At 47.4% G+C, this 115343-nt stretch carries 101 protein-coding genes, 1 tRNA gene and 5 pseudogenes (1 of these 107 running past the window's edge); 70 read left to right on the top strand and 37 right to left on the bottom strand.

Annotated elements, in window-relative coordinates:
- The 10 genes from DXA55_RS17540 to DXA55_RS04260 all read left to right on the top strand — a co-directional run.
- Positions 1–514 carry the 3' portion of a glycoside hydrolase family 38 C-terminal domain-containing protein gene (locus tag DXA55_RS17540; RefSeq protein ID WP_242998354.1) on the top strand. The gene continues 113 nt to the left of window position 1, outside the view, so 514 of the gene's 627 nt are visible here — the last part of the coding sequence; its start codon lies beyond the left edge, outside the window; its stop codon occupies positions 512–514.
- Positions 487–1470, top strand: coding sequence for a glycoside hydrolase family 38 C-terminal domain-containing protein (locus tag DXA55_RS17535; protein WP_242998353.1), 984 nt, complete (start codon positions 487–489; stop codon positions 1468–1470). The genes DXA55_RS17540 and DXA55_RS17535 overlap by 28 nt, the downstream gene beginning before the upstream one ends.
- Positions 1471–1648: 178 nt before the next feature.
- Positions 1649–2497 (top strand): hypothetical protein, encoded by an 849-nt coding sequence (locus DXA55_RS17530; protein WP_242998352.1) that lies wholly within the window; start codon positions 1649–1651, stop codon positions 2495–2497.
- A complete protein-coding gene (locus DXA55_RS17525) occupies positions 2494–3852 on the top strand; it encodes a glycoside hydrolase family 36 protein (RefSeq protein WP_242998351.1) in 1359 nt (452 codons plus the stop codon). The genes DXA55_RS17530 and DXA55_RS17525 overlap by 4 nt, the downstream gene beginning before the upstream one ends.
- An 82-nt stretch (positions 3853–3934) precedes the next feature.
- On the top strand, positions 3935–4459 hold the full coding sequence (locus DXA55_RS04285) for a spore maturation protein (protein ID WP_055226187.1): 525 nt from the start codon (positions 3935–3937) through the stop codon (positions 4457–4459).
- 141 nt (positions 4460–4600) lie between these two features.
- Positions 4601–5533 carry a cysteine synthase A gene (gene cysK / locus DXA55_RS04280; protein WP_055221811.1) on the top strand — a complete coding sequence of 311 codons (933 nt, stop codon included), beginning with the start codon at positions 4601–4603 and terminating at the stop codon, positions 5531–5533.
- Positions 5534–5660: 127 nt separating this feature from the next.
- Entirely contained in the window at positions 5661–6569 is a 909-nt protein-coding gene (locus DXA55_RS04275) for a LysR family transcriptional regulator (RefSeq protein ID WP_117813097.1), read from the top strand.
- A gap of 374 nt (positions 6570–6943) precedes the next feature.
- Positions 6944–8251 carry an O-acetylhomoserine aminocarboxypropyltransferase/cysteine synthase family protein gene (locus DXA55_RS04270; protein WP_022462020.1) on the top strand — a complete coding sequence of 436 codons (1308 nt, stop codon included), beginning with the start codon at positions 6944–6946 and terminating at the stop codon, positions 8249–8251.
- Positions 8252–8426: 175 nt separating this feature from the next.
- Complete coding sequence (locus tag DXA55_RS04265; protein ID WP_117813096.1) at positions 8427–8858, top strand: RrF2 family transcriptional regulator; 432 nt, start codon at positions 8427–8429, stop codon at positions 8856–8858.
- Between the two features lie 219 nt (positions 8859–9077).
- The gene (locus tag DXA55_RS04260; protein ID WP_055221835.1) at positions 9078–9704 is read left to right on the top strand and encodes a GntR family transcriptional regulator; all 627 of its coding nucleotides are present in this window, start codon (positions 9078–9080) and stop codon (positions 9702–9704) included.
- A gap of 95 nt (positions 9705–9799) precedes the next feature.
- On the opposite strand, the gene DXA55_RS04255 is transcribed toward DXA55_RS04260, so the two are convergent.
- The 3 genes and pseudogenes from DXA55_RS04255 to DXA55_RS19505 all read right to left on the bottom strand — a co-directional run.
- A complete protein-coding gene (locus tag DXA55_RS04255) occupies positions 9800–10042 on the bottom strand; it encodes a helix-turn-helix transcriptional regulator (RefSeq protein WP_278309011.1) in 243 nt (80 codons plus the stop codon).
- 140 nt (positions 10043–10182) lie between these two features.
- Complete coding sequence (locus DXA55_RS04250; protein WP_055221798.1) at positions 10183–11091, bottom strand: ribokinase; 909 nt, start codon at positions 11089–11091, stop codon at positions 10183–10185.
- Positions 11092–11132: 41 nt separating this feature from the next.
- A pseudogene (locus DXA55_RS19505) lies at positions 11133–11318 on the bottom strand (DUF6783 domain-containing protein); the annotation flags it as partial.
- Here DXA55_RS19505 and DXA55_RS19500 point away from each other — a divergent pair.
- Positions 11244–11402, top strand: coding sequence for a DUF6783 domain-containing protein (locus DXA55_RS19500; RefSeq protein WP_416388260.1), 159 nt, complete (start codon positions 11244–11246; stop codon positions 11400–11402). The pseudogene DXA55_RS19505 and the gene DXA55_RS19500 sit on opposite strands and share 75 nt — an antisense overlap.
- An 8-nt stretch (positions 11403–11410) precedes the next feature.
- Here DXA55_RS19500 and DXA55_RS04245 read toward each other — a convergent pair whose 3' ends face one another.
- Positions 11411–12703 carry an L-cysteine desulfidase family protein gene (locus DXA55_RS04245; protein ID WP_117813094.1) on the bottom strand — a complete coding sequence of 431 codons (1293 nt, stop codon included), beginning with the start codon at positions 12701–12703 and terminating at the stop codon, positions 11411–11413.
- A 357-nt stretch (positions 12704–13060) separates the two neighbouring features.
- Between DXA55_RS04245 and DXA55_RS04240 the strand changes: the two genes are divergently transcribed.
- Positions 13061–14590, top strand: a complete 1530-nt coding sequence (locus DXA55_RS04240; protein ID WP_117813093.1) for an alpha-N-arabinofuranosidase — start codon at positions 13061–13063, stop codon at positions 14588–14590.
- Positions 14591–14650: 60 nt separating this feature from the next.
- Here DXA55_RS04240 and DXA55_RS04235 read toward each other — a convergent pair whose 3' ends face one another.
- The 3 genes and pseudogenes from DXA55_RS04235 to DXA55_RS19165 form a co-directional block, all read right to left on the bottom strand.
- Complete coding sequence (locus DXA55_RS04235) at positions 14651–14953, bottom strand: AzlD domain-containing protein (protein ID WP_022462150.1); 303 nt, start codon at positions 14951–14953, stop codon at positions 14651–14653.
- Positions 14943–15686 carry an AzlC family ABC transporter permease gene (locus DXA55_RS04230; protein WP_022462149.1) on the bottom strand — a complete coding sequence of 248 codons (744 nt, stop codon included), beginning with the start codon at positions 15684–15686 and terminating at the stop codon, positions 14943–14945. The genes DXA55_RS04235 and DXA55_RS04230 overlap by 11 nt, the downstream gene beginning before the upstream one ends.
- Positions 15683–15811: pseudogene (locus DXA55_RS19165) on the bottom strand (DUF6783 domain-containing protein); the annotation flags it as partial. The gene DXA55_RS04230 and the pseudogene DXA55_RS19165, both read right to left, overlap by 4 nt.
- On the opposite strand from DXA55_RS19165, the gene DXA55_RS19160 reads away from it, so the two are divergent.
- The 8 genes from DXA55_RS19160 to DXA55_RS04190 all read left to right on the top strand — a co-directional run bounded on the left by DXA55_RS19160 (position 15770) and on the right by DXA55_RS04190 (position 23612).
- Entirely contained in the window at positions 15770–15913 is a 144-nt protein-coding gene (locus DXA55_RS19160) for a DUF6783 domain-containing protein (RefSeq protein ID WP_319638357.1), read from the top strand. The pseudogene DXA55_RS19165 and the gene DXA55_RS19160 overlap by 42 nt on opposite strands.
- Positions 15914–16254: 341 nt before the next feature.
- A complete protein-coding gene (ispE, locus tag DXA55_RS04220; RefSeq protein WP_117813092.1) occupies positions 16255–17136 on the top strand; it encodes a 4-(cytidine 5'-diphospho)-2-C-methyl-D-erythritol kinase in 882 nt (293 codons plus the stop codon).
- Positions 17123–17836, top strand: coding sequence for a GntR family transcriptional regulator (locus DXA55_RS04215; protein ID WP_055221789.1), 714 nt, complete (start codon positions 17123–17125; stop codon positions 17834–17836). Before ispE ends, DXA55_RS04215 begins: the two co-directional genes overlap by 14 nt.
- A 145-nt stretch (positions 17837–17981) precedes the next feature.
- Positions 17982–19514: a spore germination protein gene (locus tag DXA55_RS04210; RefSeq protein ID WP_117813091.1), complete on the top strand. Its 1533-nt coding sequence runs from the start codon at positions 17982–17984 to the stop codon at positions 19512–19514.
- Positions 19515–19517: 3 nt separating this feature from the next.
- Positions 19518–21254, top strand: a complete 1737-nt coding sequence (locus tag DXA55_RS04205; RefSeq protein WP_117813090.1) for a GerAB/ArcD/ProY family transporter — start codon at positions 19518–19520, stop codon at positions 21252–21254.
- 97 nt (positions 21255–21351) lie between these two features.
- Positions 21352–22098, top strand: a complete 747-nt coding sequence (gene spoIIR, locus DXA55_RS04200) for a stage II sporulation protein R (RefSeq protein ID WP_117762086.1) — start codon at positions 21352–21354, stop codon at positions 22096–22098.
- Between the two features lie 197 nt (positions 22099–22295).
- Complete coding sequence (gene murI / locus DXA55_RS04195) at positions 22296–23120, top strand: glutamate racemase (protein ID WP_055221779.1); 825 nt, start codon at positions 22296–22298, stop codon at positions 23118–23120.
- A gap of 39 nt (positions 23121–23159) precedes the next feature.
- Entirely contained in the window at positions 23160–23612 is a 453-nt protein-coding gene (locus DXA55_RS04190) for a DUF1934 domain-containing protein (protein WP_022462143.1), read from the top strand.
- 148 nt (positions 23613–23760) lie between these two features.
- Here the strand turns inward: DXA55_RS04190 and DXA55_RS04185 are convergent, their stop codons facing one another.
- Complete coding sequence (locus DXA55_RS04185) at positions 23761–24216, bottom strand: hypothetical protein (protein ID WP_117510035.1); 456 nt, start codon at positions 24214–24216, stop codon at positions 23761–23763.
- Between the two features lie 243 nt (positions 24217–24459).
- Between DXA55_RS04185 and tig the strand changes: the two genes are divergently transcribed.
- Entirely contained in the window at positions 24460–25695 is a 1236-nt protein-coding gene (gene tig, locus DXA55_RS04180; RefSeq protein ID WP_158565030.1) for a trigger factor, read from the top strand.
- 236 nt (positions 25696–25931) lie between these two features.
- Here the strand turns inward: tig and fucO are convergent, their stop codons facing one another.
- The 6 genes from fucO to DXA55_RS04155 form a co-directional block, all read right to left on the bottom strand.
- Positions 25932–27080: a lactaldehyde reductase gene (gene fucO, locus DXA55_RS04175; protein ID WP_022462806.1), complete on the bottom strand. Its 1149-nt coding sequence runs from the start codon at positions 27078–27080 to the stop codon at positions 25932–25934.
- A 110-nt stretch (positions 27081–27190) separates the two neighbouring features.
- A complete protein-coding gene (locus DXA55_RS19495) occupies positions 27191–27298 on the bottom strand; it encodes a DUF6783 domain-containing protein (RefSeq protein ID WP_368249169.1) in 108 nt (35 codons plus the stop codon).
- A gap of 5 nt (positions 27299–27303) precedes the next feature.
- Positions 27304–27885, bottom strand: a complete 582-nt coding sequence (locus tag DXA55_RS04170) for a TetR/AcrR family transcriptional regulator C-terminal domain-containing protein (protein WP_117813088.1) — start codon at positions 27883–27885, stop codon at positions 27304–27306.
- 136 nt (positions 27886–28021) lie between these two features.
- Positions 28022–29266, bottom strand: coding sequence for a cytosine permease (gene codB / locus DXA55_RS04165; RefSeq protein WP_117813087.1), 1245 nt, complete (start codon positions 29264–29266; stop codon positions 28022–28024).
- Between the two features lie 66 nt (positions 29267–29332).
- On the bottom strand, positions 29333–30421 hold the full coding sequence (locus DXA55_RS04160) for a hypothetical protein (RefSeq protein WP_117813086.1): 1089 nt from the start codon (positions 30419–30421) through the stop codon (positions 29333–29335).
- Between the two features lie 147 nt (positions 30422–30568).
- On the bottom strand, positions 30569–31966 hold the full coding sequence (locus DXA55_RS04155; RefSeq protein WP_117762264.1) for an alanine/glycine:cation symporter family protein: 1398 nt from the start codon (positions 31964–31966) through the stop codon (positions 30569–30571).
- Positions 31967–32251: 285 nt separating this feature from the next.
- Between DXA55_RS04155 and DXA55_RS04150 the strand changes: the two genes are divergently transcribed.
- Complete coding sequence (locus DXA55_RS04150; protein WP_117813085.1) at positions 32252–33232, top strand: dipeptidase; 981 nt, start codon at positions 32252–32254, stop codon at positions 33230–33232.
- A 2-nt stretch (positions 33233–33234) separates the two neighbouring features.
- Here DXA55_RS04150 and DXA55_RS04145 read toward each other — a convergent pair whose 3' ends face one another.
- The 7 genes from DXA55_RS04145 to DXA55_RS04110 form a co-directional block, all read right to left on the bottom strand.
- Positions 33235–33966 carry an ABC transporter ATP-binding protein gene (locus DXA55_RS04145; protein ID WP_117510043.1) on the bottom strand — a complete coding sequence of 244 codons (732 nt, stop codon included), beginning with the start codon at positions 33964–33966 and terminating at the stop codon, positions 33235–33237.
- A 3-nt stretch (positions 33967–33969) separates the two neighbouring features.
- On the bottom strand, positions 33970–34848 hold the full coding sequence (locus DXA55_RS04140) for an ATP-binding cassette domain-containing protein (protein ID WP_022462691.1): 879 nt from the start codon (positions 34846–34848) through the stop codon (positions 33970–33972).
- A gap of 1 nt (position 34849) precedes the next feature.
- Positions 34850–35653: an ABC transporter permease gene (locus tag DXA55_RS04135; RefSeq protein WP_117813084.1), complete on the bottom strand. Its 804-nt coding sequence runs from the start codon at positions 35651–35653 to the stop codon at positions 34850–34852.
- A 78-nt stretch (positions 35654–35731) separates the two neighbouring features.
- Positions 35732–36676 carry an ABC transporter permease gene (locus DXA55_RS04130; protein ID WP_117813083.1) on the bottom strand — a complete coding sequence of 315 codons (945 nt, stop codon included), beginning with the start codon at positions 36674–36676 and terminating at the stop codon, positions 35732–35734.
- Between the two features lie 257 nt (positions 36677–36933).
- Positions 36934–37485, bottom strand: coding sequence for a stage V sporulation T C-terminal domain-containing protein (locus tag DXA55_RS04120; RefSeq protein ID WP_055221761.1), 552 nt, complete (start codon positions 37483–37485; stop codon positions 36934–36936).
- A gap of 172 nt (positions 37486–37657) precedes the next feature.
- Positions 37658–38551: a DegV family protein gene (locus DXA55_RS04115; RefSeq protein WP_117813081.1), complete on the bottom strand. Its 894-nt coding sequence runs from the start codon at positions 38549–38551 to the stop codon at positions 37658–37660.
- A gap of 581 nt (positions 38552–39132) precedes the next feature.
- Positions 39133–39582 (bottom strand): Rrf2 family transcriptional regulator, encoded by a 450-nt coding sequence (locus DXA55_RS04110; protein WP_055221751.1) that lies wholly within the window; start codon positions 39580–39582, stop codon positions 39133–39135.
- A 230-nt stretch (positions 39583–39812) separates the two neighbouring features.
- On the opposite strand from DXA55_RS04110, the gene DXA55_RS04105 reads away from it, so the two are divergent.
- The 18 genes and pseudogenes from DXA55_RS04105 to DXA55_RS04010 all read left to right on the top strand — a co-directional run bounded on the left by DXA55_RS04105 (position 39813) and on the right by DXA55_RS04010 (position 63250).
- Complete coding sequence (locus tag DXA55_RS04105) at positions 39813–40439, top strand: DUF3786 domain-containing protein (RefSeq protein ID WP_055226247.1); 627 nt, start codon at positions 39813–39815, stop codon at positions 40437–40439.
- 737 nt (positions 40440–41176) lie between these two features.
- The gene (locus DXA55_RS04095; protein WP_117804452.1) at positions 41177–41947 is read left to right on the top strand and encodes an ATP-binding protein; all 771 of its coding nucleotides are present in this window, start codon (positions 41177–41179) and stop codon (positions 41945–41947) included.
- 85 nt (positions 41948–42032) lie between these two features.
- Positions 42033–42965, top strand: coding sequence for an AAA family ATPase (locus tag DXA55_RS04090; protein WP_117804451.1), 933 nt, complete (start codon positions 42033–42035; stop codon positions 42963–42965).
- A 675-nt stretch (positions 42966–43640) separates the two neighbouring features.
- The gene (locus DXA55_RS17520; protein WP_242991164.1) at positions 43641–44789 is read left to right on the top strand and encodes a cobaltochelatase CobT-related protein; all 1149 of its coding nucleotides are present in this window, start codon (positions 43641–43643) and stop codon (positions 44787–44789) included.
- A 16-nt stretch (positions 44790–44805) separates the two neighbouring features.
- On the top strand, positions 44806–45000 hold the full coding sequence (locus DXA55_RS04080; protein ID WP_015542178.1) for a hypothetical protein: 195 nt from the start codon (positions 44806–44808) through the stop codon (positions 44998–45000).
- Between the two features lie 67 nt (positions 45001–45067).
- A complete protein-coding gene (locus tag DXA55_RS04075; RefSeq protein WP_117804560.1) occupies positions 45068–45817 on the top strand; it encodes an ATP-binding protein in 750 nt (249 codons plus the stop codon).
- 29 nt (positions 45818–45846) lie between these two features.
- Complete coding sequence (locus tag DXA55_RS04070) at positions 45847–46011, top strand: hypothetical protein (protein ID WP_238061730.1); 165 nt, start codon at positions 45847–45849, stop codon at positions 46009–46011.
- 423 nt (positions 46012–46434) lie between these two features.
- Complete coding sequence (locus DXA55_RS04065) at positions 46435–46902, top strand: Hsp20/alpha crystallin family protein (RefSeq protein ID WP_117804449.1); 468 nt, start codon at positions 46435–46437, stop codon at positions 46900–46902.
- A gap of 302 nt (positions 46903–47204) precedes the next feature.
- Positions 47205–48728, top strand: coding sequence for an ABC transporter substrate-binding protein (locus tag DXA55_RS04060; RefSeq protein WP_330415105.1), 1524 nt, complete (start codon positions 47205–47207; stop codon positions 48726–48728).
- Positions 48729–49065: 337 nt separating this feature from the next.
- On the top strand, positions 49066–50244 hold the full coding sequence (locus tag DXA55_RS04050) for a cation diffusion facilitator family transporter (RefSeq protein WP_117510056.1): 1179 nt from the start codon (positions 49066–49068) through the stop codon (positions 50242–50244).
- A gap of 134 nt (positions 50245–50378) precedes the next feature.
- Positions 50379–50447, top strand: a tRNA-Gln gene (locus DXA55_RS04045).
- Between the two features lie 81 nt (positions 50448–50528).
- On the top strand, positions 50529–51233 hold the full coding sequence (locus tag DXA55_RS04040; RefSeq protein WP_055267769.1) for an acyl-[acyl-carrier-protein] thioesterase: 705 nt from the start codon (positions 50529–50531) through the stop codon (positions 51231–51233).
- A gap of 66 nt (positions 51234–51299) precedes the next feature.
- Entirely contained in the window at positions 51300–52769 is a 1470-nt protein-coding gene (locus DXA55_RS04035) for a nicotinate phosphoribosyltransferase (RefSeq protein ID WP_055218976.1), read from the top strand.
- Positions 52770–52782: 13 nt separating this feature from the next.
- Positions 52783–53634 (top strand): CvfB family protein, encoded by an 852-nt coding sequence (locus DXA55_RS04030; RefSeq protein ID WP_022462037.1) that lies wholly within the window; start codon positions 52783–52785, stop codon positions 53632–53634.
- A gap of 177 nt (positions 53635–53811) precedes the next feature.
- Positions 53812–56988, top strand: coding sequence for an ATP-binding protein (locus DXA55_RS04025; protein ID WP_117813079.1), 3177 nt, complete (start codon positions 53812–53814; stop codon positions 56986–56988).
- Positions 56989–56999: 11 nt separating this feature from the next.
- Entirely contained in the window at positions 57000–60473 is a 3474-nt protein-coding gene (locus tag DXA55_RS04020) for a DNA polymerase III subunit alpha (protein WP_117813078.1), read from the top strand.
- An 81-nt stretch (positions 60474–60554) separates the two neighbouring features.
- Positions 60555–61546, top strand: a pseudogene (gene pfkA / locus DXA55_RS04015) (6-phosphofructokinase).
- A 123-nt stretch (positions 61547–61669) separates the two neighbouring features.
- Complete coding sequence (locus tag DXA55_RS04010) at positions 61670–63250, top strand: glucose-6-phosphate isomerase (protein ID WP_022462042.1); 1581 nt, start codon at positions 61670–61672, stop codon at positions 63248–63250.
- A 139-nt stretch (positions 63251–63389) separates the two neighbouring features.
- Here the strand turns inward: DXA55_RS04010 and DXA55_RS04005 are convergent, their stop codons facing one another.
- The 6 genes from DXA55_RS04005 to DXA55_RS03980 form a co-directional block, all read right to left on the bottom strand.
- The gene (locus tag DXA55_RS04005; protein ID WP_117510059.1) at positions 63390–63890 is read right to left on the bottom strand and encodes a DUF4368 domain-containing protein; all 501 of its coding nucleotides are present in this window, start codon (positions 63888–63890) and stop codon (positions 63390–63392) included.
- A 6-nt stretch (positions 63891–63896) separates the two neighbouring features.
- The gene (locus tag DXA55_RS04000) at positions 63897–64799 is read right to left on the bottom strand and encodes a sensor histidine kinase (RefSeq protein WP_055267777.1); all 903 of its coding nucleotides are present in this window, start codon (positions 64797–64799) and stop codon (positions 63897–63899) included.
- Positions 64800–64810: 11 nt separating this feature from the next.
- Positions 64811–65548, bottom strand: a complete 738-nt coding sequence (locus tag DXA55_RS03995) for an ABC transporter permease (RefSeq protein WP_055267780.1) — start codon at positions 65546–65548, stop codon at positions 64811–64813.
- A gap of 15 nt (positions 65549–65563) precedes the next feature.
- Positions 65564–66250 (bottom strand): ABC transporter permease, encoded by a 687-nt coding sequence (locus tag DXA55_RS03990; RefSeq protein WP_117804448.1) that lies wholly within the window; start codon positions 66248–66250, stop codon positions 65564–65566.
- Complete coding sequence (locus tag DXA55_RS03985; RefSeq protein ID WP_055267784.1) at positions 66228–67166, bottom strand: ABC transporter ATP-binding protein; 939 nt, start codon at positions 67164–67166, stop codon at positions 66228–66230. Before DXA55_RS03985 ends, DXA55_RS03990 begins: the two co-directional genes overlap by 23 nt.
- Before the next feature lie 94 nt (positions 67167–67260).
- Positions 67261–67944, bottom strand: a complete 684-nt coding sequence (locus DXA55_RS03980; protein WP_055267786.1) for a response regulator transcription factor — start codon at positions 67942–67944, stop codon at positions 67261–67263.
- A gap of 259 nt (positions 67945–68203) precedes the next feature.
- On the opposite strand from DXA55_RS03980, the gene DXA55_RS19490 reads away from it, so the two are divergent.
- Positions 68204–68521 carry a helix-turn-helix domain-containing protein gene (locus DXA55_RS19490; RefSeq protein ID WP_242998350.1) on the top strand — a complete coding sequence of 106 codons (318 nt, stop codon included), beginning with the start codon at positions 68204–68206 and terminating at the stop codon, positions 68519–68521.
- Between the two features lie 70 nt (positions 68522–68591).
- Here DXA55_RS19490 and DXA55_RS03970 read toward each other — a convergent pair.
- Together DXA55_RS03970 and DXA55_RS03965 are read right to left on the bottom strand one after the other, a co-directional pair.
- A pseudogene (locus DXA55_RS03970) lies at positions 68592–69095 on the bottom strand (DUF6017 domain-containing protein); the annotation flags it as partial.
- A 273-nt stretch (positions 69096–69368) separates the two neighbouring features.
- Positions 69369–70274, bottom strand: coding sequence for an AraC family transcriptional regulator (locus DXA55_RS03965; protein ID WP_055267788.1), 906 nt, complete (start codon positions 70272–70274; stop codon positions 69369–69371).
- Positions 70275–70475: 201 nt separating this feature from the next.
- On the opposite strand from DXA55_RS03965, the gene DXA55_RS03955 reads away from it, so the two are divergent.
- Positions 70476–72263, top strand: coding sequence for an ABC transporter ATP-binding protein (locus DXA55_RS03955; protein WP_055267790.1), 1788 nt, complete (start codon positions 70476–70478; stop codon positions 72261–72263).
- 11 nt (positions 72264–72274) lie between these two features.
- Positions 72275–74062 carry an ABC transporter ATP-binding protein gene (locus DXA55_RS03950; protein ID WP_117813076.1) on the top strand — a complete coding sequence of 596 codons (1788 nt, stop codon included), beginning with the start codon at positions 72275–72277 and terminating at the stop codon, positions 74060–74062.
- A 158-nt stretch (positions 74063–74220) separates the two neighbouring features.
- On the opposite strand, the gene aroE is transcribed toward DXA55_RS03950, so the two are convergent.
- The 4 genes from aroE to DXA55_RS03930 form a co-directional block, all read right to left on the bottom strand.
- On the bottom strand, positions 74221–75093 hold the full coding sequence (gene aroE / locus DXA55_RS03945; RefSeq protein WP_055218962.1) for a shikimate dehydrogenase: 873 nt from the start codon (positions 75091–75093) through the stop codon (positions 74221–74223).
- Positions 75094–75294: 201 nt separating this feature from the next.
- Complete coding sequence (locus DXA55_RS03940) at positions 75295–76185, bottom strand: quinate/shikimate dehydrogenase (protein ID WP_334291836.1); 891 nt, start codon at positions 76183–76185, stop codon at positions 75295–75297.
- 220 nt (positions 76186–76405) lie between these two features.
- Positions 76406–78427: an oxidoreductase gene (locus DXA55_RS03935; RefSeq protein WP_117813075.1), complete on the bottom strand. Its 2022-nt coding sequence runs from the start codon at positions 78425–78427 to the stop codon at positions 76406–76408.
- Between the two features lie 71 nt (positions 78428–78498).
- Positions 78499–79446: a LysR family transcriptional regulator gene (locus tag DXA55_RS03930; protein ID WP_117813074.1), complete on the bottom strand. Its 948-nt coding sequence runs from the start codon at positions 79444–79446 to the stop codon at positions 78499–78501.
- 281 nt (positions 79447–79727) lie between these two features.
- Between DXA55_RS03930 and DXA55_RS03925 the strand changes: the two genes are divergently transcribed.
- The 6 genes from DXA55_RS03925 to DXA55_RS03900 all read left to right on the top strand — a co-directional run bounded on the left by DXA55_RS03925 (position 79728) and on the right by DXA55_RS03900 (position 85703).
- Positions 79728–80942 carry an MFS transporter gene (locus DXA55_RS03925; RefSeq protein ID WP_117813073.1) on the top strand — a complete coding sequence of 405 codons (1215 nt, stop codon included), beginning with the start codon at positions 79728–79730 and terminating at the stop codon, positions 80940–80942.
- A gap of 108 nt (positions 80943–81050) precedes the next feature.
- On the top strand, positions 81051–81812 hold the full coding sequence (aroD, locus tag DXA55_RS03920) for a type I 3-dehydroquinate dehydratase (RefSeq protein WP_117813072.1): 762 nt from the start codon (positions 81051–81053) through the stop codon (positions 81810–81812).
- A gap of 104 nt (positions 81813–81916) precedes the next feature.
- Positions 81917–82549 carry a TRAP transporter small permease gene (locus DXA55_RS03915; protein WP_117813071.1) on the top strand — a complete coding sequence of 211 codons (633 nt, stop codon included), beginning with the start codon at positions 81917–81919 and terminating at the stop codon, positions 82547–82549.
- On the top strand, positions 82549–83838 hold the full coding sequence (locus DXA55_RS03910; RefSeq protein WP_117804443.1) for a TRAP transporter large permease: 1290 nt from the start codon (positions 82549–82551) through the stop codon (positions 83836–83838). The genes DXA55_RS03915 and DXA55_RS03910 overlap by 1 nt, the downstream gene beginning before the upstream one ends.
- A 16-nt stretch (positions 83839–83854) precedes the next feature.
- Positions 83855–84886: a TRAP transporter substrate-binding protein gene (locus tag DXA55_RS03905; protein WP_242998349.1), complete on the top strand. Its 1032-nt coding sequence runs from the start codon at positions 83855–83857 to the stop codon at positions 84884–84886.
- Between the two features lie 148 nt (positions 84887–85034).
- A complete protein-coding gene (locus tag DXA55_RS03900; RefSeq protein ID WP_117804442.1) occupies positions 85035–85703 on the top strand; it encodes an SGNH/GDSL hydrolase family protein in 669 nt (222 codons plus the stop codon).
- Here DXA55_RS03900 and DXA55_RS19485 read toward each other — a convergent pair.
- Entirely contained in the window at positions 85682–85756 is a 75-nt protein-coding gene (locus tag DXA55_RS19485; protein WP_368249205.1) for a DUF6783 domain-containing protein, read from the bottom strand. The two genes, DXA55_RS03900 and DXA55_RS19485, sit on opposite strands and share 22 nt — an antisense overlap.
- 397 nt (positions 85757–86153) lie before the next feature.
- On the opposite strand from DXA55_RS19485, the gene DXA55_RS03895 reads away from it, so the two are divergent.
- The 3 genes from DXA55_RS03895 (at position 86154) to DXA55_RS03885 (ending at position 89970) form a co-directional block, all read left to right on the top strand.
- Positions 86154–87836, top strand: coding sequence for a phospho-sugar mutase (locus tag DXA55_RS03895; RefSeq protein WP_117804441.1), 1683 nt, complete (start codon positions 86154–86156; stop codon positions 87834–87836).
- A 122-nt stretch (positions 87837–87958) separates the two neighbouring features.
- Positions 87959–88519: an RNA polymerase sigma factor gene (locus tag DXA55_RS03890; RefSeq protein WP_117804440.1), complete on the top strand. Its 561-nt coding sequence runs from the start codon at positions 87959–87961 to the stop codon at positions 88517–88519.
- A complete protein-coding gene (locus DXA55_RS03885; protein WP_117804439.1) occupies positions 88516–89970 on the top strand; it encodes a serpin family protein in 1455 nt (484 codons plus the stop codon). The genes DXA55_RS03890 and DXA55_RS03885 overlap by 4 nt, the downstream gene beginning before the upstream one ends.
- A 61-nt stretch (positions 89971–90031) precedes the next feature.
- Here the strand turns inward: DXA55_RS03885 and DXA55_RS03880 are convergent, their stop codons facing one another.
- Positions 90032–91216 (bottom strand): MFS transporter, encoded by a 1185-nt coding sequence (locus tag DXA55_RS03880; protein WP_117804438.1) that lies wholly within the window; start codon positions 91214–91216, stop codon positions 90032–90034.
- Between the two features lie 207 nt (positions 91217–91423).
- Between DXA55_RS03880 and DXA55_RS03875 the strand changes: the two genes are divergently transcribed.
- Positions 91424–92362: an AraC family transcriptional regulator gene (locus tag DXA55_RS03875; protein ID WP_117804437.1), complete on the top strand. Its 939-nt coding sequence runs from the start codon at positions 91424–91426 to the stop codon at positions 92360–92362.
- 74 nt (positions 92363–92436) lie between these two features.
- Here DXA55_RS03875 and DXA55_RS03870 read toward each other — a convergent pair whose 3' ends face one another.
- Positions 92437–93132 (bottom strand): hypothetical protein, encoded by a 696-nt coding sequence (locus tag DXA55_RS03870; RefSeq protein WP_022461452.1) that lies wholly within the window; start codon positions 93130–93132, stop codon positions 92437–92439.
- Positions 93133–93333: 201 nt separating this feature from the next.
- On the opposite strand from DXA55_RS03870, the gene DXA55_RS03865 reads away from it, so the two are divergent.
- From DXA55_RS03865 to DXA55_RS03790, 16 genes and pseudogenes are all read left to right on the top strand, one after another.
- The gene (locus tag DXA55_RS03865; RefSeq protein WP_117804436.1) at positions 93334–93780 is read left to right on the top strand and encodes a MarR family winged helix-turn-helix transcriptional regulator; all 447 of its coding nucleotides are present in this window, start codon (positions 93334–93336) and stop codon (positions 93778–93780) included.
- 45 nt (positions 93781–93825) lie between these two features.
- Positions 93826–96144, top strand: coding sequence for an ABC transporter ATP-binding protein (locus DXA55_RS03860; RefSeq protein ID WP_117804435.1), 2319 nt, complete (start codon positions 93826–93828; stop codon positions 96142–96144).
- Positions 96137–97990 (top strand): ABC transporter ATP-binding protein, encoded by a 1854-nt coding sequence (locus DXA55_RS03855; protein ID WP_117804434.1) that lies wholly within the window; start codon positions 96137–96139, stop codon positions 97988–97990. Before DXA55_RS03860 ends, DXA55_RS03855 begins: the two co-directional genes overlap by 8 nt.
- Before the next feature lie 244 nt (positions 97991–98234).
- Entirely contained in the window at positions 98235–98951 is a 717-nt protein-coding gene (locus tag DXA55_RS03850; RefSeq protein WP_022461302.1) for a LytR/AlgR family response regulator transcription factor, read from the top strand.
- Positions 98948–100264 carry a GHKL domain-containing protein gene (locus DXA55_RS03845; protein WP_022461301.1) on the top strand — a complete coding sequence of 439 codons (1317 nt, stop codon included), beginning with the start codon at positions 98948–98950 and terminating at the stop codon, positions 100262–100264. The genes DXA55_RS03850 and DXA55_RS03845 overlap by 4 nt, the downstream gene beginning before the upstream one ends.
- A gap of 204 nt (positions 100265–100468) precedes the next feature.
- Positions 100469–101671: a hypothetical protein gene (locus tag DXA55_RS03840; protein WP_022461300.1), complete on the top strand. Its 1203-nt coding sequence runs from the start codon at positions 100469–100471 to the stop codon at positions 101669–101671.
- A 137-nt stretch (positions 101672–101808) separates the two neighbouring features.
- On the top strand, positions 101809–102579 hold the full coding sequence (locus DXA55_RS03835) for a hypothetical protein (protein ID WP_022461299.1): 771 nt from the start codon (positions 101809–101811) through the stop codon (positions 102577–102579).
- A 171-nt stretch (positions 102580–102750) separates the two neighbouring features.
- A complete protein-coding gene (locus tag DXA55_RS03830) occupies positions 102751–103425 on the top strand; it encodes a hypothetical protein (RefSeq protein WP_147341990.1) in 675 nt (224 codons plus the stop codon).
- A gap of 4 nt (positions 103426–103429) precedes the next feature.
- The gene (locus DXA55_RS03825; RefSeq protein WP_022461297.1) at positions 103430–104065 is read left to right on the top strand and encodes an ABC transporter ATP-binding protein; all 636 of its coding nucleotides are present in this window, start codon (positions 103430–103432) and stop codon (positions 104063–104065) included.
- A gap of 153 nt (positions 104066–104218) precedes the next feature.
- Complete coding sequence (locus DXA55_RS03820) at positions 104219–104518, top strand: cupin domain-containing protein (protein WP_022461296.1); 300 nt, start codon at positions 104219–104221, stop codon at positions 104516–104518.
- Between the two features lie 12 nt (positions 104519–104530).
- Positions 104531–105472 carry an AraC family transcriptional regulator gene (locus DXA55_RS03815; RefSeq protein WP_022461295.1) on the top strand — a complete coding sequence of 314 codons (942 nt, stop codon included), beginning with the start codon at positions 104531–104533 and terminating at the stop codon, positions 105470–105472.
- Between the two features lie 202 nt (positions 105473–105674).
- A complete protein-coding gene (locus DXA55_RS03810; RefSeq protein ID WP_022461294.1) occupies positions 105675–107051 on the top strand; it encodes an ABC transporter substrate-binding protein in 1377 nt (458 codons plus the stop codon).
- Positions 107052–107262: 211 nt separating this feature from the next.
- Positions 107263–108125 (top strand): annotated as a pseudogene (locus tag DXA55_RS03805) (carbohydrate ABC transporter permease).
- Positions 108125–108931, top strand: coding sequence for a carbohydrate ABC transporter permease (locus tag DXA55_RS03800; RefSeq protein WP_022461292.1), 807 nt, complete (start codon positions 108125–108127; stop codon positions 108929–108931). The pseudogene DXA55_RS03805 and the gene DXA55_RS03800 overlap by 1 nt, the downstream one beginning before the upstream one ends.
- A 98-nt stretch (positions 108932–109029) precedes the next feature.
- Positions 109030–112068: a glycoside hydrolase family 2 TIM barrel-domain containing protein gene (locus DXA55_RS03795; RefSeq protein ID WP_117804433.1), complete on the top strand. Its 3039-nt coding sequence runs from the start codon at positions 109030–109032 to the stop codon at positions 112066–112068.
- 66 nt (positions 112069–112134) lie between these two features.
- Entirely contained in the window at positions 112135–114162 is a 2028-nt protein-coding gene (locus tag DXA55_RS03790; protein WP_117804432.1) for a beta-galactosidase, read from the top strand.
- Positions 114163–114224: 62 nt separating this feature from the next.
- Here DXA55_RS03790 and DXA55_RS03785 read toward each other — a convergent pair whose 3' ends face one another.
- Complete coding sequence (locus tag DXA55_RS03785) at positions 114225–114602, bottom strand: winged helix-turn-helix transcriptional regulator (protein WP_117804431.1); 378 nt, start codon at positions 114600–114602, stop codon at positions 114225–114227.
- Between the two features lie 190 nt (positions 114603–114792).
- Between DXA55_RS03785 and DXA55_RS03780 the strand changes: the two genes are divergently transcribed.
- On the top strand, positions 114793–115188 hold the full coding sequence (locus DXA55_RS03780; RefSeq protein ID WP_117804430.1) for a pyridoxamine 5'-phosphate oxidase family protein: 396 nt from the start codon (positions 114793–114795) through the stop codon (positions 115186–115188).
- Positions 115189–115343 lie beyond the last annotated feature (155 nt).

The raw sequence follows: 115343 nt of genomic DNA, 5'->3' as shown, positions 1-115343 counted from the left end.
TTACAATCTGTTTGTATGGGATGGTTATGAGGCGGCCGAGGCGGTAGAAATGCCAAATCTGGTGCTTCGCGATGCAAACGGAAATGCAGTTCCGGCAAAAATCGAAAATGCAGGAATTTCCTTCGGGTACGATCTGCCGGATGACCGGTTCCGTCAGCCATATATGGCAAAGAAGGTGCTGGTAACGTTTGAGGCAGAAGTTCTGGCGATGGGATATGCAACATATTATCTGGAGCAGGCAGAGCCGGATCAGAACCAGGAAACCTCTGCAGATTTTGCGAATGAGCGCGTTCTGGAAAATGAAAACCTGAAAGTTACGGTCAATGAGGACGGTTCCTACCAGATTCTGAATAAGGAAACCGGAAGAACGTATGAAAATCTGGGACTCTATGAAGATACCGGAGATATGGGAAATGAATATATTTATATTCAGGACTCTGGAAAACAGACAATCACAACGAAAGGCATGAAGCTGAGATTCGCTGTGTGGAGAAAAATGCATTCCGCACGGTAGTTGAGATCTGTCACGAAATGATGATTCCGTCCGGTATGGGAGAGGAACTGCAGAGACAGCGTGAGATGTGTATTGACCCATATACGCGTGTGGCAAACCGTTCGAAGGAACTGGTTCCGATGGAAGTAAAGACGGTTCTGACACTGGAAAAATCGGGAAAAGGCCTGCACGTTGCAACGACAATCTGCAATCAGGCAAAGGATCACAGAGTCCGCGTTGTAATGCCGACGGGTCTGAATACGTCTACGCATCTGGCAGATTCTGCCTTTGAGGTTGTAAAGAGAAATAACCGTCATAATGATACCTGGACGAATCCCTGCGGATGTGAAAGACAGCAGTGTTTTGCTGCAATGGAAGATGAGACAAATGGTCTTCTTGTGGCAAACCGCGGATTGTATGAATATGAGGTTCTGGCGGATGAGGAGAATGCGATTGCGGTAACGCTGCTTCGCTCCGTTGCGGAGATGGGTGACTGGGGTTATTTCCCGACGCCAAAGGCGCAGCAGATCGGAACGTTTACCCTGGAGTTTGAAGTTGTGCCGTATGCAGCCGGTAAGACGGGCGAGGCATTTACCGAGGGTTACGCATTCCAGCAGGATCTGACAGCAGCACAGGCCGGTCTTTCAAAGGCATGGCTCAGAAAGCCGGGTCAGGTAAAACCGGAACTCGTATCGGGCGAGATGCCGCTGGAAATGAGCTTCCTCCGCTTTGAAGGGGAAGGAATTCATCTGACGGCGTTTAAGAAGGGACTTGCAAAGGACGATCTGTTTGTGCGGTTTGTGAACAATATGCCGCAGGATGAGGTACTTTCCTTCCGAAAGGAGAGCTGGATGAAAGAGGTTTACCGCAGTAATGTAGTGGAAGAGAAGGGTGAGGTACTTTGCCCGGATGAGAACGGGGTGTATCATGTGACACTCCTGGAGTTTGAGATTGCGACGTTTGGGGTTGTGAAATAACGGCTGGCGCGTGAGATAGGAGTGAGAACGGGAGGAAAGTCTGGATCCGCCTGAAGGGCGGATCGGCGCAAGATGGTTGAAAAGAATAGGATGGAAAAAGCAAGAATGTGCTGGACTTTAAAGGGGACAAGTTATATGCTGGAAATATGAGAAAAATTTCCAAAGGAGGGTTTTTAAGATGCAGAAATGGACGAGCAGGATTGAGACCCCGATCAAGGCAGAGCTGATTTGTTATGATGTGAATGGAATTCATATTGTGTTTGGGGTGACGGAAGAGAATCAGCTGAAGCTGTTTCATTTTTCACATGCACCGTTTGACGCGGAGAATCTTTGCCGGAAGCCGGATGGAGTGTGGATGATGGAAGGAATGCGGGAAGCTCAGATTAAGGAGAGCTTCCAGCTGGTGCAGGTGAATTTTTCGGGGTATAACCGGCCGTATGAGAAGCATGGAAATAAGTATATTGTGACGGCTCCGGGCTTTATGCTGAAGTTTGATTCGATTTCGGAGGAGAGAAATGAGAACGGGGATCTGCTTCGGATTGTGCAGTCGGATGATGTGACGGGCGCGAAGGTGGAGTCTGTGATGCAGTTTTTTGATGGGATTCCGGTTGCGAGAATGTACAATACAGTGACGAACGAAGGAAAGGAAGACCAGACACTGGAGTACATTTCGAGTTTTAGTTACTGGGGTATTGAGAAGGAACAGAAAGAGGGAATTCCAGAGCTTGTCAGCTCGGATGACAAGATGTCGATGGTTGTGGTTCACAATGGATGGCAGAAGGAGCTGACGGTGAAGAAGTACAGGTTTGCAGATCTTGGCATGGCGCAGACGCAGCCGCATAATTATCAGAGAACTTCGAAGACGATTGAGATTACGAATACGGGCAACTGGTCGGCGAAGGAATATGTGCCGATGGGATATATTGGAAACAGTGCGGCAGATTCGAGTCTGTTTTTTGAGATTGACACAGTGGTTCCTGGCATTATGAGATCGGAGATCAGAACTGCCATTTTTATCTGGCGGTGAGCGGTCCGACAGAGATTCAGTCACACTGGTCGAAGAACCTGAAGCCGGGAGATTCCTTTACAACGGTTCCGGTGGCTGTCGGCGTTGGGCATGATGATTTTGAGGAGGCGGTTGGTACTTTGACGAAGTACCGCAGAAGGATCCGCCGTCCGAATAAGGATAATGAAAATCTGCCGGTTATTTTCAATGATTATATGAATTGTCTGTTTGGAGATCCGACCACAGAAAAAGAGTTCCCGCTGGTGGATGCGGCAGAGAAGGCCGGATGTGAGTATTTTGTCATTGATGCCGGCTGGTATGCGGACGGCAACTGGTGGGACAGTGTCGGTGAGTGGCAGGAGAGTAAAAAGCGCTTTCCGAATGGAGTGCGTGAGGTGACGGATTATATTCGTTCGAAGGGCATGATTCCTGGTGTCTGGCTGGAGCTGGAGGTTATGGGTATCAACTGTAAGAAGGCTTCCATTCTGCCGGATGAGTGCTTCTTCCTGCGCCACGGCAAGCGTGTGTATGACAGAAGCCGTTATCAGCTGGATTTCCGTCATCCGCTTGTGATTGAGCATGTGACCGAAGTCATCGACCGTGTGGTACGGGACTACGGTGTCGGCTATATCAAGATGGACTACAATATTGAGCCTGGTATTGGTACGGAAGTGGATGCAGACAGTTTTGGAGACGGTCTTCTGGAGCATGAGAGAGCGTATCTGGCATGGCTGGACGGCATTTATAAAAAGTACCCGGATCTTGTGATTGAGAACTGCTCGAGCGGCGGTCTCCGCATGGACTATGCAATGCTGGCGAGAAACAGTATTCAGTCGACGAGTGATCAGGAGGATTACCGGAATTATGCGACGATCTCGGCGAATGCAGCCATCGGCGTGACGCCGGAGCAGGCGGCGATCTGGTCGTATCCGCTGCGGGACGGCACCGAAGAGGAAGTTATTTTCAATATGGTGAATGCGCTGCTGCTTCGTATCCATCAGAGCGGCCACCTTGCAGAGATTTCGCCGGAGCGGTTTGATCTTGTAAAGGAGGGAATTGACTGCTACAAGGAGATCCGCAGCGGCATCAAGGACGGCGTTCCGTTCTGGCCGATGGGATGGGCGGATAATGAGGACAAGCACCTCGCAGCCGGCATCCGCGTGCCGGGGGATGTGATTTATCTTGGTGTATGGAGACGCGGCGGAGAGGCTGATTTTGAAGTTCCGCTGAACCGAGCATTCCCAGGGAAAGAGCTGGAGGTTCCTGCATTTACCCGAAAGCATGCGGTGATGTGTTCCATTACGATGACTACAGCAAGACGCTGCAGATTCACTTCCCGGAGACGTATATGGCGCGTCTGTTTCAGATTAAAGTGAAATAAAATTACATAAATCCCCGCCCGCGGAATAAATTGTATCGGAGTGTATCTGATAGGATTTTTCCGAGGAGGGGATTTTTTTGCGTATTCTTTCGGCACTTTCGGATCTGATGGTTCCCGTGCTGATTTTTTATGTGGTCGGACTGGGGCTTTTGATGAAACAGGATGTGTTCGGCGATTTTCTGAACGGGGCGAAGGACGGCATGCGGACGGTGATCGGAATTGTGCCGACCTTAATCGGGCTGATGGCGGCGGTCGGTGTGCTGCGGTCATCGGGATTTCTGGAGGATTTTGGAAAACTGCTCGGAACGGTGCTGGAACCGGCGGGGATTCCATCTGCCCTGGTGCCGCTCGGGGTTGTGCGTCTCTTTTCCAACAGTGCGGCGGTGAGTTTGCTGCTGGATCTCTACAAAGAGGCGGGGTGTGATTCCTTCGCCGGACGGGCAGCTTCGATTATGATGTCGTGTACGGAGACGGTTTTTTATACGATGGCGGTCTATTTCGGAGCGGTCCACATCAAAAAAACGCGGTACACACTGGCGGGTGCATTGCTTTCTTCCCTAGTCGGAATGGCGGTCAGTATTGCGCTTGCAGGTCTGCTCTAACCATCTTTTCTGATCATATCAGTGAAATGTGTTGACATTTTAAAACGATTGGAATAAGATGGAAACAACTTAAAACATACAAACTCAATAGGAAATAGGGAAATAGAGAAAAAGCGAGCAAAAGTAAGGAGGAAATCAACGATGGCAAAGGTATATGACAGCATTCTGGATCTTGTAGGAAAAACTCCGCTGGTAGAACTGAAACGAATTGAAGAAAAAGAAGGACTGCAGGCGAAACTGATCGCAAAAGTAGAATCCTTCAATCCGGCAGGAAGCGTCAAAGACCGTATCGCAAAAGCGATGATCGAGGATGCTGAGGCAAAAGGTCTCTTAAAAGAAGGTTCCGTTATCATTGAGCCGACTTCCGGAAACACTGGAATCGGACTGGCAGCGGCAGCTACCGTAAAAGGGTATCGTATGATCCTTACGATGCCGGAAACCATGAGCGTAGAGCGCCGCAACATTGTAAAGGCATACGGCGCAGAGGTTGTTCTGACCGATGGAACAAAGGGTATGAAGGGTGCGATCGAGAAAGCCGATGAGCTTGCAAAAGAGATCCCTAACAGCTTCATCGCAGGCCAGTTCGTGAACCCGGCAAACCCGGCAACCCACAAAAAGACAACAGGTCCGGAGATCTGGGAAGATACCGACGGAGAGGTTGACATCTTCGTTGCAGGTGTCGGCACCGGCGGAACGATCACCGGAACGGGTGAGTATTTAAAAGAGAAAAAACCGGAAGTAAAAATTGTAGCAGTAGAGCCGGCATCCTCACCGGTACTGTCTGAGGGTGTTTCCGGACCGCATAAAATCCAGGGAATCGGCGCAGGTTTCGTGCCGGAGACTCTGAATACCAGCATTTACGATGAAATCATCAAGGTAGAAAATGAGGATGCTTTCGAGACCGGAAAATATCTGGCAGCCGAGGAAGCTATTCTTGCAGGAATTTCCTCCGGCGCAGCGCTGTATGCGGCAATTCAGCTGGCAAAACGCGAAGAGAACAAGGGCAAAACCATTGTTGTGCTTCTGCCGGACAATGGAGACAGATACTATTCTACCCCTCTGTTTGCAAAATAAAGATTGAGAGCGGTATGCTCTGAATAGAGACATCATGCATAAATGTGTAAACTGCCATCCGCGGAACTCTCCCCTCCGCGAATGGCAGTTTCGTATATCAAATTATACCAGAAAGGGAACTTTACTTATGACACTACAACAGCTTCGCTACGTAATCCAGGCCGCGGATTCCAGATCGATGAATGAGGCGGCGAAGGCACTCTATATTTCACAGCCAAGCCTCTCGGGCGCGATTAAGGAGCTGGAAAAGGAGATTGGAATTGAACTGTTCAAGCGCAGCAGCCACGGAACGGTGCTGACCCCGGAGGGCGAGGAGTTTTTGGGCTACGCCCGTCAGGTTACCGATCAGTATCAGCTTCTCGAAAACCGCTATGTTTACCGCACGAAAGGCAAGAAAAAATTCAGTGTGTCGATGCAGCATTACAGCTTTGCCGTGAAGGCATTCGTGGAGCTGGTGAAACAGTTCGGCATGGATGAATACGAGTTTGCCGTTTACGAGACGAGAACGTACGATGTGCTGATGGATGTGAAGAACTTCAAGAGTGAACTCGGCATCCTGTATCGGAATGATTTCAATGCGAAAGTGCTGAACAAGCTGATGAAGGACAATAACCTGGAGTTCCACGATCTGTTTTCCTGCGGAACATACGTCTACCTCTGGAAGGATCATCCGCTGGCGGACAAGACTGAGATCACCATGGAGGAACTGAAGGAATATCCGTGTCTGTCGTTTGACCAGGGAAGCAACAACTCATTTTTCCTGGCGGAGGAAGTGCTTTCTACGTATGAATACAAACGAATTATCAAGGCAAACGACCGTGCGACGATGCTGAACCTGATGGTCGGCCTGAACGGGTATACACTCTGTTCCGGAATCATCTGCGAGGAGCTGAACGGCAGCGATTACCGTGCGGTGCCGCTTCACGCGGATGAAAATATGATGATCGGCTACGTTTCCAGAAAAGGAATGTCGATCAGTGCGATGGGACTGCAGTATCTGGAGGAGATCCGGAAGTATAAAGAGTTTGTACTATAAAAATTGATTTGCGTTTGCAAACCGGGTATAGGAAATTCAAAAGAAAGTGCAATGGCAGTAAAGATATGATATAGGAAAAACCTATAACCAGCCATTATTTTTCTGTATTAGACAAAACAGAAGACAGCCGCTATAATATCCCTTGTAAACAGATAGGAAATATCATAAAAGCGAGAGGAAGCGAAGTCAATGAGAGCAGTTTTCGCAGAGAATCGAATCGTGATCTATGATGTCATGTGTTGCAGCGTAAGCAGATAAATCCAGAATCAAAACGGAGCCGCTTCGCAGCAGGGGACAGACAGAATGACGACCGGTTCCGACAAATAATAGAAAAACGAAAATAAAAAAGACAATCAGAACAGGAGAATAAAATCATGAGCAAAAAAACAAGAGCAGAAAGAAATCTTAAATTTGAAACCTTACAGCTTCACGTAGGACAGGAAAATCCAGATCCGGCAACCGGAGCAAGAGCAGTGCCGATTTATCAGACATCTTCTTTCGTATTCAATAACTCCGATCACGCAGCAGCAAGATTCGGACTCCAGGATGCAGGAAACATCTACGGCCGTCTGACCAACCCGACCGAGGACGTTTTCGAGCAGAGAATGGCAGCACTGGAAGGCGGCGTTGCAGCACTTGCAGTAGCTTCCGGAGCAGCAGCTATTAACTACACCATTATCAACCTGGCGCAGAAGGGCGACCACATCGTATCTGCAAAGAACATCTACGGCGGTTCCTACAACCTGCTGGCACACACACTTCCGCAGTACGGGATCAGCACCACATTCGTTGATGTATTCAATCTGGATGAGGTCCGCGCAGCTGTTCAGGAGAACACAAAAGCCATCTACATCGAGACTCTCGGAAACCCGAACTCCGATGTTGTCGATATCGAAGCACTTGCAAAAATCGCACATGAGAACAAGATTCCGCTGGTAGTTGACAACACCTTCGCAACTCCATACCTCGTTCGCCCGATCGAGTACGGCGCAGACATCGTTGTTCATTCCGCAACCAAATTCATCGGCGGCCATGGAACTACTCTTGGCGGTGTGATCGTAGACAGCGGTAAATTCGACTGGGAGGGATCCGGAAAATTCGCATCCCTGACCGAGCCAAACCCGAGCTACCACGGCATCAGCTTCACAAAAGCAGTTGGACCGGCTGCATTCGTTACAAAAGTACGTGCCATCCTTCTTCGTGATACCGGAGCAACTCTTTCTCCGTTCAACTCCTTCCTGCTTCTGCAGGGACTTGAGACTCTGTCTCTCCGCGTAGAGCGTCACGTTGAGAACGCACTGAAAGTTGTAAAATATCTGGAGAGCCAGCCGCAGGTTGAGAAAGTACATCATCCGTCTGTATCCGATGATCCAAAGCAGCAGGCACTGTACGCAAAATACTTCCCGAACGGCGGCGGTTCCATCTTCACCTTCGAAATCAAAGGCGATGCACAGAAAGCAAAAGATTTCATCGACAATCTGGAACTGTTCTCCCTGTTGGCTAACGTTGCCGACGTAAAATCTCTGGTAATCCATCCGGCAACCACCACGCACAGCCAGTGCACCGAGGAAGAACTGCTGGATCAGGGAATCAAACCAAACACCATCCGTCTTTCCATCGGTACCGAAAATGTCGATGATATTATCGAGGATCTGGACGAGGCATTTAAGGCAGTTCAGTAAGAAGTAAGAAACAGGTTATAGTAAAATAAAACGTACGCCTCTGGCACAAGGTTTCGTGTCAGAGGCATATTTTTTGAATTACAGGAAACTTCGTTGAAATTTCCTATTTCCCATTGATTATGTAGAGAATGTGGGATACAATAAATCATAGGATAAAGATTCGGAGGAAATGTGAATGAGAGTTTCAACAAGAGGACGATATGCGCTGCGCTTAATGCTGGATCTGGCGATGAACAATACCGGAGAGCCGGTGCGCCTGAAGGATGTGGCAAAGCGGCAGGAGATTTCCGAGAAGTATCTCGAGCAGATCATCTCGATTTTAAATAAGGCCGGTTTTGTAAAAAGCGTCCGCGGCCCGGCAGGCGGCTATTCCCTGAAACGAAAGCCGGAGGAGTACACCGTAGGCATGATCCTTCGGCTGACCGAAGGCAGCCTTGCCCCGGTCGACTGCGTCGAAGACGGCACCGACTGCGGCCGCGCCGACCAGTGTGTCACCGTTCTGCTCTGGAAGAAACTGAACGACGCCATCAACGGCGTCGTGGACAACATCACCCTGGCAGACCTCGTGGACTGGCAGATGCAGAAGGCGAATGAATATGTGATCTGAGATTCAGAGTAAAAGAGAAGGATGTATTGCGGTAACGATTAAAAATATTACTGCAGTACATCTTTTTTTGATTCGATGATCTGTAGCTGCGGGGAGTAAAGGCCGGGAAATCGTCGGATCCGACATTTACAAGTGAAAAAAATTTTGTTATGATAAAAAACAGCGCCGGAAGCACATTTTTGCGGCGCCGAGAATATGAAAAGTGAGGAGTTTTTCCGGATGAAGAAACAGCAGGAAAGTCTCAAAAACATGGTATACCAGGCCATTTTGAACGGCATTTTTACCGATGAATATAAACCGAACCAGATTATCAATGAGCAGGAGCTTGTGCAGAAATTCGGTTGCAGCAAGACGCCAATCCGTGAAGCACTGGTGACGCTCTGCAACGAGGGAATTCTCCGCAGCTTCCCGCGCTTCGGCTATCAGGTCGTCAGCGTATCCCGCGAGGAGGCACAGAATATCCTGGATTTCCGTCTCGTTCTTGAGGGCGGATACCTTCGTCAGTCGATCGGAAACATCACCGAAGAAAACCTGGCGGAGCTCGCCGAAATCGACGAGAGATGCAAGCAGAGCACCGACAGCGTCTGGGATCACTGGGAGGCAAATACAGCATTCCATCTGAAGATGATTTCCTTCTCCGGCAATGCTTACGCATATCAGGAGCTTGAACGCACCATGAACGTCTTAAAACGCGCTTACGCCCAGTTTTACTGGCAGACCTGGTCCAACGTAAACCCGGCACTGGACATTGCGCATCATAACGATATTATGCAGAGCATCCGGGAGAAAGATCTGGAGAAGACGCAGAATTATCTGAAAGAGGATCTGGCGGATTTTTGCGGGTAAGAAATGAAACAGAGTGCATGGGAACGAAAAATCCCAATACACTCTGTTTTTTTGCGCGCTGGAGACCTTTTTCAGGCACGCTCCGGTGCTCGTGATTATCCATGAAAATGCTTCTCCCGATACTGCTGCGGTGTCACCCCGCTGCTTTTCTTGAACTGCCGGTAAAAGTAGGAAACGTTTGCGATTCCGATCTGGTCACAGATTTGCTGGGGGGAGAAGCTTGTGGTGGCAAGCAGGCGTTTTGCGGCTGCCATGCGTTCATCCATAATGTAGCTGCTGAGCGACGCTCCTGTTTTCGTACTGAAAATGTGGGACAGGTAGTCCAGGTTCATGTGGATTTCCTCGGCGATGGAGGTGCGGCCCAGTTCAGGATCGGAAAGATGCGAACGGATATGAATATCTTGGTATACTGATCTTGTTTCGTGCGAATACTATATCATATTTGTAGTATGTTTGCTACGCCGATTTTCTGAATCTTTTATAAAGAGTCCCTGACTTCCGCAAGCGTCGGAATAGATGTGCTGGCGCCCTTTTTCCCTACCGCAATCGCAGATGCCATGGCGGCAGTCTTGAGTGCTTCTTCCGGTGTTTTTCCGTTTATGATTTCACCGACAAAGTATCCGGTAAAGGTATCGCCTGCCGCTGTGGTATCAACGGTTTTTACCGGGAAAATGCCCTGTGCGCAGCGTTTGGTGTGATAGCCATACATGGAACCTTCTTTGCCGAGGGTGAGCACAATTTTGCTATCCGGAAATTTGTGAACCAGTCCGTTCAGCAGAGCAGTGCCATCCGCGTTTTCAGCAAGGGCAGCACCCGTTTCTTTTAAAATTGCAGCGGCCTCAATTTCGTTCAGAATCAGATATTCGGCCTTTTCGAGCGGCATCTGGAAAATCTTTGCATTGACGGGTGAGGGGTTCAGCACAATGTGCATGCCTTTTTCGTACGCGCAGTTCATAAGATAAGGGATCTCACTGATCTCATTCTGCAGGACCAGATAGTCGCCCGGTTCAGCGAAGGTTAATATATGATCCACATCCGCTTTAGTAATGGCCTGATTTGCACCGCCGAAGAGGATAATACAGTTTTCACCTTCCGGTGTATTCTGAATGATCGTGTGTCCCGATGATCCTTCTTTTTTCAGAACAAGATCCGTGTGAACACCAGCATCTTTCAGCGTTTCCAGCAGCGGAGCAGAATCCTCCGCCCCAACAGCGCCGGCATGCCACGTTTCCAGACCATAGTTTGCAAAAGCAATCGCCTGGTTCAGCCCTTTTCCGCCGCTGAAAATCTGCCGGTCATCCGCCGAAAGCGTTTCACCTGGCCGGACAAAATGATTGACGGAGTAGACGTAATCAATATTTAAAGAACCGAAGACTAATACTTTCATAGATACTCTCTTTCTGCTTCCTGTTTATTTTACAGAATCCGTCACAAGGAAGACACCATAGCTTTTCGGAAGCGGTAAAGCCAGTACATAGATTCCTTGTAATTCATCATAATGCAGAACCTCCGTTTTTTCAAATCAAAATCAAAGCCTGTTTGAAAAAGTCTGTTAAAAAGGTTTTCCGCAAAATGTGTGTCACAATTTACGGGAGATTTTGCCCGGATGAGGGCATCGTAGCGGTTTTAAGGGTGGATAGAAAGAGCAACATAAAAAAGCCATCTGTGCAAGTCTGCCCAGATGGCTGTCAAGCGTAATACTTTTGTCATTTACAAACTTCGTCAATATCCACACGATCGATCATAATATTCAGGATCTCCGTATCGGTATCTTTCATGCCGACTCTTCCGATGTATCCCATACTCTTGATCGTATCCTCGACATCTTCCCGCACGATACCTTCTCCCGGCTGGAAGCTTCTGTGGTGCTGGCCCATGTAATGAGCCAGAATTGCGGCATCAACAGCGGATGCGATTTTTGCTGCACAGGAGGATTTTGCTCCGTCGCAGACGATACCGCCGACATTTCCGATGGTGTTGACGATGGTCAGGCTGACATCCTCATACGATCCGCCGGAAAGATAGGTGATGGCAGCTCCTGCGCCGCAGCCTGCGCTGACGGCACCGCAGTAAGCGGAAAGGCTACCAATATATTTTTTCTGATGAACGGCGATCAGATTGCTGACAACGAGTGCGCGGTACAGTTTATCCTGAGAAACATTCCATTCTTTTGCAAATTCAATAACAGGAAGAGAAACGGTCATACCCTGGTTTCCACTGCCGGAATTGATGACAACCGGAAGGGAACAGCCGCTCATACGTGCATCGGAACCGGCAGCTGCGCGGGCACGGGCACGGATTTTAACGTCATTGCCATAATCATTCAGAAGGGTGCGGCCTACCTGTGCTCCGTACGGATGATTCAGGCCTTCATCGGAAATCGCAGAGTTCATGGTGATCTGACGGTCAAGAATGTCTTTGACATCTTCGATTCTTACTGTATCGGCAAATTCGAGAATGTCTTTGACATTCAGCACGCTTTTATCTACATATTCCGGAGAGTCCTCATGTGCGGCAATCTGGTAGAGTACTTCACCGTCTTTTACAATGCGTGAAATTAATGTATGGCGGTTGACAATGGTAACCTCCGCACTATGTTCCCCGGCAATGACTTTTGCAACGATATAGAGATTTTCTACACCTTCCTTTAACGTACAGGTGCAGAATCCCTGCTGTACCAGCTCTTTTGTCTTTTCGATGTCTGCTTCGGTTACGTCCTCAAGAACCTCAAGCTCACGATCTGCCCGTCCGCCGACAACACCGAGTGTTGCCGCAACATCAATTCCCTTCAGTCCGTTGGAATTTGGAACCTTAACGCCTTTTACATTTTTGATAATATTTCCGCTGCAGCAAAGTTCAATCTTCTCCGGCATCTGTCCGAGTACCTCGTGTGCTTTCGCAGCCGCATAGGCAATCGCAATCGGTTCGGTACATCCGAGGGCCGGAACAAGTTCGTTCTTTAAAATCTTTACATAACTGTTGTATAATTTCTGATCCATTGAAGTTCTCCTGTGTGTTTTTTATCCGGATAAACAATAAGTTTTGCATACTATCTGGTTATACTAATGATATATCACTGATAATATCAGATGTCAAGCATAGAATTGCATCTTCCCAGGCTACAAGACTGACTTTGCGGACACACGTTGGGATTTTCCGGCAACACGTTGTATTTTTTTTCGACATGTCCTATACTGAAATATATAGCAAAGACCCAAAATAATACGCAAAAGGCAGTATTGCAGAGCGCGAATTACAAGGAGCCGATGGGAAGGCGTACCAGAGTATGATAAAAATCTGTGACGCAGTAATTCGCGCTTTGTGGTGCTGAATTTCTTACAGGGGAGGAAGTCTGTATGCAAAAAATTACGTTTCGAAAATTAATCGGAGAGAACTATATTTACCCGGAGCTGCAGGGACACTTTATAGAATTTCTTGGTTCTTGTATTTACGATGGCATCTGGGTCGGTGAGGATTCGGAGATTCCGAATTATCATGGAATCCGCAAAGATCTTGTGGATGCGTTTCAAAAGCTGCATCCGCCGGTGATCCGCTGGCCGGGCGGATGCTATGCGGATGTTTACCACTGGAGAAACGGTATCGGACCAAGAGAGAACAGGCCGGTTACTTATAATGAAAATTTTGGTACATTTGAAACTGATCCGAATCAGTTCGGTACGCACGAGATGATGGAATTCTGTGAAATGATCGGCGCAAAGCCATGGTTTAATATCAACATGATGACAGGTTCTCCGGCAGAGATGCGTGAATGGATGGAATACTGCAACAGGCGAGAATCCACAACACTTACCAGAGAGCGGAAGGTAAACGGACACGAAGCGCCGTTTCAGGTAGAATACTGGGGTATTGGAAATGAAGTCTGGGATGGCGGCGGAAAAATGACGCCACAGATGTATGCGGATGAATATCGGAAATTTACATCGTCCTGTCCATCCTTTGGACCGGGCGATCAGGCATTTCCGCCAAAATGCATTGCCAGCGGTCCGGATGGCAACAAGCCAAAAGAGCGTGTTGTGTGGACGAAAGACTTTTTCAAGGAAATGGGAAAATACCGTATGCCATCGCTTTACGGCTATGATCTCCATTTTTACAACTGGAATCTGAAACAGCTTCAGACAGAGAAAAAGTTTGATGAAAAACAGTGGTATGATGTGATCAATGGATGCAAAGAGCTGGAAAATGTCATTCACGAGCAGCGCCGCCTGATAGACGCTGGTCTTGAGGCACTTCCGAAACCGGAGGGTCCGTTCCAGGCGGCACCGAGAAAATGTGAACTGATTGTCGGCGAGTGGGGCAACTGGCACAGCAGTGCATTTAATGCGCGCCCGGCGCTGTATCAGCAGTGTACGATGCGCGATGCCGTTACAACTGCACTGACGCTCGACATCTTCCACCGCAATACCGGGGATGTGCGCATGGCATGTGTAGCACAGTCTGTCAATGTCCTGAATTCCCTGTTCCTGACGGATGGTGAGCATTGTATTCTGACACCAAACTACGATGTGTTCGATATGTATCAGGTGCATCAGGGTGCGTATACGCTTGGCTTTGAGGAAAAGAACAAAGATCCTGAGGTCTGCATCTTTGCTTCGATCAAAAATGATGATATCTACGTCAACCTCGTAAATACAAGCTACAGCGAATCAAAGAAAATCGAATTGAAATTTAAACAGTGTCCGGAATTTGTTGAGGCCAAAACACTGTACTCCAAAGATCCGCAGAACTACAATGATGCGAAACATCCGAACCGAGTCCGTTGCAAAGAAGGAAAAGCACCTGCACGGGAAAAAGACTCCTTCCAGATTGCACTGCCGGCGGCTTCGGTCAGCGTTTATCATTTCAGAAAAACAGAAACAGAAAAGTAATACATACAAAACGGGCCGCCCCGGGGAAAAGGATTGTTCCCACAGGGCGGCTCATTTCTATTACAAAAATAATTCAATCACAAACACCACGGCACAGCATGCCACCGAAACCTGAAACAGGTTTGCACCGAACCATGCGGCTGCGATGCCGACGACAAGCGCGAGTGCGCCGGAAACAGGGCTCTGTGTTGCATGGACAATCGCCGGGAAGGTCATGACTGACAGCGTCACGTATGGAACGTAGTACAGAAACGACTGAATAAACTGATTTTTAATCGGCTTCCGGATCAGCGTCAGCGGCAGAATCCGGATGGTGTAGGAAACCAGGGCCATGACGGCGATATAGATATAATTATTGTACATCAGCATTTTCCTCCTCTGTCTTTACCGGGAACAGGATAGCTCCGGCGCAGGAAATCAGAACGGTGAGCAGAATCGTTCTGGTTCCGTCGGAGAGAGTGGAGATGCCCGGGAGATAGCTGCAGATAAAGCTTAAGAAAAAGCTGACGGCAACAAGACCCGCTACCACACGGCTCTTTCGCGCCGGGGGAATGATGATTGCAAGGAACATGCCGTACAGCGCCACGCTTAAGGCACTGACAGCGCGCAGCGGCAGCAGATTTCCGGCAATAATGCCAAGAGCCGTGCCGATCGACCACGCGGGAGCAGCGACGAGAATGGCACCGTATGTATAATACGGATTCAGCCAGCCCGGGCGCGCGATTGTGATGCCAAACAGTTCATCCGTTACATCGTAACCAATGAGAAAACGGTGGAAAAACGGCGTGTCCGGCGAAAAGCGCTGGGCAAGCGCACAGCTCATCAGAAGATACCGCGCATTGGCGATGAGCGTAATGATAGCGACCTGCAGATAGCCTGCGTTGGCGGCAATCAGTGTAAAGGCAGCGTATTCTCCGGCGGAAGCATTGTTGAAAAGACTGGCGAGAAAGCCCTGAAAAGGACTAAGACCTGCCTTACGCGCTGCAATGCCGAGCGAAAACGAGACCGCAAAATAGCCAAGCCCGATCGGAATGCCATCGCGGATTCCGTTGACCAGAACCTGGCGGGAAAATGAATAAGATCTTTGTGAACTCATAAAAAGCTACTTCCTTTTCCTTCGCAGAAGCTAGAGCATGTCTGAAAAATCATTTCCGCAATCTGCAAGCCCCACTTTATGGTATATTTTGCCCTCATTCGGTTGCCGTAGCCCGCTACGCCGCCCTCATTCGGACAAAATCTCCCACAAACTGGGACTCGCAGCTTGCGAAAAGCCTTTTTCAGACACGCTCTAGAGCGTGTTTGAGAAAATTTTCCGTAATCTGAGATTCGCAGCTTACGAAAAGGTTTTTTCAGACATGCTCTGGCATCTGGCAAAAATGTTGGGGTCAAGAGATCAAAAATCCTCTTGCAAGCGAGCTTGCACCGGCTTTTTGATCTTTTGCCCCTGATATCTGATGAAAATTATAGCAAGTTTCGACAGGTTCGTAAACTCTTATTTTGTTCTTGTTCGTTTCACGCAGCCACTGCTTACGCCTGCGTTTCTAAGTCTGTTGAACTGAATTGTATAAAATTATGTACAAAAACAGAAGATAACGCTTGAAAATAGAAGAAAAATCCATTAATATCTATGTATACAAAAAACATTACCGAAGGTGGTGCCTACGATGAAACTGCGTGCGCTTGCAAAAATAAATCTTGGTCTTGATGTGACCGGAAAAAGAGAGGATGGTTACCATGAAGTCCGCATGGTAATGCAGACGATCCAGATGTACGATCAGCTGGAAATAAAGGAGAGCAAAGAACCCGGCATAAGGCTGACAACCAATCTGCCGTTCCTTCCGTGTAATGACGGAAATCTCGTATACAAAGCGGCAAAGATTCTGATGGATGAATTCGATATCCGTCAGGGTGTCGATATGAACCTGACAAAATTTATCCCGGTAGCGGCCGGCATGGCGGGCGGAAGCTCGGATGCGGCAGCAGCACTGGTAGGAATTAACCGCATGTTTCAGCTTGGTCTGACCAAACGCCAGCTGATGGAGCGGGGTGTGCAGATCGGAGCGGATGTTCCGTACTGTGTGATGCGCGGTACGGCGCTGGCAGAAGGAATCGGCGAAAAGCTGACATCCCTTCCCGGCGTACCGATGTGCTACGTGCTGATCGGAAAACCGGGCATCAATGTTTCGACGAAATTTGTCTATGGAAACCTGCATCTTGATGAGGTGACGGAGCATCCGGATATCGACGGCATGGTAGAGGCGATCCGAAATCATGACCTGTACGGCATCACGGACCGCATGGCAAATGTGCTGGAATCCGTGACGTGTCCGGCGTATCCGGTGATCGATGAGATCAAGGCACAGATGATGAAAAACGGTGCGGTCAATGCGATGATGAGCGGCAGCGGCCCGACCGTATTCGGCATTTTCGACGATCCGGACAAGGCAGAATTTGCCCGCGATCAGTTAAAAATAAGCGGACTGTCGAAACAGACATTCCTGACTACTGTATCAAAACCGGGAGGTACAAAGTATGGCAAAAAATGAGTTAGACCTGCAGATGGAGGATTATCAGTACCTTCCGCTCCGCGATGTCGTGTTCCGCACGCTGCGCCAGGCGATTCTGCGCGGGGAGTTAAAGCCGGGTGAACGGCTGATGGAGATCCGGCTGGCAAATCAGCTCGGCGTTTCGCGTACCCCGATCCGCGAGGCGATTCGCATGCTGGAATTGGATGGCCTTGTAATCATGGTGCCGCGGAAGGGTGCGCAGGTAGCACAGATCACGGAAAAAGACCTGAACGACGTGCTGGAGGTGCGGCTCGGACTCGAGGAGCTGGCGGTAAAACTGGCGTGTCAGCGGATTACAGAGAGCGAACTGCAGAAGCTTTATCAGGCATCGCGCAGCTTTGAACAAATGCTGGAGACAACAGAGACGGATGATCTGCAGAAGCTTGCACAGGCAGATGTGGCATTCCATGATGTGATTTATCAGGCGACGAACAACGAGCGCCTGATTCAGCTGCTGAACAATCTGCGGGAGCAAATGTACCGTTACCGGATTGAATATTTAAAGGATGTAAAATCCCGACGTTCCCTGGTCGAGGAGCACGATGCCCTCTATGAACGTATGAAAAATCGGGATCTTGCAGGCGCACAGAAGATGATCCGCGAGCATATCGAGCGACAGCAGGAGAGTATTATGCAGACCGTACATCACCAGAGCATGACGGGTGTAGAAGAAAAATAAAAGCGTATAAAATTTCGAAAAAGGAACATTCTGTTACAGAGTAAAAAAATCGTGACAGAATGTTTTTTTATGGAATTTTGCAGAGTATATTTCTCCAGATGGTTTTTCGGAAGCTTTCAAAAGGAGGAGAAGGAGGGACGCAGGCATGGAAAAAGAGAAGACGCAGATTTCACTCACACTGGCGGAAAATGAAAGCGTGATCCGTACATGGTGTGAAAATTGCGATGATATTCAGATCCGCCCGATGAAACTCGGCAAAACGGGCGGAACCGGTGCGCTGCTGATCTACGTAGAAGTGGCGGTGAGCTGCGTTATGTTGAAGGATTCCGTGATCGGGAAGCTGTTGAACCGTCTGATGGAGGTTCCCGAGGCAGATATCCCGGGGGTTCTCTCGGAAAATCAGCTCGGAATTTCGGACGCACTGGAATTTGACACTATGGAAGCTGCGTTCGCTTCCATGCTTGCGGGAAATGCAATTCTTTTTGTGGATCATTATGACCGTGCAGTCAAGATCGGATCGAAGGGTTATCCAAATTTAGGAGTGCAAAAAGCGGAGTCCGAAAAAGTGCTGCGCGGCTCAAACGAGGGCTTTTCCGATTCCGTCAAAACCAACACGGCACTCGTCCGCAAGCGTCTGCGGACCACCGATCTGAAAGTGGAGGAGATACATTTTGGTGCGCGTTCTGATACGGTTCTGGCTCTGGTGTATGAGAAAGAGCTGATTTATCCGAAATTTCTGGAAGAGGTAAAACAGCAGATTGCCGGCTGGGAAGTGGACGGCGTTTTTGACAGCGGCATGGTCGAGCAGCTCTGCGAACCGCAGTGGAAATCGCCGTTCCCGCGCTTCGAGACGACCGAACGGCCGGACCGCGCGGCGATGGAGATTCTGGACGGAAGAATCCTGCTTTTATGTGATAATTCCCCGGTCGGGATTCTCTTCCCGGCATCATTTGACAGCTTTTTAAAGGTCAGTGAGGACCGGTATCATCATTTTCTGCTCGTCTCATTTGAGCGGCTGCTGCGGTATGCGGCGGTCTTTCTCACCCTGTGGATTTCGGGCGGATACCTGGCTGTCACGGGCTTTCACACACAGGTGCTTCCGACCAAACTCCTGCTGGCGTTCGCCGAAGCGCGGAAAGGCGTTCCGTTCCCCGGCATTCTGGAAATTCTTCTGATGGAATTTGCTTTTGAACTGATTCGCGAGGCCGGTGTGCGCATGCCGGGGCCGCTTGGCGGGACGATCGGAATTGTGGGCGGACTGATCATCGGAGATGCAGCGGTTTCCGCCAATCTGGTAAGCCCGATGACCGTCGTTGTGGTTGCGGTTTCGGCGCTCTGTTCGCTGGCGATTCCGAACGAAGAGTTCGGTGCGCCGTTCCGGCTGCTGAAATTCGGCTTCATTTTGCTCGGCGGATGGCTCGGCATTTTCGGCATGGCGCTCGGCACGTTTCTTCTCGCAGGTCATCTCGCCGGGCTTATGAGTTTTGGTATTCCCTATCTGATGCCGTTTGTCGGGAAAGGACTTGCGGGCTACCATGCGCCGAAGGATTCCGTATGGCGGCCCCCGCTGCATCAGATGCGGGAGCGGCCGGTCTTTACAAAGCGCGATCAGAGAGTGCGGCTGCGGAAAAACAGAAAAGCTGCGGAGCCGGAAGAAAAACAGGAAAGGGGAGAGTGACGCATGTTTTCGGAAAATGACAGAATTTCACAGCGCCAGATGGAACGCCAGATCGTGCTCGTTCTGCTCTGCCCGGCGTTCTGGCAGCTCGCGGCGTACGGCGCATCGGACGGCCTGCCCGGTATGGCAGGGATTTTCGTTGGATATGGGCTGCTGGCGGTGTGGTGCATTTATCTCGTGCGCCTTGGCGGGCTTTACTGCCGCCTGGAAAGCGTGATAGGAAAGGCTGGGAAACTCCTTCTGGCAGTGATGCATCTGTGTTATCTGCTTTTCCTCGGCGGAACACTGCTTCGCAGAATGGCGGAGCTTGCCGCCGCGTATCTGACAGCGGGTGTACCGCAGGAGCTCTGCGGACTGTTTCTGCTCGCGGCGGCCGGGTTTGGTGTCGGCAGTGAAGTACAGAAAAGAGGACGGCTGGCGGAAGCACTCTATCCGTGGATTGTGGGCGGGATTTTGATTCTGCTTCTGCTGACGGTTCCGCAGATGCATTTTTCCTCGTTTGAGGATGCCTGGAAGACAGCAAAGTCTGTTGAAATTGTGGATAACGGAATACTTTTTGGGTGGAATGTGTGGAGAACACTGGAAAATGGAACACCGATTGCGCTGCTGCCGTTTTTACTGGGGCATGTGCAGAAAGAGCACAGGAGTGTCATTCTTCCGGTGACGCAGAGTATCTGGAAAACGGGGCTTCTTGTAATTGCAGGAAGCATGGCGCTGCTCGGCGTTTTCGGCCGGCGCGGCACGGCTGCGGCGCAGGACCCGCTCTTACTGTTAATGGCAGGAACGAGCCTGCCGGGTGGATTTCTGGAGCGGTTTGATATTCTGTGGATGGCATTTCTTTTGATGGGACTGCTGTTCACACTGGGAAGTCTGCTGTTTTACGTATCGCTGATCGGAGAGAAGACGGGACTGTGGAAACCGCAGAATCTCTATGTACGGATCGGTACAGTGCTTTTTATATGGCTGCTGTCATGCGCGGAAAGCGGCTGGTCGGTCCGATACGGTTACTTTCCGTTTTTTCTTGCCATCACGGTGCTGCTCGGCTTCTGCCAGAAGCATATGAAAAAACTGCGGCTTGTGTGTCTGGCGCTGGGCAGTATGATTTTCCTGTCATCCTGCGGGGCAGTAGAGCCGGAAAAGCGGCTGTATCCACTGGCGGTTGCCTTTGATTATGTGTCGGAAGAGGCGACTGCGCCGGAAAACAGTGAAACTGGGGAAGAAACCGGGACGGCGGTCAGTGAGAGCGGCGGAGAAAAGGAGACGGCTGGCGGTAAATGGCGCGTCTGGTATGCGCCTGCGAATCTTGCGGTGGTGACCGGCCAGGGAAAGGATGAGCAGGAGGAGGGAACCGACGAGGACCCCGCATCGCTGTTCTTTGAAGCGGAGACGTTTGAGGAGATTGCGCAGCAATATGACAGCACAGAGGAATATGATCTCGACACCGGACACGTCCAGGCGATTGTATTTTCCGATGCACTGCTCAGTGACCGGGGACGGATGGAAGAACTGTTGAAGTACCTGGAACAGGACCGTGCGCTTGGGCACAGTGCCTATCTGTTTCACGCAGAAAAACCAGAAGATATCATGGAGCAGAACGGAAAACAGGTGGAGTCCGTCGGTGAGTACCTGTGCGGAATTTATGACAACCGGGTGAAAAGAAAAGAGGCGGTGACACTGGCGGACTTGTGCTATGCGTGGGAAAACGAAAGGAGCATTCTGTGGATTCCGAAAGCGCCGTAAAAGGTTTAAAGTGTATGGAATATCGGAGCGGGTAGTGAGTGTCTGTGTATAAAAGTTTTGAAATCCGGCAAAACTGGAAAAAAACAGGAGGCAGCATATGAATGAGAAAAAAGTACAGAGCCGGAAACGGAATCAAAATCAGACACAGAAGAAATCCAGGGACAGGCAGGCGCAGCCCCGAAATACATTTGGGAACCAGTATAGAAGTCAATTCCAGGCGGCATTTCAAATTTTCTGCCGCCGCTGGCTCCCCGTCTGCATTGCGGCGCTGATCCTTTCCGGAACCGCCAATCTTCTCCGCGAGTCCCGTCTGCAGCAGGAAGTCGCTGCAAAGATCGTGCGCTTTCACGTAAGAGCCAACAGCGACTGCGCCTCCGACCAGCAGATCAAGCTTCAGGTACGCGATGCCGTTGCCGAAGAACTGCAGACGATCCTGCACGGAGCCGAAACAAAAGCAGAAACCGAAGAAATCCTGCGTGAAAACGAGCCCTCCATCCGTGCCGCCGCCCTTCAGACGCTGCGCGCAGGAGGCAGTACTGACGATATCACCGTAACGTACGGAAAAGCCAGTTTTGAGGAAAAAGAAACGGGCAATTATATTCTCCCCGCCGGAACGTACGACGCTCTTCAGATCAACATCGGCAGAGCCAAAGGGCACAACTGGTGGTGCATGCTGTACCCGTCCATCTGCTTTTCGGATGCCCTGCGCCCCGTAAACGAGGACGGCGAAAGTGCAGAAAAAGTCGAAAAAAGCCGGATTCCGCTGCAGAATCTGTTGAGTGACGCCGCCTACCGCGAAATCCTGAAAAGTGACTGGATTTCGTTCCGGTTTTTCTGGCGTTAGGCGGATTTTTCGAAAGACTTTCAAGAGAAATGATTGCAATATTCCTCCATTCGGGTTAAAATAATGTATCAGCGACCTATTTTAACTAGGGTCGTGAAATGAAAAAAGAAATGTAAAAATTCAGATATATTAAATATAGAAATGAACCCCATTCGGCATGACAAAAAAGTAATGCCGGATGAAAAATGGAGGAAAGTATGAAAGCAGACAGACAGGCGCCGATCGGCGTCTTTGATTCCGGTGTCGGCGGACTGACCGTAGTGCGTGAGATTATGCGAAACCTGCCCGACGAACGAATCGTATATTTTGGAGATACCGCGCGTGTGCCGTACGGTTCCAAATCGAAAAATACCGTCATCCGTTATTCCCGCCAGATCGTACACTTTCTGGAAACCCAGCAGGTCAAGGCAATCGTCATCGCCTGCAACACCGCAAGTGCGCTGGCACTCGATACGATCGAAAAAGAGATTGATCTCCCGATCATCGGCGTGGTAAAACCGGGCGCACAGATGGCCGTCGAGACGACGCAGAACAAGCGTGTCGGCGTCATCGCAACCGAGAGCACTATTCAGAGCGGCCTCTACCAGCAGCTCATTACCGAGGCAGATCCGGCGATCACCGTTTACGGAAAACCGTGTCCGCTGTTCGTGCCGCTCGTGGAAGAGGGCTGGACAAAAGATCCGATCACCGAGGAAGTGGCGCGCCGCTATCTGGCAGAGATTCTGGATAAAGACATCGACACGCTGATTATGGGATGCACCCACTATCCGCTGCTGCGTTCTCTGCTGCGGAAAGTAGTCGGAGAAAAAGTAACACTCGTCAACCCGGCATACGAAACCTCACAGGCACTGCGCAGACTGCTGCGGGAGCTGGATCTGGAGAATCCGGGAAACGATGAGCTGGGCCGTCAGAAATACCAGTTCTTCGCAAGCGACGGCGTGGAGCGGTTCAATGCCTTCGCACATTCCGTTCTGCCGGAGCAGATCAGCGATACGAAACAGGTACAGATTGAAAACTATTAAAAACGACATACAGAAAAGAGAGAGGAACACCAGAAAAGGATGGAAAAAGACGTACTCATCAGCATCCGCGGACTGCAGTATCTGATGGATGAGGAATCCGGCGAACAAGAACCGGTGGAGGTTATGACGACGGGTTCGTACTACAAGAAAAACGGCCATCACTTTCTGATCTACGACGAGGCAACCGAAGGCTTTGACATGATGACGCACAACATGATCAAATTTACGGAAAACGCCCTCGAGGTGCGCAAGCGCGGCCTCATTGATGTCCATATGATTTTTGAGGAGGATAAAAAGAACATTTCGTTTTATCATACGCCATATGGCATGATCAACATGGGAGTTGCGGCGACGAAGGTCAGAATGAAAGAGACGCCGGATCAGATTTTACTGAAGGCAGAATACGCGCTCGACATCAACGACAGCTACGTGGGGGACTGCGTAATCGATATCGAGGTAAGACCGCGGGAAGGCGGAAAACTGAATTTATAAAAAAATACCCGGGAAGAATGAAAATTATTCAACTCGGGTATTTTCGCGAGCAACGAGCCAAAGTCCGGGCTTGCACGAGACCTTGGCGACTGCCGCGAAAGCAAAAAGAAACACGCAAAGCGTGTTTCTTTTTGCTTCAGATGAAATTTTATTTTTCCTCGCCGCGTGCCTTGCGGAGCATTTTCTGCCAGAAGCCGTTTTTCTTTGCCGGCTGCTCTAAAGAACCGCGGATGCCGCGAACTCCGGTGATATAGATACCGCTTACGGTAGCCTTGACTTCTTTTTTCACCGGGATCTGATCGAAGATAGCAGCGTCGCAGATCAGGGTCATGATTCTCGGACCGACTTTTGCTTTGACGATCGGCAGTTTTGCGCGACGCATCATTTTCGGTGTCTGGTCAATGACCATCTGTGGGAGTCCGGAATCTTTCATGCGAAGCTTTTTCTTATCTATGATCAACATGGAGACAGTCTGTTTCATGGCCTCCATTTGTTCCTGCTGTGCGGCCTGTTTTGTCTGTGCTTTTTTACCGAAGTAATACAGCAGACCAAGGATGACAGCGATGACAGCTAATACGATTAATACGATAATCCAGGGTTTCATCCCTCTATTCCTCCTCTGCAAAAAATAATGTGGGCATCGGAACATACAATGCCAGTCTATGAACATTCTAACATTGATTTCGGCAAAACGCAAACACATTTTAGCGCAATCCAGGCGATTTTACGGTCGAAAATCATAAGAATTTCTAAAATCGGAGCCCCAGCCTTTTTTTTACCAGACAAGTATGGTAAAATGAGATTTACAACGCGCCGGGAACGGCGTAGTATGGAGGAAAATTCAAGAATGAAAAGAAAAGCAGCAGTCATGCTTCTGCTCATGACACTGGGAGCAGCCAGTGTGAGCGGATGTGGAAAAAACAATACAACAAGCAGCAGTTCCGTATCAAGCGCAAGCAGCACAAGCGCTTCCTCAGCATCCGATGCGTCGAGCGCAGGCAGCACATCGTCCGACAGCACAGCTTCTGAGGAATACGCTTCCCCGAGTGATGTAGACGGGATTCCGGTTGTCGATGAGGAAGTTGATCCTGCAGAGTGTGTAACGCTTGGAGATTACAAAAAGTTTACACTGGAAAAGAAAGTAGAGCAGGTAACGGATGATGACGTGCAGACGGCCATTATGGCAGAGACAGCTGTCACCATGGACGATCCGGATGCCACCGTACAAAAAGGCGACACCGCCGATATTGCCTATGTTGGCAAAGTTGATGGCAAGGAGTTTGACGGCGGAAGCAGCGATTCCTACAATCTGGTGATCGGATCCGGTACCTTCATCGATGGATTTGAGGATGGTGTCATTGGAATGAAAACAGGGGAGACAAAGGATCTGAACCTGAAATTCCCTGACAGCTATCAGAGTACCGATCTGGCAGGAAAAGATGTTGTGTTTACCGTTACGGTAAATGCGTTTACCCGCCCGGCAGAAAACATTGACGGATGGGAGCTCGATGATGCATGGGTAGCAAAAAATACAGATTACAGCACTGTGGAGGAATACCGTGCCGGAAAACGCGCAGAGCTGGAGGCTGCAAATGAGACGACAGCGGAAAATAATTTGCAGAATGACGCGATGCAGCAGATGGCAGACGGCTGTACGTTTCACAAAATTCCGAAATCCTATATCACCCTTGGCGAAGAGGATTACGATAAACGGTATACCACTTATCTTCAGAATTACGGCATTTCCCTGGACGACTATCTGGAGCAGTATGCGGACAGAGCAACCTACAATCAGGAGAAAGCAACGTATGCAGGAACGATGGCAAAAAGTGCCCTTCTTCTGGATGCCGTAAAAGAGGCAGAAGGCTGGACTACAGATGACCAGGATTACCAGCAGATCTTAAACGACGAGGCAGCCAATGCCAATATGTCGCAGGAAGATTTCCTGAAAGCAGCCAATGACTATTACGGGGAAGATACGGTAGTGCGCAATATCATGATGGAGCGCATGATCAATATGGTTCTCGATAATGCAACGGTCAATACTGTGACTGTGGATGCAGACGGAAATACAGTAGAATAAAAAGAGAAATCACCCCGAAACAGGATAAAAATTTCTGTTTTCCGGGGTGATTTAGCCGAATCAAGTAAGTCCCCTGCTTCCATTGCGAAAAGCAATAAGCAGTGGGTGGGGACTTGCTTGTATCAGGAGGAGTGCAAGCTCCTTCTGATAAACTGCGGAGCAGTTATTCAGTTATGAGCAAGTAGCGAAGCGGATTGCGAATATCCGCTTCGCATGTGGGAAACGAATTGTGTTCGTTACGCCATGATTTTGCGGAACAGATCCTTCAGATCTTCTACGCTTGCATCCTTCGGGTTGCCCGGTGCGCAGGCATCTGCGTGTGCGGAATCTGCAAGGAACTGCAGATCTTCTTCTTTGACTGCCTCGAGAACAGATGGGATTCCAACGTCTGCGGACAGCTTCTTAACAGCATCAATCGCTGCTTTTCTGTACTCTTCCTGAGACATTTCGTCTACACCTGCAACGCCCATGGCACGTGCGATTTCACGGTATTTCTCACCGGTGCACTCCTGGTTGTATTCCATAACGATCGGAAGCATCATGGCACATGCAACACCGTGTGGGGTATCATAAACAGCACCAAGGGTGTGTGCCATGGAGTGAGCGATTCCAAGACCTACGTTGGAGAAGCCCATACCTGCGATGTACTGGCCAAGAGCCATTCCTTCGCGTCCCTCTTTGGTGTTTGCGACAGCACCGCGCAGAGATTTGGAGATGAGTTCGATGGCTTTGAGATGGAACATGTCAGTCATTTCCCATGCAGCTTTTGTGGTGTAACCCTCGATTGCGTGGGTCAGAGCGTCCATACCGGTAGAAGCGGTCAGTCCTTTTGGCATGGAGGACATCATATCCGGGTCAACAACTGCGATGATTGGCATATCGTGCGGGTCAACGCATACGAATTTACGTTTTCTTTCAACGTCTGTGATAACGTAGTTGATGGTAACCTCTGCAGCAGTACCGGCTGTGGTCGGAACAGCGATGATCGGTACGCATGGATTTTTGGTCGGTGCAGTGCCTTCAAGGCTTCTGACATCCTCAAACTCCGGGTTTGCGATGATGATACCGATTGCTTTGGAGGTATCCATAGAAGAACCGCCGCCGATGGCGATCAGATAGTCAGCGCCGGATGCCTTGAAAGCTTCTACGCCGTGTTTTACGTTTTCGATGGTCGGGTTTGGCTTGATATCGCTGTAAAGCTCATAGTCGAGTCCGTTTGCGGTCAGAATATCGGTTACTTTGGAAGTAACGTTGAATTTAATCAGATCCGGGTCAGAGCATACGAAAGCTTTCTTGAAGCCGTGTGCCTTTGCTTCATTTGCGATCTCGGCAATAGCGCCTGCTCCGTGATAAGAGGTTGCATTTAAATTAATACGATTTGCCATGATTGAAAAACTCCCTTCTAAAATGAATAAATGGTTTTACTGAACTTGTTATTATATTAACAAATCCGGAAGGGAAAAAGAAAGTGACAGAAGAAGCGAAGTGTAACACTTTAAAAAAAATCGCCATTGTGACAAAAACAACAGAACAAAATTTGTGAAAAATAACCAGAGCGTGTCTGAAAAACCATTTCCGCAATCTGCAAGCCCCACTTTGACACGCGCTCTAAGAGAGCAGCTGCAGATTCCGGAACAGTTTTTTTAAGTCTTCCGGCATTGCCCGGACGAGAAGAGCTGCAAACTCGGAAGGTGTCAGATCCATGCCGGTAAGCACCCATTTTACGGTCATGGTGATGGAACCCTGACAGTACATTTCGAGAAGAAAATGCATTTCCGGTGAAACCGGACTGCCGCTTTTTTCGTGAATCAGATTTTCGTAGAACGCGAGAATCAGGTCAAAATCGTGCTCACGCAGAGAATTCTGCTTGTCGTAGCGGAAGGCAGCGGCGAAAAAAGCTTTTTCTTTCTGAATATAGGTAAATTTCTTTTCCAGACTGTCAAAAACGGTCGTTCCGCGCCCCATATGTTCGAAGGATTTTGTCAGTAATTTATCAAAGTACCAGTTGATCAGATCGTATTTGTCGAGAAAATTACGATAGAAGGTCTGGCGGGTAACACCGCAGATTTCACAGATCTGGCGCACGGTGATCTCTTCGACAGGGGTTGATTTCATGCACTCCTTCATGGATTCGGCAAGACGGTATTTTGTTTTTTCTCCTTTGGGAGCAGATACGGTGGAATGGATCATCCGGGCAGTTTCCTTTCGTTTCGAAAATTATAACTATGCAGAGTTATGCATATATTATAACGCGAATCCGAAAAAATAAAAAGCCCTGAACATGTTCCGGAGATAAGATACAGGAACATATTCAGGACGATTTTGCTTATTTTCTTTTGTTTACGGCCTGTCCGACACAGTAGCATACAGCGGCAACAACCATACCGTTGATGGAAGCGATGCCCCAGTGTAAGAGGTTCGCAACAATGGCACCGAGAATGACACCGGCAACCGCAAACCAGTCTACGGTTTTAAGCTTCGGCTGATCGGCTTCAAAGTCCTCTTTGTTCATGAAGTAGGCGAGCACCAGAATCATGCCGACCGGCGGCAGGGTACAGTTCAGAATGTTGAGCCAGCCGCAGAAGTTGTAGTACAGCCATACGGAGGCAACCGTTCCGATGATACCGGAAAGGAGAACCATCGGTTTTTTCCTCTGATGGAAGATGTTGGCAAGACCAAGACCTGCGGTGTACAGAGCGTTGTCATTTGTAGTCCAGATATTAAGACCGAGAACGAGAACAGCCAGGTAGAACAGGTTCAGGCGGACCATAACCTCGAAGATATCGTTTCCGCCGACAAAGATCGAGGAAACGGCACCGAAGAAGAACATCAGGGAGTTTCCGATGAAGAAGGCCACAACCGTGGTGATGGCACCCGCTTTTCCGTCCTTTGCAAAACGTGCGAAGTTCGGGGTTGCGGTTCCGCCGGAAACGAAGGAGCCGATGACAAGACCGGCACCGCCGATGATAGTCAGAGATCCGCTGGATTTGGCAAACTGATCGATGATCGTTCCGTCGCCTCTCATTACGGCCATGACCATGGCGATCGTTCCGAGAATGGCAACACTTGGTACAGCGATATAGCTGACGATGGTCAGAGATTCAATACCAAAATAGGCAGAGGCGGTCATGCAGACGCCGGCAAGAATAACAAGTCCCCACTGTGCCGCAGTGCTTCCGCCGAGCAGCTCCTTGGAAACCGGAATTGCAAACATGGCAAGACCGACACCAAACCATCCGATCTGCGTAAAGCTGGTCATGGCTGACGGCAGATAGGAACCTTTTTCGCCAAAGGCTCTCTGGGACAAAAGATCAAGTGACAGACCGGTTTTTGCACCGACGTAGCCGAGCAGACCGGTATAAATACCAAGAATGATTCCACCAAGGATCAGTGATCCCAAAAAGCCCCAGAAATCGAGGCCGTCAGCGAGCTGCTGGCCGACCCACATGCTTGCCGAGAAGAAGGTGAAGCCAAGCATGATCATAAACATGGTTACTACATTTTTCCGGGCAGAAGCCGGAACCGCGCTGTCCGCGAAGTCAACATCTTTTACTTTCTTTTCTTTTTCCATAATATCTCCTGAAAACTGTGATTACGGTTCGCCGAAATTCAGCGAACCGTAAGAAATGGTTTTTTGTTACAGCATGTATTTGCGAAGTGCTGCGGTAAACTCTTCAATTCGTTCAGCCGCAATTTCTTTCAGGGTAGCATCGCCAAGGCTTGCAATATAGCCTTTTTCCTGGCGGTACAGCCATTTGGCCACACGTTCATCGATTTCTTCGTAGTGATTGATGTGAATCCACTCTTCGTAGGATGCGTCAAGCGGGCAGCCGAGCTTCTCCTCGAGCAGTCTGGTGAAGTCGATCCGGTCGGCTCTCTCCAGCATTTTATTCCAGAAATCGAGAACCTCCTCGACATGCTCATGGATTTCATAGCGTCTTGCACCGCCATCGTAGATGATGCATTTTTCAAACAGCGGATCGCGCATGGAAAGCGTTTCTCTTCGGAACTCCGGTGCAATGATACCGTCTTTCCAGTAGAAATCGACATCCGGCAGATTGATTCCGGATACGCCCTTGTCCTGATAGGTGCTGAAGATTCCTTCGTAATATACGGTGATAAAGCCTTCAAACTCCGGCCAGAACTCGCGGATTTCTTTTGTGAGACGTTCCAGGATTTTGATTCCGGTTGTGCCGCCGATCGTAAAGATGATAATGTTACGAAGGGAAGCACCGTGCTCACGGTAGAAATCGGTTACGTAGCGCAGGCAGTGGATCAGCGTCTCACCCGTTGCGATGATATCGCCGATCAGAAGTGTACTTCCCGGAACCATCGTCAGCTTGCTGTATTTGATTTCCAGCCCTGCGATTTCTTCCTCTTTAAAGACGCGCTCACTTGACAGAAAACTGATGTCATGTACACGAATGTGCTCACGGTAGCAGCTTTCCTCCAGCGGATAATTCAAAGCGCCGCGCAGGATGGAAAGGATGTTGGCTGCGGTTACCTTTCCCTGCTCTTTAAAATAATAAAGCATCTGTGAAGTAGACGGAATCAGGCAGTGATAAACCTCATATCCGACAACCTCCGGTGTGTTCAGAAGCTTTCTTGTCTCTGCTTCGGAAACGACATAGTATTCGTTCTCATAATCGCCGCCTGCGAGGCGGTAGCAGTCCACGCCCTGTTCCGAAAACTCCGGCACCAGTTTTACTTCATTCCATTTTTCCATTCAAAAGTTCCTCCCGGTTTTCCCTCTTTGGTAAACATGTTATAAACTTTTAACAGTGTAAGGGGTAGCAACCTGATTGTCAAGGGAAAAGGCGAATTTACATGATTTTCTTACAGAAGAAGGGAATGCGCCGCGAGAAAAGAAATTTTACCGGGTTTTGCCTTCTCCGGAAAAGTATTCCTTTGTAAGCTCCACAACCTTGCCCGAAAGCAGGAAGAGCGCAATCAGGTTCGGGATCGCCATGAGACCGTTGAAGGTCTCGGCAATGCTCCACATCAGGCCGAGGTTTGCGGTAGCGCCAAGGATGGCAACCAGCGCATAGGCGGCCATAAAATATTTTGTGATTCTTTCGGAGAATAAAAACTCGATGCAGCGTGCACCGTAAAGTCCCCATCCGAGAATCGTGGAAAAGGCGAAGCAGCACATCGCGAACGCGGTGAGCAGCGAAACCCAGTTTCCGTATGTAAGGGTAAAACCGCTGATGGTCAGCTCTGCGCCGGCAGCCTGTCCGTAGGTGATGGAAGTACCGCTGCAGAGAATAACAAGTGCAGTTAAGGTACAGATTACAATCGTATCAGTAAATACCTCAAAGATACCGAACATACCCTGTTTGACCGGCTTTTTTGTGTCGGCACAGGCGTGCGCGATCGAACCGGTACCAAGACCTGCCTCGTTTGAGAAAATACCGCGGGACACACCTTTTTTCACACTCATGAGCATGCTTCCGACGATACCACCTGTAACAGCAGAGGGACGGAAAGCGCCCTCAAGGATCGATACGAAAACAGACGGAATCCGGTTGAGATTCAGCAAAATTACACCGATGGCAAGGACAATATAAAACAGAGCCATAAACGGAACGAGCTTTTCTGTTACCTGTGCGATCCGTTTGACACCGCCAAGCAGGATCAGCGCTACGAGTACCGCAATGATGATACCCTGAATCAGGTTGGAGGTCGGGATCGCGTCCTTTGAGATCACATGGTAATTCATCAGTGCGGAGTTGACTGCGGTTGTGATGGTGTTGACCTGCGTTGCATTTCCGGTTCCGAACACAGTCAGTACACCGAAAGCAGCGAAAAGATAAGCCAGAAAATGCCATTTTTTGCTGAGACCGTTTTTGATGTAATACATCGGTCCGCCGACGAGTTCCCCGTTGGCGTTTTTCTCGTGATAGAAAACAGCCAGTGTTACCTCGGCAAATTTCGTACACATGCCGAGCAGGGCGGAAACCCACATCCAGAACACGGCACCGGGTCCGCCGATAGCGATAGCGCCGGCAACACCGGCAATATTACCGGTACCGACCGTGGCGGCAAGTGCTGTACAGACCGCCTGGAACGGTGTAATTGCGCCATCGGAAGCATCTCGTTTGCGGAACATTCTTCCGAGCGTTGTGCGGATCGCATACGGGAATTTTCGAATCTGGAGAAAACGGGTGCGCAGACTCAGGTAAAGGCCGACACCGAAAATGCAGATCATAGCCGGAACACCCCAGATAAAATTGTTCACGGCATTGTTGATGGTTTCAATCAGTTGGAGCATAGATACCTCTTTCTTTTTCATAAGCAGAAGCACTTTTTTGGAAGATCAGTGCTTTCATAAAGTAACACAATGCAAAAAGTATATCATCTCAGACGAGATTTGCAAGTTTTTTTCGAGAAAAACGCGGAACCCCCAAATTTTTTGCAATTCCGGAAAGATATATTTTCTCTAGCCTTATGGGTTTACCATGAGCCAGGCGGTTTTTTACGTTTTCTTCCAGTTTTTGTGAAGGAATGCAGCGAAATATGATAGAATAGAGAAAAAACAGAAAAGAGGATTATTGCCATGTTTCAGGTAATTGATATGCACTGCGACACCATCCCGGCGCTGCAGTGGAAGGAAAAACAGGAGCATCTTGCGGATGCGGATCTTCAGATCAATCTGGATAAGCTGGAAAAGGGCGGCAGCCTCTGCCAGTGCTTTTCTCTGTTTACGTTCCTGAAGGGACTGAAAGACGAAACACCGTTTGAGCATGTGAGAAAGCTGGCTGATCTCTGGAAATCAGAGGTGGAACGGTATCCGGACCGCATTTGTCAGATCAAAACGTATGCGGATCTGATGCAGGTACAGAAGGAAGGAAAAATAGGTGCGGTGATGACCGTCGAAGAGGGTGGTGTTTACGAAGGCAGTATCGAAAAACTGCACACACTGTACGATCTCGGTGTGCGGATTTCCACGCTGACCTGGAACTTTCCGAATGAACTCGGATTCCCAAACCCGGCGCAGGAAGAGGAAAAGCCATATCTTCCGGATCTTGAAAACGGGCTGACGCCGACCGGTATTACCTTTGTCGAGGAGATGGAGCGGCTCGGCATAGTGATCGATTTATCGCACTTAAATGATGCCGGAATCCGCGACGTTTTTGCACATACGAGAGGTCCGGTCATTGCATCTCATTCCAATGCGCGCGGTGCGTGCTTCCATCTGCGAAACCTTTCGGATGAAATGATTCGTCAGCTCGCAGAGCGTGGCGGCGTCACCGGTATCAATTTCTGTCCGTCGTTTCTGCGCGAGGAGCCGGCGGCGAAAAAGGCATCGACGATGGATATGGTACGCCATATGAAATATCTGCGCAACGTCGGCGGCATCGACATCATCGGCCTTGGAACCGATTTTGACGGTTTCAGCGGTGAAACGGATGTGCCGGACACCGCGCATATGCAGCATCTCGCAGATGTGATGAGCCACGACGGTTTCACCGATGAAGAGATCGAGAAGGTCTTTTCCAAGAATGTACTTCGGGTGTTTAGAGAATGCTGGAAATAAAACTACAGCTCCGGTGATGCCGCCAGAAGCTCCTTTGTATAATCATTCTGCGGATGCGCAAACAGTTCTTCCGTCTCCGCGTTCTCCACAATCCGGCCTTCTTTCATCACGAGAACCCGGTCGCACATCTGATAGATCACGTTGAGGTCATGCGAGATAAAGAGAATCGAGAGCTGAAGCTCCTCCTGAAGCTGAACCATCAGCTCCATGATCTGCTTCTGAATCGTCACATCGAGAGCGGAAACCGGTTCGTCGGCAAGGATCAGGCGTGAGCCCTGGATCAGTGCGGCCGCGATGCTGACTCTCTGGCGCTGGCCGCCGGAGAGCTCATGCGGGCGGCGTTTCAGGTGCTCTGCGGAGAGGCCGACTCTTTCGGCCATCGCAAGAACCCGTTTTTTTCGTTCTTCTTTCGGAACTTTCTGCATCCGAAGCGGCTCCTCTAAAATCCAGGAGATTTTCTTCGCCGGATTCAGGGAGGAAAACGGATCCTGGAAAATCATCTGCGGATGGTCGACCTGCGAAATTATTTCGCCTTCATCTGGGCGGATAAATCCTAAGATCACTTTGGAGAGTGTCGATTTTCCGCATCCGCTCTCTCCGACGAGACCGAGAATTTCATTTTCATGAAGCTCGAAAGAGATATCATGAAGCACCGTTTTTCTCTGCTTTCCCTCCTGATAGGAGGCAGAAATATGGCTGACTTTCAGAATGTTGTTCGGACTGATTTCTTCCATGGGTTATTCCTCCTTTTCCGCCGGCGGAGCAGCTTTTTTGTCAGAGCCTGTCGGCCATTGAGCTGTTGGAGCGATTTTGATTCGCTTTCGCAGCGATGTTCGTCGGTTCGGAATTGCATCGAGCAGGCGGCGGGTGTAGTCTTCCTTCGGGTGGAAAAAGACATCGTCTACACTGCCGGATTCCACAATCGTCCCATGATTCATGACGATGACCCGGTCACAGAGCGAACGGATGACGCCGAGGTCGTGTGAGATAAAAAGAATCGCCGTGTGATGGCGTTCATTGATTTTTTTCAGCAGCTTTAAGATCTGCGACTGAATCGTCACATCAAGAGCTGTTGTCGGCTCGTCTGCAATCAGAAGCTTCGGTTCTGTAATAAGCGCCGCAGCGATCATCACCCTCTGGCGCTGACCGCCGGAGAGCTGGTGAGGGTATTTTTTGCAAAGCTTTTCCGGGTCGGGAAGCTCGACCTCATGCATTATGGCAAGAACCTTTTCATGACGTTCTGCCGGTGTGCAGCTCTCATGGATCAGCAGTCCCTCTGCAATCTGTTCTTCGATGGTCAGAACCGGATTTAAAGAGGTCATCGGTTCCTGAAAAATCATGCTGATTTCTTTTCCGCGGATGCGCTGCAGATCCTGGCTGGAAGCGTGCGCAACGGAAGAATCTTCGTAGAGAATTTCTCCGCCGGATACGGCGGAATTTTCCTTTAAAAGGTGCAGAATGGAGAGCGCCGTCTGGGTTTTGCCGGAACCGGATTCCCCGACAATGCCAAGCGTCTCACCTTCTTCTAAGGAAAAGGAGATGCCTTTTACCACTTCGGTCGGTGGCGTGGTATCGTAAAATGCAATTTTTAAGTCACGTACATCGAGAAGTGCCATATCAGTTACCGCCTTTCTTCTGTAATCCGTCGCCGAGGAGCGATACGCCAAGCGCCAGTAAAATGACAGCAAGACCGGGGAAAACAGAGCCCCAGGGAGCAGTCATCAGATACGTCTGGGATTCTGAGAGCATCCGTCCAAGCGAGGCATCGGGCGGCTGGACACCGATGCCGAGAAAGCTCATGCCGGCCTCGGAGAGAACGGCGTTGTTGAAACCGATTGCTGCCATCGAAAGAAGGGACGGGACCGTATTTGGCAGGATATGTACAAATATGATCCGAAGATGGGAAACACCCATCAGACGGGCACTTTTGACATAGTCCATATCTTTGCGTGCGAGAAATTCGCTTCTGGTGATACGTGCAAAGCTCGGAATGAATACGATACCGAGTGCAAGGATCACGTTGTATTTGCCGGGACCCAGCAGCGCGATAAATACCAGCGCCAGCAGGATTCCCGGAAAGGAAACAATGACATCGTTTATGCGCATCAGGAGTTCGTCAATCCATCCGCCAAAATACCCGGTGAACGCACCGACGAGGACACCAATGGTTCCGCCGAGCAGCAGAGTAGCGAAAGCGACGAAGAAGGTTGTACCGGTTCCTTTTAAGACGCGGCTGAAAATATCGCGTCCAAAGTGATCGCAGCCGAACGGGTGCGACAGAGATGGAGCAGCAAACTTGGCTGCGCCGTTCATTGCATCCGGGTCGTACGGTGTGTAGAAAAAGCCGATCAGAAGAAACAGAAGCATAAAAGCGGTGAGAACAGCTCCGATGATCAGCGTGAGATTGCGTTTCTTTTTCATAATGAAAACCCTTTCGTTTGTCGTGGGCGGCTCCCTGCGACCTTTCGGTCGCAGGGAGCGGATGATCGAAAGCTCCCGTCAGTCTTTTACGCGGATGCGCGGATCAATTCTGCCATACAGCAGATCTACCACGAAATTGATGATAACAATGAGGGCGGCGATCAGTACAAGGATGCCCTGAACCACGGGGTAATCGCGGTTGGAGATCGAAGTGATCAGAAGATTGCCCATGCCCGGAATCGAAAAAACCTGTTCCAGAATAATGCTGTTTGCCACAATATCTGCGATTGTCATGCCCCAGAAGGTCAGTACCGGAATCAGGGCGTTTTTCAGCACATGGTGATACATAACGCGGCGTGTACTGTTTCCGCGGGAATAGGCGGTGCGCACATAGTCGGCATCGAGCTGCGAGAGCACAGAGCTGCGCAGCATTTTGACAGCCATGGAACAGCGCGGAAGTGCAATGGCGGCAGACGGTGCAACAAGATAACCGATAAAACCGGAAAAATTTTCAGAAATCGGCACATAGGCGCCCGGCTGAAACCATTTGAGAATCAGACCGAAAAGATACGTGATCAGAATACCGATGAAAAATCCCGGCACAGACATGATCACCTGATTGATTGTCATGATCAGCCGGTCCAGATGGCCTCCGGCGTGCTGTGCTGTGAAAATGCCGATGGGAATCGAGACAACAAGGATCATCAGGAATGCGATAACGGTGATAGCGATGGTAATCGGAACTTTATCGCGGATCAGTTCTCCGACCGGCATCGAGTACGAATACGAGGTGCCGAGATCTCCATGAAAAAAGCCGGTTACCCACGAAGCATACCGTTCCAGAACCGGCCGATCCAGTCCCATTTCCTTTTGCAGAGCCTCAATCCGCTCCGGCGTCGCCTCCGTGCCAAGCTGCGATTTTGCCGCATCTCCGGGTATGACGGAAAAGGCAAAGAACGATAAAAAGGATACAAGAAGCAGCGTAAGAAGGAGAGAGCCGAATTTCTTTGCAATGTATTTCATGAATGGAAATTCCTCCTTGTGTAATGTAGGATACTCCGGGAATTTTTCCCGGCTTATAAAAGCAGGCATAGAAAAGCTTCGGGCGTATCGGCTGAAGGTTTTCGTGCACGTCATTTTTATTGTAGACAATGCAGGTGTAAATAGCAAGATAAAATTGGAATATCTCGAATTACAGAATAACAGGAAAAGGCCTCTTGCATAACCGGTGCGGATGATGCAAAAAGCCTTTGATAAATTGCCTTCGATAAATCCCCTGTTTAGTTTTCCATTTCCCGTCCGAGGTACGTTGCCGCTACCTGGAGGAGCTTCTTTTCCGTATCGCCCGGCAGGGACTCCCTGTCTTTGCCGCAGAGAATGACTGAACCGATGGCATCACCGGAGGAGAGAATCGGAAAAATGAGCTCCGGCAGAGGAGTAGTATTGTCTGTGTTTTCCAAAATTGAAAAATAAGCCTTTTCACCGGGACGCGCAAGTACTGTTTTCCGGTTCAGAATCGCTTCCTCCAGCCGGCTGCTGATGGACTTGCCAAGATAATTTTTCTGTTCCGGCCCGTTTGCCGCTACAATCTGTTCCTGATCCGAAACACAGACGAGACATCCGGTCACCGTTGAAATCGATTTTGTAAACCCTGCTGCGCATTCCGCCAGCTCTTCGATCGGTGAGTATTTCTTCAGGATAATCTCACCTTCCCGTCCGGTATAAATTTCCATGGCCTGTCCCTCCCGGATCCGCATCGTGCGCCGGATTTCCTTGGGAACCACTACACGCCCCAGATCATCAATCCTTCGAACAATTCCCGTCGCTTTCATATGAAAAATTCCTCCTGTTTCCGCAATGTACTTTCCATAATTTGTACTGTATGGGTAGTATGTGGAAAAACAGGTGGAATTATGCATGGAAAAAAGAAACAGTATTTCCGCTGTTTGCAGCAATTTCGGAAAAAATACAGTGAAACAGCAGTGGTTAGTCTGGTTGCTCCTTTTACAGAAGACTGCGATCTTTTCCGAGATAGAACAAAGCGATTGTATCCGGTCCGACGTGGCTGCCGGTGCAGAAATCGTAGGAAGTATTGATAAACTCACGCACCTTCACTCTTTTCTGGATTTCTTCCATCATATAAAGAGATTCCTCATAGGCATCTGCATGTGCGATTCCGACGATCTGCTTTTCCGGTTCTTCGATCGTTTCACAGAAAAGACGAATCAGTTCATTTAAAACGGCCTTGCGTCCTCGGACATTCTTGTAGGAAACAATATAGCCATCTTCACTTCCACGCAGAATCGGTTTGATTTTCAGCATATTTCCGACCACAGCGACACTTCCCTTGATTCTTCCGGTGCGGGAAAGATATTTCAGATCGCCGACGGTGAAAATGCCGTTCATTTTGCCGACGTAGGTTTCCAGAAGATCTGCCGCTTCGTCTACGTTCATGCCCCGATCGCGCATTTCGCTGGCATAGATGGCGAGGATGCCCTGTGCAAGAGAGGCATTCAGGGAATCGACGAGGCGGATTTTACGTTTTCCGCCGTATTCCTCAAGAAGCTCCTCGGCAGCAAGTCTTGCGGAGTTATAAGTTCCGCTGATGTTTTTGCTTAAGGAAAGATAGATGACATCCTGATCTGCCTCAAGAGCGGTGCGGAACGCATCCGCAAAATTTGCGGTGCTGATCAGTCCGGTCTTGATTTCACAGCCGGTGCGCATGGCATTGTAATATTCTTTTCCTTTTGCAAGCTCCTCTTCCGGTGACAGATCCGGGTCGAAGCAGACCAGCTCTTTTCCATTCACAAGATTGACGAAAGAAACGACATGGATATCGTATTTTTTCGCAGTAACAGCAGGCAGATTTGCCGCTGAATCAACAAAAACCTGAAACATAAATAAAATTCTCCTTTGTAGTGTAAATGTCCCCCAAAATGATGTAACTTTTGATAAGCATTGTAACACATTGTATCACCAAAGAAGAGAGATTTCAATGGAAGATAGACAACATACTACAAAGGAGTGTGTCGACAAGTTGATTCCTGAAATCATCTGTTTTCGGAAGAAATTTGACCAGGTATCAATGCATAGTAATAATGACCAAAAACGGCAGACGTATTTTTAGTAAAAACGGCTTTTGAAATAAAAATAAAATCGTTTTATCTATAAATGAGCAAGTTCGTGATTTTGCATAAAAGAAAGACACCTTGATTCTTGATGTTGTATAATGAAAGTGACGAAACAAACATTTGCAACATTTACGAAAGAAGGTGCCTCTTGCAAATACTATACATCATTCTTTATTCATATACAACCAGCTTAAGCAATTAAGGATAGAGTAAACTTACTGTCAGTTGGAGAGTTGCAGAAGATTTCCTGCTATGAACTTGACCAGATTGTTTTCTCATAGTCTACTTCTCCCACAGTGTTTTGGTAGCATTTCGTATTTGCTGAAGGTACATGAAAGTGTTCTCCTGTTAAATAATATTCTGTAAGTTATTTTCTATAGATATCCGCTGATAGTAGGTATCTATGATATCCTGTAAAGTAATCGTATTCATTTTTTCTTCGGCAGCCTTTTGAATTTCATTATAAAATCCCTGCAAAGATAACTGAATGTTAATGCCAACGCCACAATCTGGATTGGTATGAGTATCTAAATGAAGCAATGGTTTATCACCTTCAACTGCTTTATAAATATCCAGCAATGTAATCTGATCGGCTGGTTTTGAAAGAGAAGGACGGGCATGTCCGGCTACACTGGTCATAAGTTCCGCTTTTTTTAGTTTTAACATAAGCTGGCGTACAAAGCCGGGATTTGTATGGACACTTTCTGCAATTGAGGCACTGGAGAGGGATTTTTCCTGGTTGATAGCAATCAGAACCATCACATGAACAGTATCACTTAATTTCGTTGAATATTTCATGATAAGAAACTCCTTGTAGTATGATATAATGATCTTGTTTTCACGTTTTTGGGATGAAAATATTTCTGGTTTGTTTAAAACATCCTAAGTTCTCAACAGTTCTTTTTAATGTGTTGATAAACTGTACATTTTTTAATGCTTTGATGATTGTAAATAATATAATTACAACTATAATGGAGATTAAAGGAAAAGTCAACACAGATACTATAAATGTTCACAAAGGAGAACTTATGGAATACAAAAATCAAACAGAAAATCGTGCATTTCAGGAAATGTTGCAGGCAGCAGTAAAACGGCTGCAAAATCGTTCCGGAGAGGAGATTGCTGCAAAAAGCGGGGCTGTTTTTCATAGCAGCCGGAATGTGCTTGAAGTACTGAGTTTTTATGAAACAATTGAAATTCAACTCCCTGAGTTTCGTATTAACTCAAACGTGGACGAATGGCATTATCTGACATTGCTGCATTATCTGGATATGGCCGATGGCACAGAAGGCTCACAGAAGCTCATTACTTTTGGTAACCTGAAAGATGGATTGATTCGGGGAACCAAGTTTGACCGGACTGCAGAGCAGAAACTGGAAAAGCTTTTGCAGGATAAAGATCCTGAGAAAATTCAGAAAGCATGTAAAAACCTAGGTGCAGAATTCACAGAAACAAAGGCGGATCTGTGTGCTGTTTTTCCAGTTCTGCCAAGATATCCGGTAACTTTAAAGATATGGTTTGCAGATGAAGAATTTCCTGCATCTGGCAAAATATTTCTTCAGGATCATGCCGATCATTATCTGAGTGTAGAAGATGCGGTAACAGTTGGAGAAATTTTGCTGCAAAAATTATCGGAAGCCTTTTCTTCTCTCTGATCATGAATCAGAAAACTTTCCAGCCCGGCTTTGATAAATTTGTCGATTACTGTCTGAATCTGTTTCCAGTCATTACAGTGATTGCGGAGCATCAGTCTGTTGATGGAAAGGCAGCCATTCATTTGAAAATAAAAAACCGATTCTGCCTGTTCAAAGGTCAGGAGGCTGTGTGACATAAGCCAGGTCACATAGCCTTCTTTTGTATTTTCTGCTATTTTTTCCAGAAGAATAGGGGCAATTGCATCATCCAGAAACAGTGCCCTGTATTGTGATTCCATCTGTATTTTCTGACAGAACGGATAGGAACAGCTTTTTTGATTTAGACAGAATAAATGATCTACCGTTGTTAACATATCCTGAGTCATATCATTAAAAATATCTGATAATACATCATGGATATCGTAGTAATGAAGATAAAAAGTGCCACGGTTGATTTCAGCATTTTTGCAGATCTCTGTAACTGTAATTTTCGTAAAACTTTTCTGATTTAACAACTCTAAGAACGTATCTTTTATGGTTTGCCTGGTATAGCGGGTACGGCGATCTTGTTTTCTCGTTTTTTCTGACATTATATACTCCTGTATTAGTTAGTATCATATAATTTCTCAACAATTTTTCTGATGTGTTGAGTAACCATACAAATCTCACAGATTGATTATTGTAATTTATATAGTAACAACTATAATGAGGTTTAAAGAAAAAGTCAACAGATTGTTCAGAATTTTAGGAGGAAAAACATGGGACATGTAATTGCAGTATCAGGAAAAGGCGGCGTAGGAAAAACAACTCTTTGTGGATTGTTGATCCAGTATTTATGTGAAAGCGGAAAACGTCCGGTCCTGGCGGTGGATGCAGATGCAAATGCAAATTTGAACGAAGTGCTCGGTGTTGAGCCGGAGGTCACACTTGGGGAGCTGAGAGAAGAAATTGAGCGGGCAGGCATAGACCCACGATATCAGATTCCCTCCGGTATGACAAAACAGGCATATCTGGAAATGCGTCTTTCTGATGCGATTGCAGAAGAAGACGATTATGATTTGATGGTAATGGGACGAACCCAGGGACAGGGCTGCTATTGTTTTGTAAATGGTCTTGTGCAGACCCAGGTTCAGAAACTGCAAAGCCATTATCCATATATTGTGGTTGATAACGAAGCGGGTATGGAACATATCAGCAGAGGAATCCTGCCAATGATGGAAGTTGCGATTCTTGTGAGTGACTGTTCCAGAAGAGGTGTTCAGGCAGCCGGACGTATTGCAAAGCTGATGAAGGAGTTAAACTTTAAACCACAGAAAACTGGATTAATCGTGAATCGTGTTCCGGATGGAAAACTGGATGCCGGAACTCTGGAAGAAATTCGAAATCAGGGACTGGAATTGTTAGGGGTTGTGCCACATGATGACCAGGTATATCAGTATGACTGTGATGGAAAGCCGATCATACAGCTTCCGAAAGATTCTCCTGTAAGAAGTGCACTGGGAGAAATTGTAAAGAAGTTGGAATTGTGAGTTGGAGGATTGAAAGTTTGAAGATTGAGTAAACAGAAATATTATCTGATTTGGCATAACTAATTGTAAAGAAAGGAAAATCTTCATGAGAAATCATTGGGCAGAAATAGAAAAATATTTAGAAGACCAGAAGATAGCGCAGGAACTAATTGGAGAACTGAGAGATTTTCACATGCGTTATGAGGTAGAGGATCAGGTAAAGGAACGGGTAGAAAAACCGGATATCCTGTTTTATGGGAAAAAGATTCTGGAAATGTCAATAGCAGCGCTTCTTCAGGGAGATAACCTGTTACTTTCCGGTGCGAAAGCTACAGGGAAAAATGTACTATGTGAGACACTGGCATGGATATTCGGAAGACCGGAATACGACATTTCTTTTCATGTAAATACAGACAGTGCCGATCTGATTGGAACGGATACCTTTATAAATAATGAGGTTCGCCTTCGGAAAGGCCCCATCTACCAATGCGCGGAATTTGGAGGATTTGGAATCCTGGACGAAATCAATATGGCAAAAAATGATGCGGTTTCTGTACTGCATGCCACACTGGATCATCGGCGCAGAATCGATATTCCAGGATATAACAGGATTTTACTTCATCCGGCAACACGATTTATCGGCACGATGAATTATGGCTACGCAGGTACCAGAGAGCTAAATGAAGCATTGGTTTCAAGGTTTATGGTAATTGATATGCCTGAAATGGATGAGGATAGTGTCCTTTTTGTATTAAGACAACATTTTCCAGATGGGGAAAAAAGTGCACTGAAAGCTTTTGCAGGACTGTTTCTGGATTTGCAGATCAAAGCTTATCATGGAGAAATCTCAACAAAATCTCTTGACCTGAGAGGATTGGTTTCTGCTGTAAAAGCAACAAAAAGCGGACTTTCTCCAATTGATGCAATCCAGATGGGAATCATAAATAAAAGTTTTGATGTATTTGAAAAAGAGATCGTAGAAGATGTGGTTTCTACCAGAATCCCATCTTCCTGGACCGGAAAAGACATATGGGGGTAAACTTGTATGGAGGATGTCAGATGGCCGGCGAAACAACTGGAAGAACATCGTCTGGAGATCAGCAATCGTATCAGAAATCTTTTTTGGACAGTCAGTGGTGATTATGATATGGAATTTGAACCGGACACAGAAAAATATGTTTATTCAAAACAAACGGTTCTATATGAGGCAGTGAAGCAGGGTGCCTTTGCACGATATTTTGATCAGAAGAAACTTGGCATGTATTTGATGAAAAAATTACATTTTTCTGCTGGAGAAGATATACTTTTGCCTCTTGCTGGATTATGCATGGATGCTGCTGTGGAGCGTTTTATCATTCGAGAACGTTTGGGAACAAAGGAAATCAGAGAACAGGCGTTCAGAGAATTGGAAAAGGCCGAGAAAGAGCAGGTATCAGACAAAGCTGGAACAGACCTGATTCACAGGATTAGGCTTCTGTATATAAGGCATGTTCTGGAGAACACAGACGATGAGGGAATGGATCCACAGGCAGAGATTGCATTGTACAAGATTCTTTCTCTGAAGGATGCGGAAAATACGGAAGATGTCATAAACGTGATAGATGAGATTTATAATCATGTTCTGGATCCCTCTTTTGAAAAAAAGAATGGAAATCTGGAGAAGATTCTGAATTTACCGGATATGGCATTGACCAATGACGCGTGGCAGGAATGCATGACAGATGAACAGATGGAAGACATCATTCAAAAATATCTTTCTAATCTCAAAAAAAAGATGATGAGTCTGGATATCAGAAACAAAAAGAAAAAAAGATTTTATTTCTCTCCGGAAAATGAAGAAGTTCCGGAAAGCTCGGAGAATATAAATCCACAGGCAGTGCGACGGATACGGGAATATGTGGAACTGAATTACGGAAAATCGTATCTAAGTGAATCGGAGCAGGCCAGAGTCAACCGGAAATTTTGTACAGGAATCCATAAAAACTGTAACCTGTATCTTACAGATGGAATATTACAGAGCCCTGTGATTAAAAATAATCAATACCGTTTTTCTCAGCTTCAGTTTGAAAAAAATAAAGCCTATTATGGAAATAATCACTGGATCATTAAAAGAAATATTTCTGTGTTGGCAGAGTCACTGAAACGGGCCTTTATAATCCGAAAGGATGATTTTGTCAGCAGATCTGATGCAGGACAGCTTGTTCCTGAGAGATTATGGAAAATTGGAAGAACAGACGATGACAAGTTATTTAATAGAAAAAAGAGATCTGACGATTCTGAGTTTGTAATAGACGTCCTGATTGATTCCAGTGGTTCCCAGGCTGACAGACAGGCTCAGGTAGCGGCGCAGGGATATATTATCAGTGAAGCATTAAGCCAGGCAGGAATTCCTCATCGGGTGACAGGATACTGTGCTTTCTGGGGATATACAGTACTTCAGAGATTTCGGGATTATGAAGATCCAAGGGAAACAAATGAAAGAATCTTTCAATTTCGTGCATATGCCAATAACAGAGATGGGCTTGCACTGAAAACAGTCGGTTCCTCTCTCATGGAGCGACCGGAAAAAAATAAGATTTTAATCGTATTAAGTGATGGAAAACCCTGTGATATGAGCATACAACGACCAGGAACCCGCCAGCCCAAGATCTATGACGGAGAAAAAGCTGTGAAAGATACTGCATATGAGGTACGTCGGGCCAGAAATCAGGGAATTTTCGTAATTGGTATTTTTGTAGGGAATGAAGAAGAGCTCTCCGTGGAAAAGAGAATCTATGGAAAAGACTTTGCCTATATTCGTAATATCAGCAATTTTTCCCGTATGGTAGGAACTTTTTTGCGAAGACAAATTGATATGGAATGAAAATGGAGGAATCACTATGGGTAAAATTGAATTTGCCAATTGCCAGGATGTAAGAAATCAGAAAAAGATACAGGAATTAGATTGTCCACGCTGTCATGAACCGGGAGGCATTGAAGCCTTTGTGAAAGACGGGATACTTGCAGAGGATGGAGTATGTGATAACTGCGGATATATTCTTCCAGAAGGAACAGAACTGGAGGAAGTGGAGTAAGACAGTTTGAAGTATGGTCATATGTAATGCCTATTATTTAGAAAAAAGAAAAGGAGTAAAGATAGAGATGAAAATAGCAGTTTGCGGAAAAGGTGGATGTGGAAAAAGTACAGTAACCAGTCTTTTGGCTAAGGCTTTAGCCAGACGAGGAAAAGAAATTTTGGTAATTGATTCCGATGAATCTAATTATGGTCTACACCGACAGCTGGGTATGAAGCTTCCCAGAGATTTTACAGACTATTTCGGTGGTAAGCAAAATGTTTTAAATGATATGATGTTATCAAAATTTACTCATCAGTTTTTTGAGGAAACCTGGACTATAGATGATATACCGGAAGATTATTATAGTCTGAAAGACGGTGTAAAACTGATGACCAGTGGAAAAATTCATCAGGCAAATGAAGGGTGTTCTTGTGCTATGGGAACTGTTATGACTCAATTTATCCAAAATCTCAGGCTTACAGAAGACCAATTTGCGCTAATGGATATGGAGGCTGGTATTGAACACTTTGGACGTGGAATTGATAACGGTGTAGATTTGATATTGATAATCATAGATCCATCCTATGAATCCCTACAGCTTTCCAAAAAAATCGGGGAATTATCGCAAAGTATTCGAAAACCATTTTATTACGTTCTCAATAAAGTAACAAAAGAAAATCAGGAAATGATGTATGAAGCTGTATGGAATTCAAGTCGAGTCGCTGTATCTCTTAGTGCGGATCCTGGTATTATGGGAGAGGGACTGATGGGGAAAGAACTATCAGAAAAACCAGATGCTATTGAAAACTTAACAGAATTTCTACTTTCTATTTAACAGAATAAGGAGATTTAGGTGGGTATAGGATGATACAGATTGCAATTGTGGAAGATGAAGAAATTTACGTAAAACAATTAACAGAGTATATCCGGAAATATCAAACGGAAAGGGGAAGATCAATAAAGGTTACGGTATTTGGTGATGGAGAAGATATAGATGATCAGATTAAAAAATCAAGTACAAACAAATAAGTATATTCCATCTTGGGCGTAATTTAAGTTTCGCTAAGTTTCACTCATATAGGTGTCTGTGCACAGCTCGGGAATAAATTCCCTCGCTGTCGGGCTGTCGCCCTATACATTTCCATGAAAAAGCCCTCTTTATCAAGCAAGCTTGAACGAGGGCTTTTCGCGTAAATGTGCATGACTCGTAGCGTTCACAAAATTTTCACAAAATAATTAGCACTCGTCTCTTGACAGTGCTAATAATAAGTGTTATATTACAGCTAGAACAAAGGAAGAGGGATACAAAGAGAGGAAAAGAAGAAAACCTCCGGTATCCGGAAGCCTTTCCGTTCCAAAGAAACAGGTAAACAAAAAGATCCGGTGAAAAGAAAAACCGGAGAAAAAGCATGGATCAGGTTCCATGAGAAGAATAAGAAGGAGCGATGACTTATGTTAATGCCTAGTATTTTTGGAGAAAATTTATTTGATGACTTTTTCAACGATTTTCCGTTCTATGATTATGACAAAGAGATGAAGAATACAGAAAAGAAACTGTATGGCCGCAAAGCCAGCCATGTGATGAAAACAGATATTCGCGAGCTGGCTAATGGCTACGAGGTAGTGGTTGACCTTCCGGGCTTCACAAAAGATGAAGTTCAGGCCACACTGGAAAATGGTTATCTGACCATCAGTGCAGAGAAAGGTCTTGACAAAGACGAGAAAGAAAAAGAGAACGGCCGCTACATCCGTAAAGAGCGTTACGCAGGTGCATGCAGCAGAAGCTTCTATGTAGGTGAAGATATTACCGAAGAGGATATCAAGGCTGAATTTAAACACGGTCTGCTGAAACTCTTCGTACCGAAGAAGGAAGCAAAACCGGCTGTGGAGCAGAAAAAGACAATCTCCATTGAAGGATAAAAGAAAAAAAGCAAAAGCGTTTGCCGCCCGGGAATGTTAAAATTCCCGGGCGGCAAAATTTTTATCTTTTCTGGTACATCCCGAGGGAAAGAATCCGGAATACGCGGGCGGATATACGTGATTTTCGGATTCGGAAAATAAATTGTATACAATAATGTACTTGCTATTTGGGAACAGGTCGGATACAATAGGCGTGACAATTACAAAATGAGAGAACTCGTATCAAAAGGAGAAATCATGAAGAAAAGAAGAAGCGTACTTGCGCTGCTTTTAGTTGCAGCTCTTACTGTTGTACTTGGCGGATGCAGGATGGCAAGGATGGGAAAGCAGATTCTTCCGATACCACAAGTTCTCAGGTATCAACGGAATCAACCCCGACAGGGGAACCTGTTATGGGAGGTTCCATCACGGTAGGAATTCCTCAGGACATTGAGGATAGTCTTGACCCACACAAATCTGTTGCGGCAGGAACGAAAGAAATCCTATTCAATATTTATGAGGGCCTTGTAAAGCCCGATGAAGAAGGAAATCTGAACGATGCGGTGGCAGAGAGTCATTCGATCTCGGAGGATGGAAAGGTTTATACCTTCAAGCTCCGGAATGGTGTCAAATTCCACGATGGAACGACCGTCACTGCAGAGGATGTAAAATATTCAATCGAACGCTGTGCGGGTATCAACGGAGACGGAACGCCTCTGGTAGAGGCATTTTCCAATGTGGACAAGGTTGAAATTCCGGACGAGAGCACGATCGACATCTATTTAAAAGAGGCAGACACCGAGTTTCTTGCCTATCTGACGGTAGCGATTGTACCTGAGCATGTGGAAGATCTGGAAGCAGATCCGGTCGGAACAGGCCCGTTCCACTATGTATCACGGTCCCCGCAGGAAAACATTGTCCTTGAAAAATTCAGCGATTACTGGGATACGGAAAATCAGGCGTATCTGGACAAGGTAACATTTCGAATTGTCAAGGACAGCAATGCAGTCGTAACAAACCTGAAATCCGGTACACTGGACATGTATGCACGTCTCAGTTCCACACAGACAGCGCAGCTTGCCGAAGATTCCGATTTTACGATTTATGACGGCGGTATGAACCTGGTACAGGCGCTGTATCTGAACAATGCCGTGGAACCGCTCAACAATGTGAAGGTGCGCCAGGCGCTGTGCTATGCGGCAAACCGCCAGGAAGTGCTGGATATGATTGCGGACGGAAAAGGAACGATCATCGGAAGCAGCATGTTCCCGGCATTTGGAAAATATTATGTGCCGGAACTGTCAGAGCGATATAATCAGGATATTGAGAAGGCAAAAGAACTGTTAAAAGAAGCCGGATACCCAGATGGATTTGAGCTTACGATTACAGTGCCGAACAATTATCAGCAGCATATCGATACAGCCCAGGTTCTGGTAGAGCAGCTTAAAGCGATCGGTGTTACTGCCAAAATTCAGCAGGTCGAGTGGGACAGCTGGCTGTCGGATGTATATGCAGACCGGAAGTTCCAGTCCACGGTTGTCGGCGTTGATGCGGCATATCTGACCGGACGCGCGTTGCTGGAACGGTTTACCTCAACATCATCCAAGAACTTTATCAACTACAGCAACGAAGAGTATGATAAACTGTATCAGCAGGTTAAGACCAGCACGGATGAAGAGGAGCAGGTTGAGATTTACAAAAAAATGGAAACACTGCTCTGTGACGATGCGGCAAACCTGTATATCGAGGATATGGCATGTGAGGTTGCACTTCGGAGCGATTTTGCGGGCTATCGGTTCTATCCGCTGTATGTGCAGGATATGGCGAAAATTTATAAAGTAAAATAGTAGCTATTCCGTTACGGCTCGCTGGGTACCGGTGGGCGGTAACGCTATTTCAGGCAGGAAAAAGAAAAACTCTCATTCGATTGTCAAATCTGCCTGAAAAGAGATAAAATCTGAAAAAACAGAGAAAAAGCGGCGCAGAATTGCTGAAAAGAAGCAGTCTGCGTTGCTTTTTCTCTCTGTCGATAGAATCTCCGAAAATATGTTAGGCTTGACTTTTTTTTCAACACTGCCTACTATAGAAAAAGACAGAAAAAACATAAGGGCTTCGCGGCGATGCGTGAGGCCCTTTTTATCTAAGCTAATGTTTCTGAATGTATTGTGGAAAGAAGGGGAACCCATGACAGATTTTCTGGTAAGATGTTTTGTAAAAGAGTATGAGAACACTGACAATGCGGATGTGCGGACGAGATATGGTATTTTATCCAGTATGGTAGGAATCTGCTGCAATGTATTGCTGTTTGCCGCCAAGCTGCTGATCGGTGTTGGGATGCATTCTCTGGCGATCATGGCGGATGCGTTCAATAACCTTTCCGATGCGGCATCTTCGGTCATCAGCTTTGTTGGTGTCAAGATGGCAAACAAACCGGCCGACAAAGAGCATCCGTTCGGGCATGGACGGATCGAGTATATTGCAGCGCTGATCGTTTCGTTTCTGGTTATTGAAGTCGGCTTTACGTTTTTAAAGAGCTCCCTGGAGAAAATTCGCAATCCGGAAGAGATCACATTTCAGATGGTTCCGTTTTTGATTCTGGTGCTCTCGGTTGGTGTAAAGCTGTGGATGGCGCTTTTCAACCGAAAACTGGGAAACCGCATTCAGTCGAAGGTGATGCTGGCAACGTCGGCGGATTCCATGGGCGACGTGATCACGACGAGCGCAACGATCGCTTCTATATTGATCTGCCATTTCCTTTCGGTTAATATCGACGCAATCGCAGGACTTGTTGTGGCGGTACTCGTTATGTGGTCCGGTATTTCCATTGCAAAAGATACATTGGAACCGCTGATCGGGCAGGGCGCGGATCCGGATCTGTATGCACGGATCATGAAAGAGGTTGCTTCCTATGAAGGAATTGTAGGAACCCATGATCTGATTGTCCACAACTACGGGCCTGGCAGAAGTATGGCATCGATCCATGCGGAGGTGCCGCGAGATGTCGATATCGAGGTATCGCATGATATTATCGACCGCATTGAACATGAGGTCGGCAAAAAATTGGGGATTCTGCTGGTCATCCACATGGATCCGGTGGAGATCCACGATGCGACGGTTCTTGCGACAAAGGAGAAGGTAAGAAACGTAATTTCCATTCTCGATCCGGAGCTTTCCTTCCACGATTTCCGTATGATCAACGGGGCGGAGAAAAAGAAGCTGATTTTTGATCTTGAAATCCCGTATTCTTATAAGAAGAAAGACTGTGATCGCGTGATCGGGCAGATCGGGGCGCTGATGAAGGAAATGGATGAGAAGTATGAATGCGTCGTCAACATCGACAAAAAATACGTGGCGGGAGAGTGACAACGGCCGGGTTGAGCCGTCAAATCCCTTCCAAAATGTTCCAAAAGTCAGTTTTTTGAAAAAAATAAAAAAATTTCAAAAAAGGTGTTGACTTTTCTCTTGCGATAGTGTATTATACATTTTGTCGCAAGGCAATGGCTATCGCCAAACGGTAAGGCAACGGACTCTGACTCCGTCAGTTCCTGGTTCGAATCCAGGTAGCCCAGCTCATTAAAAGGTCTCAGGTCTCGTACCTGAGGCCTTTTTCGATGCTCAAAAACAAATACAGCAGGAGGAACGAAACGATGAAGTATTCCTTTACGAGCAGAATCCGCTACAGCGAAATCGGTGAGGACGGAAATCTCACCCTGCCGGGGCTGATCAATTACTTTCAGGACTGCAGTACCTTCCAGTCGGAAGCGATCGGCGAGGGCGTTGCGGAGCTCAAAAAACGAGGCTGCGCCTGGGTGCTGTCCGCGTGGCAGATTCATGTGCGCCGCTATCCATCCCTTGGTGAAGCGGTAAAAATCACTACATGGGCGAGCGGCTTCAAAGGATTTCTTGGCATGCGTAACTTCACGATGGAAACAGAAGACGGCGAAATGCTCGCCTGTGCCAACTCCATCTGGTCTTACGTCAATATGGAAACGGGTCATCCCGTCCGCGCACCGAAAGAGACGACAGACGCCTATGGCATTGACGATCCGATCGACGAGGATTTCGGCGAGCGCAAAGTGAAAATGCCGGAAGCAGATTTCATCGGCGAACCGTTCCCGGTGCGGCCGCACAACCTCGATACGAACCACCACGTCAACAACGCACAGTTCATTTCCCTTGCCGGTGAATGCCTTCCGAAGAACTTCACCGTGCGCCGGATGCGCGCCGAATACAAACAGCAGGCGCACCTCGGCGATGTCCTGCATCCGTTGCGCGCTGAGACGGAAAACGGCTGTTTTATCTCGCTGAACGATGAAAAAGGACAGCCATACGTAGTTGTGGAATTTCAATGATTGTGGTACAATCGGAAAGAATAAGATACGAACGTAATAAACACAATGAGGAAAGGGGAATTTGCCATGAGAGCGCAGAACCTTACACTGTTAACCGATTTATATGAACTTACCATGATGCAGGGCTACTACGAGAACCCGTCCGATCAGATCGTGGTATTTGATGCATTTTACAGAAAGAATCCATGCGGCGGCGCATACGCCGTATGTGCAGGACTTGAGCAGGTAATCGAGTATGTCCGCGATCTTCACTTTTCACCGGATGACATCGACTATCTCCGTTCCCTCCATATTTTCAACGATGATTTCCTGGAGTATTTAAGAGGCTTCCATTTCACCGGAGATATCTATGCGATCCCGGAAGGAACCGTCGTATTTCCAAGAGAACCGCTCTTAAAAGTTGTCGCTCCGATCATGGAGGCACAGCTTGTAGAGACCGCGATTCTGAACATGATCAACCATCAGAGCCTGATCGCGACGAAAGCATCCCGCGTTGTTTACGCGGCAAAGGGCGACGGCATCATGGAGTTTGGACTCCGCCGTGCACAGGGACCGGATGCTGGTATCTACGGCGCGCGTGCTGCCATGATCGGCGGCTGCATCGGAACCTCCAATGTCCTGACCGGACAGATGTTTGACGTTCCAGTCAAGGGAACCCACGCACACAGCTGGATCATGAGCTTCCCGGATGAGTACACCGCATTCAAAACGTATGCGAAAATGTATCCAGAAGCATGCATTCTTCTCGTAGACACCTACGATGTTCTCGAATCCGGTGTTCCGAATGCGATCCGCGTCTTCAAAGAGATGAGAGCAGAGGGCTTACCGATGAAGGGCTACGGCATCCGCATCGACAGCGGTGACCTGGCTTACCTGTCGAAAAAAGCATATCAGATGCTCGAGGCAGAAGGTTTCGGTGATGCCATCATTTCCGCATCCAGTGACCTCGATGAGTACCTGATCGACAGCCTGAAAACCCAGGGTGCGAAGATTAATTCCTGGGGTGTCGGCACAAATCTGATTACCTCCGGTGACTGGCCGGCATTCGGCGGCGTTTACAAGCTGGCAGCAGCAAAAGATAAAGATGACGCAGAATTCACACCGAAGATAAAGCTGTCCGAGAACTCCGAGAAAGTAACAAACCCGGGCAATAAGACGATTTATCGTATTTATGATAAAGAAACCGGAAAGATCCGTGCCGACCTGATCTGCCTCGCAGACGAGACCTTCGACGAGAGCAAAGATATGATCATCTTCGACCCGATCGAGACCTGGAAAAAGACGAAGATCAAAGGCGGAACCTACACCTTACGCGAGCTCCTCGTTCCGATTTTCCAGAAGGGCGCATGCGTCTACACTTCTCCATCCGTCATGGAGATCCGCGACATCTGCACCAGAGAGAAAGATACCCTCTGGGAGGAGTCCAAACGTCTGGTCAATCCGCATGAGGTTTACGTGGATCTGTCCGACAAGCTGTACCACATCAAGAGCGACCTGCTCGAGGAGATGAGCATGAAGGCTCTCGGCGAGCAGTAAGAAAGGAAGTCAAATGTTAAATATAGGAAGAAAGCAAAAGCTGGTAGTAGTAAAGAAAGTAGAATTCGGTATTTATCTTGGGGAGACCCGGGAAGCAGGCGAGAAGGAACGCGTTCTTCTGCCGATCAAACAGGTGCCGGAAGGAACAAAAGAGGGAGATGAGCTGGAAGTATTTCTGTACCGCGATTCCAGCGACCGTCTGATTGCGACAACCAGAGAGCCGAAGCTGGTGCTTGGAGAGCTGGCTGTCTTAAACGTAGCTGCTACCGGAAAGATCGGAGCATTTCTGGACTGGGGTCTGGAAAAAGATCTGTTTCTTCCGTTTAAACAGCAGACCCGCCGCCTCCATCCAGGTGATGAGGTTCTGGTTTCCCTCTACATCGACAAGAGCGACCGTCTCTGCGCAACGATGAAGGTTTACCATTTCCTGAAAACCAATTCTCCGTACGTCGTAGGCGATATCGTAAAGGGAAGAATCTACGAGATCAGCGGAAACTTCGGCGTTTTCGTTGCTGTTGATGACCGCTACTCCGGCCTGATTCCAAAGAGAGAAGCACAGGCAGACTATCATGTCGGCCAGGAACTTGAGTGCCGCGTTACAGAAGTCAAAGAGGACGGAAAACTCTCCCTGTCCGCACGCGGAAAAGCGTACGAGCAGATCGCAATCGATGCAGAGAGCGTTCTTTCTGTGATCGAGGAATTTGCAGGTGTCCTTCCATTTGATGACAAAGCATCACCGGAAGTGATTCAGAGAGAATTCGGCCTCAGCAAAGCAGCATTTAAGCGCGCGGTCGGCCATCTGATGAAAGAAAAACAGGTTGTCATCCGCGACGGTAAAATCTGGACGGCAGAAAAAGCAAAATAAGAAAAAATCGGGCACTGGACAGGAAGCACATCCTCTCCGGTGTCCGTTTTTTTGTGTCAGACAGCAGATAAAATTTTGAAATTTTTTCTGCGCCCGGTTTGCGGTTGCGCGAAGAGAGGATTGCGCTTATAATATGATCTATATGACAAAAAATGACACAGGATCTGATGGAGAGAGATGAAGAAAAAGAAAAGTAAGAAAAAAACATCTTTTATTTCCAAAACCGCAATGACGGTTTTGACGATCATTCTGATTATTCTGTTTTTCTGCATTATGTCGATGGTCGAGAAAATACAGGGAACGGCCCGCGTTGTCAACTATGCCGGTCTGGTGCGCGGAAAAACGCAGCGGATTATCAAGCTGGAGGATGCGGGAGAACCGCAGGATACGATGATTGCAGACATCAACGCTTATATCGACGGTCTGCAGAACGGAAGCAGCGAGCTGGATCTGGTGCGCCTGGATGACCGGGATTTTCAGGATAAGATGACTGAGCTGGCATCGTATTTTGAAGAGCTGAAGGCAGAGATTCTGCTGGTGCGTGAAAAAGGATATGAGAATACCGCGATTATCGAAAAGAGTGAGACCTTTTTCAAAATCTGTGACGAGGCGACGGGCCTTGCGGAAGCGTATTCGCAGAGAATGGCGTCTTCGCTGAAGAAGCTGGAGCAGGTGGTAGTAGGAGATATCATCGGTCTGGTGTTTGTCATCGGTATGGAGCTGATCAAGGCCGTCCGCTATGCGGCGATGAACCGTATTCTGCAGAAGAAAGTCTATCTCGATGAGGCGACGGGCCTGCCAAATAAAAATAAATGCGAAGAGATTCTGGAGGGAAGCGACGGAGGAGAAGAAATTTCCGGCGTGTATGCGGTCTGCGTGTTTGACCTCAACAATCTGCGCACGATCAACAACAGTCTGGGTCACGATAAGGGAGACGAATATATCCGTTCCTTTGCCGTTCAGCTTCGAAAAGCAGTCCCGGAGGAGTATTTCGTCGGAAGAAACGGCGGAGATGAGTTTCTTGCCATTCTGCGCGGACTGAACCGCGAAGAAGTGGAAGCGTGCATGAAGCACATCCGCACGCAGACGGCAGAATATTCCCGCCAGCACCCGGAGATGCCGATCAGCTACGCCGGAGGCTATGCACTGTCCACGGAATTTGAAGACTGTGATATCCGGGAACTGTTCCGCCATGCGGACCAGAACATGTATATCGACAAAAACCGCGCGAAGATGGAAGAAGCCGCCGCAGAGCGGAAGATCAGCCTGGAAGCGCTGGACGTCGTAAAGAAAAAGGGATACCATTTTTCCAACTGTATTTACTGCAATGCAAGACAGGACCAGTATCGGATTCTGCGCGCCGTTTCGGGCTTTTTCCTTGCCGAGGACGGCAGCTATACCGGTGCGGCCGAGCATATTGTGCAGGGCATCACGGATGAGGAAAAGAGAAAGGAAATGCGTAGAATGCTGGATCTTACCCATCTGAAGGAGTGCTATCAGAAGGGAGAAGAGAGCGTAGAAATTCTGTGCGAGTATCGGGAGGGCAGCGAAGGGGAAGCGCTCTGCCGGGGAAAAGTCACCATTCTGTTCTACGACGCGGCCGAGGACGGCGGACTGCACCATTTTCTGATGGGCTTTGAGCGGTTCCGCTCCGATGAGGAAGCTGCTCGGAATGAAAAAGAACAGCTCGACCAATACTATGAACAGATGAAACAGTCGATCATTGAAAACAGCCACTACGCCGAGGCACTTCTCGAGACGGCCGAGGCCGTGTTGGCCGTTGATCTGACGAATGATTCGCTGGAGCAGATTTTTTACCACAGCGGGCAGAAGAAATTTGACCTCAATATAGATCTGCCGTGTTCCTACGAGAAATACTGCGGGGAATGCAGTGCGTTTGTCGCGGAGGAGACATTGGAATCATACCGCATTGTGGATTCCTCGAAGAAACTGCTGCAGCGCTTTGAAAACGGAGATAAGCAGGTAGTCGTGGAGTATCAGGAAACAGATGAGTCCGGCAGAAGAATATGGTTGCAGAAGACGGTTCTTATGTCACAGGATACCGTCTACGACCGAAAGACAAAGCGGGAGAGCGTTGTGGTACACGGCATGATCCTTTTCCGTGATACGTCAGAGTTCCACAGCCGGGAAGAGAGGGAGAAGATACAGCTTCAGGATGCCTTTAGAGCTGCAGACAGTGCAAGTCGTGCAAAAACAGAATTTATGAACCGCATGAGCCACGATGTGCGCACGCCGATCAATGGCATTATGGGCATGCTGGATATCATCCGCAAAAACCGGCAGGATGAGGCAAAAGTGGACGACTGCCTCGATAAAATCAATCTTTCCGCAAGCCATCTGCTGGCACTCGTCAACGATGTGCTCGATATGAATAAGCTGGAGTCCGGAAAAGAGACGATCGAGAGCGTTTCTTTTGACCTGACGCATCTGATGGATGATGTGGCATCCCTTGTCAATGCGCAGATTACGGAGATGGGCATTACCCACTGTACGCACCGCGGTGAGCTGACGCACACGAGACTGATCGGCAGTCCGCTGCGCCTGCGGCAGATTATGCTGAATCTCTTCAGCAATGCAATCAAGTACAACAAGCCAGGCGGAATGATCGATACGTATGCGGGCGAAGTCTCCTGCGACGGAACCCGGGTCGTCTACGAGTTCCGCATCATGGACAGCGGCATCGGAATGAGCAGCGAATTTATCGAAAAAGAGCTGTTCCATCCGTTCACACAGGAGAAGTCCGGTGCGAGAACGCAGTACAAGGGAACGGGCCTTGGCATGTCGATCGTCAAAGAACTGATCGAAAAAATGCAGGGCACGATCGAGGTAACGAGCCAGCAGGGCGTCGGAACGACGTATGTATTCCGGCTTCCGTTTTACATTGACTGCGAGGAACAGCGGATTCAGGAAGTAAAGACACGGATCGCAGGAAAAGAGCTTGTCCACTTCCACGTTCTGCTTGTCGAGGATAATGAGATCAACATGGAAATCGCCGAGTTTTACCTGACCGATCACGGTGCGACGGTGGAAGAGGCATGGAACGGCCGCGAGGCGGTCGAAAAGTATGCGGCGAATCCGCAGAAATTTGATGTGATTTTAATGGATCTGATGATGCCTGTGATGGGCGGCCTTGAGGCAGCGCAGCAGATCCGCGCCATGGAGCTTCCGGAAGCAAAACAAGTCCCGATCATCCCGATGACGGCGCAGTCCTCCGAAGAGAGCAAAGAGGGATGCCGCGCGGCGGGCATGAACAGCCATCTGACCAAGCCGATCGAGCCGGACAGCCTGGTGCAGACGATCTTGGAGACAACGGAACATGCCTTTGGAAAATAGAGGAGAAAACGATGAGTTTTACGCATTTACATGTACATACCGAATACAGCCTTCTGGACGGATCGAACAAGATCAAAGAGTACGTTGCCAGAGTCAAGGAGCTTGGCATGAACAGCGCCGCGATCACCGATCACGGCGTCATGTTCGGCTGTATCGATTTTTATAAAGAAGCCCGCGCGCAGGGCATCAAGCCGATCCTCGGCTGTGAGGTTTACGTGGCGCCGGGTTCCCGTTTCGACCGCGAAACCAGCCGCGGAGAGGACCGGTACTACCATCTGGTTCTGCTGGCGGAAAATAATACGGGCTATTCCAATCTGATGAAGATTGTTTCGGCGGGCTTTATCGATGGATTTTACTATAAGCCGCGTGTCGACATGGAGATTCTGGAAAAGTATCACGAGGGCATTATCGCGCTTTCCGCCTGCCTTGCAGGTGAGGTGGCGCGTGCGATGGTGCGGAACCAGTACGAGATGGGAAAAGAGGCCGCACTGCGGTATGAGAAGATTTTCGGAAAAGGCAATTTCTTCCTGGAACTGCAGGATCACGGCATCTCGGAGCAGCGGATGGTCAATCAGCAGCTGATGCGCCTCTCGGCAGAAACCGGCATCGAGCTGGTGGCGACGAATGATATTCACTACACGTACGCAGAAGATGCGGATTCCCACGATATTCTTCTGTGCCTGCAGACCGGAAAGAAGATCACGGATGAGGACCGCATGCGCTACGAGGGCGGACAGTATTTCGTGAAATCCGAGGCGGAGATGGCATCGCTCTTCCCGTATGCACCGCAGGCAATCGAAAATACACAGAAAATTGCAGACCGGTGTAATGTGGAGATCGAATTTGGTGTCACAAAACTTCCGAAATTCGATGTGCCGGAGGGATACACTTCCTGGGAATACTTAAATAAGCTCTGCTACGACGGCCTCGAGGAACGGTATCACCCGGCGACAGATGAACTGAAGGCGCGGCTGAAATACGAGCTTGATACGATCAAAACGATGGGTTACGTCGATTACTTCCTGATCGTGTGGGATTTCATCAAATTTGCGCGCGACCACGACATCATGGTCGGACCGGGACGAGGATCGGCGGCCGGAAGTATTGTTTCCTACACCCTTGGCATCACACAGCTGGACCCGATGCGGTACCAGCTCCTGTTCGAGCGTTTCCTGAACCCGGAACGAGTTACCATGCCTGATATCGACGTGGATTTCTGCTTCGAACGCCGCCCGGAGGTCATCGACTATGTAACGAGAAAATACGGCAAGGACCGCGTTGTACAGATCGTCACATTCGGTACACTGGCGGCGCGCGGTGTCATCCGCGATGTCGGCCGTGTGCTGGATATGCCGTATGCACAGGTCGATTCGATTGCGAAGATGATTCCGAATGAGCTGAATATCACGATCGACAAGGCACTGCAGATGAACCACGAGCTGCGGGAGCTGTATCAGGGCAATGAAGAGGTTGCACATCTGATCGACATGTCACGGAGACTTGAAGGTCTGCCGCGCCACACGTCGATGCACGCCGCCGGTGTTGTCATCGGCTCGCGTCCGCTGGTGGAATTTGTGCCGCTCTCGCGAGGAAGCGACGGAACGATCGTCACGCAGTTCACGATGACGACGCTCGAGGAACTGGGACTTCTGAAAATGGACTTCTTAGGACTTCGGACCCTGACCGTCATTCAGAATGCGACAAAGCTCGCAGAGCGTTACAGCAATAAGAAAATTGATCTGCTTCACATCGATTACAACGATCCGAAAGTGCTCGGTATGATCGGCGCATCGAAAACGGTCGGTGTGTTCCAGCTCGAGAGTGCGGGAATGAAAAACTTCATGAAGGAGTTAAAACCGCAGAGCCTCGAGGATATCATCGCCGGAATTTCCCTGTACCGTCCGGGCCCGATGGATTTTATTCCGCAGTACATCAAAGGAAAAAACAACCCGGAATCCGTTACGTACGATACACCGCTCTTAAAACCGATTCTGGAGCCGACGTACGGCTGTATCGTCTACCAGGAACAGGTTATGCAGATCGTACAGGCACTGGCGGGCTATTCGCTTGGACGGGCCGATCTGGTGCGCCGTGCGATGTCGAAGAAAAAGGCATCTGTCATGGAAAAAGAGCGCCAGAATTTCGTTTATGGAAACGAGGCCGAGGGCGTGCCGGGCTGTATCAAAAACGGCATTGATGAGAAGACAGCGAACAAGATCTACGACGAGATGATCGACTTCGCGAAATACGCCTTCAACAAATCCCATGCGGCGGCGTACGCGTTCGTATCGTACCAGACGGCATGGCTGAAATACTATTACCCGGTTGAGTTCATGGCGGCTCTGATGACCTCCTGCATCGATAACCCGGGAAAAGTCGCAGAGTATATCTTGAGTTCCCGGCAGATGGGCATTTCCATTCTGCCGCCGGACATCAACCGAAGCGAAGGAAAATTCACGGTAGACGGCCAGGCGATCCGCTATGGCATGGCGGCGGTCAAAGGCATCGGAAAGCCGGTCATGGAGGCGATCGTGGAGGAGCGGAGTGCAAACGGACCGTTCCGCTCGTTAAAGGATTTCGCGGAGCGCCTGAGCGGAAAAGAAGTCAACAAGCGGACCGTCGAGAACTTTATCAAGGCGGGCGCATTCGACTGCTTCGGCGTGACGAGAAAGCAGCTCATGTTCGTCTACGCCAATGTGCTCGATGATGTGGCGCGCGAGAAAAAAGATTCGTTAAGCGGCCAGATGAGTCTGTTTGACTTCGTAGATGAGACGACCAAACGGTCGTATGAAACGGTGTACCCGGATGTCGGAGAATACGAAAAGAGTGATCTTTTGGCGCTCGAAAAAGAGGTGCTCGGCATCTACGTCAGCGGTCATCCGCTCGAGGAGCAGGAGGAGTGCTGGCGGAAGAACATTTCCGCGGTAACGACAGACTTCCAGCCGGATGAGGAGACGGGTTTCCCATCCGTCACCGACGGCGCGAAAGAGATTGTCGGCGGCATTATCACGGATAAAAAAATCAAATATACAAAGAATAACAAGACAATGGCATTTCTCACACTCGAGGACCTCGTCGGCAGTATGGAAATCGTCGTATTCCCGCGCGATTACGAGAAAAACGCACCGATGATGCAGACCGATGCGCGTGTCTTCATCCAGGGCCGTGTTTCCGCGGAGGATGATAAGCCGAGCAAGCTGATCTGCGAGAAAATTTTCCCGTTTGCTGGCATCCCGAAAGAGCTCTGGATCCAGTTCCCGGACAAGGAAACGTACGAGAGAGAAGTGGCGGATCTGTACCAGATGCTGCATGAATCCGACGGCAAGGACAGCGTGATTCTCTACATCAAATCGATCAAAGCGATGAAAAAACTGCCGCCGAGCCGCAATGTGCAGGCAGATGCCCGTCTGGTGGCGTCACTTCAGGCAAAATTCGGTACCGGAAACGTGAAAGTTGTAGAAAAGAGTATTGAAAAAAGGGCCTGAATGCTTTAAAATAAAACTGTGTGTGATTAATAAATAAAACTACTCGTTTATTAATGTGTGTGATGAGATGGAGGAATTCATATGGCAACGACTAACAAGGTAAAGACAATCGGAGTGCTTACCAGCGGTGGTGATGCACCAGGTATGAACGCAGCGATCCGTGCAGCCGTAAGAAGAGGTCTGCAGAAGGGCGTTCAGATGAAAGGTATCCTGAAAGGCTACGACGGACTGATGAACGAAGAAATCATCGACATGACAGCCCGCGATGTATCCGACACCATCGAGCGCGGAGGTACCATCCTTTATACCGCCCGCTGCGCAGAGATGCGTACACTGGAAGGCCAGAAACGTGCTGCAGATGTCTGCAGAAAACACGGCATCGACGGACTGGTAGTTATCGGCGGAGACGGATCTTTTGCAGGAGCGCAGAAACTGGCAGCTCTTGGAATTAACACCGTAGGTGTACCGGGAACCATCGACCTGGATATCGCCTGCACAGAATATACCATCGGTTTTGATACCGCGGTAAACACTGCAATGGAAGCCATTGATAAAGTAAGAGATACTTCCACTTCCCATGAGAGATGCTCGATCATCGAGGTTATGGGACGTAATGCCGGATATATCGCTCTTTGGTGCGGTATCGCAAACGGCGCAGAGGATATTCTTCTTCCGGAGAAATACGATTACGATGAGCAGAAGATCATCAACAACATCATCGAGAACCGTAGAAAAGGCAAAAAACATCATATCATCGTAAATGCTGAGGGCATCGGCCATTCCACCAGCATGGCGCGCAGAATCGAAGCTGCAACCGGCATCGAGACCCGTGCAACGATCCTTGGACATATGCAGCGTGGAGGAAGCCCGACATGTAAAGACCGTGTATATGCGTCCATCATGGGTGCTTACGCAGTTGACCTTCTTCTGGAAGGCAAAACAGACCGCGTTGTTGCATACAAGAACGGTGAGTATGTAGATTACGATATCGATGAGGCACTGTCCATGACAAAGACTCTGCCGGAATATCAGTGGAGATCGCAAGAGCTCTTTCTTATAACTATACGAAATAAAAAAATATCACGAAACAGACTGTTTTTAGCAAGCAGTCTGTTTCATTGGTATAATAGCGGGAATAAAAATGTTTCCGCGGACGGAATAGAGAGACAAAATAAAAAAACAGGAGGAACTTAACAATGGTTACCTGGAACAATCTTGATAAACTGGCTTCTTTTGAGGAGTTGAAAAAAGTGGAGCGTGTCAATCTTGCCGAGGTGATGTCCGGCGAAAACGGAGCAGAGCGCGTAAAATCTTACAGCGTTCCGATGGCAGAAGGACTTGCGTATAACTACGCAGCAAAACAGGTGAATGAGGATGTCCTTGCCGCACTCGTAAAACTGGCAGAAGAGGCACAGCTTTCTGAAAAATTTGAGGAGCTTTACAACGGTGCTGTCATCAACACCGGAGAGAACCGTCTCGTGCTTCATCAGCTGACCCGCGGCCAGCTCGGAAACACCGTTACGGCAGACGGCGTAGACAAACGTGCTTTCTACGTAGAGCAGCAGAACCGCATCGCAGAGTTTGCGAACAAAGTACATGCAGGTGAGATCACCAACGCAGCAGGTGAAAAATTCACCACCGTTGTGCAGATCGGTATCGGCGGAAGCGACCTTGGCCCGCGTGCGATGTATCTGGCTCTGGAAAACTGGGCAAAGAAAAACGGCTGCTTCAAAATGGAAGCAAAATTCATCAGCAACGTTGACCCGGATGACGCAGCAGCTGTTCTGAATTCGATCGACGTAGCACATTCCATCTTCGTTCTGGTATCCAAATCCGGAACCACACTGGAGACTCTGACCAATGAGTCCTTCGTAAAAGACGCTCTGAAAAATGCAGGCCTGGATGCATCCAAGCATATGATCGCCGTTACCAGTGAGACTTCTCCGCTGGCAAAGAGCGACGACTATCTGGCAGCATTCTTCATGGATGACTACATCGGAGGCCGTTATTCTTCCACATCCGCAGTCGGCGGCGCTGTTCTGTCCCTGGCTTTCGGACCGGAAGTATTCGCAGCATTCCTCGAGGGCGCTGCAGCAGAAGATAAACTTTCTGCAAACAAAGACGTATTACAGAACCCGGAGATGCTCGATGCGCTGATCGGTGTTTACGAGAGAAACGTTCTTGGCTATCCGAGCACTGCAGTTCTTCCGTACTCCCAGGCACTGAACCGTTTCCCGGCTCACTTACAGCAGGTAGATATGGAGTCCAACGGTAAATCGGTCAACCGCTTCGGCGAGCCGGTCAATTACCCGACCGGTCCGGTTCTCTTCGGTGAGCCAGGTACCAACGGACAGCATTCCTTCTATCAGCTGCTGCATCAGGGAACTGATATCGTTCCGCTGCAGTTTGTAGGCTTCCGCAATAACCAGATGGAGACCGATGTCGACATCCAGGGCAGCACCAGCCAGCAGAAACTCTGCGCAAACGTAGCAGCTCAGATCGTTGCATTTGCCTGCGGTAAAGCAGATGAGAATAAAAACAAAAACTTCGAAGGCGGCCGTCCGTCCAGCATCATCATCGGAGATCAGGTAAATCCGAAGACGCTGGGAGCACTGCTTGCACACTTCGAGAATAAGATCATGTTCCAGGGATTCCTGTGGAACGTAAACAGCTTCGACCAGGAAGGCGTCCAGCTTGGTAAAGTCCTTGCAAAACGCGTTCTGGCTCATGAGACAGACGGAGCACTGAAGGTATTCAGTGATCTGCTCAATATCTAAAAGCGTTATTTTCTGATCAGAAAAGGCGTCCTGTGAAAAAAATCTCCCGGAAAAACTCCGGGAGATTTCAGACTATAGACAAAGCCCTGCTTAGGGGCGGTGACGTAAGAAAACATTTATGTGAGAGAATCGGCGTAGTTTAGGCTACGCCGGTTTTCTTTTCTTTTTGGGCTGCTTGGGATTGCTCCCTTGCGTCCTCAAAATCAAATGCACCAATGAAGTTATAGACGATCTCGATTTCTCTGACCTTGATGCGCGGCTCATTCTCGTCCGGCGTATAAACCTCGGAGATATAAATTTTCTCCACAAACTCCCGGAGAACAGAGGCGTCAAGCTGCTGCATATCAGTGTACTTCCTGACCGCTGCAATAAACTGTCTGACATTGACTTTCTGCTTTTCCTGTTCCTTGACTTCTTGCCGAAGATATTCGACAAGGTTTGTAAGGTTAGTCTGTTCCAATTCATAGTCACGGGACAGTATATCAGCATGGCGGCTCCCTCCGTGGGCCGCCGATCCTGCGCTGGGCAAAGAGAAGCGGCGGCCTTGATTTCTCAAAGCCGCCGCTGGTTTTATGGGCGTGTCAAAAGGGCTGTTGTACGACGGCTTTTTTTCTTTGCCGTCGCCCGGCAGTTGAAACAATACTGTTTATTTGATTTCCAAAGAAATGGTTAGTGTATCATTTTCAATTTTAGCGAACACATTGCCGCCGAGCTTGTCAGTTAATAGTTTTACCACAGCAAGCCCCACTCCTGTACCGCTATTATGCCTTGATTTGTCCCCGGTATAAAATCTTTCAAATAGTCGGTTTGGGTCTATTTCCACCTTACTATCAATGGGATTTTCAATGATAAAAATAGCACTCTTTTCTTTGCCTTGCTTCAAGTCAATTTTAATCGAGCCAGAGGAATATCGAATAGCATTTATAATAAGATTTTGAAAAATACGTTCTACCATACCATAGTCCGAATGGAGATAAACGGAATGATCTGGCAGACCAATTACAGGAGATATGCCTTTTGCTTCCAATGCTGGGGCGTTCTCTGTGATAAGATTTATCAGCAAATTTGTTAAGTTGAAATCTTCACGCACAGGAGTTACTTCTTTTGCGTCTATTACAGAAACATCGTAAAAGGTTTGTATCAGCGCTTTCATTCTTTCTGCTTTATTATAAATGGTTTCTATACGCTGTGTTTGACCTGCTGATAAATTCTCCTTTTTTAATAATTGTAAATGGCCAAGTATTACCGTCAGAGGGGTACGCAAGTCATGTGAAATATTAGCAATGGACTCTTTCAAATACATTTCGTGCCGTAATGTGCTTGCAATGGACTGTCTTTGCTTTTCATTATACTGGTTTAATACTGCGGCCAGTTGTTCTATATCTTTATCAACAAGAGAGATGTCCAGCATCTTTTCCGATTTTCCAGTTGTAAGATCGGTCATTTGTTTCGATAGGTTACGGATTTGTCTTTTGATTTGCACATATTTGAAAAGCACTACTATCAAGACTGCGATAACTAAAATTAACAACAGCTTTATTCCAGACACCTCCCTCCTTGTTATTTGAGTTCACATTTGCGAAAGCTAATCCATGAAAAGGTTATCAAAGCAACTATCCAAACAACGCCAACTAAAATGGCCCATGGCAAAAAATAGGTCACAGAAAAAACCGCTTCCCGTATCTGATAGGTTGCCAAAAATGCAACAGGAAGATCAAACATCATTCCATACCCAAGATAAAGGCTAAGAACAAAAGTGACTAAAGCGGTAACAGCTATTGCTCTTGCAGAGCTTCTTAACCAAAAAACAATCCAGATTGCAATAAGAAAAGTCGCACTGTTCAAAAGCAGAGAATATAAAATCGCCTTACTGACCTGATAACAAAGGTTGCCTGCTTCGGTAATACCAAAGCGGACACTTTCTCTTATACAACCAGCCACAGGATAAACAAGAGCCATGATATTAAATGCAATTAAGTATGAGATTACTTTAGCAAAGAAAATGGTTTTTCTCGAATGTCCTGCATTGACCTCAAGATCAATCGTCCGACTGGAAAATTCCTGTCCTAAAATCAGAGCTAAAATACTGGATATAATTATCAGGAGAAAGGTTGAATCGTAAACCATTCCATTAAAAATATCTGCGAGGGATGTAGCAGCCCCACCCATAGGCCCCATAGCTTCCGGGACATAAGTATCTGCGGTAAAAAAACCAATCAAAAATATCCCTATTAAACCGCACCAATAAAAGATATTATGTGATAATTGATATTTTTCCATTTTCAGTAAGTTGTTCATTCCCACACCTCCTTGTTATTTCAAATCCGAGCGTCGGAACCACAGATAAGTACCTAAGCATAATGCCAGTATCCATAAAAAATCTGAAAACATGAATTGCCCGCCGGATATGTTGGATTGTTGCAATGCCATAAGCCGAAGCTGGCCCATAGGCAATATTTGTGAGATAAGCTGCACTTGATCTCCATTCATCAAAAAGACCATTAAGAAAAAGAGTACCATCGGCACAGCCATACTCTTTCCTATATCACGGAAAATGAAGGCAAAGAAAAAAGGTAATAGGCACATTGCAAATTGCGAAGCAATCACCATTACAACTATGCCGATGCTTGCCAATGCTCCTTTAGTGACAAACGTACCAATTATGCTATGTAACAACAGTGGAAAAGACAGGATAACCATGCAGGCGATTTGATGAACTACCAGCTTCGCAAATAGTATCTTTCCGCGTCGATGTCCGGCATTGATATATGATTGTAATGTTCTTCTGCCAAAATCATTTCCAACAAACAGGGCAGAAAAGATGATTGTGAGGAAATATAGGATTGGCATATTGTATATCGAAGCAAAGAAAAGGTTGGATGTTTCCCCAACGCTATCCAGTAACAACACACTACTTAAAAGGAGATTAAACAATCCTATCCCCCAAAAATACCAGCTATGGAACAGCTTATAAAATTCAGCTTTTAGGAGATTTGACATTTCCTGTCCCTCCTATTTTGCTTAAAAAGTAATCTTCTAATGTATCACCGGCCACAGAAAGACCTGTAACGAGAATATGTGCATCTGACAAAGCAGCAGCCACTTTTTCCATATCATCGAGATAATCATATAGGCGAATTATGCCATCTGGCATCAGCTTAAAACTATCTGTGTGTAGCGTTTCTTCCAAAACGATCAGAGCTTTTTGTGGATCAGTTGCCTTTATTGCGATATGCCGTTTGCAACGATCATTTAGTTCTCGATCTGATATTTCTTCGATAATTTTGCCTTTGTCTATTAAAATAAACTCTGATGCTGTCTGATACAGTTCCTCTAAGATATGGCTGGATACCAATATCGTCATTCCGTATTCCTTATTCAAGGACTTTAGCAAATTACGAATTTCCACAATTCCAGCAGGATCAAGCCCATTGATCGGTTCATCCAAAATAAGAAATTCTGGTGTATTTAATAGTGCGATTGCAATACCCAATCGCTGTCGCATCCCCAGCGAAAAATTACGGACAGCTTTTTTCCCGGTATCTTTCAGACCTACCATGTCTAAAGTTTTTTGGATAACTGCTTTGTCAGGGATACCACGTTGGATACGCTGTATCTCCATATTTTGATAAGCGGTCATTGTCGGAAAAAGCGCAGGTGTTTCGATCATGCAACCGATCCGCTTTCTCTGTTCCTGCAATTCCTTTTCGACGGTTTTCCCCCACAACGATAAGGTGCCGCTTGTCGGAAACGCTAATCCTGTAACCAATCTCAAAAAGGTGGTCTTTCCTGCTCCATTTTGGCCTATGAAGCCATAAATTTTCCCTTTTTCAATTTTCAAATCAATATGATCTAAGGCAACTGTGTGCCGGTATTCTTTTGTTAAGTCATGTGCTTCCAAAATAACAGAACTCATGTTGTCATCCTCCTTTACATTTTAGTGTAAGGGGAAATCATAAAGAATTTCTTAATTTCTATTTGGAAACCATAAAAAGCATAAAGCCAAGAGCTTACCCCTCGGCTTTATGCAAACGGTATCCAATGCCCCACACAGTATCTATAAACTCTTTATCCGGGCAAATGGCTTTCATCTTGTTTCGCAAGTTGCTAATATGGACATTCAAGGTGTTGTCCTCGCTGATATACTCTGTATTCCAAACACTTTGAAACAAATTCGCCTTTGAGAAGATCTTGTCCGGGTATTTCATAAGCAATTCCAGTATAGCAAATTCTTTCGCAGTTAAAGGTAACTCCGCCCCTTGTAGCATAGCTCTGTTGCCGTCTAAATCTAAAACCAAATCATTGCACTTCAAAGATGACGGCGTGCTGTTTTGAAATTGAATCCGGCGTAAGTTGCTTTCAATTCTGGCGAGAACTTCTTCCATATCGAAAGGTTTTGTAATGTAATCATCCGCACCAAGCCGCAACAAATCAATCTTGTTCTGTGTTGTTTCCTTTGCTGAAATTACTATGACAGGAACCGTTGAGAATTTACGAATATCCGCAAGTATAGTATCACCACTCCGATAAGGCAGCATTATATCAAGCAGAATAAGATCAATCTGATGTTCTTGTATGCAGTCTAACACATGAAGCCCATCATACTGACAAAGCACCTCATATCCATTTCCCTGTAAAAAATCAGCCAGCAATTTGCTGATCTCTAAATCATCCTCAACAATCAAAATTTTCATGTTGTTCTATGTTCACCTGCCTTATGTCAGCATTGTACTACACTTTTTATCTCTAATAGATTTAATTATATTTCCTTTCAGGAGAGAATACAAGGCATAAAATATGAATTATTAGATGTTAGAAGAACACATTTCTATTGCTGGGTACACTGGAAATATGAAACCAAAAGCCAGCAAAAGCCCCTCCTGTCTACGCATTTAGGGGGCAAAAAGCCCACGGAAATCAAGGCTTTTCGGCGGTGGTCGATGGGGTGGCAGAATGATTTATCAAATACCCGTCGGAACGGGCTTTGAAATGCGTAGGAAAATCTTTCCGGCGCTGGTTTTCCCGCCGGTTCTGTGGTATGCTGGAATAAGACAAAAAACGACAGGAGTTGACACGATGGCCGAACAGGAAATGTTACTGGACACAGCTACCATCAGGGCCGCCGTCGCCGGTGAGCTATGGGCTAAACAAAAAGTGATCGAACACTACACCCCCATGATCGACGAGTTGGCCGTTGACGAAGATATGAAGCAGCACCTTATTCTGAAACTGTTGGAAGAACTGCCTAACTTCCCAATGGGGCAGGCATAAGAAAAAGAGCGCCGGACGCAGAGGCTTTGACACCTCCGCGCCCGGCGTTTTGGATAATTGCCGATTATGTCATAGCAAACTCGGTGTGAGAGCTGTCCAGCTTCATAAACTTGGATTTCACCAGCTCTGCCGGGTAATCGTCCCCGGCAATACGGATGGTCTTGCGGACGCTGCACACGGTTTCCACCAGCAAGTCCACGATCTCGTCCAGCGTTTCCCGGTCAATGCCCTTGGCGTGCTGGCAAAGGTGTTCGTACTCGATGTTGTCCATGATGATCTCACGATAAATCTCTATGGCGCTCTGTGATTTCGCTCCCGTTCCTTTCCGTTCCGGCGGCTGTGCCGCTTCGTCCTCCGAGGGGAAGGGTCGGGAAAGGATAGGAATGGAATCGGTAATTGATACATCCGTAGTTGTTTTTTCTTTACTTGATATATCTTTATTTAATTGCATTGGATTTTCCAATGTCGGGTTTCCCGGTGTCGGATTATCCGATGTTGGATTTTCCAACACCGAGTTTTCCAATCCCGGTGCCGCCTCGTCCGGCTGCTCTGGCCGGGGCTGGGGCTGTTCAAAGGCCCGGTCGCTGCCGGAAGTGAAGTACATAGGCCGTCGCCTTCTTTCTGCGTTTGGGCAAAAAGAAAAGCCGCAGACTTTTTCAAAATCTGCGGCTTAGCCGGGGAACAGAAAAGGGCGCTGTCATGCTTGACAACACCCTGTTTCTGTCTGATTATTCAGTTGTTTTGACCTGCCCCGTTTTCCGCTGCCCTAAAAAACATTGATTTTACTGGTTTTTTTCATGTTTTCTTATGGCAACGCTCTTTTTTGCAGGGTTTTTTCATTTTCAGATTATCCCAGCTTCGCCGGGAGAGACGAGGAAACCGTGGTCTGGTGCTTTTGACGGAATTGCCGCGGGGTGATCTGGTACCGCTTTTTAAAGGTGCGGATCAGATGACTGCAGTCCGCAAAGCCGGTCTCGGCTGCAATATAGTTCAGGTCATAGTCGGTAAAAAGAAGCAGGTTTTCAACCTTGTTCAGGCGGATAAACTCGATATACTGCTTACAGCTCTGCCCGTAATGCTTCAGAAAAAGTTTGGCAAAATAGGAGTAGCTCATGTTGTATTTATGTGCCAGTGCCTCGATATTGATGTTTTCCTGGGAATGGCGGTCGAGATAGACGAGGATATCCTGCATACTCTGTTCCTCACTCTCGGAAATCGATTCGGGATTGAAACAGATTCCCTGGCAGTGCCAGATACGCAGAAGCCGGAGAAACAGTGTGGAAAAGAGAGAATAGATATAGGCATCATAACCGTATTTCTTTTCAAGAGCCTCCCTCTCAAGGGTTACAAAAAAATCATGGAGATTCAGCTCTGAGAGATCTTCCTGCGTAAACAAAAGCGAAGGATAGGTCATTGTGGCGATTTTATGGAAAGCAAAGCTCAGGTTCGGAAGGTAGCTTCCGGTGAGCTGGATGCGGTTCAGGTTGAATTTGATACAGAAATAGCGGAATGGCCGATCCTGGTCTGCGGCAAGTGCGTGGACCGTCTGTGGAGGAAACAGGATGAAAGAGCCCGGTTTTATGTGGTAGACGGAATCGTTGCAGCTCACGAGAAGAGAACCTTCCTGCAGATAAAGAACCTCCGTAAAATAGTGCCAGTGGGATTTGACCGGCATGGAAAAACTGTCGGAGCAGCAGGAAAAGGCTTCAATCGGCGAGTGCAGGATGTCACTGTATTCAAAAAGATTCTTCAACGGAAAAGTCCCCCTTCAGGTAAAAAATATTCAGTATTTTTCTGGGAATATCAGTTTCGGAAAAATAGAAACATTCTATTTTTGTACAGTCGCATTATATCATATCCAAATGAAAATTGATACAATGGCGAAAGCATTTGAAAGAAAATTAATGCTGAATTTGGTAACTCAATTTCCTAAGATAAGGGGGGATATGAAAACATGAAAAGCAACACGAAACAATTCCCGAAAAACAAAATTGCGTGGCTGTGGGAAAACATGGAGGGAAAACGGGCGCTGTACTTTGTCGGTATTCTCGGAACCGTTTTGTACAATATTCTGCAGCTTACGATTCCCTATTTTTCGGGAAAAATTGTGGATCTGTTTTTAACTGGGGAGAACGCGGCGACAAATCTTCAGGTACACCGTGACCTGCTTTACCGCTTGCTGTTTGCGATGGTCGGCTTTACGTTCCTGCGTGTTATCGTTGTTTATGGCAGCTGTATGATCTATGAGACGGTGTCGCAGAGTGTTCTGTACCGGGTGCGGAATTATCTGTACGACAAGCTTCAGCGTCAGGATATGACGTTTTACAGTACCTATCGGACAGGAGATCTGATGACACGGCAGACAGGAGACCTGGATGCGGTGCGTCACATGGTTGCATGGGTTGTACGAATGGTGGTTGAGTCATTTTCTCTGTTTGCTGCAGCGGCCGTTTTCTTCCTGTATACGAACTGGAAGCTGGCACTGTGCGTTCTTGTGATTTCACCGTTTGTATTCTGGATTATCTATCTGTTCCGGAACCGCGTTGCCCCGATGCATGCGGCGCTGCGTGAAAAACTGGCACAGATGAATACATGCGCACAGGAGAATATTTCCGGAAACCGCGTTGTCAAAGCGTTTGCAAGAGAAGATTACGAAATCGAGAAATTCGACCGTGCCAATACCGACTATGCGGAGACGAATAAGGCAACCGGAATGGTATGGCTGAAATTTTTCCCGATTGTCGAGAGTATTGCGAACCTGATGCCGGTTGTCCTGCTCGCAGTCGGCGGTGTTTTTATGATCAGAGGACAGCTTACTATGGGAGACTATGTGGCATTTTCAGGCCTCATCTGGGCAATCGCCAATCCGATGCGTCAGATGGGAAATATCATGAACGAATTTCAGCGGTTCTCAGCAGCGTCGAAAAAGGTCATGGAGCTGTATTACTCCGAACCGAAAATCAGGGACGAAGAAAATGCCGTTTCCCATCCGGAGCGGTTTGAAGGCAAAATCGAGTTTGATAACGTTTCCTTCCAATACGAGGATGGTGATTTGCCGGTTCTGCACAATATTTCCTTCACGGCCCATCCGAACGAGACGGTTGCGATCATGGGCGAGACCGGCTGCGGCAAGACATCGCTGATCAATCTGATCCCGCGGTTTTATGAGCCGACAGAAGGACAGATCCGGATTGACGGAATTCCTGTAGAACAGCTGAAGCTGTATGATCTCCGAAAACAGATCGGACTTGCCACGCAGGATGTTCTGCTGTATTCTGACACGATCGAGGGAAACATTGCCTACGGCGATGATTCGATCAAGATGAACGAGGTTGTCAAGTTTGCAAGGTATTCCGCTGCGGCAGATTTCATTTCAAAGATGCCGGAGGGCTACGATACCCTGGTTGGAGAGCGCGGTGTTGGTCTTTCCGGAGGCCAGAAGCAGAGAATTTCTCTGGCAAGAGCACTGGCGATCCGTCCATCGGTTCTGATTCTTGACGATACAACATCGGCGGTTGATATGGAAACAGAGAAACAGATTCAGCAGTCCTTACGGGAGCTTGATTTTCCATGTACCAAGATTGTGATTGCACAGCGAATTTCGACAACGAAAACAGCGGACAAGATTATTGTTCTGCAAAATGGCTATATTGAAGAAATGGGAACACATGAGGAACTGATGGAGAAGAAGGGTTACTATTATGAACTGGTGAAGCTGCAGACCGGTGTGGATGAACTGTAGGAGGGGAAGCAATGGCAAAAAATACATACAAGCAGGATGAAGTGCTCGAAGAGCCGTTTGACATCAAGCATCTGCTCAGAGCTTCATCCTATATCAAAAAATATGCAAAACGGATGGTTTTTGCGATCCTTTTGAGTGGCATCGGCGGTGCGTCCGGCTATGTGGCGCCGATGATTATCCAGCGGGCGCTGGACCTTGCAATTCCGGAGAAAAACGAGAGGCTTTTATTTTCTCTTGTGGGAATGCTGGTCGGCATCTATCTGGTGAGCGTGATCTTCACAACAATCCGAAGCCGCATTATGGTGGATGTCAGTCAGAGTATCATCTATGATATCCGAAAAGATTTGTTTGCACATCTGCAGGAGCTGCCGTTCCAGTATTACGATGACCGCCCGCACGGCAAGATCCTGATTCGGGTTGTCAATTACGTCAACTCGGTGTCGGATATGCTGTCAAATGGTCTGATCAACATCGTTCTGGAGAGCTTCAACCTTCTGTTTATCGTGATTTTCATGTTTCTGGTTGATGTGCAGATGGCATTTGTCGTGCTCTGCGGCGTGCCGGTGCTGTGCGTTTTCATGGTCTGGATCAAGAATAAACAGAGACGTGCATGGCAGGCAGTTTCGAACAAGAACTCAAACCTGAATGCCTATCTGCAGGAGAATATTGTCGGAGCCCGCATTACGCAGATCTTTGCACGAGAGGATGAGAATGCGGAGATTTTCAAAGATCTTTCCAAGGATTGCCGCAGAACATGGAATACAGCAGTTCGCTATTCCAACCTGGTATGGCCGGGTATCGATTCAATTTCCGTCTGCGTGCGTGCTGCCATTTTTCTGTCCGGTCTGATCCTTTTCGGGCAGGGAAATAAGTCGGTTGGTACGATTGTAGCGATTTCGAGCTATGCATCGTATTTCTGGCAGCCGATCATGAACATTGGAAACATCTTCAATAACTTTATCAACAACATTGCGTATCTGGAACGTATCTTTGAGACGATGGATGAGCCGGTGACGGTAAAGGATGCAAAAGATGCCGTTGAAATGCCAAAAATCCGCGGTGAGGTGACCTTCGATCACGTAAATTTCTCGTACGATGCGTCAAAACAGATCTTAAACGATGTTTCGTTTACGGTAAAACCGGGTGAGAGTGTGGCGCTTGTCGGACCGACCGGAGCCGGAAAGAGTACGATTGTCAATCTGATTTCACGGTTTTACAATGTCAATGGCGGTCGCGTCCTGATCGATGGACAGGATATCTCGCAGGTGACCATTCATTCCCTGCGTGAGCAGATGGGTATTATGATGCAGGACAGCTTTATTTTCTCGGGAGATATTGAGGATAATATCCGTTACGGAAAGCTTGACGCAACGCATGAGGAGATTGTGAAGGCGAGCAGAACTGTCTGTGCGGACGAGTTTATCAGCAAAATGCCGGATCGCTATCAGACGGAGGTAAGGGAGCGTGGTTCCATGCTGAGCCAGGGACAAAAGCAGCTCATTTCGTTTGCGCGTACCCTGCTTTCCGATCCGGCCATTCTGATTCTCGATGAGGCGACCTCAAGCATTGACGTACAGACCGAAAAAGCACTGCAGACGGGACTCAATGCCATGCTGAAGGGCAGAACCTCATTTATCATTGCGCATCGTCTGTCTACGATCCGCAACTGCGATAAGATTATGTATATCGATAACGGCGGTATTATGGAGAGCGGAACACATGATGAGCTGATGGCAAAGAAAGGCCATTATTATAAACTGTATACAGCACAGCTTGATGAAGTACAGAAAGCGGGCTGATCAAAAAAGATCATAAAAAAGATTATAAAAAAGGCTTCTGCCAGCGGATAAAAATCCGTGGCAGAAGCCTTTTGCCGTTTCTTGTTCGTGTCGCTTTTTGCGCGTGTCGCCGAAGCGACCCGCCGCAGGCGGAAAATTCGGCAAAGCAGGAGTTCTTCTTATTTTCCGGAGAAGTATTTCTCTTTGATGATCTCAACCGGCATATCCTCGCCAGTCCACAGTTTGAAGGAAGCAGCTCCCTGGTATAACAGCATGTACATACCGTTTCCGGTCTTGCATCCAGCCTCTTTTGCCTCACGCAGCAGGCGGGTTTCCTGCGGATTGTAGATCACATCGAAAACGAAGAGGTCTTTGTGGAACATCGTTGTGTCGGTGATGATGGTGTTCTCGGTTTTTGGAGCCATTCCGACGGAAGTTCCATTGACAAGAATGGCGCTGTCTGCGATGGATGCGCGAAGGACTTCCGGATCGGAGAAGTCGTGCAGGGTAACCTTGCAGGAAGTACGCTCATTGAGTTTTGCAACGATTTCCTCGGCTCTTCCGAAGAAATTGTCTCTGACGTTGAATACATTGATCTCAGCCACGCCGTCGAGGGCTGCCTGTACCAGGATTGCAGTAGCAGCGCCGCCGGCACCGAGCAGAGTCATCTTTTTGCCGATGATGTCTACGCCGTTTTCTGCAACTGCTCTCATGAAGCCGACGCCGTCGGTGGTGTAAGCGGTGAGAACGCCGTTGTCGTTGACGATGGTATTACATGCGCCGGAGATCTCCGAAGCAGGAGAAACCTTGTCTGCCAATTTGCACATGATATTTTTGCCAGGCATGGTGATGTTCCAGCCTCTTGCACCCATGGTGCGGAGTCCTTCGACTGCCTGCGGCATTTTGTCTTCCGGTACATCAAAGGCAAGGTAGCTATAATCAAGGCCGAGCTGGTCGCATGCTTCGTTGTGCATTTCCGGAGAAACACTGTGTGCAACCGGGCTTCCGAGTAAACATAATAATCCGGTGTGTCCTGTGATGTGTTTTGACATAATTTGAAATCCTCTCTCTCCTCGTATTTCCGCATGATGATAAATCGTGCTGTAGCACTTTAAACTGCTACTATATGAAGTGAATTATACTCCAGATGCCGAAAGAAAGCAAGAAAAAAAGAGGAAATGACGCAAAGTTCATTTCCTCTTTTCGTGTTGGTTTTTGATTAAGGTTTAAGATGGAAAAGATTCGCCCGGAAATCAGATTCCAAGTTTCTCTTTCATGTAGTCAACCGGAGTATCTTTTCCGGTGTACAGCTTGATTGCGATGAGTGCCTGGAACAGCATCATGCCCATGCCGTTGAATACTTTCTCACATCCTGCTTCTTTTGCCTGTTTCATCATAACGGTTTCGCGCGGAGCGTAAACGGTATCCGTTACGATGAGATCTTTTTTAAAGAAGGAAGGATCAGGAATGTTGGAAAGGTCTTCGAGTGGATGCATTCCTACGCCGGTAGCATCGCAGAACAGGTCAGCTGCGTGCATTTTTTCTTTCAGGAGGTCTTTGTCTGCCAGATCGTTCATGGTAGCCTTGCAGTTGGTGTTCTTATTGATCAGATCAACAATTTCCTCTCCACGGCTGTAGAATTTGTCTTTGATATTGAAGATTTCAATTTCTGCAACTCCATCCAGAGCACCGCGCACTGCAATTGCAGTAGCAGCACCGCCGGTTCCGATCAGGACCATCTTCATTCCCTTGAAATCGATGCCCTCTTCGGTCAGTGCCTGCCAGTATCCCATACCATCGGTATTGTAGCCTTTCAGTTTTCCGGTTACCTGACCGTTTTCGTCGCGGAGATTGACTACGGTATTGATAGCGCCGCATAACTTAGCTGCTTCATCTACTTCGTCCAGATATTTGTGGACAACAGTTTTGTTTGGCATGGAAATATTGGAACCGAGCATTTTCAGCGCGCGGATACTCTGCACAGCATCTTTTAAAGAATCGTTATCAACTTCGAAAGCAAGCTGAATGACGTCATCTCCGTTTTTGTCGTATGCAAGGTTGTGGGTTGTCGGAGACTGGGTGTGACGGATCGGGTAAGCCATTAATCCAACTAATTCGGTATGTCCTGTAATATTTGGCATGATATTTTCCTCTTTTCTTTTTTTATGCTGCGCTGTTGTCATTGATGTTGGAGTCAAAAGGTTTTTTGACCTTTTGACCCTGGTATCTTGTCATTTTGAAAAAGAAACAGCGTAGCAGATGATATACAGTTTTTGTCGGGCTGCTTAAAGTAGTGGAATCGTTATCGTTCCCTTATGCAGTGAAACACTTGTTATTTCGCTGGGTAAGAAGCGATGCTGGGGATTACTCAAGCGGCTCCAGATGCAGGTATCCCTGGGACTCCAGTACATTCAGGATAGCGCGGCCTTCCATGGTACCTTCCATGATGCGGCGTGCGCGGACGGAATCGCCGATGGTATAAATATAAGTATGGGTATCGGCGAATGCTTCCTGAAGCTCCGGCAGAATCGGGTTATTGGAGCGCATTCCAAGACAGTTGAATCCGTAATCGAAGGTGAGATCCTGGATGGTTCCGTCCGGAAGCTTTACGGTGAATGCATTTTCTTTTACTTCCTGAAGAGCAGTGTTGACATACTCTTTTACGCCGTATTTGTCGTGGGTCTCACGCATGGAGCATTTGGTGATCGGGTCTGCAAGCATACCGATCTGCGGCAGCATATCGATGATGGTGCACTCAGCTCCTCTTGGTGCGAAGTACTCGATAACGTCAAGTCCTACGGAACCGCCGCCGACTACAACGACTTTCTTGCCCTGACAGGCTTCTTCCGGATATTTTCCGGCGTTTACATTGTTGATCATACCAAAGATGGTATCTACGTTTCCGGCATCGATGTTCTCTTTCAGGCCTTTGATCGGCGGAACAAGCGGAACGGAACCAGTAGCATTGACAACGATGTCTGGTTTGAACTGTTTGATTTTATCTACGGTAGCTTCCGTGTTGAGGAATACATACAGGTTTTTCAGTCTTGCAGCTCTTGCCTCAAGGTATTTCGGGAAATCTTTCATACGGGTCTTGCTTGGAAGATCGGAGATGAAAGTGGAAAGACCGCCGATGTGATCGTTTTTCTCAAGTACGAAAACGTTGCATCCGACTTCTGCTGCGGTGCAGGCTGCTTCCATACCGGCAGTACCGGCGCCGACAACAACAACGTTACAGTTTTTGTTCACTTTCAGTGCTTTGTAAATATCGCCTTCCGGAACAGCCGGGTTTACGGTACAACGGATCGGGCGGTTGACGCCGATACGGTTTCCTGCACATCCGACGTTACAGGAGATACATTTCCGAAGAAGATCTTCCTCGCCGTTCTCTACCTTCTTTACCCAGTTCGGTTCAGCGATCAGGCCGCGTCCCATGCCGATGATATCTACATCACCGCTTTCGAGAACTTTTTCAACGATCTTCGGATCGCGGTAGTTACCAGCGTTGATCACAGGCTTTTTGAATTTATCTTTTACGGCTCTTGCCATGTAGGAACGCCATCCGTCCGGCAGGAAGTTGGAATCGATCTGATACTGCAGGGATGGGTTGAGGCCGCAGGATACGTCATACATATCTACGAACTCATCCAGGTACTCGAGGTACTCGAGGGTATCTTCCAGAGTATTTCCTCCCGGAACACGCTCCTCAGCAGAGATACGAACGATGATCGGGAACCACGGTCCGACGTTTTTGCGTACTTCTTCGAGTACCATGCGCGGGAAGCGCAGGCGGTTTTCTACAGAACCACCGAATTCATCGGTTCTTTTATTGTAATACGGGGAAATGAACTGGCTCATCAGGTAGGAGTGGCCGCAGTGGATTTCAATGGCATCAAAGCCGATGGCCTGCACACGTTTTGCAGCCTCGCCGTATTTTTTCACGGTTGTCATGATTTCTTCTTTTGTCATCGGGCGAGGGGTTTCTCCGCCGGCTTTTGTCGGGATGTTGGAAGAAGAAACGGTTTCCATACCGGTTCTTGCGGAAGATGCGGAAGCTCCGGCGTGGTTGATCTGAATTGCTACGGTAGCACCGTTTTTATGAAGATTTTCGACTAACTGATAGTAGCGCGGCATAAAGCTGTCGTGGTCGATACGGATCTGGCTGGTTCCGTTGGAACCGACCGGGTACTCGATGTTGGCGTTCTCCAGAATAATAAGACCAACGCCGCCTTTTGCGCGGAGAGAGTAATAATTCATATGACGGTTACTCATCTCACCGCTTGTCTCACCGTAGTTGGTTCCCATCGGGGTCATTGCAATACGGTTTTTAATCGTTGTTCGTTTGATGGTAATTGGCTCGAAAATTTTTGGGTAAGCACTCTTCATGAAAATTTCTCCTTATTCATTACATGAGCGGTAATCCTCTGTTTGTGACAAATCCATCATAACTCTTTCGACTAAAAATTAACAATATCTTTCAGATAAACTTTTGATACGTTTTCGCTATCGTTTCTGGACTCTTCGATAATGTCAGCGTGCTGTTTCATGTATTCGGTAAACCGTTCGACAGCCGGAAGCCGGTAGCGGTTCTTCATCCAGAACATAAAGGTCTGATGATAAATCTCGAGACCTTTCAGTGTGTGGATGCGGATACCGTCTGCCTGTTCCAGAATATCGGTTCGCGGCATGAGCGCGATGCCGAAGTTTTCGCGTACCAGTGCCACAATCGAATATTCATCCGGGCATTCCATGATAATATTCGGATGAAGCTGATATTTGCGGTAGAGATGACCGGTGTAGGCCCCCATCCAGGATGCGCGGTCGTAGCCGATCACCGGATAACGGGTAAGCTTTACAAGCGGAACCTCCGGTTCATCGGCAATCGGATGCTGTTCCGGGGACACGATGACAAGCGGCTGCTGGATCAACGGAAAAAACTCCATGTCGTCGCGCTTTAAAAAGCCGCCAAACCCAAGATCGAGTTCGCCGGATTTCACCTTCTGTGCAATGGCCGGGGTATGGTTCTGCCAGAAGCTAAAGGCAACGTTTTTGTTTTCTTCTTTGTCCAGAAAGGTGCGGACGTTGTGCGGAATATAATGTCCGGCAAGTGGAAAAATATAACCGATGTTGATTTTTCCGCCACCGGAGGCGAGTTCTTTCATCTTGCCTGCCGCAATGTCACAGTCGCCTGCGATCCGGTCTGCATGCTCCAGGAAAAGACGGCCGGCATTGGTAAGGACAACACCGCGCCCTTTCTTTTCAAACAGCGTGATTCCAAGCTCACTTTCAAGGGCGGCCATCGAACGGCTCAGGGATGGCTGGGAAATATAAAGCTCCTCTGCCGCCTGGTGATAATTTTCCAGCCGGGCGACCTTTCGGAAATAGAGAATCTGATTCAGTGTCATGTGGTTTTTCCTCCTGAAAAAATGGTTCCGTAAGAAAGTCTTTGCTTCCTCTTATTATGATAACTCAAGTATACCATATCAATGCATTCAATGCATTGATTTTTTCCTTTAAAAGCATTAGACCGCACACACTTTCACTGTTAAAATAAAGGCAAATGTTATTTTTTTAACATTCACGAAACTGGTAATCTGTTGTTTGTGACAAAACAAAAGGATGAACCGAACAGAGGAAAAAGACAATTTGACCTCAACACATGATCTATTTAAAAAGGAGAGAAACCATGAACAAGAAATACCTGCCAAGTGCATTAATTTTGTACTTGAACTACTTTATCCACGGTGTTGGATGCTCTATTCTGGGCCAGGCAGTCATCAAAGAGGCTCTGGCAGCAGCATGGGGAGTGGAAGCAATGGCAATTACCGCAATTTCCGCAGCACTCGGTCTTGGCCGTCTGATCGCACTGCCATTTGCAGGTCCTCTGTCCGACAAGCTCGGACGTCGCATTTCCACCGCAATCGGAAGTGCTTCTTATGCAATTTATCTGATCGGCCTTGCCCTTGCATTTAATGCAGGAACACACGGTGGTTATACCATCGCTTACGTATGCGCCATTATCGGCGGTATCGCAAACTCCTTTCTGGATACCGGTATTTACCCGGCAGTATCCGAAATTATTTACAAAGCTCCGGGCGTTGCTACTATGGGAATCAAATTCTTTATCGCAATCGCACAGATGCTGCTTCCATTTGTTCTTGGTGTAGCGGTTACTTCTACCGCAGCTGGCTTTACCTCCTACAATCCGTTATTCTATGGATGCGGAATTGCGTATATCGTACTTTTTGTACTGGTATTCCTGTTCCCGCTGCCAGATGCTGACCAGAAAGCATCCGGCAAAAAAGAGGGTCTGATCGACAGCCTGAAGCATACCCATTTTTCTTTCGAGTCCATCGCCATGATCCTGATCGGATTCACCTGCACCGGTACCTTCCAGCTGTGGCTGAACTGTGCGCAGAACTTTGCAAAAGAAAATGTAGGCTGGGCGAATCCGTCCATCATGCAGACCTATTATTCAGCAGGAACTATGCTGGCACTCGTTGTGACGGCATTCCTGACCAGAAAAATCAAAGACGTTCGTTTCATCGTTGTTTACCCGGCCATCTGCCTTGTAACCATGATCGCTGTCCTGATGGGACAGAGCAAACCGCTGATGATCGCCGGTGCTTTCATCATCGGATGGGCTGGTGCAGGCGGACTGCTTCAGATCGCAACTTCCGTTTGCAACATGCTGTTCCCGAAAATCAAAGGAACCGTAACCGCACTGGTTATGATCGCATCTTCTCTCTGCAACTACACCATCCTGACCGCAGCATCTAAAATGCAGCCGTCCGGCGTTATGACCATGAATATCGTTCTGACCGCAGTTGGTGTTGCACTTGGACTGTTTGTAAATATCCGCTATAAAAAAATGGTTGAACTTGTACAGCAGGACAATTAAAATGAGGTTAAGGATTGCGGAAGTACGAAGTACCAGGTAATCCGGACGTGAAAAAGAAAAGCCTGCAAAGAAAAGTCAGGGTTAAATTGAAGAAAGAAGGAAAAACACATGAATACAGTAAAAGTTCGTGATATTGAAATCGGTGCCGGCGCACCGAAAATCATCGTTCCGATCGTAGGTGTTACCAAAAACGATATCATCGAAGAAGCAAAAACCTTCCATTCGATTCCGGTTGATGTTGTAGAATGGCGTGTAGACTGGTTTGAAGGCGTATTCGACTTTGCGCAGGTAGAGGACGTGTTAAAAGACCTCCGCGAAGCACTCGGCAATATTCCGCTTCTGATGACGTTCCGTACCTCCAAAGAAGGCGGCGAAAAAGCTATCGAGCCGGCAACCTATGCGGAGCTGAACATCAAAGCAGCACAGACCGGATATGTAGATCTGATCGACGTTGAAATTTTTACCGGAGACGAGATCGTAAAAAAAATCATCGATGGTGCACACGCAGCAGGTGTAAAGGTTATCGCTTCCAATCATGATTTCTTCAAAACTCCTGCAAAAGCAGACATCATCTATAGATTGCGCAAGATGCAGGATATGAACGCAGATATTCCGAAGATTGCTGTTATGCCGCAGAACAGGAAAGACGTTTTGACCCTGCTTGCGGCAACAGAGGAAATGGCCACCAATTATGCGGACAGACCGATCATCACCATGTCTATGGCAGGCACCGGTGTAATCAGCCGTCTCTGCGGTGAGGTATTCGGTTCTTCCATGACCTTCGGCGCGGCAAAGAAAGCATCCGCACCGGGTCAGATGGGTGTGAATGATCTGAGCACCGTTCTGGATCTGCTTCACAAAGCCATGTAACCGTTTTTTCTTTAGGGGACACCGGTATTTTTAGCTTTGCTGTTGATGCCGATGTCCCTTTTGTATTATTGTTCTGTTATAAATTTAACGGAGGTATGCCTTTTATGAAGAGAATATTTCACTGGCTGGATGAAAATTTCGAAGAATTTCTTCTTGTGATCGGTCTGATTGCCATGACGCTGATCATGGGAGTCCAGGTTTTCTGTCGTTACGTTCTTGGCATGTCGCTGTCGTGGTCGGAAGAGCTGACCAGATATATTTTTATCTGGTGCGGTTTTTTAAGCGTCAGCTACTGCAGTAAGAAATGCCTTTCCATCAAGATCGAGCAGTTTGTTGCGATTTTCCCGCGGAGAGGAAAAGCCATCTTCAAAATTGTGAATCATACATTTGAACTGATTTTTTTCATCTATATGATTCCGTTTGCTTTTTCTTATATGATGTCGTCAGTTAAAAGCGGCCAGCTTTCCCCGGCCTGCAAAATTCCGATGTACTTTATCCAGGCAGCACCGCTCGTCTCCTTTGTGCTGGTTGCCTTTCGTGTTCTGCAGCGGTGGATGATCGAGTTCCGCGTGGCACGCGGCGAGAACGTTTTCGACCCGGCCCATCCGGAGCGCAATACGCCGGAATCCTTCATCGAGGCAAATGCCGGAGCAGATAACGCCACAGAAAATGCCCTGAACGCGGGTATCGACAACCGCATTCATACGATTAAAAATTCAAACGAGGAGGAACGCTAATGCCGGTCGTAGTATTATTTTTGATTTTTGTCGCATTGCTGGTCATCGCTGTTCCGGTATCGATTACCCTTGGAATCACATCTGTGCTTCCATCGGTGTTTGACCCGTCCTTTACGGTAGGAGCCAAATATCTGATCCGTGCCATGTTCGGAGGTCTCGATTCCTTCCCCCTGCTGGCAGTTCCGATGTTCGTCCTCTCCGGTATCATCATGGCTAAGGGAGGCATCTCCAAAAAACTGTTTGATGTCTTTGCCTATTTTCTCGGAAAATTCACCGCAGGTATGCCGTGCGCCGTTATCGTCACCTGCCTTTTCTATGGTGCGATTTCCGGTTCCGCTCCGGCGACCGTTGCTGCTGTCGGAAGCATGACAATCCCGATTCTGACTACTCTTGGTTATGATCTGACATTCTCCACAGCGATTGTGGCAGTTGCCGGCGGCCTTGGCGTTATCATTCCCCCGAGTATTCCGTTCATCATGTACGGTATGGCTTCCGGTGCTTCGGTCAGTGACCTGTTCCTTGCCGGAATTGTACCGGGTCTGATGATCGGTCTGCTGCTGATGCTTTATGCCATCTATCACTGCAAACGGTACGGGGAGGATAGGGAGAAGATTTATGCAGAAGTCAAAACGTTGCATGACAAAGGTTTGCTTCGCGTTTTAAGAGAGAGCTTTTTTGCATTACTTAGCCCGGTGATTATCCTCGGCTGTATCTACAGCGGCGTTGCTTCCCCGACCGAGGCGGCTGTTATCTCCGTATTCTATGCATTGATCATCAGCCTTTTTGTGTACAGGAGTATCCGCATCCGCGACATCTGGTCCATTCTGGTTGAGGCGATTCGCACCTTTACTCCGATCCTGTTCATCCTGGCGGCATCGACAGCATTTTCCCGTGTCCTGACGCTGATGCAGGTGCCGCAGACGGTCAGTGAGTTCATTCTGAACAACTTCCACAGCCCGGTTGCGATCCTTCTGATCATCAACGTATTCCTGCTGATTGTCGGAATGGTGATGGATACCACACCGGCAATCCTGATTCTGACCCCGATCCTGCTGCCGATCGTACAGGCAATCGGTATGGATCCGATTCAGTTTGGTGTGATCATGGTTGTCAACCTGGCGATCGGCTTCGTAACACCGCCGATCGGCGTCAACCTGTTCGTGGCAAGCTCCCTGACCGAGGTTCCGGTCATGCAGATCGCAAAGAAGGCTATGCCGATGATCGGTTTCTTCCTTGCGGCACTGCTGCTGATTACGTTTATTCCGGCGATTTCGATTGGAATTTTATAGGGAGGAGCGAAGGACAATGAAAAAGATGACAAAAAAGAAAAAGCTTTTCCGAAAAGTGACGGCACTTGCCGCTGTCATTGCGCTTGGCGCATCGCTTGCCGGCTGCGGCTCCTCCGGAGAAGAGACGACACAGCGCTATTCCTGGCCGCTGGCAACGGCGAGCCCGGAGGACACGGTAACACAGATCTTTGCCGAGAAGTTCGCGGAAGAGATTTCAGAGCTGAGCGATGGAAGGATGAAAATTCAGGTTTACGCAAACTCAACGCTCGGCGGCGACCGCGATTTGCTGGAAACGTGTGCCGACGGCGATATTCCGTTTGTCGTACAGAATACGGCACCGCAGGTTTCCTTTATGGGTGATCTTGCCGTGTTTGATTTGCCGTGTGTGTTTGATTCTCTCGATGAATGCCGTGAGAAGATCGATAATCCGGAGTTTTACGAGCTGATCAGCAATGTTTATACGGAGGGAGGCTATCACCTGCTCGGTATGGCAGATCAGGGATTTCGTGTCATGAGTACGAATAAGCCGGTTTACAGCTTTTCGGATTTCAAGGGTCAGAAGATCCGTACCATGGAGAACAGCTACCATCTGGCATTCTGGAAAGCCATCGGTGCCAACCCGACGCCGATGAGCTTCAGTGAGGTTTACATCGGCCTGCAGCAGCACACGATTGATGCACAGGAGAACCCGTATGAGGTCATCGTTTCGAATAACCTGTATGAGCAGCAGGATTACGTAGTGGAGACGAACCATCTGCCGCATCTGATTTCCCTGATCGTCAACGATGATTTCTTCCAGGATCTGCCTGCAGACGAGCAGGAGATCATGACAGAGGCCGCAAAGATTGCGACCGAGTACGCAAGAGAGCAGTCCGATGCCCGTATTGTCGACAAGATCGCGAAAATCGAGGAGAGCGGAACGAAGATTCTGACACTCGATGACCAGACAAGAGCTGACATCCGCGAGGCATCCCAGAGCGTGTATGAGTCGATCAAAGAGAATATTGATCCGGCGATTTACAATGCGTATATGGATGGAATTGAGTAAGAAAAGAAAATGAAATTCCCGGCTGAGGGGCACTGAAAAACAGTGTTTCGCGGCCGGATTTTTTTACACAAAATTTGCCTTGCACGGTCGAAACTGTAAGACTATAATGGGTTCAGATGGTTTTTCTAAATTTATGGGAGGCAAAAAAATGATTTTTAAACACATGGACCGGATTGTATTTGCAGGGGATTCCGTAACGGATATGGAGAGTGCACAGCCGGTGGGGGAAGGTTTATTTGAAAATGTCGGAAAGAGTTATGTCCGAATCGTCGAAAACATGCTTGCAGCATTCTACCCGGAGGTATATCTCCGCGTGACAAACTCCGGTATCGGCGGAAACACAAGCCGTGACCTGCTGCAGCGCTTCGACCGCGATGTCGTATCATTAAAACCAGACTGGGTATCCATCTGCATCGGCATCAACGACGTCTGGAGACAGTTCGACAGCCCGGCCATCCCGGACGAGCAGGTATCGCCGGAGGAGTACCGTTCCAACGTCGAAAAGATGATTCTTTCCGTAAAAGATAATGTAAAAGGAATTTTCCTCATGACCCCATACTACATGGAGCCAAATGGGGAGGACTGGATGAGAAAACGCATGGACACCTACGGCGCGATCTGCAGCGAGCTGGCTGAGAAATACGGCTGCCGCTTTATCGACCTGCAGGCCGTCTTCAACGATTACTTCCAGTACCGCCATTCCTCCTACATCGCCTGGGATCGAATCCATCCGAACCAGATCGGCGCTACAGTGATCGCACGGGCATTTCTGGAAAAATGCGGATTCGACTATAATCACAGACCGGAGCATGCTTGAAAAACCATTTCCGCAATCTGAAAGCGCCACTTTGCGGTATGGCTTGCCCTCATAAGGCAGACAAAAAGCGGGAATCGTTATTGGGGTCCTCGCTTTTTCTTTGTCCTGTTCTGTCTGAAAACGGCGGATAGAGTCGAAAAACAGAGAAAAACCGAGGTAAAATTTTGCTTAAATTACCAAAAATAATTGCTGTTTTGGGACAGTTATGGTATATTATGACTATACATACATTTATGTGGCGCTACATGGGGACATAAGAGTGAGACATAAAAGAAAGGTAACTATTCAGAACCCCATCTCGACTCCGCTTGCGCTGCATCTCGATGTTGCTTCTCGCCATATGAAATTCCAGAAAACCGCGCATTCATGCAAGCATGATTCACGATTTTCTTCTCTTTCGCATGGCGCTGAATAGTTACAAATAAAGAATAGAACAGGAGAAAAAAAGATATGTATCTGGAAGAGTATAAGAGATGGCTGGCAGCTGATCTGGAAGACGCAGATCTGAACCCGGAGCTGGCACGGATTGAAGGAAACGATGAGGAGATCAAGGACCGTTTTGCTGTATCTCTGAAATTCGGAACCGCAGGACTTCGTGGTGTACTTGGCGCAGGAACAAACCGTATGAATATCTATGTAGTGCGTCAGGCAACACAGGGCCTTGCAAACTGGGTAAAAACACAGGGCGGAAACCAGACCGTAGCCATTAGCTATGACAGCCGTATCAAGAGCGATGTTTTCGCAAAAACAGCAGCAGGCGTTCTGGCTGCAAACGGAATCAAAGTCAGAATTTACGATGCACTGATGCCGGTACCGGCACTTTCCTTTGCAACCCGTTACTATAACTGCAATGCAGGTATCATGGTAACTGCATCCCACAACCCGGCAAAATACAACGGCTACAAAGCCTACGGCCCGGACGGATGCCAGATGACCGATGATGCTGCAGCAATCGTATACGCAGAGATTCAGAAAACCGATATCCTGACCGGCGTAAAATATATGTCGTTTGCACAGGGAGTAGAAGAGGGACTGATCCGTTTCGTCGGCGATGACTGCAAGAATGCACTGTACGAAGCCATCGAATCCCGTCAGGTTCGTCCAGGCCTCTGCAAGACCGCTGGACTGAAACTCGTTTACAGCCCGCTGAACGGATCTGGTCTTGTACCGGTTACCCGTGTATTAAAAGACATCGGCATCACTGATATCACCATCGTTCCGGAGCAGGAGTATCCGAACGGATACTTCACCACCTGCAGCTATCCGAACCCGGAAATCTTTGCTGCACTGGAAAAAGGCCTGGATCTTGCAAAAGAGACCGGCGCAGACCTGATGCTGGCAACCGACCCGGATGCAGACCGCGTTGGTATCGCCATGAAATGCCCGGATGGAAGCTATGAGCTGGTAACCGGAAACGAAGTCGGCGTTCTGCTTCTCGACTACATCTGCGCAGGCCGCATCGAGAAAGGCACCATGCCGGAGAAACCGGTTGCTGTAAAATCCATCGTGTCTACACCGCTGGCAGATGCAGTTGCAGAGCACTACGGCGTAGAGCTCCGCAGCGTTCTGACCGGATTCAAATGGATCGGCGATCAGATTGCAAACCTGGAGGCAGACGGCGAAGTAGACCGCTTCATCTTCGGATTCGAGGAGAGCTACGGATACCTGGCTGGCCCGTATGTAAGAGATAAAGACGCAGTCATCGGCTCCATGCTGATCTGCGAGATGGCAGCTTACTACAGAAGCATCGGAAGCTCTCTGAAACAGAGACTGGAAGAGATCTATGCCGAGTATGGCCGCTACCTGAACAAAGTAGACAGTTTCGAGTTCCCGGGACTTAGCGGAATGGACAAGATGGCCGGTATTATGGATGGCCTTCGAAAAGAGCCGCTGACCGAGATCGCAGGTTCCGCTGTTGTCAAAGTAACCGATTACGAGAAACCGGAAGAAACAGGACTCCCATCCGCAAACGTTCTGATCTACAAACTGGCAAACGGTGAAACCGTCATCGTCCGCCCGTCCGGAACAGAGCCGAAAATCAAAGTATACTACACAACACTTGGTAAGGATCTGGCAGAGGCAGAAGCAGAGAAAGAAAAACTCGCAGAGGCTTTGAAACCGATTCTGGCATAAAGAAAATAAAAGAATAGAAGGGCGTGGCTTTGGTCACGCCCTTTTTTGAACCGAAATTTCTTTTGAAAAGTGTAAGATTTTCTGCAAAATGGCGTGATGATAGATGAAAGGGGGATTTCCATATGGAGGATACTCATATTGTCCAAATGTACTGGGACAGGAACGAAACAGCGATCAGCGAGTCTGCGATGAAATATGGTACATACTGTACGTCCATTGCACAGAATATTCTGCAGAATCCGGCGGATGCAGAAGAATGTGTCAACGACACTTGGCTTCACGCGTGGAACGCTATGCCGCCGCACCGGCCGTCTCTGTTATCCACATTTCTTGGAAAAATAACGAGAAATCTTTCGTTTGATCTGTATCGAAAAATGCATCGCAAAAAACGCGGAGGAAGTCAGATGGATGCAGTATTGGACGAGCTGGAAGAATGTGTTTCGGGGAAAGATGATATTGAGCGGCAGTGGGAGATGAAAGAACTGATCGCGGAGATCAATCAGTTTCTGCAGAAGCTGCCGGAGGAGAAACGATGCATGTTTGTCCTGCGGTACTGGTATGTAGACAGTATCGGTGAAATCGCGGAGCGGCTGGGAAGAAGTGAAAATTATATTTCAGTTTCATTAAACCGGATCCGTGGAAAATTGCATACACACTTGACGGAAAGGGGGTTCGAATTATGAAGAAAGAAGAATTGTTTGAAGTGCTGGGAAATCTGGAGCCTGGTATGGTGGAAAAAGCACGGAGTGATCGCCACCCGCGGAGAGGCGTATGGAAAAAATGGACGGCCGCCGCAGCCTGCGCGGTGATCATCGGCGGAGCTGTGCTGGGGGTTGCGACATGGAGAAACGGTCGGGAGGGTTCTGCAGTCCGTTATCCGTCGGGGGTAACGACGGTTCTGGCGGCTTATCCGGCATCTGTGGAGCGGACAATGGATGCACAGAAATTCATGGAAAGCGATGCACACTGGGACTGGTGGGATTCGTACCGGGAGTTGACAGCAAAATCAGCAGAACTGCAGTCGGGAATAGATGCATATTATCAGAACCTGATGAAACAAATGCTGGTTTCAGAGGATGAAAATACCGTCTGCTCGCCGATCAATCTGTATATCGCGTTTGCGATGCTGGCGGAAACTTCGGATGGAAATACGCGGCAGCAGATTCTGGATATGCTTGGTGCGCAGGACATGGACACCTTACGGGAAAATGTTTCTTCACTCTGGGAAAGCAATTATGCAGACACGCCCGCGCTGAAAAGTGTGCTGGCAAATTCGCTGTGGCTGGATGGTGAGGAAACATACAATGACACAACGCTGCAGCGGCTGGCGGAACAGTATTATGCATCGACCTTCCGTGGGACTCCTGGATCGGAAGAGATGAATCAGGCCCTGCGGACCTGGACGGATGATAATACCGGAGGGCTTTTAAAAGAATACACCGAAAATATGGCGATTGCCCCGGAAACGGTATTTGAACTGGTATCAACCATCTATTATAAGGCGATGTGGAGGGAAAATTTCTGGGAAGTGAATACAGAGAAGGAAACCTTCCACGGAGCTGCGGGAGATACCACTGTGGACATGATGAAGAAAACGGAATGGATGGATGTCTACCAGGGCGAACATTTCCGTGCAGTCAGCCTTAGCCTTCAGGACAGCGGCTCCATGTATTTCCTGCTTCCGGATGAAAATACCGATGTCAATGAACTGGTATCGGATCCGGATCTGATGAAGGTTATACGGCGGGATGAAAGCAGTGATAACTGGTATTCCCCTATGGTGAACCTGTCTGTTCCTAAATTTAAAGTATCGGAAAAAACAGACCTGATCGAAACGGTGCGCGCACTAGGTGTAACGGATGCGCTGGATGCAGATCTGGCAGATTTCAGCCCATTAACAGGGGACAAAGAGAATTTATACCTGAGCAAAGCAGACCACGCCGCCATGCTTGAAATCGACGAAAACGGAGTAACCGGAGCAGCGTATACAGAACTTGGCGTTTCAGAAGCCGCAGCAGAAATACCGGACGACGAAATCGACTTTGTACTGGATCGTCCATTCCTGTTTCTTGTCACGGGGCAGGACGGATCGATTCTGTTTTCGGGAGTTGTGAGAAATATTGCAGAGACATGAAAAAAGGAGTCGGACTGTCCGGCTCCTGTGTCTGAGACACGTTACAGTATCTCTTCGGTGCTTATTTTTGCTCTGCGTTCCTTTGTCGGAGCAGAAAAACAGACAAAATCAGTACAGCAGGGAAAATGCAGCCGGCCAGCATACCTGCCTTCAGATCGTCGCCGGTGTTTTGTGTGACAAATCCAATAACAAATGGGCCAATGGAACCGCCCATATCTCCGGCCATGGCGAGAAGTGCGAACAGTGCAGTTCCGCCGAGTGGAATTTTAGAGGATGAAATACTGATGGTTCCCGGCCACATAATTCCTACGGAGAAACCACACACAACGCAGCCTGTAAGATTTAAAAGAGGATATGGTGCGAGAGCTGCAGCCAGATAACAGATCAGGCAAAGTGTACCGGATGCGATCATAAATTTTGTTAAGTCAATTTTTTCCCCGTATTTACCATAGAAGGTTCTGCTGATGCCCATCATCACAGCAAACAGGCACGGTCCTGCAATGTCTCCAATGCTTTTTGAGAGACCTAATGCAGACTCGGCATAAGCGGAAGCCCATTGCGCCATCGAAATCTCGCTTGCTCCGGCGCAGACCATAAGAACAAGGGAAATCCAGAAAATGGGAAGACGGCACAGCTGACGAATGGTAAGTCCTTCTTCGCTTCCGGTGAGTGATTCAATCGGGCAGGAAAGGAAATTAAACGTATTGTACAGTGGAAGTACAGCCCAGATACATGCGAGGATCGGCCAGCGTTCCATACCAAAAACTGCCAGAAAAGCAGTGGAGAGTAAGATGACGCCTACAGACCCCCAGCAGTAAAAGGAGTGAAGCAGACTCATAACGCTGTCCTTATTGTCAAACGGACAAGCCTCTACGATTGGGCTGACAAGAACCTCAATCAGTCCGCTTCCGGCGGCATAGATCATGGCACTGAGCAAAATTCCTGCATAGGCATTTGGCAGAATATTGGGCAGAAAGGCAAGTCCAATCAGGCCGCAGGCGGAAAGAATTTCAGAAGCAACGACACACCTGCGATAACCGATTTTATCGACATATCTGGCACAGAACAAATCGACAAGAAGTTGTGTGAAAAAGAATACTGTCGAGATAAACGCAATTTTTCCAAGAGAAATATGGTAAGTTCTGTGAAAGGTAAGAAATAGTAAAGGTGCAAAATTTGCAGAAATTGCCTGCGTGATAAATCCAAGATAACAGGCAATTAAGGTTTTGTGGTAGTTCTTTTTCATGATGATATACTCCGTTTTTTAAAATGGCAGAACTGCTGCGGCCGTAGTGTTCGTTTCGTTGCCGTTCACCGTGTTCCATGGAGCGACAACGATTCTTTTTGTATAATAACGTAAAATAGTGTCGCTTTCACTGGAATATATCGTCTGTTTATTGTATAATATCGTAAAATAGAGAGGGGCGTGCCTGAAAAACGGAGGCGGGGAAAGATGGAATTTAATACATTTTATAGCAAGATCCAAACGGATGAAACCATGATGGAAACGATACAGCATGGAAACAGTGAATATCCGTTTCAATTGTATTACGACGATCTTGCGTTGTTTGATTTTCATTGTGTAGAATGGCACTGGCATGTGGAGTTTGAGTTTGTTTTTGTACAGGAGGGAACAGCAACCTTCTGGGTTGGCGAAAAGCAGTTTTCACTGGGACAGGGAACGGGCATTTTTATTAACTCAAAGATTTTGCATCGCTATTTTTCTGAAGGCCATGCGATTGTGCCAAATTTCGTTCTGAAACCGACATTTCTCGCTTCGGCAGACAGCCTGATTTACAAAAAATACATTGCACCGATACAGGCGTGTAAGGTGGACTGCATTGTCTTTTGCAGGGAAATAAAATGGCAGGCAGAAGCACTGGAGCTCATGCAGAAAATTCTCAAAGCGCAGGAATCAGACAAAGACCGGGAACTGGTTACTTTATTTCTGACGCAGGAATTGTGGCACTTGCTTTATTTGCACATGGATTCGGAAGTGCTGCAGAAAAAAAGAGAAAATACGGCATCCTCACAGGGAAGAACACAGCTGATGATGCAATATATTCATCAAAATTTCCGACAGAATCTTACCTTGGAGGATATTGCCGGGCAGGCTATGGTGAGCAAGAGTACGGCATTGAATCTGTTCCGAAGATATCTTCACGATACGCCGGTGCATTATCTGGTGAAGTATCGTCTGCAGGAGGCTGCAAAGCTTCTGGCCACGACGGAGAAAAAGATAACTGTAATTTCCGGCGAGACGGGATTTGAAAATATGGATTATTTTTGCAAGACATTTAAGAAATATTATGGGAGGACACCAACGGAATATCGAAGAAAAAAACAAATGGATACGGATGACAGAGAATGGATCGTTCAAGATGTAGTGTAAGAGGAAACGAAAAAATTACATTCTGAAAAAGGAGCGGAATCTGGTGTGGGTTCTGCTCCTTTTTAAATGGAAAATTATGGAATATACTTATTCGGCACAGCCAAAAACTCTTCTACATATTGCTCCAGTGCCGCAAGCAGTTCTTCAAGCGGAAAGACCTTCAGATCCTGCGCAGCTTCCGGCGGGACGGAGAGGAAGTGATGGAGGAGGTCAAGTACCTGTTGGACGTTCTCATATTGAATTTCTGTGATTCCAGGGTTCGTGACGTTAGGATTGAGATCGAGCGGGATGCAATAGCGGTTGACAAGATATGTATTCATTCGTGTATAGTCCCCGTAATAATACTCCTCCGTGAGATATCTGGAAAAAGGAATGGATGTCCGCGATTTTTTGATATAAACCGTTGCAATCTCATCTCTCATATCTGTAATTTCCCCATCCGCATTATAAAATTCCACAATCTGAGGAATGAAATCCTTAAAAAATTTCCGGTCAATATAAAGATGAAAATAATATCCCAGTGCGCTCGAATCTGGCAGAAGTGAACGGTATTTCGCTGTAAACCGTGTAAGATCCGGGAATACCATCATTTTTTCGCGGTAAAGCGGATCGCGGAAATGGGAGGATTCTTTCTGCTGCGTCGCATCCGGCAGAAGATTTCCGATCAGAAAATCATTTACCGATGAAATCGGATATGGAAAATCCGGGTGGGACGGGAGGTGCTTTAACAGCATTTGGGCTGCGGTGAGATGTAAAATAAAACCTGGCATGGGAATGAAGATGTCCTTTCGTATTTGCTTCTAATCTAAACAAAATGGCAGCGTTTGTCAAATTCTATTTGAGTAGCGTAAATTCTAAAAAAAACATAAACACCGGCAAATTTCTTGACATGGAAATTTGCCGGTGTTATTATTTAACACGCGTAAATAAATAACACTGTTAAGTATTTGCACAAAAAGGAGGGGGATAATATGAAGGATGCATTTGAAAAACTGTTTCGTGCGGTGCACCAGTTTAAAAAACTGAACGTATCAGACCTGATTCCGGGACTCAGCAGTTCCGAATTTTCCGTTATGGGTGCGATTTTGCAAATGGGAGAAAACGGAAAAATTACAAGCTCAGAGCTGGCGGCGAAGACCAAAACACTTCCGCCGGCTGTGTCGCGCACACTGCGCGGACTGGAAGAAAAAGGATATGTAGAGCGGAGCGTTGACAAAAAAGACCGCAGAAATACGTATATCAGTCTGACAGAGAAGGGCTGGAAAAAGGGGGAAGAGGTACGGGACAGAATGCAGGACTTTGGCTGCTCTGTGATGTCACAGTTAAAGGAAGAGGATATAGATCAGCTGGTTGATTATCTGGATCGTATCTATGAGATCGCAGAAAAAGAAATTGACACCCGAAAACGACAGAATTAGTGTGCCGGCAAGCTGGTACACAAAAAAAGACAGAAAGGGGAAAAAATGAGTAAGATTTTCAAGAACATGATCCCGTACTGGAAATCGATTCTTGTGATTCTTATGCTTTTGTTTGTCCAGGCGTGGTGCGACCTGTCGCTCCCGTCGTACACATCCGATATTATTGATGTGGGCATTCAGAACAGCGGTGTTGAGCACGTTACGCCCAAAAGGATCAAAGAGGAAGAATTTCAGACAGCAAAGTTCATCATGACGGATGATGAGGCAGACTTGTGGGAGAGCCTTTATACGAAAAAGAACAGCTATTATGAGCGGAACAAAGCTTCCGAAAAAGAACTAGATACAGCGGATGAAACGCTGACCGTTGCACTCCTTATGAATTACCAGATGGGTGCGATGGAGGAAACCACCTTCAAACAGCTCATGGCACAGCAGACCGGTCAGGATGCGTCCGTGTTTGAAAACATGACGATAGGGCAGATCGGAGAGATGATGCATGTGGAGCTGAAGAGCTTCCGGCAGGAAAAAGAAGATGAGGATGGAAACAAGGTGGAAGTGACCTGCGTAGATGTCCGTCCGATTTTTGCGTCTATGCTCGAGAGTGGACAGATGGAGAAGGATGACGTGCTTTCGATGCGCGATAGCATGGAAAAAACGCTCGATACGATGGGAAGCTCGCTGGTAAAATCGATGGGAATTGCCTATGCGGTTTCCGCAGATAAAGCGGCGGGACTTGATATCGACCGGATTCAGAAGTCGTATCTTCTGACGGCGGGTCTTAAGATGGTCGGCATGGCACTTCTGATGGGTGTGGTAACGGTTTTTGTCGGACTGTTTGCATCCCGTGTCGCTGCCGGAATCGGTCGTGATCTGAGAGATCAGGTGTTCAAAAAGGTTGTCGGGTTTTCCAATGCGGAAATGGATCAATTCTCCACCGCATCTCTGATTACGCGAAGTACCAATGACATCCAGCAGATCCAGATGGTATCGGTGCTGCTGCTGCGCATGATTGCGTATGCGCCGATTCTTGGTATTGGCGGTGTGGTCAAGGTGGTAAAAACAGGGGCCGGCATGGGCTGGATTATCGTACTGGCAATTATTGTGATTATCAGCTATGTCATGCTGCTTGTATCTATTACAATGCCGAAATTCAAACAGATGCAGAAGCTGGTAGATAACATCAATCTGGTCTCCCGTGAGATCCTGACCGGACTTTCCGTTATCCGTGCATTCGGAAGAGAGGATAAAGAAGAAGAACGCTTTGATACGGCAAACCGGGAGCTGACCGGGACGACACTGTTTACCAATCGTGTCATGACCTTTATGATGCCCGGCATGATGATGATTATGAATGTACTGACCGTAGGAATTGTCTGGTTTGGTGCACACAGAATCAATGAGGGTACGATGCAGGTCGGCGCAATGACAGCGTTCATTACCTATGCCATGATGATTGTTATGTCCTTCCTGATGCTGACGATGATGTCTATCATGCTGCCGCGTGCTGCGGTTGCCGCAGGCCGTATCGACGAGGTTGTCCGGACAGAGCTTTCGATTCAGGATGCCGAAACGCCGGAAAAATTAGACGTACACAATGGTGTTGTTCGCTTTTGCCATGTCAATTTCCGGTATCCGGGAGCAGAAGAGGATGTATTGCATGACATTGATTTCGTGGCGGAGCCGGGAAAGACAACGGCAATTATCGGCAGTACCGGCTGCGGAAAATCAACGCTGGTAAACCTGATTCCGCGTCTTTACGATGTGACGGGCGGAGAGATTACCCTGGATGGGAAAGATATCCGAAACATTACCATGAAGGATCTGCGAGACGAGATTGGCTTTGTACCGCAGAAAGGTGTGCTGTTCTCGGGAACGATCGCATCGAACCTGCGCTTCGGAAAAGAAAATGCAACCGATGCCGAGATCGAAAAAGCAGCAGCGATTGCGCAGGCAACAGAGTTTATTGAAGCAAAAGATGATAAATATGAGACCGCGATTTCCCAGGGCGGAACAAATGTGTCCGGCGGACAGAAACAGCGTCTGGCGATTGCGCGTGCGATTGCAAAGGATCCGAAAATCTTTATTTTCGATGACAGCTTTTCTGCACTTGACCTGAAAACGGATGCGGCGCTTCGAAAAGCACTGGCGGAGAATGTCAAAGACAGCACTGTGATCATCGTGGCACAGAGAATCAGTACAATTCTCCATGCGGAGCAGATTCTGGTGCTCGATGACGGAAAGGTTGTCGGAAAAGGAACACATGAAGAACTGCTGAAGAACTGTAAGGTTTATCAGGAGATTGCAAAATCCCAGCTCTCGGCAAAGGAGCTTGGAATAGAAAGTGAGGTGGCTGACCATGAGTGACAAGAGAAATCAGCAGCCGCGCAAAAGAGGACCGATGGGAGGCATGGGCCGCGGTATGCAGCCGGGCGAGAAGCCGAAAAATCTGAAAAAATCGATCAAACAGCTTGCACAGTACATCGGAAAATATAAAATTGCGATTTTTGTCGTTATGCTCTGTGCCGCATGTTCGACCGTGTTCAACGTTGCGGGACCAAAAATCCTCGGAAAAGCAACAACGGCATTGTCCGAGGGACTGATGGAAAAAATCAGAGGGACAGGCAGCATTGACTTTACAAAAATCGGAAAAATTCTGCTGTTTACCCTTGGCCTGTATCTGATGAGCGCTCTGTTCAGCTTCATCCAGGGCTGGATTATGACCGGCGTTACCCAGAAGGTATGCTATCGTCTCCGGAAGGAAATCTCGGAGAAAATCAACCGCATGCCGATGAAATATTTTGAGAGTCGCACCTATGGCGAAGTGCTCTCACGCATTACCAACGATGTCGACACACTGGGTCAGGGACTGAATCAGAGCATTACCACAATCATCACATCCGTGGCAACACTGGTCGGCGTTCTGATCATGATGCTGAGTATCTCCCCGCTGATGACGCTGATCGCACTTGTGATCCTGCCGATTTCTATGGGGCTGATCGGACTGGTGACGAAAAAATCCCAGAAATTCTTCCGTGACCAGCAGGAATATCTGGGTCACATCAATGGACAGGTTGAGGAGGTTTACGGCGGCCACCTTGTAATTAAGGCATTTAACCGTGAAAAGGATACCATTGAGGAGTTCGAGAAAACCAACAGCATTCTCTATGATTCCGCATGGAAATCGCAGTTTTTATCCGGCATGATGCAGCCGATTATGATGTTTGTCGGGAATTTGGGTTACGCCTGTGTGGCACTGACCGGAGGTCTGCTGGCAATCCGAAACGTGGTTACAATCGGTGATATCCAGGCATTCATCCAGTATGTAAAAAACTTTACCCAGCCAATCCAGCAGATTGCGCAGGTGATCAACATGGTACAGTCGATGTCGGCGGCATCCGAGCGTGTCTTTGAATTCTTGAACGAAGAGGAAGAGGATCAGACCACGGAAAATCCGGCTGACATTGAGACAGTAACAGGAGCAGTAACCTTTGATCATGTACAGTTCGGATACAATCCGGACCAGATCATCATTCATGATTTCTGCGCGAAGGTAAAACCGGGTCAGAAAATTGCCATTGTCGGCCCGACCGGAGCAGGAAAAACGACGATGGTTAAGCTGCTGATGCGTTATTATGATGTAAACAGCGGAGCCATTCTTCTGGATGACCACAATATCAGGGATTTCAACCGCAGAGAGCTTCGCGATGCCTTTGGTATGGTGCTGCAGGATACGTGGCTGTTCAAGGGCAGTATCATGGAAAATATCCGCTACGGCCGGCTCGATGCCACGGATGAGGAGGTTATTGCAGCGGCGAAGGCTGCGCGGGCACACCATTTCATTCAGACCCTGCCGGGCGGCTACCAGATGGAGCTGAATGAGGATGCAAGCAATGTATCCCAGGGACAGAAACAGCTTCTGACGATCGCAAGAGCAATTCTTGCAGACAATAAGATCCTGATTCTCGATGAGGCGACCTCATCCGTTGATACCAGAACAGAGATCGAGATCCAGAAAGCAATGGATAACCTGATGAAGGGTAGAACAAGCTTTGTCATTGCCCATCGGCTGTCCACGATTCGTGATGCGGATCTGATTCTTGTCATGAAGGACGGAGATATCATCGAGCAGGGCAACCATGAAGAACTGCTTGCGAAGAATGGGTTCTATGCAAACCTTTACAATTCGCAGTTTGAGGATATAGTTGCGTAACAGCCTTTGCGGGCGATATAAATTTATTGTAACAACACCTGAGTTGGCAAAACGGTTCAGGTGTTGTTTTTTTTCGAGGGAAAATCTCGTTACATTTTCCCGTCAGGCAAAAAAGCTCTCAGAGCAGAATGATCTGATGTTTGTCCCAGATCATTCATGTTATCCCAGGTTACTTGAGAGAAAAGAAAAAATTTGGTATGCTATTGAGAAGTAGAATCTTCGATAAGAAGCACGGGGGAAAATAATGAATTTAATTTTATGTGATGATGATAAAGTGTTTTTAAATAAACTGGAAATCAGAATTCGAGGTTTATGTCAGAAACATAAGATTGCAGTGAAAATGGAGTGCTACGTATCTGCGAAGGAGATGCTGGAAGGAATCAAAAATCTTGATGAGATTTCTGTTTTTTTTATTGATATCGATATGCCGGAAGTGAATGGATTTGAGGTTGCATCGTATCTGAAAAAGTGGAACAGAGAATGTTGTATTGTGTTTGTATCGAATAAGGATGATCTGGTGTTTCAGTCATTGGTGTATCATCCATTCTTTTTTATCCGCAAGGCACATCTGGATGAGGAACTGGAGCCGCAGTTGCTGGAACTGCAGAAAAAGGCAGGAAAGAAAGTTCCCCAAATAGAACTGCAGACAGGGCGTCAGAGTGTAAAACTTGCATTGCGTGATATCTGGTTTGTGGAGAGCGAGAAGAACTATCTGCTTTTCTATCGGGAAAAAGATACGAGGGATGAGGCGATTCGTGTAAGAATGAAAATGTCAGAAGCGGAGAAAAAACTAGAAGCGCATAAATTTGTAAGGACACATAAAGGATATTTGGTTAACATGAACTATGTATATCGGTTGCGCGAAAAAGAACTTCTGCTATTGAACGGGAAAAGCATTCCTGTCAGCAGAAATTATCTGAATCAGGTTCGAATGAAAATTATGGGAGTGGTGATGGAATGAGTGCAACATTTTGGAAGGTTTTTGAACTTGCAATTTCTGTTTGGGAAAACATACTTTTGTTGGAATTCTGCATGGATTTTATGCAGCAGAAACCCAAAGGGAAAAAAGGTAAAATTTTGTGGGGAATTGCAGTGCTATTTGGGCTAATCTTTCCTGCGTTGGAAAAGTATCCTGCGTTATATGACAGGTGGGAAATGTGGATCACATTGATTTGGCTTTTTGTCTATTTGATGGTGGGTACACAGGGAAGTGTTCTGAGAAAGGTTACTGCAGCGGTAGTTGCGAGAGCAGTATTGATGATGGTAAACACAGCGATCCTTTTCGGCGGCAGTTTTATCCTTCAAGAAAGTGTTGCATCGTTTATTCAAGATCAGGATACAGTAAGAATTGCGATCATGCTATTATCAAAAATTTCTTATTTTTTTGTTGGTAAATTACTAAATAGTCTTTTGTTTGAACGAGAGAATCTGATAAGCTGGCAATGGATTGTCATGGGATGCAACCTTGTTTTCTCAATTATTGCGGGAAATACTATTATTTTGGTAGTAAGAGATCTGCCAAGTGTGCAGATGCAGGAACAGAAATGGATTTTGCTGTGCGTATGCTGTATCTGGCTGATGTGCCTGATTATGTACTTTATAGTACAGCAAATGAGCAAGGATAATCAAACAAAGCTAGAATATGAACTGATGAAAGAAAAAGAGAAATATTCAAAGGAAAGTATGGAAATTATTAAGAGAAGTAATGAAGAATTACGAGAATTTAAACATGATTTGAAAAATTATCTTTTACCTCTGCAAGAGGCAATGGAGACCATGCCGCAGTCGGAAATGGTAAAGGTATGGGAAAAAATTAATCAGAAAATTGAAGATGTGCAGACACTAATTCAGACAGGAAACAGTTATGTGGATTCTATGATTAATACAAAAATTACTCTTGCGAGAAGTGAAAAAGTAGATGTGAAGTGTACGATTCTGAGCAAAATGGAAGGAATTGATGATTTGGAATTTTGCTCTGTGTTTGGAAATCTCATGGATAATGCGATTGAAGCAGAGCGGAAAGTTACAGAGAAGAAAGAAATTATAATTTTTGTAGAGGAAAAAATGGGATATCTTCGGTTGGAGATTCAAAACAAAATAGAAAAATCTGTTTTAAATGAAAATTCAAGTTTGAATACGACGAAGAAAGATACAAGCAGCCACGGGATTGGGCACAAAAGTGTAAAACGGACGATGCAAAAGGTAGGTGGCGCGTTAAAGTATTATGAGACAGGAGATTTGTTTTGCGCAGAGGCAGTATTTCCGATAAAATAAGATAAAACGTAATAAAAAAGACTTTATTTGTATGAAGGAAGCAAAAAGAATGCGGATTTCAAAGAACAAAGTTTTATTTTTTGCTATCTGTACTGATTATCCCAGATAGAGCATGATATCCCAGATCCGTTGACGATGGAGAAAAATTTCGCTATGCTTCGAGTAACAGAAGAGAAAGAACGAAATTTTGAAAAGAGGGGATATATGGGAAAGAAAGTATTGGGAATTATGGTAATATTACTGTTCTTTACAGGTTGTCAGAATATGGGAAATGAGTCAGAAAATTTGCAGCAGGTAGAAAAACAGGAAAATGGAGAAGAACGGAATAGTTCTATCAGCAATGATGAAACGGAAACAAATGTGACACCTGAAAATGATCAGGAATTAAGCAATGGTGAGCACATCCGTTTTCAGCTTGGCAGTCAGGCCAAAATTGATGCGATTGTTGACATGCCGGACAAAAAATGGAATGAGTTTGAAAAATGTGTGATAGAAGTGGATGGATTTCAAGGAGAAAGTGTGTTCAATAAAATACTTGGGAAAATTCCGGAAAGTGGATTGGAAACAAGAAAAGGAGACACAGGAGAGCCGGACGTTTGTTATTCGTATGAGGGAATACTTGGCGAACAATTAAAAAATCAAAATGGAACGGTGTCTGTCAGCAATATATTAGGAGTGGAAACGGAAGAAGGAAAAAAAGTTTATTATAATTTGCCTGTTGAATATATTACATCAGCCTATGGTGAAGGGATTTTGGTCAGAGACAATGAGCAGGAAATTTCATTGGAAGACGAAGAAAAGCTGATAGAGGAAGGAAAAGAGTTTGTTAGATGGATTGGAGACTGGGAAAAAGTTGAATTGACCAGTAAATACAGTTTTTCGTATGAACAGATGGAAAAACAGCAGGAATTAATGGAACAGGCAATCGAGAATGGAGAATTGCTAAAGCCTCAGAAGATTCAGAAATATGAGTGGTCAAAAGCAGATGATTGTTTCCTGTTGTTTTTTCAGGGTTATCTGAATGGGGTTCCTGTATTATGCAATGAAATTAACCGGCAGGATGATCTTTATATTCCGTCATCTAAAATACAGGCTGTTATAACGGAGGGCGGAATTCAATATCTTCAAGCAGTTAATCACTATGCTATTCGGGAAAAGGAACCGGTATCTCTTGCGGAAAAAGATATTATTTTGGAAACGCTGAGAAATAAGTATGATTTGGCAATTGCAGAGCCGATTACGCTGAATCAGATGAAACTGATTTATTACCCGATGACAACGGGAAGAAATGAAACAGGGCATTGGATGTGTGATATGATTCCTGCGTGGCAGTTTCGATTTATAGAAGATGAGATCGAACAGTATGTTTACATCAATGCACTGGATGGACGGGAAATTGCAGGGTGAGTTTGTCTGAGATTTACGAGTTACTCAAAGAATAAATTGTTTTGCGGAAGATGTGACTCCGGGCTAAGCGGGTCACATCTTTTTAAAAGACGAAGAGGATAAGAGATTGTTGCGGAAGGACAAGAAGGTGATCTTTCATGAATTTTTTTCGAATGATAAAAATGGATTTTAAAAGAATGTTTTTATCAGGAAAATTTTATTTTGCCATCGCAGGTGCGATGCTGGTTACCGTGTTAAACATCAGTCAGGAAGCAATGCAGAGCCGGTGGAATGCATCGGTATATTACCTGGTTGTCAGCAGTCATGGTGTGGGGGCATTTTTTGAAGTGTTTTCTGTGCTGGCTGTGCTGCCGTTTGCGCTGAGCTATTGGGAAGACAGCAGAAATGGCTATCTTAGATGCATTGAGACACGCATAGGGAGAACAGCATATTGCTGGTCGCATCTGGTGGTTGCCTTTTTCGGTTCTGTGATCAGTATTTTTCTGGGAATGGCAGTTGTTTATGGCGTTTTGGCATTAAAAATACCGTGGATAAAAAAAGAAGAGCTTGAAACATTAACAGGCAGTTTAAGCTATGGAAATGGACTCGTTCTGCCGTTTTACCTTGCCGCAAGATTTGGAGTTGAGGCTGTCAAGTATGCATTTATGGCAGTTTTTGCGCTTATGATATCGGGAAAAATAAAAAATCTGTTTGTGCTGGTCAGCACACCGGCTCTTTTTTATTATGCAAGCCAGCTTGTAGCAGAAGCGCTGCAGCTGCCGGGCCAGATGAGATGGTACCAGCTCCATGGGGGAAGTATCCGGAATTTTAAGGATTTTTTTGTGATAGCTGGTTATTTCCTTATTCTGACAGGAATGGAAGGTGTAATTTTCGTGCGAGTGGTAAAGAGGAGGGCGCAGAATGGATAGAATACGGATGAGCCTCGGGTATGTCAGATACGTTTGCGGAAAACATTCACAACACCACGGTTTTATGTTGCGCTGTTGTGGATTGCGATCCTTTTTCATGTAATGACGGTGGGTATTCGAGGCTTCTGCGAGCAGACCGGAGTTGATGTGACTTTTTGGATGCTGCCGTTTATGACCAGATATAATGGAGACCAGATTATCATTGTTCTTGGGGCTCTGCTGCTTTTCTGTGATGCTCCGTTTCTGGAACCGAACAGCGGGTGGCAGATTTTGCGGGCCGGGCGGAAAAGCTGGTTTTGGGGAAACATGCTGTACATTGTGGTTGTTTCCTTTTTTTACACCATATGCTTAAGTATGATTCCGGTACTGCTTGTGTTTCCGAATGTAGGGTGGGAAACCGGATGGGGGAAGGTGATCAGTACGCTGGCTCAGACGAATGCGGCATATACCTTTGACCAGGAACCGTTGGATTATCTGATCCTTTCGAGATTTTCGCCGCAGGAGGCAATGGGACTCACAATGCTTGCGATCTGGTGCCTGTCGGTTATGACAGGCGTTGTGAGTTATGCCGGAAATTTTCTGGTACACAGGGGATTTGGAATCGTCATCAACTGCGGCATCGCACTCACTGCGCTTCTGCTCAGCAAATTTTCCAGCATCACAATCGGCTATTACTGCGCGCCGCCGCTTTGGATGAATATTGCGAGCTACAAGTGGCAGGGATATGGAAACGGGCCGTCGATGGCATATGTTTACAGTGTCTTTGCGATTGTCATCGGCGCATGCACGATCCTTTCGTATCTCGGGATCCGGAAAAAGGATCTGAACTTTGTGGAGGAAATCTGAAAGAATGGAAGAAAAGATAAGAATAGAAAACGTGACAAAAAAGTTTGGCAGCTACGCGGCGTTGGACGGGATCAGCCTGAGCTTCGAAAAAGGAAAAATTCACGGAATGATCGGAAGAAACGGAAGTGGGAAGACGGTACTGTTCAAATGCATCTGCGGATTTCTCCGGGTGGACGATGGAGCGGTTTTTGTGGATGGAAAACAGATTGGGAAAGAGATCGAAGCGCCGGAGAGTATTGGCGCCATCATCGAGACACCGGGCTTTCTTCCGGGCTACAGTGCCAGACAGAATCTGCAGTTTCTCGCCGGCATCCGCAGGAAGATCGGAAAAAAGGAGATCGATGCGGCCATCCGAAAAGTCGGACTGGATCCGGAAGCGAAAAAGCATGTCGGCAAGTATTCGCTCGGCATGCGCCAGCGTCTCGGTATTGCACAGGCGATTATGGAGGAACCTTCCCTTCTGATTCTGGATGAACCGATGAACGGTCTCGACAACCAGGGCGTGCAGGAGATGCGGCAGCTGTTTTTGAAACTGAAAGACGAAGGAAAAACCATTCTTCTTGCCAGCCACAACCGGGAAGACATTGCAGCACTGTGCGATACGACGGTGGAGATTGACAGAGGAAAGATTGTAGGCTGACGGAAAAAAGTTGCTCGTTTTTGGTGAATCTCATTGTCTTCCGGTGAAGCAGAGAATATAATAAAAACACAGAGAAGATCGAATCTTACGCTATTTGGTGTAGGATGGAGACAGGGAAAACAAAAAAAGATTACGAAAACGAGGACATGAACAATGGCAGACAGACACACAACAGAAAAATTGCTGGAGGGCGAACGCCTTTCCGGAAAGGTGACACTCTTTGCAAAAGTAACGATTTTACCGGGTGATGAGCTTCCGTATCATGAGCATCATGGGGAGACAGAAGCGTATCACATCCTGTCCGGTGCGGGTATGTATCAGGATAACGACAAAACCTACCCGGTGCAGGCGGGCATGACGACGTTCTGCGAGGACGGCAGCGGCCATGCGGTTTCCTGCGCAGGGGAAGAACCGCTCGTGTTTCTGGCGATGATTCAGAAAAAAGTAGAATAAGCAGGTACGGATATGAGCAGAAAGAAAAAGCCCAGAATGGAATACCGCTATTACGAAGTGCCGGAAAAATGCCCGGTGCTGGTGCTGCAGGGAGAAAAATGGTTGCAGAATTATGGGTACCAGATTGATTATCTGCATTTTCATAACCTGATGGAGATCGGTTTCTGCTATTACGGTGAGGGAACGATTGTTTTGGAAGATGAGGAACTGCCGTATCATGGCGGTATGTTTACGGTGGTGCCGAAAAACTTTCCGCATACAACAAACTCAAAAGAAAACAGTGTATGTTCCTGGGCATGGGTGTTTGTGGATGTGGAAGGATTTATTACAGAGCTGTATAAGGGCAATATGCGCATGGCACAAAAGCTGATTGCGCGTATTAACCAGAAGGCCCATTTTGTGAAAAATGAGGAAAGGCCGGAGGTCGCGGAGATGATCAAACTGATCATTAAATGCATGGGTGAAAAACGGGAATTTTATCTCGAGGAAGTGAAAGGACTGACCAGAGCGCTTCTGATGCAGATTGCCAGATGGAATGAAAGGGACGAGGAGCAGGAAAAGAATTCTATTGTAGATGATGCCAGTATCGCTCTGATTCTGCCTGCGCTGGATTATATTGGAGAAAATTATAAAGAGATTCTTCGAATTGAGGAGCTGGCAGAGGTATGTCATATCAGCGAAACACATCTGCGCCGTATTTTTCAGGAATCCATGCGGATGACGCCGGTTGAGTACATTAACTGGGTCCGGATCCGGGCGGCATGTAAGGAACTGCGGAAAACAAATATTTCTGTAAATGAGATTGCAATGCGAAGCGGATTCACAACAATTTCTACATTTAACCGTAATTTCCGCCGGATTCTTGGTGTATCTCCACAGCAGTGGCGAAGTGCACCGGAACATTATGAACGAAAATTGTTGAATTTTGATATAAAAACACAGGAAGGATGGTGATGTCCGTCAAAATGCATATAAATGGTTGAAAATGCATAGTATAGAGTTAAAAATGCGCACAAACGACGGGAAATATGTTATACTTTGTACATGTTGAGGGAATAAAAACATAAAAAATGTACAAAACAACCAAAAAATTTCTGCGCTGTAAAAAGTGCGGAGGTTCCGGTTGTAAAATAACATCTTAAGGAGGATGTGCAATATGAAAAGAAAAATTGTATCAATCGTAATGGCATCAGCAATGGTATTTGGACTGGCTGCATGTGGTTCCAGCGGAGGAACTACAACAAGTTCCAGCAACGGCGGAAACGATGCATCAGCAGCAAGTGAAACCACTGCAAAATCAGAGAGCAGCGACGTAGTAGAGGGCAGCTCTGATGATGACAACACCTTAACCGTATGGACCTGGGACCCGAACTTCAACGTTTACGCGATCAAGAAAGCAGCTGAAATTTATGCACAGGATCACGAAGGATTCAAAGTAGAAGTCAGCGAAGTACAGTCCGACGACATTGAAACCCGTCTGACCACAGCAGTTTCCGCAGGAGACTTAAGCACTCTGCCGGATATCTTCCTGATGCAGGATAACTCCTTCCAGAAATATGCAACCAACTATCCGGACATCTTCACCGATCTGACCGATTCCGGAATTGATTTCAGCGAATTCTCATCCGCAAAAGTTGCTTACTCTACTCTGGATGGGAAGAACTACGGAATTCCGTTCGACAATGGTGCCGTTATCGAGTGCCTGCGTACTGATATGCTGGAGCAGGCAGGCTTCACCGTAGATGATTTCACAGATATCACCTGGAATGACTTTATGGAGAAAGCAAAAGTTGTCAAAGAGAAAACAGGCCAGCCGATCCTGACATCTCAGGCCGGATCTCCGGACCTTGTTATGGAAATGCTGCAGTCCTGCGGTGAGTCCCTTTTCAACGAAGATGGATCTGTCAACATCGTAGACAACAAAGCACTGAAACCAATCCTTGAGATTTACAGCCAGATGGTAAAAGATGGCACTCTTGTAGAGGTTACTGACTGGGATCAGTACATCGCATCCATCAACAACGGAACTACAGCAGGCGTTATCAACGGATGCTGGATCATGGCTTCCATCACAGCAAATGAAGATCAGTCCGGCAAATGGGCAATCACCAATATGCCGAAACTGGACGGCGTTGACGGAGCAACCAACTACTCCAACAACGGTGGTTCTTCCTGGGCAATTTCTTCCAACTGCAAAAAACAGGATCTTGCCATTGACTTTATGAAATCTACCTTCGCAGGCAGCACAGCTCTTTACGATGATATCATCGCAAAAGGCGCTCTGGCAACCTGGGCACCGGCAGGAGATTCCGAAGCATATGCACAGCCAGTTGCATTCTTCAGCGATGACCCGGTTTACGCAAAGATCGTTGATTTCGCAACCAAGACTCCATCCAACATCACTGGAGCATTCTACTACGATGCACGTGATGCTGTCGGAACCGCACTTTCCAATATCATCCAGACAGGAGCAGATATGGACAGCGAACTTCAGACCGCACAGGAAACTGTAGAGTTCAACATGGGTGGCTGATATCCTGCAATACATAAAAAAGTAGGACGATAAGAAACGGGTCTGCTTCCTGGACAGACAGAAGCAGGCCCGTTCTGTATCTATGCGGTGTGTGTTTGAAAAATGATTTCTGCAGGAGAACATGAAATGTTGTCTGCAAAAAGATTTTTTCAAACACACGCCAGGTAAAAAAAGAAAGGAAGATTCCATGAGCAGTCAGAAGAAAAAAGGAATGAACTTGGAAAGAAAACAGAATCTTACCGGCTGGGCTTTCCTGATGCCGGCAACGATCCTGATCGCATGGATGAGCTTTTATCCGATGATTCAGGCATTCATCCTGTCTTTACAGACAGGTATGGGCATCAACCTAAAATTCAACGGATTTGCAAACTATGCCCGTATTTTAAAAGACCCGACCTTTAAACAGACCTTAAGCAACACCTTCTTTTATCTGATTATTCAGGTGCCGATCATGCTGATCCTCGGCCTGATGTTTGCTTCCATGCTGAACAACAAAGATCTGCGTTTTAAGGGACTGTTCCGTACCTGCATTTTCCTGCCGTGCGCAACATCTCTCGTATCTTACGCGATGATCTTCCGTTCCCTGTTTGCAAATGACGGTTTTATCAACACCGTTCTCCGCGGCCTCGGCATGAACCCGATCATGTGGTTCTCCAATGCGTGGACAGCCCGTGCGGTTATCATCATCGCCCTGATCTGGAGATGGACCGGATACAACATGGTCTTCTATCTCTCCGGTATGCAGAACATTGAATATTCGATCTACGAAGCAGCCAAAATCGACGGCGCAAGCCGCTGCAGACTTTCTTCAAGATCACCGTTCCACTGTTAAAACCGATGATTCTGCTGACCACAATTACTTCTACCAACGGTACTCTGCAGCTGTTCGATGAGTCCCTGAACCTGACAAACGGAGGTCCTGGAAAATCAACCATGACCATGTCTCATTATATTTACAATATGTCCTTTGTACAGAGCCCGAACTTTGGCTATGCGGCAGCAATGTCCATCCTGATCCTGATCATGGTAGCCATTCTGGCACTGCTTCAGATGAAAGTAGGTGACGAGCGATAATGGGAAAAGCAAAGAAATTTTTCATGTATCTGATTTTAACGGTAGCGTCGATCCTTTCTGTTTTTCCGCTGTACTATATGTTCTGCGCGTCTACAAACAGAAGTATTGATGTCATTGCCGGAAAACTGATTCCGGGTACGTATCTGATTGACAACTTTAAAGCGCTGATTGCGCAGCAGAACCTGCGCCTTGCACTGTGCAACTCCTTCCGGAATGCGACGGTGCTGACCATTCTCTGTCTTCTGGTCTGCTCGATCGCCGGTTATGGATTTGAGATCTATCATGATAAAGCAAAAGATGCGGTATTTACCGTACTTCTGACTGCGATGATGATTCCGTTCGCAGCCATCATGATCCCAATGTTCCGTATGTTTTCCCAGCTAAAGATGGTCAACACGATGGCAGCTTTCATGCTTCCTTCGATTTCAACACCGTTCATGATCATGATGTTCCGCCAGGCTTCCCGTTCCTTCCCGCACGATATCATCGAAGCGGCAAGACTCGATGGCTTAAGCGAGACAGGAATTTTCTTTCGTATGTATATGCCGACCATGAAATCGACGTATGCGGCAGCAACAATCATCACCTTTATGAACGCATGGAACAACTACCTGTGGCCGAAGGTTATCTTACAGAACAATGAATCCATCACCATGCCGATGCTGGTAGCGAACCTGCTCGGCGGCTACACTGTAGATTATGGTGTGCTGATGCTCGGCGTATTTATCTGTACGATCCCGACAGCAATTATTTTCTTCTGCTTCCAGAAGAGCTTCACAGAAGGTATCACAGGTGCCGTAAAATAAGAAAAAGAATCGAACAGAAAAGGTGGATATTTGGATGAATATCCACCTTTTTTTCAAAAGATCAAAAAGAACAAAATTCCAGAAGGAGGAAAATAAAAATGGGTGTATTTCAGTATGAAAAAGTGAAGGACCCGACGTACTATGGAGAAAACCGGGTGGCGGCGCATTCCGATCACAGATATTATGGATCGGTGGAAGAAATGGAGCAGCATGTGGAAAACTTCCGTCACAGTCTGAACGGACTGTGGAAATTCCATTACGCAAAGAACTACGAGAGCACGATTCCGGGATTCGAGACACCGGAGTATGACTGCACAAAATGGGACGATATCCGCGTGCCGGCACATATCCAGATGGAGGGATATGACGCACCGCAGTATGCCAATGTGCAGTACCCATGGGAAGGAAGAGAAGAGATCCAGCCGGGCGAGATTCCGGAGCGGTTCAATCCGACGGCTTCCTATGTGAAATATTTTGAAGTGCCGGAGCAGATGAAAGGAAAACGGCTTTTTGTTTCCTTCCAGGGAGCAGAGAGCGGTATTGCCGTATGGCTGAACGGAACGTTCCTTGGCTACAGCGAGGATACGTTTACTCCGTCCGAGTTTGAACTGACCCCGTATCTGAAAGAGGGCGAAAATAAACTGGCTGCGCAGGTTTTCAAATGGACGAGCGGAAGCTGGTGCGAGGATCAGGATTTCTTCCGTTTCTCCGGTATTTACCGTGATGTGTATCTGTACACGATTCCGGAGGTTCACGTTTCGGATCTGAAAGTACAGACGCTGCTGGATGATACGTTTACGAAGGCAGATCTGGTCATTGATACGAAAATGATCGGAACAGGAAAGGTAAAAATTACCCTGTTAAAAGACGGAACGGCACTGCAGAGCACCGAAGGTGTGCTGGATGGGGAAACACAGTTTGTTCTGAAAGTCGATCACCCGGAACTGTGGTCCGCAGAGACACCGGTGCTGTATGATCTTCTGCTGGAAGTCACCGCAGAGGATGGAACGGTGCAGGAACTGATTCCGCAGAGAGTCGGATTCCGCCGCTTTGAGATGAAAGACCACATCATGATGCTGAATGGAAAGCGGGTTGTCTTTAAAGGCGTCAACCGCCACGAGTTCAGCTCCGTATCCGGCCGTGTCGTTTCGAGAGAAGAGCTGATCAAAGACCTGACGACGATGAAACAGAACAACATCAATGCAATCCGTACCTGCCATTACCCGGATGCGGTCGGCATTTATGATCTGTGCGATGAATACGGTCTTTACATGATCGCGGAGTGCAACATGGAGTCCCATGGAACGAGAGATACGGATGCGGTACGAAGCGGAGATTTCTCCGGTGTTGTACCATGCGACCGCCCGGAGTGGATGGACTGTATGCTCGACCGTGTCAATTCGATGTATCAGAGAGACAAAAACCATCCGGCGATTCTGATCTGGTCCTGCGGAAATGAATCGTTTGGCGGAAAAGTTATTTTTGAAATGTCCCAGTTATACCGGAAAATGGACCCGACCCGTCTCGTTCATTATGAAGGAGTTAATGACGACCGCAGATACAACGACACCAGCGATATGGAAAGCCGGATGTACACCACCGTCAATGAAATCCGTGAATTCTTGTCGAAAGACAGAAGAAAACCGTATGTCTGCTGTGAGTATGCACATGCGATGGGAAATTCCTGCGGCGCCATGAAGAAATATATGGATCTTGCCGAGGAAGAACCGCTGTTCCAGGGCGGCTTTATCTGGGATTATATCGACCAGTCAATCTACAAAAAAGACCGCTACGGAAAAGAGTTCCAGGCGTACGGCGGAGACTTTGATGATCATCCATGCGATTACAATTTCAGCGGAAATGGTATTGTATACGGCGGCGAGCGCGATGCTTCCCCGAAGATGCAGGAAGTAAAATTCTGCTATCAGAACATTGCTGTGGATGTACAGAAAGACAAAGCAGTTGTAAAAAATAAGAACCTGTTTGTGAATACCGATGCGTTTGACTGCGTGGTAATTCTCGAAAAAGAAGGAAAGAAACTGAAAGAAGTGCCGATGGAAATTTCCGTGGAGCCGCTTTCCGAAAAAACAGTGGAGCTTCCGATTGCCGTACAGACCCTTCCGGGCGAGTATGCGGTGACCGTTTCCTTCCGCCTGAAAGAAGATACCATATGGGGCAAGCGCGGCCATGAAGTTGCATTCGGACAGGGTGTTTATGAAGTGGAAGCACCGGCGAAAGCAGAAAAACCGGCGAAATTTGAAGTGATCCGTTCCAACCATGATTTTGGTGTGCGCGGCGAAAATTTTGATGTGATGTTCTCCGATCTGAACGGCGGACTCGTATCGTACCGTTACGGCGGCGTTGAGATGATCAAAATGATTCCGAAACCGAACTTCTGGCGTGCGCCGATCGACAATGACTGCGGAAGCCTGATGCCGATGCGTTACAGCCAGTGGAAGATTGCTTCAATGTATCTGTCCCACAAATATCCGAACGGCAGCCATTATCCGGGACTGTATGCGCCGGAAATCGAAGTACACGAGGACTGCGCAGAAGTCAGCTACCGCTATGTAATGCCGACCACACCGGCGAGCGAGTGCCGTCTGACCTACCGTGTCTTCGGCGATGGAAGCATTCAGACGACGCTGACGTATGATCCGGTGAAAGAGCTCGGCGATATGCCGGAATTCGGCATGATGTTCAAACTGGATGCCGATTATGACAACGTTACCTGGTACGGCATGGGACCGGAGGAGACGTATGTGGACCGCTGTGCCGGAGCAAAGCTCGGTGTTTATAAGAATAAAGTCGAAGATAATATGGCGAAATATCTCGTTCCGCAGGAGTGCGGCAACAAGGTTGGTGTACGCTGGGCAACCGTGACGAACCGCAAGGGCCGCGGTATGATGTTCAGCGGCGACAAGATGGAATTTTCCGCACTGCCGTACACACCGCACGAGCTGGAAAATGCGATGCATCCGTATGAACTGCCGCAGGTACATTACACCGTTGTGCGCGTGGCAAAACAGCAGATGGGTGTTGGCGGAGACGACAGCTGGGGTGCACAGACCCATCCGGAGTACCTGATTCCGATTGATAAAAAACTGGAGTTTACCTTTACGTTTATGGGAATCTGATGCGTTCAGCCCATTCTGTCCGTGGACAGGATGGGCTGTCTGCGAAAGAAAAGGAGACAAAAGCAGATGGAGAAAGAAGTAAATTTTGGAAAGCTCCTGCACGGGGGCGATTATAACCCGGAACAGTGGCTGGATTACCCGGAGATTCTGGAACAGGATCTGGCGTATTTCAAGAAAGCCAGAATCAACGAGGTTTCGCTTGGCATGTTTTCCTGGGCATTTTTAGAGCCGGAGGAAGGAGTTTTCCGTCTGGAATGGTTAAAAGAGGTGATTGACCGCCTGTATGAAAACGAAATTGTGGTCATGCTTTCCACGCCGACGGCGGCAAGACCGCGCTGGATGACGGAAAAATACCCGGAGGTGCTCCGTGTCAATGCAGCGAGAGAACGGAATCTGTACGGGGAGCGCCATAATCACTGCTATACCTCACCGGTTTACCGGGAAAAAACGAGAATCATCAATACGAAGCTGGCGGAAATGTTCAAAGACCACCCTGGCGTGATTGCATGGCATATTTCGAATGAATACGGCGGAGAGTGCCACTGCCCGCTGTGCCAGGAGGCATTCCGCGGCTGGGTGAAGAAAAAATACGGCACACTGGAACGGCTGAACCGTGCCTGGAATACCGGGTTCTGGAGTCATACTTACCAGAGTTTTGACCAGGTGGAGAGCCCGTCTCCGAAAGGAGATTCTTCGCTGCACGGACTGAATCTGGACTGGAAACGGTTTGTGACGGATCAGACCGCGGATTTTGTAAAATGGGAAATCAAAGCGCTGCGGGACGCTGGGGCAGAACAGCCGTCTACCATCAATATGATGTATAACTTTACCGGACTGAACTACTACAAGTTTGCCGATGTGATTGACTTTGTATCCTGGGACAATTATCCGACCTGGCATAAAGAGGCGGAGACGGTAACAGCGATGGATACAGGTATGCAGCATGACATTATGCGGAGCATTCAGAAAAAGCCGTTTTATCTGATGGAGAGCTGTCCTTCCGCAACGAACTGGCAGTCCGTCAGCAAGCTGAAAAAACCGGGCATGCTGCAGGCCGCGTCACTGCAGGCAGTTGCGCATGGGTCGGATAGTGTGCTGTATTTCCAGATGAGGCAGAGCCGCGGTGCATCCGAAAAATTCCATGGGGCCGTGATCGACCATTATGGCGTATCGGATACTAGGGTATTCCGTGAAGTGGCGAAAGTCGGCGTAGCTTTGGAGAAACTGCAGGAAGTGAACGGTTCGCAGAACCCGGCGGAAGCAGCCGTGATTTATGATGTCGAAAACCGCTGGGCGGTGGAAGATGCGGCGGGTCCGCGGAATGCAGGTGTTTTTTATAAAGAAACCGTGGAAAAGCCATATCAGGCATTCCGGAAACTGGGCATCAATGTGGATCTGATTGACGAGACGAGGAGTCTCGACGGATACCGTGTTGTGGCAGCGCCGATGGTTTATCTGCTGCGGGAAGGATGGACAGAGAAGGTTCGGAACTTTGTGAAAAACGGCGGAATTTTTCTGCTGACTTACTGGTCCGGCATTGTGGATGAGACGGATCTCTGTTACTTAGGCGGAACGCCGCATGACCTGATGGATGTGATGGGATTCCGGAGTATGGAGATTGACGGCTTATACGATGGCGAATGGAACGAAGGAATTCCGGAGCCGGAAAATCCGCTGCATCTGGAACGGGCATACCGCTGCAGTCATCTCTGCGAGCTGGTACAGCCATCGACGGCGGAAGTGCTGATGACATACGGAAAAGATTTCTATGACGGCATGCCGGCGATGACCCGGAATGTGTACGGAAAGGGAAAAGCGTATGCCGTTTGTGCGGACTTTGAACAGGGACTGTACGATGAAGTCTGCCGGAAACTGGCAGAAGAGGCCGGTGTGGAGCGGATCGTGGAAGAAGTTCCGGAAGGTGTGGAAGTCACGATGCGTAAGCAGAAGGACGGAACCAGGTACGTGTTTGTCCAGAACTTTAGCCGGGAGACCGTTGAAGTCAAACTGCCGATCGAGCGCTATCCGGTATGGCAGGGAACGTATGACGGAACGATCGGAAGCTGGAAGACGATTGTGCTGAAAGGAAGATAGAAGAGAAGAAAAGTCTGTTGAGAAAAACCGAAATGGGCTGTTTCTCAACAGACTTTTTTCGTTCATGCATTTGCAGCAGCGTCTTCTTCCTGCGCCAGCTTTTTCTTATACACTTCGCCCCAGTCCCACATCGCATCCATGATCGGGTGGAGGCTGAAGCCGAGTTCCGTCAGGGAATATTCGACACGCGGCGGTACCTCGGCGTAAACTTTACGGTTGACCAGACCGCTCTGTTCCATCTGGCGGAGCTGGGAAGTTAAAACTTTTTGAGAGACGTGACCGATGGACTTTTTCAGCTCGCCGAACCGCATGGTGCCGTGGAGCAGCAGATCGCGCAAGATCAGAACTTTCCATTTATCACTGATCAGAGTCAGCGTAGTTTCCACCGGGCAGGGCGGAAGATCAGCAAGAGAAACGGGTGTTTTTTCTGCGGATGACATAAGAGAAGACCTCCTTTTTGAAGAAAATAATGATTTGAAAGATGGCGGAAACGTCTGATTTTACACAATAGTATCTTTTGGGTAACTACACCACAATATTGTGCTTACTTTACGAAAGAACTCTATGGACTTATTATAAAGCCATCGAAAGAAAAAAACAATTCAAAAAAACAAAATGGAGGAAAGTAAAATGAGCAAAGCAGTAGAATTTTTAAATGAGAATCCGGTACAGTATCTGGCAACGGTAGGTCGTGACGGAAAGGCAAAATGCCGCCCGTTCATGTTTGCAGGAGAGGTTGACGGAAAACTGTGGTTCTGCACCAACAACACAAAAGATGTTTACAAAGATATGCAGGAGAATCCGGAAATCGAAATCTCTGTTTCCAGCCCGTCCTACGCATGGATCCGTCTGCACGGAACCGCAGTGTTTGAAAATAACATGGCTGTAAAAGAAGTGTGCATGCAGAACCCGATCGTAAAAGGCCAGTACCAGACCGCTGACAACCCGATTTTCGAGGTGTTCTATCTGGACAATGCACACGGTGTAATCGCAGACTTTTCCGGAAACCCACAGTACGAGTTTTAATCTGTCGCTATGAATTTGAAAACTGCGCGTCGCATTCTCGTTACTTTAGTGATGAGTTAGACGCGCAATTTTTTTAATATAAAACAGAACAAATGTTTGATATATTATTATGGATATGGTAAAATACTTTTATGGAGAAAGATATGTTTACAATT

This window comes from Blautia sp. OF03-13 (assembly GCF_003460685.1).
Classification (GTDB): Bacteria; Bacillota; Clostridia; order Lachnospirales; family Lachnospiraceae; genus Fusicatenibacter; species Fusicatenibacter saccharivorans.
The sequence above is the reverse complement of the archived record's forward strand: the minus strand, read 5'-3'. Positions and strand labels throughout refer to the sequence as shown.

Coding starts and splice junctions, on each gene's coding strand:
- DXA55_RS03790 (WP_117804432.1), top strand. CDS start 112,135: ATGGAGAAAGAAGTAAATTTTGGAAAGCTCCTGCACGGGGGCGATTAT.
- DXA55_RS17520 (WP_242991164.1), top strand. CDS start 43,641: ATGACAGATGAACAGATGGAAGACATCATTCAAAAATATCTTTCTAAT.
- DXA55_RS04070 (WP_238061730.1), top strand. CDS start 45,847: ATGATACAGATTGCAATTGTGGAAGATGAAGAAATTTACGTAAAACAA.
- DXA55_RS03870 (WP_022461452.1), bottom strand. CDS start 93,132: ATGCCAGGTTTTATTTTACATCTCACCGCAGCCCAAATGCTGTTAAAG.
- murI (WP_055221779.1), top strand. CDS start 22,296: ATGAAAGCAGACAGACAGGCGCCGATCGGCGTCTTTGATTCCGGTGTC.
- DXA55_RS03885 (WP_117804439.1), top strand. CDS start 88,516: ATGAAGAAAGAAGAATTGTTTGAAGTGCTGGGAAATCTGGAGCCTGGT.
- tig (WP_158565030.1), top strand. CDS start 24,460: ATGAAAAGAAAAGCAGCAGTCATGCTTCTGCTCATGACACTGGGAGCA.
- DXA55_RS04115 (WP_117813081.1), bottom strand. CDS start 38,551: ATGTTTCAGGTTTTTGTTGATTCAGCGGCAAATCTGCCTGCTGTTACT.
- DXA55_RS03905 (WP_242998349.1), top strand. CDS start 83,855: ATGAAAAAGATGACAAAAAAGAAAAAGCTTTTCCGAAAAGTGACGGCA.
- DXA55_RS03860 (WP_117804435.1), top strand. CDS start 93,826: ATGAGTAAGATTTTCAAGAACATGATCCCGTACTGGAAATCGATTCTT.
- DXA55_RS04270 (WP_022462020.1), top strand. CDS start 6,944: ATGAGCAAAAAAACAAGAGCAGAAAGAAATCTTAAATTTGAAACCTTA.
- DXA55_RS04190 (WP_022462143.1), top strand. CDS start 23,160: ATGGAAAAAGACGTACTCATCAGCATCCGCGGACTGCAGTATCTGATG.
- DXA55_RS04050 (WP_117510056.1), top strand. CDS start 49,066: ATGACAGATTTTCTGGTAAGATGTTTTGTAAAAGAGTATGAGAACACT.
- DXA55_RS03840 (WP_022461300.1), top strand. CDS start 100,469: ATGGGAAAGAAAGTATTGGGAATTATGGTAATATTACTGTTCTTTACA.
- DXA55_RS03900 (WP_117804442.1), top strand. CDS start 85,035: ATGATTTTTAAACACATGGACCGGATTGTATTTGCAGGGGATTCCGTA.
- DXA55_RS04250 (WP_055221798.1), bottom strand. CDS start 11,091: ATGAAAGTATTAGTCTTCGGTTCTTTAAATATTGATTACGTCTACTCC.
- DXA55_RS04020 (WP_117813078.1), top strand. CDS start 57,000: ATGAGTTTTACGCATTTACATGTACATACCGAATACAGCCTTCTGGAC.
- DXA55_RS04215 (WP_055221789.1), top strand. CDS start 17,123: ATGGCAAAAAATGAGTTAGACCTGCAGATGGAGGATTATCAGTACCTT.
- DXA55_RS04060 (WP_330415105.1), top strand. CDS start 47,205: ATGCAGGATGGCAAGGATGGGAAAGCAGATTCTTCCGATACCACAAGT.
- DXA55_RS04245 (WP_117813094.1), bottom strand. CDS start 12,703: ATGGATCAGAAATTATACAACAGTTATGTAAAGATTTTAAAGAACGAA.
- DXA55_RS03895 (WP_117804441.1), top strand. CDS start 86,154: ATGTATCTGGAAGAGTATAAGAGATGGCTGGCAGCTGATCTGGAAGAC.
- DXA55_RS03830 (WP_147341990.1), top strand. CDS start 102,751: ATGACCAGATATAATGGAGACCAGATTATCATTGTTCTTGGGGCTCTG.
- DXA55_RS03995 (WP_055267780.1), bottom strand. CDS start 65,548: ATGAACAACTTACTGAAAATGGAAAAATATCAATTATCACATAATATC.
- DXA55_RS17530 (WP_242998352.1), top strand. CDS start 1,649: ATGCAGAAATGGACGAGCAGGATTGAGACCCCGATCAAGGCAGAGCTG.
- DXA55_RS03850 (WP_022461302.1), top strand. CDS start 98,235: ATGAATTTAATTTTATGTGATGATGATAAAGTGTTTTTAAATAAACTG.
- DXA55_RS03880 (WP_117804438.1), bottom strand. CDS start 91,216: ATGAAAAAGAACTACCACAAAACCTTAATTGCCTGTTATCTTGGATTT.
- DXA55_RS03795 (WP_117804433.1), top strand. CDS start 109,030: ATGGGTGTATTTCAGTATGAAAAAGTGAAGGACCCGACGTACTATGGA.
- DXA55_RS04150 (WP_117813085.1), top strand. CDS start 32,252: ATGTTTCAGGTAATTGATATGCACTGCGACACCATCCCGGCGCTGCAG.
- DXA55_RS04155 (WP_117762264.1), bottom strand. CDS start 31,966: ATGCTCCAACTGATTGAAACCATCAACAATGCCGTGAACAATTTTATC.
- DXA55_RS04090 (WP_117804451.1), top strand. CDS start 42,033: ATGAGAAATCATTGGGCAGAAATAGAAAAATATTTAGAAGACCAGAAG.
- DXA55_RS04240 (WP_117813093.1), top strand. CDS start 13,061: ATGCAAAAAATTACGTTTCGAAAATTAATCGGAGAGAACTATATTTAC.
- DXA55_RS03825 (WP_022461297.1), top strand. CDS start 103,430: ATGGAAGAAAAGATAAGAATAGAAAACGTGACAAAAAAGTTTGGCAGC.
- DXA55_RS03815 (WP_022461295.1), top strand. CDS start 104,531: ATGAGCAGAAAGAAAAAGCCCAGAATGGAATACCGCTATTACGAAGTG.
- DXA55_RS04230 (WP_022462149.1), bottom strand. CDS start 15,686: ATGAGTTCACAAAGATCTTATTCATTTTCCCGCCAGGTTCTGGTCAAC.
- DXA55_RS03910 (WP_117804443.1), top strand. CDS start 82,549: ATGCCGGTCGTAGTATTATTTTTGATTTTTGTCGCATTGCTGGTCATC.
- DXA55_RS04260 (WP_055221835.1), top strand. CDS start 9,078: ATGAAGAAACAGCAGGAAAGTCTCAAAAACATGGTATACCAGGCCATT.
- DXA55_RS19490 (WP_242998350.1), top strand. CDS start 68,204: ATGATTTATCAAATACCCGTCGGAACGGGCTTTGAAATGCGTAGGAAA.
- DXA55_RS04120 (WP_055221761.1), bottom strand. CDS start 37,485: ATGAAAGCGACGGGAATTGTTCGAAGGATTGATGATCTGGGGCGTGTA.
- DXA55_RS04160 (WP_117813086.1), bottom strand. CDS start 30,421: ATGGAAAAATGGAATGAAGTAAAACTGGTGCCGGAGTTTTCGGAACAG.
- DXA55_RS04110 (WP_055221751.1), bottom strand. CDS start 39,582: ATGAAATATTCAACGAAATTAAGTGATACTGTTCATGTGATGGTTCTG.
- DXA55_RS03855 (WP_117804434.1), top strand. CDS start 96,137: ATGAGTGACAAGAGAAATCAGCAGCCGCGCAAAAGAGGACCGATGGGA.
- DXA55_RS03985 (WP_055267784.1), bottom strand. CDS start 67,166: ATGAGTTCTGTTATTTTGGAAGCACATGACTTAACAAAAGAATACCGG.
- DXA55_RS04145 (WP_117510043.1), bottom strand. CDS start 33,966: ATGGAAGAAATCAGTCCGAACAACATTCTGAAAGTCAGCCATATTTCT.
- DXA55_RS03785 (WP_117804431.1), bottom strand. CDS start 114,602: ATGTCATCCGCAGAAAAAACACCCGTTTCTCTTGCTGATCTTCCGCCC.
- DXA55_RS04035 (WP_055218976.1), top strand. CDS start 51,300: ATGAGAGCGCAGAACCTTACACTGTTAACCGATTTATATGAACTTACC.
- DXA55_RS03955 (WP_055267790.1), top strand. CDS start 70,476: ATGAAAAGCAACACGAAACAATTCCCGAAAAACAAAATTGCGTGGCTG.
- cysK (WP_055221811.1), top strand. CDS start 4,601: ATGGCAAAGGTATATGACAGCATTCTGGATCTTGTAGGAAAAACTCCG.
- DXA55_RS04235 (WP_022462150.1), bottom strand. CDS start 14,953: ATGTACAATAATTATATCTATATCGCCGTCATGGCCCTGGTTTCCTAC.
- spoIIR (WP_117762086.1), top strand. CDS start 21,352: ATGAATGAGAAAAAAGTACAGAGCCGGAAACGGAATCAAAATCAGACA.
- DXA55_RS03990 (WP_117804448.1), bottom strand. CDS start 66,250: ATGTCAAATCTCCTAAAAGCTGAATTTTATAAGCTGTTCCATAGCTGG.
- codB (WP_117813087.1), bottom strand. CDS start 29,266: ATGGAAAAAGAAAAGAAAGTAAAAGATGTTGACTTCGCGGACAGCGCG.
- aroD (WP_117813072.1), top strand. CDS start 81,051: ATGAATACAGTAAAAGTTCGTGATATTGAAATCGGTGCCGGCGCACCG.
- DXA55_RS04025 (WP_117813079.1), top strand. CDS start 53,812: ATGAAGAAAAAGAAAAGTAAGAAAAAAACATCTTTTATTTCCAAAACC.
- aroE (WP_055218962.1), bottom strand. CDS start 75,093: ATGTCAAAACACATCACAGGACACACCGGATTATTATGTTTACTCGGA.
- ispE (WP_117813092.1), top strand. CDS start 16,255: ATGAAACTGCGTGCGCTTGCAAAAATAAATCTTGGTCTTGATGTGACC.
- DXA55_RS04075 (WP_117804560.1), top strand. CDS start 45,068: ATGAAAATAGCAGTTTGCGGAAAAGGTGGATGTGGAAAAAGTACAGTA.
- DXA55_RS04210 (WP_117813091.1), top strand. CDS start 17,982: ATGGAAAAAGAGAAGACGCAGATTTCACTCACACTGGCGGAAAATGAA.
- fucO (WP_022462806.1), bottom strand. CDS start 27,080: ATGGCAAATCGTATTAATTTAAATGCAACCTCTTATCACGGAGCAGGC.
- DXA55_RS03890 (WP_117804440.1), top strand. CDS start 87,959: ATGGAGGATACTCATATTGTCCAAATGTACTGGGACAGGAACGAAACA.
- DXA55_RS03950 (WP_117813076.1), top strand. CDS start 72,275: ATGGCAAAAAATACATACAAGCAGGATGAAGTGCTCGAAGAGCCGTTT.
- DXA55_RS03810 (WP_022461294.1), top strand. CDS start 105,675: ATGAAAAGAAAAATTGTATCAATCGTAATGGCATCAGCAATGGTATTT.
- DXA55_RS04170 (WP_117813088.1), bottom strand. CDS start 27,885: ATGATCCATTCCACCGTATCTGCTCCCAAAGGAGAAAAAACAAAATAC.
- DXA55_RS03935 (WP_117813075.1), bottom strand. CDS start 78,427: ATGAAGAGTGCTTACCCAAAAATTTTCGAGCCAATTACCATCAAACGA.
- DXA55_RS04130 (WP_117813083.1), bottom strand. CDS start 36,676: ATGAAATACATTGCAAAGAAATTCGGCTCTCTCCTTCTTACGCTGCTT.
- DXA55_RS04080 (WP_015542178.1), top strand. CDS start 44,806: ATGGGTAAAATTGAATTTGCCAATTGCCAGGATGTAAGAAATCAGAAA.
- DXA55_RS03780 (WP_117804430.1), top strand. CDS start 114,793: ATGAGCAAAGCAGTAGAATTTTTAAATGAGAATCCGGTACAGTATCTG.
- DXA55_RS04275 (WP_117813097.1), top strand. CDS start 5,661: ATGACACTACAACAGCTTCGCTACGTAATCCAGGCCGCGGATTCCAGA.
- DXA55_RS04010 (WP_022462042.1), top strand. CDS start 61,670: ATGGTTACCTGGAACAATCTTGATAAACTGGCTTCTTTTGAGGAGTTG.
- DXA55_RS04265 (WP_117813096.1), top strand. CDS start 8,427: ATGAGAGTTTCAACAAGAGGACGATATGCGCTGCGCTTAATGCTGGAT.
- DXA55_RS03930 (WP_117813074.1), bottom strand. CDS start 79,446: ATGACACTGAATCAGATTCTCTATTTCCGAAAGGTCGCCCGGCTGGAA.
- DXA55_RS04135 (WP_117813084.1), bottom strand. CDS start 35,653: ATGAAAAAGAAACGCAATCTCACGCTGATCATCGGAGCTGTTCTCACC.
- DXA55_RS04185 (WP_117510035.1), bottom strand. CDS start 24,216: ATGAAACCCTGGATTATCGTATTAATCGTATTAGCTGTCATCGCTGTC.
- DXA55_RS04095 (WP_117804452.1), top strand. CDS start 41,177: ATGGGACATGTAATTGCAGTATCAGGAAAAGGCGGCGTAGGAAAAACA.
- DXA55_RS03845 (WP_022461301.1), top strand. CDS start 98,948: ATGAGTGCAACATTTTGGAAGGTTTTTGAACTTGCAATTTCTGTTTGG.
- DXA55_RS03980 (WP_055267786.1), bottom strand. CDS start 67,944: ATGAAAATTTTGATTGTTGAGGATGATTTAGAGATCAGCAAATTGCTG.
- DXA55_RS03925 (WP_117813073.1), top strand. CDS start 79,728: ATGAACAAGAAATACCTGCCAAGTGCATTAATTTTGTACTTGAACTAC.
- DXA55_RS04030 (WP_022462037.1), top strand. CDS start 52,783: ATGTTAAATATAGGAAGAAAGCAAAAGCTGGTAGTAGTAAAGAAAGTA.
- DXA55_RS03865 (WP_117804436.1), top strand. CDS start 93,334: ATGAAGGATGCATTTGAAAAACTGTTTCGTGCGGTGCACCAGTTTAAA.
- DXA55_RS04040 (WP_055267769.1), top strand. CDS start 50,529: ATGAAGTATTCCTTTACGAGCAGAATCCGCTACAGCGAAATCGGTGAG.
- DXA55_RS04065 (WP_117804449.1), top strand. CDS start 46,435: ATGTTAATGCCTAGTATTTTTGGAGAAAATTTATTTGATGACTTTTTC.
- DXA55_RS04140 (WP_022462691.1), bottom strand. CDS start 34,848: ATGGCACTTCTCGATGTACGTGACTTAAAAATTGCATTTTACGATACC.
- DXA55_RS03820 (WP_022461296.1), top strand. CDS start 104,219: ATGGCAGACAGACACACAACAGAAAAATTGCTGGAGGGCGAACGCCTT.
- DXA55_RS03875 (WP_117804437.1), top strand. CDS start 91,424: ATGGAATTTAATACATTTTATAGCAAGATCCAAACGGATGAAACCATG.
- DXA55_RS03915 (WP_117813071.1), top strand. CDS start 81,917: ATGAAGAGAATATTTCACTGGCTGGATGAAAATTTCGAAGAATTTCTT.
- DXA55_RS03800 (WP_022461292.1), top strand. CDS start 108,125: ATGGGAAAAGCAAAGAAATTTTTCATGTATCTGATTTTAACGGTAGCG.
- DXA55_RS03835 (WP_022461299.1), top strand. CDS start 101,809: ATGAATTTTTTTCGAATGATAAAAATGGATTTTAAAAGAATGTTTTTA.
- DXA55_RS04205 (WP_117813090.1), top strand. CDS start 19,518: ATGTTTTCGGAAAATGACAGAATTTCACAGCGCCAGATGGAACGCCAG.
- DXA55_RS04105 (WP_055226247.1), top strand. CDS start 39,813: ATGGAATACAAAAATCAAACAGAAAATCGTGCATTTCAGGAAATGTTG.